The organism is Nocardia yamanashiensis NBRC 100130, from assembly GCF_001613325.1.
Classification (GTDB): domain Bacteria; phylum Actinomycetota; class Actinomycetes; order Mycobacteriales; family Mycobacteriaceae; genus Nocardia; species Nocardia yamanashiensis.
Window position 1 is genome coordinate 57,442 of record NZ_BDCD01000024.1, and the last position, 113,782, is coordinate 171,223.

Sequence of the window (113,782 nt, forward strand, 5' to 3'; positions counted from 1 at the left end):
ATGGACGTGCTGGTTTTGATCGGACGAGTGCTGTTCGTCCTGCTGTTCCTCAGCTCCGGCTTCGGCCATATCGCACAGGCCGACGCGATGGCGCAGTACGCGAAGTTCAAGGGCGTGCCCATGCCCAAGCCGGCGGTGCTGGCCTCGGGGGTGCTGCTGATCGCCGGCGGACTGAGCGTTCTGCTCGGCGTCTGGGCCGACCTCGGCGCGCTGCTGCTGTTCGTCTTCCTGCTCCCGACGGCGTTCCTCATGCACGCCTTCTGGAAGGAAACCGATCCGCAGGCCAAGCAGACCGAAATGATCCAGTTCAACAAGGATCTGGCGCTGGCGGGCGCGGCGCTCATGCTGTTCGCCTTCTTCGCCTACGTCGGCACGGATCTCGGATTGACCATCACCGGACCGCTTTTCAGCCTCTGAACCGGCCCCGGATCGGCCGCATCGATGACGGCGTTAGTATTGCCCGTCATCGATCGGCCGAAGGGATAGGGAACGCATGCAGATCCTCAGCGTGATTCTCGGCTGGTTCTGGGCCGACTATCGCTAACGTGTGACGAACCTCCCAGCGCCGCAATAAGGTTCGCGATTTCTGTGCCTTCTCACAATCGTTCGCCTTTTTGCTGGTAGTCAGGGTTGTTCACGGGCCGCTCCGGGAATGTGTCCCGGAGCGGCCGCGCCACGCAAGTGTGATGTGTTGCGATATCGAAAATTTCCGTCGGTTATGCCGCTATTGTCAGGCGAAGTTGCCGCGGTGGTAACCGCACCACGCGGGGGAAACCGTGGCCCCGACCCTTGTACTTGGAGGAGAGAATGACCGCCTACCGGACGATCGTCGTCGGTACCGATGGCTCGGACTCGTCGTACGTCGCCGTCGAGCGGGCCGCGGCTCTGGCCGGCGACGAGGGTGCGACGCTGTACATCGCTTGCGCGTACTACCCGACCGACGACCGCGATGTGGCCGCCGCCGCCGACGTGCTCAAGGACGAGGCCTACCAGGTGCGCGGTTCCGCGCCCACCAGCGAGATCCTGCGCGTGGCCCGGGACAAGGCGACCGCCGCCGGCGCCACCAATATCGTCGAGAAGGCCGTCGTCGGTGAGCCTGTCGAGTCGCTGCTGGGCCTGCTCAAGGAAGTGGAGGCCGATCTGCTCGTGGTCGGCAACCGCGGCCTCAACACCCTCGCCGGCCGCCTGCTGGGTTCCGTCCCGGCCGATGTGGCCCGCAAGTCCCGCGCGGACGTGCTGATCGTGCACACCGTGCGCTGAGCGGGAGGAATTTCGGGGGCAGGCCCCCGAACCCCCTGAAAGCCGAAGAACGAAGCGGCCGTACCCGGTTGGGTACGGCCGCTTCGTCGTTCGAGTGCCGGTCTTCACCCGGCCCGGGGCTCGGGGGCGCGCCCCGAACCCGCTCACCGCAGCCGGTGCAGGACCTCCGGGAGGTCGGCGGTGTGCACGACGGCCAGCCGCTGGGTGGCGCGGGTGAGGGCGACGTAGAGGTCGTTCATACCGCGCGGGGATTCACCCAGGATGCGGTGGGGTTCGGCGAGGATGACGGCGTCGAACTCCAGGCCCTTCACATCGTGGACGGTGAGCACGCGCACCGAATCCCCGTTCAGGTGGCCCAGTTCCGGCATCAGGTCGTGCGGGACGATGACGGTGGTGGTGCCCGGATGGTCGGCCTCGGCGGCCACCAGCCGCTTGATCTCGGTGGACAGTTCGTCCGCGTTCACCCGGTGCGCGGCGGGCTGGAAGCCCGAATCGCGGATGGAGCGCGGAATCGACACGCCCGGGTCGATCTCGGCCAGCACATCGGCGGCGATCGCCATGATCTCCGACGGCGTGCGGTAGTTGACCGTGAGCTCGGTGAGCTTCCACCGCTTGGCCACATACGGTTCCAGGACCTGCTGCCAGGACGACGCCCCGGCCGGATCGCCGGTCTGCGCCACATCCCCGACCGCGGTGATCCAGCGATTGGGGATGCGCCGCATCACCATTCGCCACGCCATTTCCGAAAGCTCCTGCGCCTCATCGACGATGACGTGCCCGTAGGTCCAGGTGCGGTCCCCGGCGGCGCGCTCGGCGGTGGTCTGGCTGGTGCGCACCTGCTGGCGTTCGGCGAGCTGGGAGGCGTCGATCAGGTCGTAGGCCATCAGCAGTTCGGGGTCGAGTTCGTCCTCGAGATCCTGTGGCGCGGAACCGGTCAGGATGTCGAGGGCGTCCTGCGCCTCGGCCAGCTGGGCGCGCCAGCGGCGGCGGGCGCGTTCGCGTTCCTCGGTGTCGTCCACGCCGAGCAGTTCGGCCAGCTCGTCCAGCAGCGGCGCGTCGGCATCACTGAATTCCCCGTGGTCGGGGCGATATAGCTCCTCCCGATCCGCGGCGCTCAGTTGTCCGGCGGCACTGGCGAGCCGCTTCGGGTCGGCCCACAGCCCGGCCAGCACGTCCTGCGGGCTCAGGATCGGCCACAGTCCGGCGATGGCGCGCTGGATATCGGCGTCGGCCCGCATCTCGTCCCGGATCTCGGTGAGATCGGTCTGGCTCAACAGGTTCCGCCCGCCCAGCGGATTGGCCCCGATGGCCTGCGCCAGCTGATCGGTGAGCGCGTCCACCACGCCCGCCGCGAACACCGGCCGCGCCAGATTGTGCGGCCGCCGCGAGGACCGGGCCCGCCCGCGCGCCTTGGTGACGATCTTGCGGTCCAGGGTGAGGTCGTGTCCGTCGAAGTGCAGCCGGATCGGCTCGGACGGCACCTCCTGCCAGTCCCGCACGCCCTTCTTCAGCACCTCGAGCATGTCCAGGGAACCCTTGAGCTCGCCCGCGCGCAGCGAATCCTCCAGCGTCGCTTGCACTCCCGGATACAGATTGCCGATGGTCGACAACAGCACCCCGGTCTCGCCCAGCGACGGCAGCACCTGCCCGATGTAGTCGAGGAAGGTCGAATTGGGTCCGATGATGAGCACGCCGGCTTTGTCCAGCTGCTGCCGGTAGGTGTACAGCAGGTAGGCCGCGCGATGCAGCGCCACCGCGGTCTTCCCGGTGCCCGGGCCGCCCTGCACCACCAGCACGCTCTTGTGCTCGGAGCGAATGATGGCGTCCTGCTCGGACTGGATGGTCTCGACGATGTCGTTCATATGCCCGGTGCGGGCGGCATTGAGCGCGGACAGCAGCGCGCTCTCGCTGCCGACGCCGCTGTCGTCGTTCACCACGCCGTCGCGGCGGGCGGCATCCAGGTCGAGGTATTCGTCGTTGACCGCGGTCACCTTGCGATTGCGCGAACGAATATGGCGGCGGCGGGTCACCCCGTCCGGCGCGGCGGTGGTGGCGAGATAGAACGGGCGGGCCAGCGGCGCACGCCAATCGAGCAGCAACGTCTCGTAATCGGCGGACTCGTCGAGAATGCCGATACGCCCGATATAGCGGTAATCGCCGCTGCCATTGCTGCCGTTGGCTTCGGCGGGCGACCCGTCGCCGCTGACGCCATCGGCCAGGTCGATGCGCCCGAAGCACAGACCGTGTTCGGCCGCATCGTATTTCGACAGATCCTCCGAGTAGAGCTGCGTGTACGACTCACGCTCACTACGCGCCTGCGGCGTGCCACCCGTCTCCAGCAACACGGTCTTCAACCGCCGCTGCGCGTACGCGCGCATACCGTCCAACTGCTGATAAAGCTTCGTCAGATACTGCTGTTCACGCTCCAGATCCGGGGATTCCGCCGGAGCGGGATCGGACGCGGACACAGGGCGCTCCTCAGTCAGGTCGGGCAAAACGGAACTCCTTGATCACCACGTCTGTCGCGTGCGCACGACTCGCGAACCATCGAAGAACAGAGTTGTCGATTCTAGTTCGCGAATCGCGCCGCTGCCGTATCCGCAGGTAAACGTGATGGTGGCAACTCCACGACCGCCACTCGCATACCCGCTGACCAGCCGTGCAACCGTCCGGTTTCAGGAAGCGTGGGTGCTGTCGGTGCGTCGGATGAGCTTCCCGCTGTCACGGTGATTGGGCGGTTTGGCGCGGTACATGGCGATATCCGCGTCGTGCAGCACCGCCTCCGGCGTGCGCGTCTCACCCGACCCCAGGCGCGTGATGCCGATCGAGGCGTTCACCTGGATCCGATGCCCGCGCGCGATGATCGGCTCGGCCATGGCCTGCTGCAAGCGCCCGGTCAGCAGGGCCAGATCCTCGTCACTGGTCCGCCCCGACAGCAGCACCAGGAATTCGTCGCCGCCGATCCGCCCCACCACATCGTCGGACCGCAGCCCGCGCTGCAACCGCTGCGCCACGATCTGCAACACCGTGTCGCCGATGGCATGCCCGAGCGTGTCGTTGATGGCCTTGAACCCGTCCAGGTCGATGAACATGACCGTCGACACCGGCAATGCCTCGGTGGTGCCCAGCGCGGCGGCCAGCCGTGACAGCACCAGCGACCGATTGGCCAGCCCGGTCAGCGGATCGTGCGTGGCCTGGTACTCCAATTGCCTTCGGCTGGCCCGGAATTCGGTGATGTCGTTGAACGAGGACACGGTGGGGGAGTTGGGGTCGGCCGGATTCAGCACCCGGCAACTGGTGGACAGCCAGCGGCGTTGCCCGTCGGGCCGGTCCACGCCGAAGACGAAGCGGGTCACGGCTTCTCCGGTCGCCATGGTGCGCACGATCGGGTACTGGTCGGCCGGCAGCGGCTGAGCATTGGCATCCAGCAGCGACAGCGGCAGTTCGGTGTACGGCACGCCGATCAGATCGGGCCCGTTCCAGCCGAAGATGCGCAGCGCCGCCGGATTGATGGATTCGATCTTCCCGCTCCGGCTGATCACCACCACGCCCTCCTCCAGCTGCGAGACCACGGTGGTGAAGAACTGCTCGGCGCGCCGCTGGGCCGCCTCGGCCCGGCGCTGCGCGGTCAGATCGTGCAGCACCACCTGATAGGCCAGCCGGTCGTGCCAGGCGGTGAGCACGGAAACGGTCTCCACGTCCACGGTGCCGCCGTCGCAGCGCAACAGCGTCATCTCGGCGGGTTCGGAGGCGGTTCCGGTGATGGTGAGCCGGCGAATGCGATCCAGCATCCCCGGCAGCGAGGCCGGGTCCACGAAAATGGTGACCGGCTGCCCGATGATCTCCTCGGCCGATCCGGCGGCCAGCATCCGCACGGTCGCCGGGTTGGCGTAGACCACTCTGCCGCGCTCGTGGACGACTACGCCATCGGGGCTGTAGTCGACCAGGGACCGGTAACGCTGGGCCAGTTGCTCGGCATCGGTCGGGGCGTTTGCCCGATCGTTACCCACCACCACTTGCACCCCCTGATCGTCATTGCGACATGTCGTTGGAGCACGGCACCAAATTGTTGTCGGAGCGATTGCTGGCACATCGCGCCGAGGGTATTGAATGAATCACAGTTCCGCACAGCATCGGCCCGAGAGTGGTGATCATTACGGGCACCGGATCGAGAAGGAGCGATGCAATGCCTGGCACCATCCCCAACCCGCCCACCGCTGAGCAGCACCAAGATCATATGACCATTGCCGGAATCGGCGCCGTCACCGGGTACGGGTGGGGCCGGGAAACCCTCTGGGAAGGTTTGCTGAGCGGTAAGCCAGCGGCCCGGCTCTATCCAGGGTACGGGCCGGAACGGGATCGGCACGGCTGGGTTGCCCGCGTGCCGGACGGCGGTGATCCGGAACTCGGCCCGAGCCGGTATGTGCGCGCGGTCATGCAGTCGGCCCGCGAGGCCGTCGCCGATGCCCGCGCCCGCGGCTGGCGGCAGGGCCGCACGGTCGGCCTGCTGCACGCCATCGTGCTGGGCAATGTGTACGAATGGCGGGACTTCTACGTGGTGGACGGGGCGCGCCGGCGTTCGCGCGACTATCTGCGGCTGCTGCCCTCCACCCCGGTGTCGATGCTGATGAGCGAGTTCGGTTTCCACGGGCCGTCGATGAATGTCACCGCGGCCTGCTCCTCGGCCAATGTGGCATTGCTCACCGCGCAGCTGTGGCTGGCCCAGGGTTTCGCCGACGATGTGATCGTGGTCGCCACCGATCTGTCCGCCACCCCGGACATGGTGGAGCCCTTCGTCGCGCTCGGCGCGGCCGTCGACGACACCGATCCCCTCGACGCCTGCCGCCCGTTCCAGGAAGGCAGCCGCGGCTTCGGATTCGGCGAGGCGTCCACGGCTTTCGTGGTGACCCGCGAGGCCGACGATCCGTATGTGGCGGTGCTCGGCGGCGGCATGTCCAACGACGGCTACCACGTGATCTCGGTGGAGCCGTCCTACGAGCAGATCTTCGACTGCGTGCGCCGCGCCCTGGCCAATGCCGATGTGCGGCCGGAGGAAGTGGCTTACCTGAACACGCACGGTTCCGGCACCCAGCAGTGCGATGACGCCGAAACCGCTTTGCTGGCAGCGCTGTTCGACAACAACCCGCAGGTGGTCGCCACCAAACCCTTGACCGGGCACTGCCAGGCGGCCGCGGCGGGCGTGGAGGTGGCGGCCATCGCCATGGGTTACGAGCGCGGTCTGGTGGTGTCCTCGCCGATCGTCGCGCCCGCGCACGCCCGGCTGGTCGACGGCGTGGCGCCGCATGCCGGGGGCATCACGGTGAAGACGGCGCTCGGTATGGGCGGCCACAATTCGGCGCTGGTGCTCGGCCCGATCGGTTAGTGCAGCGGCACCGACCAGTGCAGTTTCGTCCCGGTCTCCTCGCCGTCGGCGTCGCGGCGCGGGTACACGGCCAGCCGTCCGCCCGATTCCTCCGCCCGCCGGGCGAGATTGGTCAGCCCGCTGGGCGTGATGTCGTCCGGGATGCCGCAGCCGTCGTCGGCCACCAGAATGGTGAGATCGTCGGCCACCCCGATATCGATGGTGATGGTGCCCGCCCCCGAATGCCGCACGGCATTGCTGACCGCTTCGCGCACAACGGCTTCGGCATGATCGGCGAGGCTGGGTTCCACCACCGACAGCGGCCCGGTGATGTGCATGAGGGCGCGGATCTCGGTATTGGTGGTCTGCTGTTTGACCGCGCGCTCGATGCGCTGGCGTAGTCGCGTGGAATGCCCGTCGCCGCCGTGCAGGTCGAAGATCGAGGTGCGGATCTCCTCCACCACGTCCTGCAGATCGTTGATGGTGTCGGAAAGCCGTTGCCGCACTTCGGGCACCCGGGCGCGTGGGACGGTGCCCTGCAGCGAGAGCCCGATGGCGAACAGCCGCTGGATCACGTGATCGTGCAGGTCGCGGGCGATGCGGTCGCGATCGGTGAGGATGTCGAGCTCGCGCATGCGCCGCTGCGCCACCGCCAATTGCATGGCCAGCGCGGCCTGATCGGTGAACGCGCCGATCAATTCCACCAATTCGTCGGAGTAGGGCATGGATTCGGCGGTGCGCAGCGTGATCAGCACGCCCAGCGTGGAGTCCGGGGTGTGCAGCGGCAGCACCAGCGCGGGACCGAGATCGGGGATGAACCGGCCCAGATCCACCTGTTTGGCATCGTCGAAACGCAAAGGGGTGCGGGTGTTCAGCGCCTGGCCGACCGCGGTGCCGGTGGTACGCACGGTCGGGTTGGCGGGATCCTCGCCCGGCCCGGACCATTGCGCCACCACCAGTTCGGTGACCTCCTCCGGCGGCGCGTCCGGATCGGGCACCACGGCCAGCAGCGCGCGCTGCGAGGCGGTGAGTTCCCGGGCGTGCTCCACCACGTGGGCCAGCACCTGATTGGGTTCGGTGCCGGCCAGGAACTCGGTGGCGATATCGCGGGTCGCCTCGATCCAGGCCTGCCGGGTGCGCGCGGATTCGTAGAGCCGCGCATTGTCCACCGCGATACCGGCCGCGGCGGCCAGCGCCTGCAACAGCACCTCGTCGTCCTCGGTGAACGGATGTCCGCCGGATTTCTCGGTGAGATACAGGTTTCCGAACACCTCGCCGCGAATCCGCACCGGCACGCCCAGGAAACTGCGCATGGGCGGATGATGCCGGGGGAAGCCGACCGAGGCCGGATGCCGGGCGAGATCGTCCAGCCGGATCGGCTCCGGCGTGCTCAGCAGCAGGCCCAGCACCCCGTGGCCCTGCGGCAGATCGCCGATCAGCGTGCGGGTCCGCTCGTCGATGCCGTGATAGATGAACTGGGCCAGTTTGTCGTGCCCGCGCACCCCGAGCGCGCCGTAGCGGGCGTCGACCAGTCCGGTGGCGGCCCGCACGATGGTTTGCAGGGTCTGGTCCAGATCGAGGCCGGAGGTCACCGCCAGCATGGCTTCGACCAGCCCGTCGATACGGTCGCGAGCGTCGATGATCTGCTCTACCCGGTCCTTCACCTCGGTGAGCAATTCGCGTAATCGCAGCTGCGACAGCGTTTCACGCACTGAGTAGGGACCGGTGCGTGGGGTGTCGTGCATGGTTGTCCTGCTGTCCGGCGGAGGCGCACACGGCATCGGGTATTTTACGGCCCACCCGATTGCCGGATGGTTGTTCTGTCGAACGTGACTGTCCCACAGCCGGTTTGCGGCGCGGCAACTATTTGCCAACCTTTTACCGGAATGATTTCCCGGAAAGTGGTCCGGATTGGGACTTTCGGCACTGTCGGCGTGGCACCCCCGCGTGATGGCATGAATGCGGGTTGCCGGGTCGGGAAACGGGAAGTGGGTCGGCTATGGGCGCGTCGGAAGTGTGGTCGAGTGGGATCGATCCGGATTTCGTCGTGACCACACGCGGACCCGTTCCACCCGCCGAGGTGACCCGACTGGTGCGCGGCCTCGGCCGGATCCTGCGCCGGCACGGGCTGGACGGACCCGTCAGGGCCCGCCTCGACTGGCCCGGTACCGAGGGCGAAACCACCTTGGTACAAGCCGGAATCCGGGCGCTGGGGAAGGCGTACCGGGTTCAGGTCGCCGGGCCGGGACGGTTTGCGACCACGTTCGCGTTGGAACGCCTTGACCTGCGACTGGGCTGCCCACCGGACGAAACGTCCCGGCCCTGGCCGGACCCGGCACGACCGGACCTGGGTGTGGTGAGCGCGCCCAGTCCGATTGTGCGCCGCAAGGATTGCCTACTACAGGTGTCCACGCCCACCGCCGCCGCCAAGGTGCTCGATGCCCTGGACTACGACGCGCACCTGTTCACCGACGCCGACTCCGGATTGGACGCGGTGGTGTGCTGGGCCGGCGCCGGGGCGGTGCGCACGCTGCGCCAGCACCGGGATCCGGTGCCGGTGCTGCTCGAGGACGAAGCCGCCGCGGTGCTGTGCGGGGGCGGGCTGCCGTATCTGTTCTTCACCGATCCGGATACCTTGCGCGGGCGGTTGCTCTACCGCCGGTTCGACGGCGACCTGACCCTGGTCACCGCCGCCGACGCGGCGGAGCGCCCGCGCGAACGGGCGCTCGCGCCCCGGGCCATCACCACCGGATGCGTGCGCCGGCCGCTGCCGGAGCTACCCAGCGCGATCGGCGCGACCGAGAACCTGGCCGAGCCCGCGTATCCGAAAGCGGTGTGACGCCCGCCCCAGCGCGGTGCGCGTCTCGGGTGCGATCGAAATAAACACGCTTTGACCAGCGTTGAGGCTGCTTGAACCGAACTTGTCGGTGGGCACGCCTAGCATGGCGTCGGGGGTAGTTCTGGATGCCGAAACGTTGGAAGGACGGCTAGTGGCGGATCGCCTTACGGTGCGCGGAGCACGGGAGCACAACCTCAAAGGGGTCGATCTCGACCTACCCCGTGACAGCCTCATCGTATTCACCGGTTTGTCCGGGTCGGGCAAATCCTCGCTGGCCTTCGACACCATTTTCGCGGAAGGCCAGCGCCGCTACGTCGAATCGCTGTCCGCCTACGCGCGCCAGTTCCTCGGGCAGATGGACAAGCCGGACGTGGACTTCATCGAGGGCCTGTCCCCGGCGGTGTCCATCGACCAGAAGTCGACCAACCGCAATCCGCGCTCCACGGTCGGCACCATCACCGAGGTCTACGACTATCTGCGCCTGCTGTTCGCGCGCGCGGGCATTCCGCACTGCCCGACCTGTGGTCACCTCATCGAGAAGCAGACCCCGCAGCAGATCGTGGACCAGGTGCTCGCCATGGAGGAGGGCATCAAGTTCCAGGTGCTCGCGCCGGTGGTGCGCACCCGCAAGGGCGAATTCGTCGATCTCTTCGACCAGCTGCACTCGCAGGGCTACTCCCGCGTCCGGGTGGACGGCGTGGTGTATCCGCTGACCGACCCGCCCAAGCTGAAGAAGCAGGAGAAGCACGATGTCGAGGTGGTCGTGGACCGCCTCGCCGTGAAGCCCAGTTCCAAACAGCGCCTGACGGATTCGATCGAGACCGCGCTGCGGCTGGCCGACGGCATCGTGGTGCTGGACTTCGTGGATCGCGACGAGCACGCGCACGACCGCGAGCGGCGTTTCTCCGAGCGGCTGGCCTGCCCGAACGGGCACCCCCTCGATATCGAGGATCTGGAACCGCGCTCGTTCTCCTTCAACTCGCCCTACGGCGCCTGCCCGGACTGCACCGGTCTCGGCATTCGCAAGGAAGTCGATCCCGATCTCGTCGTGCCGGACCCGGAGCTGAGCCTGGCCGACGGGGCCATCGCGCCGTGGTCGCGCGGGCAGACCGCCGAGTACTTCACGCGCCTGCTGTCCGGTCTGGCCGAAGCCATCGGTTTCAGCATGGACACCCCCTGGCAGGATCTGCCCGCCAAGGCCCGGAAGGCCGTGCTGGAGGGCAGTTCCGAACAGGTCCACGTTTCCTATACCAACCGGTACGGCCGGAAGCGTTCCTACTACGCCGATTTCGAAGGCGTCATGCCCTTCCTGCAGCGGCGCATGGATGCCACCGAATCCGAGGCCATGAAGGAGCACTACGACGGGTACATGCGGGATATCCCGTGCCCCGTCTGCAATGGTGCGCGCCTGCGCCCGGAGATCCTGGCCGTCACCCTGGCCTCGCGCGGCGGGCACAAGTCCATCGCCGAACTGTCGGACCTGTCCATCGGCGAGGCCGCGGACTTCCTGAACTCGCTGACCCTGGACGAGCGGCAGGCCGCCATCGCCGCCCAGGTGATCAAGGAGATCCAGGCCCGCCTGGGCTTCCTGCTGGACGTCGGCCTGCAATACCTGACCCTGTCGCGCGCGGCCGCCACCCTCTCCGGCGGCGAAGCGCAGCGCATCCGGCTCGCCACCCAGATCGGTTCCGGACTGGTCGGCGTGCTGTACGTATTGGACGAGCCGTCCATCGGCCTGCACCAGCGCGACAACCGGCGGCTCATCGAAACCCTCACGCGGCTCAAGAGTCTCGGCAACACCCTCATCGTGGTCGAACACGACGAGGACACCATTCACGCCTCGGACTGGGTGGTCGACATCGGCCCGCTCGCCGGTGAGCACGGCGGTCAGGTGGTGTACTCCGGACCGTACGAAGGACTGCTGAAGGATCAGCGATCCCTCACCGGCGCATACCTTTCCGGGCGCGAACGCATCGAGGTCCCGATGGTGCGGCGGCCGCTGGACAAGAAGAAGCAGCTCACCGTGGTCGGCGCGGTCGAGCACAATCTGCGCGGCATCGACGTGAGCTTCCCGCTGGGCGTGCTCACCGCGGTCACCGGCGTCTCCGGATCCGGTAAGTCCACGCTGGTCAACGACATTCTCGCGACCGTGCTGGCGAACAAGCTGAACGGCGCGCGCCAGGTCCCCGGCCGGCACACCCGGGTGAACGGGCTCGACCATCTGGACAAACTGGTCCAGGTCGATCAGTCGCCCATCGGCCGCACCCCGCGCTCCAACCCGGCCACCTACACCGGCGTCTTCGACAAGATCCGCACCCTGTTCGCGGCCACCACCGAGGCCAAGGTGCGCGGCTACCAGCCCGGCCGCTTCTCCTTCAATGTGAAGGGCGGCCGCTGCGAAGCCTGCTCCGGCGACGGCACTTTGAAGATCGAGATGAACTTCCTGCCGGACGTCTACGTCCCCTGCGAGGTCTGTCACGGGGCGCGGTACAACCGCGAAACCCTGGAAGTCCACTACAAGGGCAAGACCATCGCCGAAGTCCTGGACATGCCCATCGAGGAGGCGGCCGACTTCTTCGAACCGGTGACCTCCATCCACCGCTACCTCAAGACCCTGGTGGACGTCGGCCTGGGCTACGTGCGCCTGGGCCAGTCCGCGCCGACCCTGTCCGGCGGTGAGGCCCAGCGCGTCAAGCTGGCCGCCGAACTGCAGAAGCGCTCCACCGGCCGCACCGTCTACATCCTCGACGAGCCCACCACCGGCCTGCACTTCGAGGACATCCGCAAGCTGCTGACCGTCATCAACGGCCTGGTGGACAAGGGCAATACGGTCATCGTCATCGAGCACAACCTGGATGTCATCAAGACCTCCGACTGGGTCATCGACATGGGCCCCGAAGGCGGTTCCGGCGGCGGCATGGTCATCGCCCAGGGCACCCCGGAAGACGTTGCCGCCGTGGCGGAAAGCTATACCGGCCAGTTCCTGAAGGAAGTCCTGGACGCCCCGCCGGCGTCCGCGCCCGCCGCGAAGACCCCGGCCAAGAAGGCGGTCGCCAAGAAGACCGCCGCCAAGGCCGCCACCCCGGCGGACGCGTCGGCCAACGGTTCGACCGCCAAGAAGTCGACCGCGAAAAAGACCGCCGCACCGAAGGATCCGGACCAGGCGGCTGCGGCGAAGAAGGCCGCAGCGGCCCGCCGGAAGGCTGCCGCCCTGCGCTGACAACGCCCCTCCGTCATTCCGGCGTGCTTTTGGCCGGAATCCACATGGTTCGCTGGGGTGTGGATCCCGGCTGAACCCATGCCGGGATGACGAAGGGGCCACACGGAGTCACTCCGACCGACAATCCGTGCCAGTCATTGCTTCGGACCCTGCCGGCCCCCGGCGCTGACTAGGCTGGATAGGGTGTCCGAAGATCAAGTCGCGCATGCCGTCGAGCGCTCGCTCCTGCTGAATGTTGCTTTCGCACAGGCGAAACGAGTGTCCCGGGTCGAAGTCCGCCGCATCACCATGCCCGCCGGCACCACCGCGGGACTACACGTGCACAACTGCCCGGTGGTGGGCAGCATCGAAGCGGGTGCGGTGGCCTACCGGATCGAAGGCCAGCCGGAACGGACCTTGCGGCCCGGTGACGTGTTCTTCGAACCCGAGGCCGCCCGCATCACCCGCTTCGACGCCCTCGACGAGGACGTCACCTTCCTGGGCTACTTCCTGCTCGGGCCCGATCAGTCGCCGGGTATCGAATTCCCCGGCGACTGAACCGTTTACAGCATCGGGGCCGGGATGGCGGCGACAAATCCGCCGTCGATGACCAGGTCCTGGCCGTTCACATAGGACGCTTCCGCGGACGCCAGGAAGGCGACCGCGTGCGCGACATCCTCGGCGGTGCCGGTGCGCCCGGCGGCCACGGCCGCGACCACCTCGGCGTGCGCCTCGGGGGAGACATTGTCGTGGAACATGGGCGTCTCGATATAGCCCGGGCTGACCGAGTTGACCCGAATTCGCCTGGGAGCCAGCTCCGCCGCGAGGGTGTGGGCCAGGTTGTGCACCGCCGCTTTGGTAGCCGAGTACAGAGATGCGCCCGGCATACCGCGATGCAGTGTCCAGGACGCGTTGATCACGATCGAGCCGCCGTCGGCGAGCAGCGGCAGGGCCCGCTGAATCGTGAAATACACGCCCTTGAAGTTGATTCCGACCACGCGGTCGAACTCGTCCGGGGTGACCTCGCCGATCGAATCGAAGCCCGCCACACCGGCATTCGCGAAGACCACGTCGAGGCGTCCGAAGCGAGCCCGGACGGTCTCGACCAGCGAGTCCAGCTCACCGAGCTCGGCCACATCCCCGCGCACCGCGAGAATGCGTTCGCTCGCCTCGGCAGCACTGAACGGCCTGCCCAATTCCTCGGCCGCCGTATCCAGCCGCTCCTTGTCGCGGCCGGTGATCACCACTTTCGCGCCCTCCGCCAGCAGCCGGTTCGCGGCGGCCAGTCCCATACCGCTGGTGCCGCCGGTGACGAGGGCGATCTTGCCGTTGAATCGAGAATTGCTGTGCGTCATGACATTCAGCATTCCGAGCCGGGGGAGAGGCGAACAGTGCGCAGTCAACCTGGGTCCGGCAACACCAGGCAGCCGGGATTCACGCGGTGACGAGCCGCCCGGGCAGCAGTTCGGCCAGCCGTTCCTCGGTACCGGTGCCCGGCCGCGGGTTGTACAGCTCCAGATACCACTCCGGATGGTCGATGACGGCGAGGGTGGTCTTGTCGAAGATCAGATCCCCGGCTTCCGGATGCTGCACCGCCTTGCGGGTGCGGGTGGGTGCGGCGACATCGTGCCGCGCCCACAGTTCGGTGAATTCCGCACTCGCCCTGCTCAATTCGCCGATCACCCGCTCGAATCCGGGATCGCCGGGAGCGTAGGCCGCATCGGCGCGATACGCCGCCACCACTTCCGGTGCAACGATCGCCCATTCGGTATGCAGATCGCGGTACTGCGCATTGGTGAAGAAGCTGATGAGGCAGTTGTGATCACCGTCGTCGTAGCCGAACACCGCCCGCGTGCCGTCGTTGATGGCGAGGATGTTCCAATACCGATCCCGCAGGATCGCCGGGCGCGGCGCCCAGGAATCCAGCAGCCGGCGCAGTTCGGGCTCCACCCGCGCCCCCGGAATCTGGTGCGCCCGTGGCGGATTCAGTCCGGTCAGCACGAAAAGATGGGCCCGTTCGGCATCGCTCAGTCGCAGCGCCCGGCTCACCGCCTCGAGCACGTCGGCCGAGACATTGATATCGCGCCCCTGCTCCAGCCAGGTGTACCAGGACACCCCCACCCCGGCGAGCTGCGCGACTTCCTCCCGCCGCAGCCCCGGCGTGCGCCGCGCCCCGGACGACACCAACCCCACCTCGCCGGGCGTCAGTCGCGCGCGGCGGGTGCGCAGGAAATCCCGGAGCTGGGCACGCCGGAGCTGTTTCGAAGCTGCTGGTTCGCTGGCCATGCCGGAATACAACAGTGCCCGGTCCGGACTTAGTCCGGGCCGGGCACCGCCGTCACTACTGAACTGCGCTTACTCCGCCGCGACGGCCGTGGCCTCGCTCTTCTCGGCGAGCTTGCCGAAGTCGAGCTTGACCAGCTGGTCGGCGAGGTGGAAGTAGCGGTCGTCGTGGGTGATCACGATGATCGTCTTCCCGCGCGCCTTGAGATCGGTGAGGATCTCGCGGTAGAACACGTCGCGGAATTTGGGTTCCTGGTCGGCGGCCCATTCGTCGAAGAGCAGGATCGGGCGGTCTTCCAGCAGCGCGGTCAGCAGGGCGAGGCGCTTGCGCTGGCCCTGGGAGAGCGCGATGGTGGACAGCACGCCGTTCTCCACCGTCACCTTGTGGTCGATCTGCAACTCCCGCAGGTACTTTCGCACCTGCTCGTCGATGCCCGGCTCGAAGCCCAGGTAGTCCTCGAAGAGATGGAAGTCGGTGAACACCGCCGAGGTGTGCTGGCGGAACCACTCGATGTTCTGGTGATTGATCTGCTCGCCGTTGAGCGCCAGGAAACCGGTCTGCGGCACGTAGAGCCCGGTCAGCAGCTTGGCCAGGGTGGACTTGCCGCTGCCGTTGCCGCCGACGATGAAGGTGATCTGCCCCGGCTCGAAGGTGAGATCGATGGGGCCGAGCTCGAAACCGTGCTCCCCGTTCGCTTCCGGGGGCCGGCGATCCATCGGCAGCGGACGGCCGTCGTGCCCACCGTGGTTGAAGAACCGATGCCCGTTGACATCCGGACCGGTCGCTCCCGGAGGACCGGCGGGACGCCGCCCCTTCGGATGCGGCGGCGGACCACCGGGACCGCCGTGGCCGGGACCACCCGGACCGGGGTGACCGCCGGGACCGGGATGGCCCGGGCGTCCGTCCGGACCTTCCTGTCCCGCAACGCCTTCCGGCCCGTCACCGGCCGCGAGCTGCGCCCGGGTAGCGGCCGGATGCAGACCCGCCCCACGCGGACCGCCGCCCATTCCGGGCGGACCGTCCGGCGGGCCACCCGGAATGGGCGGCACCGTCGACGGCGGTTCGAAGCGGTAGCTGTAGCCGGCGTTCACCAGCTCCAGCCGCGCCGAATCCACCGGCGGCCGATCGTCGTACGGCAGGTTTTCCTCGTTGTGCATGGATTCCATGTCGAGGTTCATGGTCCGGATCTTGCTCAGCGCCACGTCGCCGCGCAGCAGGTCCGGAATCCGGTGCATGAAGTTCTGCATCGGCATCGACAGGAAGGTGGTGACCAGCACGTAGCCGACCATCACGCTCTGATCCAGCTCGAACCAGCGCGCGATCCCGAACAGGATGAGCGCCATGGTGCCCAGCTGCAGCAGCTGGCCGAAGCCCTGCCCGATCGAGAACTTGGAACCCGCCTCGACATTCTGGTCGCGCAGGCTGCCCGCGGTGCCGAGCAGGTGGCGGTCCATGAAGTCCCGCCGCCGGCCGCGGTGCAGCTTGAGTTCCTTGATGCCGAGCGTCACGGCCTGGTACGACCGCAGCAGCGAGTCCTCGTTCTCCCGCGCTTCCTTGTACAGCGTGCGAACGCGCTTGAGAATCACTTCCACGCAAGCGATTCCGAGCAGGGTGCCCGCGACGGTGACCGCGAAGACGGTCCCGGACACGATCACCAGGTACACGAAGCACCCGACGATGGTGGCCAGGTCGACGCAGATGCTCGGGATGGCGGTCGCGGCCTGCGACAGCGACCGCACATCCTCGGTGAGCGTGGCCATGAGCCGGTGCATGCCCAGCCGTTCCAGCTGCTCGAGCGGCGCCGACACGATGCTCGAGCTCAGATCCGACCGCAGCCGGTAGATCGCGTCCTGGGCCAGACGGATCAGCAACACCTGCGAGACCACGCCACTGACCAGGATGACCAGCGCCGTGACGACGAAGGCTTGGACGGAGACGGGCGGGTGCGGCGGAGGTGACACGACACCGCGGATCAGTGTCACCAGGTAGGTGTTCGCCACGCCGGCAATGAGACCCGCGGCGACGACGGCGACGATCCGCACCCAGGAGATCGAGATGAGGAATCTGATGAGTTGCATGATTGCTGCTCTCTGAAACGGCAGGTGTTCGCCGTTACCGGCGGACGATGTCGAAGATCACGCCTTCGAGAGTCACACCCGGAGCGAAGGAGAAGGCCACGCCGGTCGAGATCGGCTTGTCGGTCTCCGCCTGGGCGATCATCTGCTCCAGCACGAAGATCAGCGAGACGCTGAGCATATTGCCGTGCTTGGCCAGGATATCCCAGCTGGGGGCCGCCACATCGGGCGAAATCCCCAGCGAGGCAATGGACTGCTCGATGATCTTCGGCCCACCCGGGTGGATGGCCCACAGATCGACATCGCGCTTGGTCATGCCGTGCCGCTCCAGCACCTGCGTGACCACCGGGTTCACCCCGCGCAGAATGTACTGCGGCAGGTTCTCCGACAGATCGCAGGTGATGCCGTTGTCGTTGACGCCCAGGACGATTCCGTCCTCGGCGTCGTCGAACAGGTAGCTGAAGCTGTCCCGGATGACGACCTTGCCCGGGGCGAGGGGCTGCTGCACCCCGCCCGCACCGATGACCACCGCGCCGCAACCGTCACCGAAGAGGCTGTGGATGATGACGTCATTGATGTTGTCGTCGAAAACCGCGTTCACCGAGCTCAATTCGAGGCAGATGACCAGCGACTTCTTGTCCGGGTTGGCGCGCACGTAGTCGGTGGCGGTGCGGATCGAGTTCATGGCCGCGGCGCAGCCCATGAAGTTCACGATCACGCGGTTCACCGCCGGCGACAGGCCGAGCTGCTTGACCACGGCCACGTCGACGCCCGGAGCGATGAAACCGGTGCTGGTGGCGAAGACCACCTGGCCGATATCGCTTGCCGGATCGGCGATTCCGGCGATGGCGCGCCGGGCCACGTCGACCGCCAGCGGGGTGGCGAGTTCCTTGAACAGCTGCATCCGCTCCCGGATGGTGCCCCGCTGCTTGGAGTAGGCGAGGAATTCGGGATCGACCGGATTGACCGCCAGGTGCCGGGTGTCAATCTTGGTTTTCTGGTACACCCGCGGAATTCGCGCGCGCTGGGTAGGATCAGAGAACAATTCCGCGACCTGAGCGGCGGCATCGGACTGATCGAAAACCTGTGTCGGCGAACCGGTTGCGACGCTTTCGATCACAGCGATGGTGGTCGGCGGCGCGGGCGGCAGCTGGGCCAGGTCGAAGGTCTCGCTCCCCGTCGTGTAGCGGGTTGCCGCGAAAGGCTGAGCGCCCCCCTCATCAATGGTGATAGACACGAACTTTCTCCCCTCGGATTTCAGTGCAATAGAAATTCGATCTTGGTGCGGTCGGCGCATGTTGACCGCACCCCGATCCTTCGGACCCGGTGTCTAGACCGTTCCGATCCCCGTGAAGCCCTGCACCGTGTAGACGACGCAAGTCTTCAGAGCAAGCGGCGAGAAATGCTCTCGCATGAAGCCCCAGTTCCGTTCCTTCGCATCGTCGGAAGGAGCCAGGAGGTAGACCTTGACCTGCTTGGGCAGCCGGTCGGTGAAGAAACTCTTCGCGGGCAGCCACTCGACACCGAACTTCGCGGCCTCCTCGCGGACCACGTCCTCGCTGGCGATATTGGCGAAACCGCTTCTCTGGTAAGGCAATACGTGATGAGCGCGGTGCGAGCTCAGGCCGGCCGACAGGAAGCAGTCGACGTAGCGGTTGCCGACCACCTTCAGGTCGTACGCCTGCTCCAACTGGTTGATACCCCAGTCCTCGGTATTCGTTTCGATCTCCTCGGTATCCATCTCGAAGTCGTGCGAAGCCACGACCAGGAAGGTGGAGATCCACAGGCTGATCACGAACTGCAGCACCCAGGCCCAGATATCGCCCATCACCAGGAACAGCACGAACTCGCCCACCAGCAGGAAGCGCACGCCGAAGGAACCGATGAAGTGCGGCAGCGCGCCCTTCCAGGTGCCGTACATGTCCTTCACGCCCACCTTGCGGGTGAGCCGGCAGACATCCAGCAGGCGCATGATCATGCCGGTCATGGTGTGACCGAACTTGTGCGCGGTGTGGATCGGGATCCGGAACAACCGGGGGATCCGCACCATCATGGTGAAGACGTTCTTCTTGATGTCGACTTCGCTCTGCGTGTGCGGGTGGTGCAGCAGCGCGTGCCCGTCCGCGGTCACGAAAGACAAAGCGACATAGTTCAAGTCGAACGCGTTGACGCAGATCTTGTTCCAGCCCTTCTGGGCTCGATGGATCGCGTAGTGGCCGAAGCCGGCCAGCGAGGAGCGCAGCAGCACCATCGCGATCACGAAGACCGGCAACGGCATCCAGTCGCGCTCGAACAGCCGCAGGCCCTGCACCGCGAAGTACAGCACCGCCAGGATCGCGACCGTGATGTTGAAGTAGGTGTCCATCCGCTTGATGCGGGCGGCCAGCTCCGGCTCCTTGAGCCGGGCCTTCACCTTGTGCAGCAGGTCTTCCTTGTTGCCGAAGTTGTACTTGGGGGTGTCGCGCCAGGAGTCGAAACCCTCGTTGAAAAGGAAGTCGGGAGCATTGGCCTTGGGATGGATATCTTCGGGCAGCGCATCACGATTCAGCGCGTACCGCTCGATCATCCGGCCGATGGCTTCCGGATTCTTGTGATAAGAACCGATGATCGAAGTGATGTCACGGTTCTTGGTGCGGCCGATGAAGAACTCGCCGCCGGGATGCTTGGAAATCCAGTCGTTGAGGTCGTAGGCTTTGCCGTTGTAGACCCACACGTTGGTGAGCGGCGGCGGGCCGTCGAGAGGCGGGCGCTGGAAATCCCGCTCCTCCACCTCCGGCCGTTCGTCCGTCGTCATGATGTTCCTCCACACGCACTTACACAGTTCGAGCGTTCCGACTGTATAGTCGTTGCCCCACCTTGCATTTCACTGAACAATCTCTTAAACCACCAGCGGCGTCAGTCCGGGCGTCCGTCGTGGTGACGGACCTGCCTGCTCACAGCGCGTCGTACAGGTGATGACGACTTCATCGTGAACCCCCGGGCAAAGTGTTTCGACGGCGGCCGAAACACGCTGGCTTCCAACACATTGGACCCCTAAGCATGCGGGTCCGAGTCACGCTTTGTCCGAAAAACGAAAGCCGATCCGGTCAAGCGGGGGCGACAGTGGCTGCCGCCGCTCCGCTCCGCCCGGATCGGCTCCGCACTATTCGACGAGCTCCGGCCTAGCCTGGCGCGCTGATCAGCTGCCGGGCTTGGTCACGGTGACCGGCTTGCCCCAGTCGGACAGGGTCACGGTGACGGTGCCGTTGTCCTTCTTGATGACGGCCTGCACCAGGTTCGGGCCGGTGCCGGGCGACGCGGCGGTCGACGGCAGGGTGGTCGCGGTGCCCGACGGCGGGGCGACGTCCTTGATCCAGACGGTGATCGGCAGGGTGCCGCCGCCGTCACCGAGCTTCGGCACGACCGGGTCGATGACCGAGGCGTCGATGGTGCCGGAGACCTTCACCGCGTCCACGCCGTTGACCTTCTCACGGGCCTCGGTCTTCGGGTTCTGGATCTTGGCGATCACGTTCGCCAGGCCCTTGTCCTTGTCCAGGATGATGCCCGGATCGTAAACCTGTTCGGCCGGACCGACCTTGGAGTACGCCGAGCCGTCGCCGGCGTACAGGGTCTTGTCCACGACCAGGAACTTGGTGGAGGTGTACTCGGCCTCCGGCTTCAGCTTCACCTCGGCCTCGCCGATCGCCTGCCCGGCGCCCTGCGGCTGGTTGGTGACATCGGCCTTGACGCTCTTCACAGGGAGGGTCGACAGGTCCTTGGCGGTCAGGGCCAGGTGCACCGCCTGCAGGGTCTGCGTGGTGCGAGCCGATTCCTGGACGATCTGCGCGCCCTCGGGCAGCGGCGTATTGGCGGCCACCGAGGAAGAGGTGGAGCCGCCCTTGTCGTCATCGGACGAGCAACCCGCGACGAACCCGACGAGCAGGCCGGCGGCGAGGACGGCGGCGGCACCGCGACGGCGCAGCCGTCGACCGGTCGAAGTGTTTCCTTGGGATATCACGTCATTCATCTACAACCCCCGAAGAGTCAGATCATGTTCGTACGGGCAGCGGCCGCTGCCCGTCGTAGTATGCAGTACTTCGTACGTGCACGCGTAGATCGCCCGATATTCCGGCATCCGCGCAGCACCGTCGTGCAATGCGCCGAAACCCGAACCCGCGGTCTCGCACGGCATTACGTTTCCTGGATCGGGCGCGTCGGGCAACTCATTAACAACATCGGCTGCGCGCCGGGCGTGGATGGGCGTGTTGAAGGTGTTCGGACGCACAGCATCCGGGGAGTGTTCGGATGGCATCCGAATGGCAATCGATCTTAGGCAGATAGATTCCGCCTAGATCAACCTATGTGTGAACTCTCATTACCGTCCCGCAACATTCTCGCTAACAAACCGCTCATTTACCGCGCACCAAACCGGTCTCGAAAGTCCGGAGCTCCTGCGGCGCCAGCAGGCTCCAGGCCTCGCAGCGGAGCTTTCCGGGCCGCTTCACCCCGCTCGCCCGCAGCGCCGTATGCGTGGCGTGCGCGATCCGCGCCCCGGCCGCCGCCGTCGGCTCGTATTCGGTCACCTGCCACTCGCCGTCGGCGTCGAGCACCTCGACGCCGCACCCCGCCGGACCGAACCAGCCCTGCACGATCCGGCTGTCCGGATCCTTCCGCCGGCTGATCATCCAGACCACGGTGTTCGCGAAGGGTTGCAGGACGGGTAGATCCGCGGCCAGGGATTCGAACAGCGGGTACAGGAGGTTGTCCAGCTCGGCCCAGCTATGGGCCTTGGGCGGCGGAAGTATCGCCTCGGCGATCGCGGCGGCCAACCGGTCGTCCAGTTCGTCCGGCGAGATCAGCCAGGATCGGTCGGAGGCCCAGTTGTCGGGCCGTTCGTAATCGGTGTCCGTGTACTCCGGGTAGCGTTCGACGTCCCAATGCCGCTGTACCGCACCGGGTTCTGTCGGTCTGAGTTCGAGCCTCAACCACGAGTAGGTCAGGTCGGACGGGCGGGAAAGCGTTACGGTGACCGTCGGCCGCCGCCAGCTCGCCCAAGCATCGGGGCCGCCGACCAGTGTCGGGACGCCTAACAGGCGAACGCATTCGGTGAGTGCGGCCAGATAGGTCGCGGTGTTCACCCCGGTGACCGGCTGCAGTGTGAGGACCACCCGGTCGAAACCACCGAAGCTGATCCAGTGTCCGGATCGGGCGCCCGGCGTTCGTTCGGCGATCAGGGACAGCTCTGCGGAGGGGCACTCCGCCACGGCGATGCGCACATTGGGTATGCCCCAGCGGAACTTCGGCGTCGCCGCGTCGACCGGCCAGCCGGTCGCACCGACGATGCGGACCGCGTCCTCGCGCAGCCAGTCGCCCGGATCGGCTTCGATCAGCGACGGTATCGCGTCCAGGAACGCTGTCTCGTCGTTGGGCTCGGCGGTCGGTTGCCGGAGGATCGACGATCGCCCAGCAGGCGCGTGCGTGACCGGGGGCTCCAAATGCAGTAACAGCGCTCCGGTCGCGAAACTCAAGCTCACGGTCACCGCGGGGAGAATCCAATACCAATGGATCGCACCGGTCGCCGATCCGGCCGGTGGCCCGAAACTCGTGCGCAGCAGGGCATTCAATTCGTCGAAGGTATCGAGCAATGCGGAGCGGTCGGGGTGCTTGCCGTACTGCGACAAGTCGACGAGGAGCCACTCGAGACGGTCGTTGTCCGGATCGACCAGTGCCGCGGCCGCGTTGGGCCGGTCCGGTCCGGCATCGATCGAGAGGCCGTTGCCGGGGCGAACGGTCACGGGCGCTTCCCAGCCGACCCGTTCGGCGAAACGCGCAGCGTCCGCCGTGTCCCAAGTCCAATCGAAATGCGCTGCGGCGTCTGTGATCGCCATCGCGCCGGGCAGGTCGACCCGCTTTCGCTTCCCCACAGTTCTCCCCTCGGGCTCGGCGGTGACGGTAGTGCCCTGCACCGACATCCGGAATCGGTCGGTGCATAGGTATTGACCGTCGCTGGGGGTGGGATCATTATGAACATACGTTCATGAACATGCGTTCATAATGAAGGGATCGTGATGACCGAGATCGTCAACACCGCGCAGGCCGAGGCGTGGAACGGCTACGAGGGTGAGCACTGGGCCGGGCACGACGACCGCTATGACGCGGTGAACGCCGGATTCAACGAGCCGCTGCTGACCGCCGCGCGGATCGGGGCGGGGGACCGGGTGCTCGATATCGGCTGCGGGAACGGGCAATTGACTCGGCTGGCGGCGCGGCGGGCAGCGGGCGGATCCGCGACGGGTGTGGATCTGTCCGGGCCGATGCTCGCCCGCGCGGGGGAGCGGGCACGCGAGGAAGGCGTCGGCAATGTCCGCTTCGAACAGGGTGACGCGCAGGTCTTTCCGTTCCCCGAGGCCGGATTCGATGCCGCGCTGAGCCGTTTCGGCATCATGTTCTTCGCCGATCCGGTCGCGGCCTTCGCCAATATCGCGCGTGCCCTGCGCCCCGGCGGCCGCCTGGCCTTCGTGACCATGCCGCCGATGGCGGGCTCCGACCTGGGCGGCGTATTCGGTGCGGCCGCACCGTATCTCGGCGGTTTCGACATCGCGCACACGCACGGCCCCCTCGCCGACCCCGGCGCGATTCGCGACCTGCTCACCGCCGCCGGCTACACCGCGATCGACGTCCGCCACCTCGAAGCCGACGGCATCTGGGGTGCGGACATCCCCGACGCCACCGAATTCATCATGGCCTGGGGCCCGCTGCGCTACCACCGCATGCTGTCCGGTTTCACCACCGACAACCAGGTCCGCACCGCCGTCTCGAATGCCCTGCGTCCCTTCGCCACCCCCACCGGCGTCCGCCTGCGCGGCACCGCCTATCTGGTCACGGCCGCCACCCCACTACCGTGATCCGCATGTCCCCGAGAAAGGCAGCGGCGTTGCGCGACAGCCCGGACGAACACGGACTGCGCGCCCATCTCATCACCACCGCGCAACGCCTCATCGCCGAGCAGGGCGCCGCCGGCCTGACCGTCCGCGCCATCGCCCGCGCGGCCGGCGTCGCCGACGGCGTCCTCTACAACCACTTCGCGGACAAGGACGACCTCCTCACCGCCGCCGTCACCGCTCACGTGACCGCCGCCCACGCCGCCCTCGGAGCTCTCCCCACCCCTGGCACCGCCACCGTCGAACAGAACCTCCGCACCTACCTCCGCGCCGGCTTGTCGTTGCATCACGCGGTGCTCCCCGTCTTCGCCGGCCTGCTCGCCAGCCCCGCGGTCCTGTCCCGCTTCGCCGAATCCCAAGCCCGCGACACCGATTGGCGCGCCCACCTGACCCGTTACCTCCACGGCGAACAAGACCTCGGCAGACTCGCCCCCACCGCCGACCCCGACGCGGCCGCCGCCACCCTGGTAGGCATCTGCCACGACCAGGTCCTCACCACCCTCCTCTCCGGCGCCCGCCCCCACCCACCCCGCCAACTGGACATCGACGCGATCATCGCCACCCTGCTCACCGGAATCGCCCCGCGCGACACCTGATTCCGTTTTTCCGGATGGCCGGATGCTGGATGCCGGTTGTCGTGGCTCGGCGGGGTGCGGAAATGCAGGGCGGGTGAACTCACCTGTGGCGCAGGCCGGTTCGGAGGCTCCACAGGTGCTGGGGTTGGCCGGCGGCGAAGGCGTGGCACCACAGTTGATCGGGGGTGGTGATGCCGTGGCCGTGCAGGGTCGCCAGGACCGCCTCGGCGATGCGGTCGCCGGATGCGGCGCCGGGCGGGAAGTCGAGCATGCAGGGCAGGCCCTCGGGTTCCTGGAATTCCAAGCGGCAGTCCGTGTCCCGGAACCAGCCTTGGGCGAGCCAGCCGTCCGCCGCGTGGCCGGTGCCCAGGCTCCAGACCACGCAGCCGGCGTGGGGGTGCAGTTGCGGCATGTCGGCGGCCATCGAGTGGAAGAGGGTCTTCAGGAAGTACTCGAAGTCGGACCAGTCGGTGACCTGACGTTCTGCGCCCGGCCATTCGAAGTCCATGGCAGTGCGCAGCGACTCGTCCTCACGATCCGGGACGACGCTCCAGCAGGCGTCGGGAATCCAGTCCTCGCTCCACTTCTGGTTCAGATACGCCTCTTGCTCGGTGGCCTCGGTCGGCTGCACTTCGAATCGGAGACGAGCCGGTTGTGCGAGTTCGCGCGAGAGCGTGAAGATCGCCTCGGGACCGCGCCACCGGGCGAACGCGTGCGGCCCGCCGACCAGCGGGGGCGCGCCCAGCAGGCGTACGCATTCGGCCAGCGCCGCGCGGTACGCCGCGTCGATCACCGCGGGCGCGAGGGACTGGCTCACCTCGATGCTCATGAACTCACCGAAGCCGGAGCCGGAGCCGGTCAGCGGCCGCTGGGCGCGATCGGCGAGCAGGCGGGCCGATGCGCCCGGCGTCGTCAGGTCAGCTCGAATGTCACCGGCTCGGTTCACCGCCGGTGCACCCCACCCGACCGATTCCGCCAGCTCTGTCATCTCGGCACTCGTCCAGGCGCCGGGAACCGCTTGCACCAGCAGCGATATCGCCTCGACCAGCGGCGACCAGTCGCTCAACCGCGCGTATCCGTCCGCGGCATCGGCCCGCTCCCGCCGGGCCCGGTCGAACCCGGCGCGCGGCCGCACCGTCAGATACACGCCGGAATCATTGTGCTGCAGGGTGATCGCCGCGAACTCGCTCACCCACGACGGCCCGTGCTCACCCTCGGCGGGCTCCTCGGGAGCACCCAGGCGGGCGCTGACGCCGGCGCTCAACTCCGAGGCGATACGCGCCGAAGTCGCAGCGTCGTCGGATCGGAGAATCTCGAGCGTCAGGTCCGACAGCGCGTTCTCGTCGAAGAAGTACGCGTTCCCCTCGATCGGCGGGACGCTCTCCGGCGCCCGGACCTTCAGCATCCGGCCGCCCCATTGCTCCTCGGGCTCCGGCCAGCCCAGCTGCCCCAGGAACTCGCGGAGATCCGCGCGCGTCCACGCCGCCTCGAACCCCGCCGCCGTGCAGGCGAACCGCACCACATCGGCAAGCCCGGCCCCCACTGTCTCGCTCACAGTCGCGACGTTAGCAGCCGGTTCGGACAGGTGAGGGCACGAAAACGGCCCGGCGCGATCGGTATTCGATCGCGCCGGGCCGGAAGTTCGCGGGGCGGCTCAGTACACGGGGCCGGTGTACTTCTCGCCCGGGCCCGAACCCGGCGCGTCGGGGTACTCCGAGGCCTCACGAAAGGCGCGCTGCAGGGACTGCAGGCCATCGCGGATGGGGCCGGCGTGCGGGCCCAGGTATTCGACGGAGGCGGTGACCAGACCGGCCAGCGCGGTGATCACGCGGCGGGCCTCGTCGAGGTCCAGGTGCGGGCTGGCCGACGGGTCGGGTTCGCCGAGGCCGAGCTTCTCGGCGGCGGAGCTCATCAGCATCACGCAGGCGCGGCTGATGACCTCGACGGCGGGGATCTCGGCCAGCTCGCGCACGACCTCGCCCTCGATGAGGTGCTCGGTAGTATTGGCCAGCTCCTCGTTCACTGCTGCCTCACTCATGAGGTAGAGCATGGCACCGACCGGGTAGTCGCTGGTCGCGCGGGTGGGCGATTCGGAGGATCGCGCGGTGGGTGTTAGACTGACCTGCGACGACCGCCCCGGACCGGTTCCTGCGACCTAATCGGGGCATTAAGTGGAGCCCGACTCCCACCGTCAACCGATCGCTTTGCACCGCAACAGCACCAGGTTCGACGGTCCGGTCGCCCATCTTTTACCGGATGGGTTTCTCGTGTGGGTTTTTCCTGCTCGGGACGTGACGCGAGTGGTTTGCGTCCGCGATCGGTCGACTCGGGCCCCGTGTTGGAGAAATACCAACCCGGGGCTTTCGTGTTGAAATTGGGGTTGAGTTATTGCTTGCGGTCGTTGACGAACCGCTTGACCTAGGAGGCCCCATCAGCACTGAGACCCGCATCAACGATCGCATCCGCGTACCCGAGGTCCGCCTCATCGGACCGGGCGGCGAGCAGGTTGGGATCGTGCGTGTTGAAGATGCACTACGCGTCGCCATGGAGGCGGACCTCGACCTCGTCGAGGTCGCACCGGACGCGCGCCCGCCGGTATGCAAGATCATGGATTACGGCAAGTTCAAGTACGAGACCGCGCAGAAGGCGCGTGAGTCCCGGAAGAACCAAGTGCAGACCGTGATCAAGGAGCAGAAGCTCCGGCCGAAGATCGACGACCACGACTACGAGACCAAGAAGCGCAACGTCGTTCGCTTCCTCGAAGCCGGTTCGAAGGTCAAGGTCACCATCATGTTCCGCGGCCGTGAGCAGTCGCGTCCGGAACTGGGTTTCCGCCTCTTGCAGCGGCTGGCCTCCGACGTCGCCGATCTCGGTTTCGTCGAAACTTCGGCCAAGCAGGACGGCCGGAACATGACCATGGTCCTCGCTCCCCACAAGGGCGCGAAGACGCGGGTGAAGGCGCAGAACGACGCCAGCTCGGCCCCGCGCAGCAATGCGCCGGCGGCGGAAGCTCCGGCCGACGCCCCGGCTGCCGAGGTTCCGGCGGCCACCCCGCAGCAGTAATAACGAACAGCACACCGGAGGTCAGGGGGTGACCCCTGCCTCCGGCACGACAGAACTGAGGATTCCATGCCGAAGATGAAGAGCCACAGCGGCGCCTCGAAGCGATTCAAGGTGTCGGGCAGCGGCAAGCTGCTGCGTCAGCAGGCCAACCGTCGCCACCTGCTCGAGCACAAGCCCTCCACCCGGACTCGTCGTCTGGACGGCACGGAGGTCGTCGCGAAGGCCGACGTCGCTCGCGTCAAGAAGCTGCTCGCCAAGTAAATACGGCTGAGCAAGCCGCAAGCGATCCGTCAGCGGAACGCATAAAACGACCAACTCCGGGCGCAACCGCCGCGCCCGCCTATCGATCAAGGACTGAAAAGTGGCACGCGTCAAAAGGGCCGTCAACGCTCAGAAGAAGCGCCGTTCCGTTCTCGAGGCCTCCAAGGGCTACCGCGGTCAGCGGTCGCGCCTGTACCGCAAGGCCAAGGAACAGCAGCTGCACTCGCTCACCTACGCCTACCGCGACCGTCGCGCGCGCAAGGGTGACTTCCGCAAGCTGTGGATCACTCGTATCAACGCCGCCGCGCGTCTGAACGACATGACCTACAACCGCTTCATCCAGGGCCTGCAGGCCGCGGGTGTCGAGGTGGACCGCAAGATCCTCGCCGAGCTCGCCGTGTCCGACGCCGAGGCGTTCGCCGCCCTGGTCGCGGTCGCCAAGGCCGCGCTGCCGGCCGACGTCAACGCCCCGGCCGCCTGATTCGGTCTGCGTGACGACACAACATCATTCGGAACGACCCGTGGAAGCGCTCTCCGAGCGCAATCCGCGGGTCGTTTCCGCTGTCAAACTCCATCGCGGGCCGCAGCGCCGTAAGACCGGGTTCTTCCTGGCAGAGGGCGCGAACTCGGTCGAATCCGCCTTGGAGACGGGCCGTATCGAAGAGCTCTTCTATTCGATGAAGGCCGCCGAACGCGAGCACGAACTGGTCGCCAGTGCCGCCGCCCAAGGGGTGCGCACCACGCTGGTGAGCAATCGCGCCGCGGAAATGCTGGGGGAGACCGTGACCCCGCCCGGCCTGGTCGCCGTCTGCCGCCTGGTGGACGTGCCGCTGACCTCGGTGCTGGAGGCGTCCCCGCGCATGCTCGCCGTGCCCGTCGCGATCGCCGACCCCGGCAATGCCGGCACCCTGATCCGGGTGGCCGACGCCGTCGGCGCGGATGCCGTTGTGCTGGCCGGTGATTCGGTCGACCCGCACAATGGCAAGACCGTACGCGCCTGCGCCGGAAGCCTTTTCCACATTCCGGTGGCCCGGGCCCGCGATATCGACGCCACCCTCGACGCCCTGGAAGCGGCCGGTATCGCCATTCTGGCCACCACCGCCCGCGGCGAGGTGAACCTCGACGAAGCCGACGAGATCCTCGCCGGACCGGTCGCCTGGCTCTTCGGCAACGAGGCGCACGGCCTGGACCGCGCCGTCGCCGCCCGCGCCACCCATCGCATCCGCATCCCCATTCACGGTCGCGCCGAAAGCCTCAATCTGGCCGCCGCCGCCTCCATCTGCCTGTACGCCAGTTCCCGCGTCCAGCACGCGAAGTGAGCGCCGCGCGGCGGAAGGTCGCGGCAGGTACGGCGCGATTTAGTGTGCTGGCAGGTAGCCCGTACTCTTAGCCGGTGACATCGCCCAGCACTCTGCGGTCCGGTGCGCTCTCCCTGGCATCCAGCGTGGTGATCGGGGTGGCATCGGCAGGTCCCGCGTACAGCATTACCGCCACCCTCGGTCTCGTCGTCGCGGCCGTGGGGTTGCAGGCGCCGATCATCGTGGTGCTGGCGTTCGTCCCGATGTTGCTGGTGGCCATCGGATATCGGGATCTCAATGCGGTCGAGCCGGATCCGGGCACCACGTTCGTCTGGGCGACCCGGGCGTTCGGGCCGTTCACCGGATGGATGGCCGGGTGGGCGATCGTCGTCTCCGATCTGCTGGTGATGGCGTCGCTGGCGCAGATCAGCTCGCAGTACACCTTCCATCTGGTCGGGGCCGACGGCATCGGCTCGGATGCCACCAGCATCTGGGTGCTGCTGCTCGGGATCGTCTACCTGGTGGTGATGACCGCGGTGGCGGTGTTCGGCATCGACGTGTCGGCGCGCTTGCAGAGCGTGCTGCTGGCGGTCGAGTTCGGGATGCTGGTGGTGTTCTCGATCGTGGCGCTGGTGCGGGTGGCCATCGGGCATGCCGCGGCCACGGCGTCCGCGTTCAGCTGGGATTGGTTCGATCCCTTTGCCATCGGGTCGTTTTCGAGCTTCGTCAACGCGCTGCTGCTGATGGTGTTCATCTATTGGGGCTGGGATTCGGCGGTCTCGGTGAACCAGGAGACGGTGGATCCGCGGCATACGCCGGGACGGTCGGCGGTGCTGTCGACCATCACGCTGGTGGCGCTGTACCTGGTGGTCACGGTGGCGGCGCAGGCGTTCGCGGGCGCGGGCACCGAGGGGCTGGGGCTGGCCAATCCCGATCATGTGGACGATGTGCTGGGCGCGCTGGGGCAGGCGGTGTTCGGGGACAGCACCATCGGGTCGGTCGCGGTGCATCTGCTGTTCCTGATGGTGCTGACCTCGGCGGCGGCCTCCACCCAGACCACGATCCTGCCGACCGCGCGCACCACCTATTCGATGGCCCTGCATCACGCGCTGCCCAAGCGGTTCGGCGAGATCGATCCGAAGTACCGGACGCCCGCCTTCTCCACCATCGTGTTCGGCGGAGTGTCGATCGTGCTGTACGTCGCGCTCAATTTCGCGTCCGGCGGCCGGTTGATCGCGGAAGCGGTGACGGCGATCGGCATCTCGATCGGCGTGTACTACGGGCTCACCGGCGTCAGCTGCGCCTGGCTGTACCGGGACCGATTCGCCACGGACCGTAGGGCATTGGTGATGAAGGGGATCCTGCCCGCGCTGGGCGGATTCGCGCTGCTGTTCGCGGCGGGCTGGACGGCGGTCACCTCGTGGTTCAGCGCCATTTTCGTGCTGGGCGTGGGGACGCTGCTGCTCGGTGTGCCGCTGTATCTGATCCTGGCGCGCACCATGCCGCCGTTCTTCCGCGGCGAGGTGCTGGCGCGCAAGCTGCCCGCCCCGACCGAGGACATCATCGAGGCGGACGCGCCCGCACAGCGCTGAGCGGGAGCCGAACGGCTCGGGCGCGCAACCGGTTTCAGTCGCCGGCGGCTTCGATATCGGCGAGTATCTCCTGCGCCCAGGGCGCGTCGACGGCCTCGTCGTCGGTGACGCCCATGGCCGCCATATCGGTGAGCAGCATGCCGGTGGCCATGAACTGGCGCACCGCCAGGACCGGGGCGCCGGTCAGTTCCCGGACGGTGGTGTAGATATTGCCGAAGCGGGCGCGAATGGCCCGGCCGATCTCCGGATCGACTCCGGCGGCGGCCAGCCCCTGCAGGAAGACCCGGGGCAGGTCGCGCTCGGCGAGGAAAACCTTGTACTGGCGGCCCATCGCGTGCAGGCGTTCCTGAGGCGGGGTGTCGGCGGGCAACCCCTCGACGGCCGCGCGGAACAACTCGTCGATCCGGTCGCAGACCCGGGCCAGCACGGCCAGGAACAGCTGCTGCTTGGTGCCGAACAACCGGATCACATACGGCTGCGATACCCCGGCCCGGCGTGCGATCTCATCGGTTTTGGTTGCGGCGTAACCAGATTCGGCGAAGGCGGTGATGGCGGCCTGTAGCACTTGCTCACCGCGTTCGGTGGCGGTCATCCGGGTTCTGGTCATGCCCCTCATCCTCCTCGATGTGGTCGCGTATTGACATGTTATCAGTCAATGCATACTCTTCGATCCATAAGTTATCAGTCGATAACAACAAAGGAATCGCCGGTATGACCACCACCCTCACTTCCACGCCCCGTACGGCGGACACTCGACGCCGGCCGCTCGCCGCCGTCCTGGCCGCCGTGGGCATCCCCATGTTCATGGTCACCCTCGACAACCTCGTGGTGACCAACGCGCTGCCGGTCATCAAGACCGAGCTCGGTGCCTCGCTGGCGGACCTGCAATGGTTCGTGAACGCCTACGCGCTGTCCTTCGCCGCGCTCATGCTCACCGCCTCCGCGCTCGGTGACCGGATCGGCCGCAAACGCGTATTCCTCATCGGCATCACGCTTTTCACACTGGCCTCGGCCGCCTGCGCCCTCGCCACCGATCCCGGCATGCTCATCGCGGCCCGGGCGGTGCAGGGCTTCGGCGCGGCGGCGGTCATGCCGCTGTCGCTACCGCTGTTGTCGGCGGCGGTGCCGGAAAAGCTGCGCAGCGCCGCCATCGGCATCTGGGGCGGCATTTCCGGACTGGGCGTGGCGCTCGGCCCGGTGGTCGGCGGCGCGGTCGTCGACGGCCTGAGCTGGCAGTGGATCTTCTGGATCAATGTGCCCATCGGCCTGCTGGCGGTGCCGTTCGCGGCCCGCGTCCTCGGTGAATCCTTCGGCGAGGCGAAGCGTGTGGACCTGCCCGGGCTGGTGCTGTCGGCGGGCGGCGTGCTCGCGGTGGTGTGGGGCGTGATCCACGGCGCCGACGACGGCTGGACCTCGGCGAACGTGCTGGGCGCGCTGCTCGGCGGCGCGGTGCTGCTGATCGCCTTCCTCGGCTGGGAATGGCGTTCCCCCGAACCCATGCTGCCGTTGCGGCTGTTCAAGTCCCGCGGGTTCAGCGTCATCAACGCCATCATGGTGACCTTCTCCATGGGCGCGTTCGGCTCGATCTTCCTGCTGGCGCAGTACTTCCAGGTGGTGCGCGGTTACTCCCCGCTGGAATCCGGCATCCGCACCCTGCCCTGGACCCTCGCCCCCATGTTCGTCGCGCCGCTGGCCGGGCTGATCGTGGACAAGGTGGGCCCGCGCGTCCTGGTCGGGGTCGGTCAGGCGTTCCTGGCCATCGCCCTCGGCTGGATGTCGCTCATCACCAGCGTGGACGTCTCCTACAGCGCCTTCCTGCTCCCGTTCGTCCTCGGCGGCATCGGCATGGGCCTGACCTTCGCCCCGTCCTCCACCGTCGTGATGGCCAGCAGCGCACCCGCCGACCAGGGCATGGCCTCGGGCACCACCAGCACCATCCGCGAAGTCGGCGTCGCCCTCGGCATCGCGGTGCTGGCCTCCGTGTTCTCTTCCTACGGTGCGTATCTCACCCCGCAGAGCTACGTGGACGGCCTGGCCCCCGCCGTCGGAGTCGGCGCGGCCATCGTCGCGGTCGGCGCCGTCATCTCGCTGCTGCTGCCCGGTCGCAAAGCCTGAAATCCCTTCGGTGCCCCTGTCGAAACCGGCAGGGGCACCGGGCTATTCGACGCCCCGCACGATCGGGACCTTGGGGGTGCCGGACAGATCGAAGCTGACCTTGCGTACGGTGAGCGCGTTCGCCGCGCGGACGGTCGCGAGTTCGTCGCGCCCCCGGGGAACGGTCCGGATGATGATCTCGCCGTCCGCGGCCTCGTCCAGTTCGGCGGCGATGCCGCGCAGCAGCCGCTCGTGCACGTCCTCGTCCAATTCGTCGAGGTCGCCGTCGTCGAACATCTTGACCGCCACCCCGCGATTGCGCGCCGCGTCAGCGGCCGGGTTGACCATTTCGTGCACGAGCCCGCTGCCGCGCAGGATGGCCGACAGCTGCGATTCCAAAGCCTCGCACGCCCGGGCGTGATCGGGGCTGAGCTGGCGGCTGCCGTCCCCGATACGCTCGAGCAGCGGCCGGGCGACCTCGGCCAGCTCGTAGAGCCGCTTGTCGAGTTCCCGGCGGGTCCTGGCCGCCTTCTCGATCTGCCGGACCGCGGAGTCCTGCTGCGCCCGGGCGGCGAAGATCTTGGCCGCCGCCGGCCGGATCGTGTACGCGAACATGGTCGACATGGCCAGCGGACCGAGATTGGGCAGCGACAGGAACAGCGCGGCGAGCAGGCCTTGGCCGGTCGCCGTGGTCCAGACGGTCGTGACGAGAACGGTGGCGGCCATGGCGGTCACCGCGAAACCGGTGCGGCCGCGCACACACAGGAACGTCAGCATCAGGGTGTAGACGTTTGCCGGCCAGTTCTGGTGCGCATAGGTGATGGGCGGCGGGGTCAGCAGGACCAGTGCGGACGTGGCGGGGGCCGCGGCCGCGATCGCCAAGGCGGGGCGGGCCGGCAGCGGGTCGCCGCGCACTGCGAGCAATGCGATTCCGGCACACCAGAAGACGAGCACCGTCACGGCGGACTGCCATAGGTGCGTGTGCGTGTGCCCGACGGCGATGATCGCGGGGCCCGCGAGGCCGGCGCAGTAGAAGGCGAGGAGGGCGGCCGCGGCGGGGGTGTTCATCCCGAGCAGCGATCGGACATCCTCGGGTTGCCGTTCGGGCCCGTTCACGGAGCGACCCACAGCATTTCGACGGTGGTGCCGTGGCCCTTGCGGGAGTCGATGCGCAGCGTGCCGCCGATGGCGTCCACCTGGCGGGGGAGTCGTTGCAGACCCCAGCGGCGGCTCATCCGGGTGGTGTCGAATCCCTTGCCGTCGTCATCGACGGTCACGCCCAGCCGGCCCGGCCCGATCCGCAGCGTCACCGCCTGCTTCACCTCGGAACCGTTGTGCCGGAGGCTGTTTCCCACCGCCTCCTTCAGTACCAGGCCGGCGGTGCGGACCACGGCGGCGTCGAAGACGGCGGGCCGGCCGTCGAGAGCTGATTCCAGGATCAGCGGCAGTTCGTCGTCGAGCGTCACCAGCTTCTCCTCGAGGTAGGCGATGGCGGCGGCGCCCGTCATCGGTTCGTCGCCGGTCCGGGTGTGAATCTCGGCGAGCGCGCGCAGCGCTTCGTGCGCGTCGGCGGGGCTGGATCGCATGGCCATTCCGATCCGCAGACAGTGCATGACGTTGTCGTGCACTATGTTCGCGAACTGCTCCCGGTCGTCGTTGTAGGCGAGCACGGATTCGGCGTCGGCGCTCAATCGGATCGCCTCCTCGCGCGCGGCGTCGAGCAGGCGTCCGGTGCGGACGGCCCGCAGCGCGGCCGCGACGAAGGCGAGACAGAAACTGGTCGCGAAAATCCAGCTCATCCAGAAGGGTTCGGCGATCTCGGGGATCCGCTGCAGCCCGAGCAGCTGCACCTCGGTCACGACGACGATGGTGTATCCGATGACCCAGCGCGGTCGCCAGGTCAGCGCGGCCGCCATGGCGGCGAGTCCCGGAATATTGGTCAGGAAGGGCGGATCCGCCAGGAGTTCGCCCCGCCAGGCGACATACCAGGTGGACGCCGCGAGGAAGAAGCCGATGGCAGCCGCGCCCGCGGCCCGCTCCACGGCGCGTAGTTCGGCCAGGAACGCCGTCGCCAGCAGGACGACCGCCGGCCCGTAGACGGCGGTGAGCCCGAGCGGCATCCACCATGCGGCGAGATGCGCGCCTTCGGGCGCCAGCCGGGTGTAGAGCAGACCGAAATAGATCAGGTACCCGGTGGCGATGAAGATCGCGAAAAGGCGCAGCAACCGATCGCGGTCACTCGTTCGCCCCGCTTCCGAGGGGGTCCTGAATTTCATTGTCACCCTTCACCCGTCCCAGTCCTGGAAATAACCGTCGACGCGCGCCCGCGCGGCCAGATCGCCCTTCTTCCGCACTTCGAAACCGGCTTCGGTGTATTTGTCCTTGATTTTCGCGACGTACTTGCGGATGGTGTCGGGCGCCAGGTGCAGTTCGGTCGCGATATCTATCGCGGTGTCGCCGGAGGCGTACATGGCCAGCACTTTGCGTTCGCGTTCGGTGAGCTGCGGGATCAATTCCGCATCGGCGTCGAGGGCGGCGGCCCAATCGACCGAGGGTGCGGCCTGCCCGGTGACGGCGAGGCGCACTGCTTCGACGAGTTTGCCCGCAGGTTCGGTTTTGGTGATGACGCCGAGCACACCGGCTTTGGCGGCTTCCTGGACCAGGTAGCGCCGGTCGCGGGAGGTGTAGACCAGGACGTTGGCGATGCCCGCGTCCTTGAGTGCGCGGATGTTCTTCTTGGGCGTCGATTTGTCGGGTAGCCCTTGGAGATCCAGGATCACCAGGTCCAGTTCGGTTGTGACGGAGAGCAGTTCGGCCACCGTGTGACCGTCGGCGACCAGGCGCAGTTCCGGATATGGCTGGAAGAAGCCGTGCAATGCGGCGCGGGCCATCTCCAGATGATCTTCGACCAATCCGATTCGGTAGGTGGGGAATTCCGGTTCCATCGCGTTCATCGAAACCTTCCGAGCTGATGGAGTCACTCATAAAAGCGACCGGTCGGATAAAAGAGTCTGCGCGGACTGCCTGGATCAACTCTAGAAGGCGGCGGACCCGTGATACACCCCAAAATTTGGTATCTCCGCGGCGATACCGCGCGCACCACTCCCAAGAATTGGGAATGTTGCCGGGAAGGTGCCGATCGTAATCTGATACGCGGGAATTCGAAGACCTCGCGGCCGCTGCTCGCACGGCGCGATGGCTGTTCGGCGAAGGGAAGAACCGTGTCGCACACCACCGATTTCGAACCGGCGGTCCACCCGCGCCCGTCCGGTGCCGCCGCCACCATGCTGCGGTGCGCGGCCCGCGCGGCGCTGACCGCGCCGGCCGGTCCCTCGCCCGCCTACCTGGATGTGCTGTCCGAGGCGCGGCGTGCGGTGGGAGGGCTTGCGGTGCAATTGAATCGCGCGGTACGGGAATTCGCCCCCGCGGAGCGGATCCCGGATGCGGCGCAGTGTTTCGCCGCGGTGATCGACGACGTCCCGGCCGCGCGACTGCTACCGGAGGACGAGGCCGAACTCTACGAGTTCATCGCGCGGTTCATCGACCACGCCACCCGGAGCGTGACCGCCGCGGCGCGGCAGCGAGCGCCCGGCGACACGCTGCCGTGGCGGGCGGCGCCCGTGTCCTCGCTGGAACGCTGGCGGCGCGGCAATCAGCTCTACGCCCTCGCCAATCGGTCTGCGGCACAACATATCCGTATGGCCTCCGGTGCGTTGCTGGCCGGACCAGGTATCGCGGCGGCCGCCCTGACCGGTGCGGCGGCCGACGTGCGCGCGCTGACCGCGGCCATGTCCTACGCCGCGGCGATGCCGGTGCCGCGGTACGCGTCCGTGGTGCGCCCGGGCGCGGCTCGGCCCCGGTTGCGGTTCGAACCGGACGGGTCGATGAACCTCGATCACCGCGAGTATCGGGCCGCGATGGACGAACTGCTGTCCGATCTCGACCTGCGCACGGCCGAACTCCCGGCACCGGTCGCCGCGGCGTTCGGGCTGCTGCTCGATGCCGATCTACAGGATCTGGAACGGCGCATAGGCCTCACCCATCGGCTGGTGGGTTCGGTTGCGGCGCATGATCATCGGCCCGCGGTCCATGCGCTTCGCCTGGCGTACCGCCGGCGCGTGGACGCGTATCTGCCGTTCCTGTGCCCCGCACACGGGTAGCCGCGGGGCGATCGGGTGGTAGCGCCTGCGGTCAGGACGCGGGCGCCGTGCCCAGTTCGGCCGTGATCGCGCCCGCCAGCAGTTCGCGGGCGCGATCGAGGGCGAGGGAACCACTGTGCCAGCGCTCGGAGAGCCCTTCGATCAGTGCGGTGAGGCGTTCCGCCGCAGCGGTGGCATCGACCGTGCCGGTAATGGTTCCGGCGTCCTGGGCCGCGCGGATGAGTTCCGCGATATCGGAGTTCCAGCTGAGCGTGGTGGCGGTCAGCGGGGCCCGCAGGTCGGTGTTGAACACCGCGCTGGCGCGCAATTCGCCCCAGGCGATGGAGGTTTCGCGGACGTCGTCGCGGTCCTGCAATTCCGCCAGCAGCGTGGCCTCGAGCTGGGTGCGCGGGTCGGCGGCATCGATCCAGGCGTCGTCGGTGTAGGACTGGGCGCGGTGGTTGACGTGGGCGAGGGCGGCGTGCAGCACTCCCGAGCGATCTTTGAAGTGGTAGTAGATCAGTGCGGTGGAGACGCCGGCCTCGGTGGCGAGCTTGTCGATGCGCAGGCCGCGGACGCCGTCCTGGGCGATGACGCGGACGGCGGCTTCCAGAATCTGAGTGGCGCGGTCTGACACGGTTGTCACCTTATGGGTTAGTGGGCGGGCTCTTGCTGGGTGGTGCAGTGGATGCCGCCGCCACCGGCCGCGATGGCGTCGATGTTCAGCTGCACGATCTGCCGGTCGGGGAACAGGCGGGCCAGGGTGTCGTGGGCGGCGGCGTCGGCGGCCGCATCGCCGAATTCGGGGGCGATGACCGCGCCGTTGCAGACGTAGAAGTTGATGTAGCCGGCCGCGAAATCGTCGCCCGGGTTCGCGTAGCGCAGGTCGGTGGGCGCTTCCAGGGTTTCCACCTCCAGCGGGCGGCCCTGGGCGTCATTGGCGTTGTGCAGGATCTCGAGGTGGGTGCGGGTGATGTCGTAGTCGTAGGACTCCTCGTTGTTGTCCAGCCCGGCCACCACCACGCCCGGGCGGGCGAAGCGGGCGTAGAAGTCGGTGTGGCCGTCGGTGATGTCCTGACCGGCGATACCGGGCAGCCAGATCACCTTCCGGATGCCCAGCAGCCGGTCCAGTTCGGCTTCGACCTCGGGTTTCTTCCAGCCCGGATTGCGATTGGCGTTCAGCACACAGGATTCGGTGATGATCGCGGTGCCCTGCCCGTCGACCTCGATACCGCCGCCCTCGAGCACCAGATCGGTGTGCACGGTCCGCACGCCCGCCCGATCGTCCACGAACGCGGCGACCTTGGCGTCGCGCTTGTGCTTCTGCTTGCCGCCCCAGCCGTTGAAGTTGAAATCGACACCGCCCCAGCCGTTTTCGCCGCGCACGAACACCGGTCCGGTATCGCGCATCCACAGGTCGTCGATATCGGTGGCGATCAGCTCCACATTCGCGCCGCCGATCAAGCCGCGCGCCAGACCCATCTCGTCGGGCCGCACCAGCATCGACACCGGCTCGAAACGCGCGATGGCGACGGCGATACCGGCCAGATCGCGCCGCACCTGCGGCAGCAGTTCGTCGCCCCAGATCGGTTCGCTCGGGCCGAAAGCCATCCAGGTGCGCTTGTGCGGATCGCCTTCCTCCGGCATCGCCCAGCGGCTGCCGTCGCTTCCGGAACCGCCCGAATCGGACTCCGACAGATCGTCGCAGGCGGCGGCCAGCAGCCCGCCCACGGCTACCAGCAGGCTCGATTGCATGAATCGGCGTCGTTGCATCGCGTATCTCCTCACGTCTGTCAGGCCGCGTGCGGGCATCCCGAACGCTAGTCGCTGACTAACTTTTTGATCAAGAATGGTGAGACGGGTGTCTCGGCGCGCCCGGTCGCGGACGGGTGCTAGCGGGCGGGTTCCTGCTGGGTGGTGCAGTGGATGCCGCCGCCACCGGCCGCGATGGCATCGATGTTCAGCTGCACGACGCGCCGGTCCGGGAACAGTCGCGTCAGGCTCGACAGCGCCGCGTTGTCGGCCTGCGGATCGCCGAATTCCGGGGCGATGACCGCACCGTTGCAGACGTAGAAATTGATGTAACCGGCTGCGAAATCATCGGATTCGAACTGCGGCCGCACTCGCGACGGCCCGGCCAGCACCTCGACCCGCAGCCGCCGGCCCCGGGCGTCGGTGGCCTCGTGCAGGATCTCGAGATGCTGCCGGGTGACGTCGTAATCGAAGGAATCCGGATCGTTGTCGAGCCCCGCGACCACCACTCCCGGCCGCGCGAACCGCGCATAGAAGTCGGTGTGCCCGTCGGTGATGTCGTACCCCGCGATCCCCGGCAGCCAGATCACCTTCGAAATGCCCAGCAGATACGCGAGTTCCTCCTCCACGTCCTGCCGCTTCCATCCGGGATTGCGATTGCGATTCAGCACGCAGGACTCGGTGATGATCGCGGTGCCCTCGCCGTCGACCTCGAGCCCGCCGCCCTCCAGCACCAGATCGGTCTCGAGCGCCTCCACCCCGGCCCGCCCGCTGATCTGCCCCGCCACTTCCGCGTCCCGCCGATGCGACTGCTTGCCGCCCCACCCGTTGAAGTTGAAATCGATCCCGCCCCAACCGGATTCACCCCGCACGAACACCGCCCCGGTATCTCGCGCCCAGATATCGTCCAGCACCGCCTCGACCAGCTCCACCCCCGGCCCGGTCAGCTCCCGCGCGATCGCCATGTCCTCGGCCCGCACCAGCATCGACACCGGCTCGAACCGCGCGATCGCATTGGCGATATTCGCCAGATCCCGCTGCGCCTGCGGCAGCAACTTCCGCCCCCACACCCGCTCGGTAGCCCCGAACGCCATCCACGTCCGCGCATGCGGCTCCCCCTCCTCAGGCATCACCCACCGCCGCTCATCCTCCCCACCCTCACTCCCCAGAATCCCATCGATGATCGCCCAGCCCCGATCCAACAATCCACGTCTGCCCATTTTCCCGATCCTCGCTTCCCATGCTCTCGGCCGAATCTCGAATCGATCACGAACACTGAGGTCAGCGACCGATCGGCAACCCCAAACTACCTCTGACTAAAAATTTGGTCAAACACTGTGTGTGGTGTCACGTGAAAGGCCGACGACGGGTGGTCATTGAGACCCGCATTCTGGAAACTATTATGTACTACGCCTATAAACACTGTTCAAGCACGGTTTTTGAGCCTGTTTGACGGTATCGACAGAGGAGGCTCGTGCTAGACGCCGATACCGCTCCCGTTCGCACCCGCCGCCTGGCGTGGGAACGGGCGACCGCCATCCCGCTCGCGGTGCTGGCGGTCTTGTTCCTCGGTTCCTATGCCTGGCAGGTGCTCGATCACGGCCTGCATCCGGCTCTGGAACGCTGGCTGGGCCGAGCCGATCTGCTCATTTGGGCGTTGTTCGTGGCCGACTATCTGATGCGCCTGTATCTCTCGACCGCGCGCTCGCGATTCGTCCGGCGAAACTGGCTGGATCTGATCATGATCGCTATTCCGCCGCTGCGCCCGCTCCGATTGCTGCGCGCGGCCGTGCTGGTGGTCGATGCCGTCGATCGGCAGACGCGTTTCCGGGCGCGCACACGCATGTCGGTTTTCGTCGGCGTCACCTCGGTGCTGCTCATGGTGCTGTGCAGTCTGGCCATGTACGACGCCGAACGTGGCGCGCCGGGCGGCACCATCCAGAATTTCGGGGACGCGGCCTGGTGGTCCGTCGTCTCGGTGACCACGGTCGGGTACGGCGACTTCTACCCGGTGACGGTCGAGGGCCGCCTCGTCGCGCTGGTCCTGCTCACCTTCGGCATCGCCCTGATCTCCTTCGCCATCGGCACCACCACCAGCTGGGTCGTCGAGAAACTGCGTTCGCTCGACGCGGGCGCGGACCGGACGGATCGCGAACTCGGGGAGCTGCTCGCCGAAATCTGCACGCTGCGAGCCGAAATCGGGGAATTGCGAGAAGAGCGGCGCGGCTAGGCGGCCAGGAGGCGGAGGGCTTCGGCGATCTTGGCTTTTACTTCGGTGTCGGCGGGGGTGGGGGCGGGGCCGAACAGGTGGCCGGCGCTGCCTACCGCGAGGCAGGCGCCTTCGACGACTGTGCCGCCGGCGATGCCGACTATGACGCGGAGTTCTTCGAGGGCGCGGGCGCCGCCGCGCCGGCCGGTGGAGAGGCCGATGATGGCGATTCGCTTGCCTGCCAAGGCGCCTCGGCCGTAGGGGCGGGAGGTCCAGTCGATGGCGTTCTTGAGGACGGCGGGGAGGGAGCCGTTGTATTCGGGGGTGATCATGAGGACGGCATCGGCGGTGGTGACGGCTTCGCGCAGGCGGGTGGCGGTGGGCGGGACCGGCGGGGGCGACTGGCTATGCGAACGGTAGCCGATGGGTCAGAAGACGAAGCCGCGCAGCGCGATGAAGCGCAGGCCGCCGACTGCGGCCATGATGCCGATGACGGCGGTGGACTGGGCCAGTTCGCTCAGGCCGGGGGCCCAGGAGCCCAGGCCGGCCAGGGCGCCGGTGCTGATCAGGAGGCCGATCAGGGCCAGGCCGCCGCCTTCGTATTGGGCCTTGAACCAGCCGACGCGGCCGGCGGCGTTGAAAGTGAGTTTGCGGTGCAGCTCGTTGGCGATGACGGTGCTGACGATGGAGCCGGCGGTGTTGGCGACCAGGGGGCCGATGCCGTTCATGGACATGAACAGCAGGACGTAGGCGACATTGCTGGATCCGCCGACCAGGGCGAAGCGGATCAACTGGGCGAAGACGTGGTCGCCGCGCAGGTAGCGGATTGCCGTGCTGTTCATGAGGACCACTGTCGGCGGGGGCGCTTACAGCGGACTGACATTGTGCTGACATCGGCGCTGACAGCGGGGGATCCGCCGGTCAGGGGGCGTAACGGACCGGCCGGGAGGCCGATGCAGAGGGCATCGAGGGGCGGGCGATCTACGGCGGGTGAGCGGTATGCGTGGGCGATGGCGGCTGGTGCGGCCGATTCTGGGTGCGATGGCGGCCGCGGCGCTGGTCACCGCCGGACTGCTGGCGTTCGATTACAGCGAACCGCAGGAGCCGGCGGGCAATTTCACGGTGCCGCTCGCGCCCTACACCACGGTGACGTCGACGACGCCGCACTGGCTGGACGCCGGGAACTGAACGTCAGGCCGAGGCCGCGGCACGCGCCTGCTCGATCTCGTTGATGTGCTCCTCGGTCCACATGCGCAATGCCGTGATCGGTTCGGCGAGGCTGCGGCCCAGCGCGGTGAGTTCGTATTCGACGCGCGGCGGAATAGTGGGATGCACTGTGCGCGTGAGGAATCCGTCGGCCTCCAGGGTGCGCAGAGTTTGGGTGAGCATCTTCTGCGAGACGCCGCCGATGCGCCGCGACAGATCGGTGTAGCGCATGGTGCCCTGGGCGAGCAGGGCATCGATGACGAGGACGGTCCATTTGCCCGCGATGTGGTCGAGGACCTGACGGGTGGGGCATTTGGGGGAGTAGCAGTCGGCGGGCAGGCCGGAGGATTCGACGACCGTGGTCATACTCGAGAGAGTAGCGCACTAATTAGTGCCTTCTTCCCGAACGAACGTCACTCTCCAATAGTTAGTGGCATGAACACGATGACAGTCGCCGAAGCCATCCGCACCCGCCGGACCGTCCGGCACTACCGCCCCGATCCCGTAGCCGCCGCCGATCTGGAGACCTTGCTCGAACTGGCCATGGAAGCGCCGTCCAGCTGGAACCTGCAGGACCGCTCGATCGTGGTGGTGCGCGATCCGGCCGGTCGAGAAGGGTTGACATGGGCCACCGACGGCCAGCCTCAGCCCCAAGAAGCGCCGGTCATGCTGGTGTTTGTCGCGGAACCCCAAGCGTGGCAAGCGGATCGGAGCGATGTGTTCGAAACCGCACGGAACAATCACGCCTGGAACGAGGAGTTCATCGCCGGCTTCTCGGCCGCCTCCACCGAGTTCCAGCAGCAGCTGGCTGAACGCGGGCTGCTGCGCGAATACGCGGTGAAGGACGCCATGCTCGCCGCCGCCTATGTGATGCTCGCCGCCACCGCACTCGGTCTCGCCACCTCACCCATGAACGGCTGGGACGAAACCCGGGTGAAGAAGGTGATCGGTATAGAAGGACGCGACGACCTGTCCATCGCCCTGCTCATGTCGGTCGGCTACCCCGCCGAAACCCGGATTCACCCCGGTCGCCGCCCGCTCACCCGCACCGTGCACCACGAGCGCTACCGCACCGCCTGACCGCCCGCCGCCGCGCGCACCACGCCGGAAGGTGCGCGCGGCCTGCGGAAATCCAGGTGAAGCGGGCTGATTACAAGGCTTACGATGCGACCAGCAAGAATGGGAGCCAGGCAATCCGCCTGACCCATACCGCCCAGGGGAGAGACGAAGCATCGTGGCCGACGATATCGACCGTGCCGAGCAGACCGCGGCCTTGAGCGAGGAATCGCTCGCCGCTGCCGCGGAAGCCGCCGAGAAGGCGTTTGCCGCCGCCAGCACCCTGGACGAGCTGGCGGCCGCGAAAACCGAGTACATGGGCGGTAAGTCGCCGATCTCCCTGGCGCAGCGCTCGCTCGGCACCCTCCCCAAGGAGGAGAAGGCCGAGGCCGGCAAGCGCGTGAACGTGGCCCGCGGGCGCGTGTCCTCGGCCTACGAGACCCGCCAGGCCGAGCTGCTCACCGAGCGCGACGCGGCGGTGCTGGTCGCGGAGGCCATCGACGTGACGGTGACCGCGCGGCGGGAACCGGTCGGCGCGCGGCATCCCATCGCGGTGCTGTCGGAGCGGGTCGCGGACGTCTTCGTGGCGATGGGCTGGGAGGTCGCCGAAGGTCCCGAGGTCGAGACCGAGCACTTCAATTTCGACGCCCTGAACTTCCTGCCGGATCATCCGGCGCGCACCATGCAGGACACCTTCCACATCGCGCCGGAGGGTTCGCGCCAGGTGCTGCGTACCCACACCTCGCCGGTGCAGGTGCGGTCCATGCTGTCGCGCGAGCTGCCCATCTATGTGGTGTGCCCGGGCCGGACCTTCCGCACCGATGAGCTGGACGCCACCCACACCCCGGTGTTCTCGCAGGTCGAGGGCCTGGCCATCGACAAGGGCCTGACCATGGCCCACCTCAAGGGCACCCTGGACGCGTTCGCGCGCGCCCTGTTCGGCCCGAACACCACCACCCGCATGCGGCCCAGCTTCTTCCCCTTCACCGAACCGTCCGCCGAGGTGGACGTGTGGTTCGAGGACAAGAAGGGCGGCCCGGGCTGGGTCGAGTGGGGCGGCTGCGGCATGGTGAACCCGAAGGTGCTCATCGCCTCGGGCATCGACCCCGAGGTGTACAGCGGTTTCGCGTTCGGCATGGGCCTGGAGCGCACCCTGCAGTTCCGCAACGGCCTGTCCGATATGCGCGACATCGTCGAGGGCGATGTGCGTTTCACCGTGCCGTTCGGCATCCAAGCCTGACCCGACCCTTCGATACGAGGAAGCGAAACGTCAAGTGCGAGTAGCGCAATCCTGGCTGACCGAAATCCTGCAGCGCACCACCCCCGGCTGGTCGGTGACGCCGGAGGAGCTCGACGCCGGTTTCGTCCGGGTCGGGCTGGAAGTCGAAGAGGTCGATCCGGTGACCCCGATCGGCGGCGAGATCGACAAGCCGTTAGTGGTCGGGCGGGTGCTGGAGATCACCGAGCTGACCGAGTTCAAGAAGCCCATCCGCTTCTGCAAGGTCGACGTCGGCAATCCGGAACCGCAGGAGATCGTCTGCGGCGCCCGGAATTTCGCGGTCGGCGACCTGGTCGTCGTGGTGCTGCCGGGCGGTGAGCTGCCCGGCGGTTTCAAGATCTCCTCGCGGAAGACCTACGGGCACACCAGCAATGGCATGATCTGCTCGGTCGCCGAACTCGGCATCGGCAAGGATCACTCCGGCATCCTGGTGCTGGAGCCGGGCACCGCCGAACCGGGCGCGGACGCCAATGTGGTGCTGGGCCTGGACGATACGGTCATCGAACTGGCCATCACCCCCGACCGCGGGTACGCCTTCTCGGCGCGTGGCCTGGCCCGGGAGCTGGCCTGCGGGTTCGACCTGGAGTACAGCGATCCGGCCGTGCGCCTGCTGCCGGACTCGGAGACCGAAGCCTGGCCTGTGAAGATCGAACCGGAGTCGCTGTGCACCCGTTTCGCGGTGCGCCGGGTCACCGGGATCGATCCGAAGGCCGTGTCGCCGTGGTGGTTGCAGCGCCGGCTGCTGCTGTCGGGCGTGCGTCCCATCTCCCCGGCCGTCGACGTCACCAACTACGTGATGCTCGAGCTGGGCCAGCCGCTGCACGCCTTCGACGCCGCCAAGGTGCGCGGCGGGTTCGTGGTGCGGCGCGCCAACAAGGGCGAGACCCTGCGCACCCTCGACGAGGCCGAGCGCACCCTGGACGCCGAGGACGTGGTGATCGCCGACGAGTCCGGCGTCATCTCCCTCGCCGGCATCATGGGCGGCGCCAGCACCGAGGTCGGCGCGGACTCGACCGACATCCTCCTCGAGGCCGCGACCTGGAACCCGGTCGCGGTGGCGCGCACCGCCCGCCGCCACAAGCTCGGCTCGGAGGCCAGCCGCCGCTTCGAACGCGTGGTGGACCCCGAGGTGAACCTGGCCGCACTGGACCGCGCCGCCACCCTGCTGGCCGAAATCGCCGGTGGCACCGTGGAATCCGTGCTCACCGACGTGCGCGTGCCCACCCCGGGCCCGCAGCCGATCAGCATGGACATCGACCTGGCCGACCGCACCGCGGGCGTGCAGTACGAGCGTGGCGCGGCCACTCGCCGCCTGCAGCAGGTCGGCTGCACCATCGAGGTCGGCGTCAGCGAGACCGGGCACGGTCAGCTGGTCGTCACCCCGCCCACCTGGCGGCCCGACCTGACCCAGCCCGCCGATCTGGTGGAGGAGGTGCTGCGCCTGGAAGGTCTGGACAAGATCCCGTCGGTGCTGCCCACCGCCCCGGCCGGACGCGGGCTGACCGCCGAACAGCGCCGCCGCCGGGCCATCAGCAAGGCCGTCGCCTTCGAAGGCTGCGTCGAGGTCCCGGCTCCGGTCTTCATGTCCGGCACCGTGTTCGACACCTGGGGCCTGGACGCCGACGATCCGCGCCGCAACACCATGCGCGTGCTCAACCCCCTCGACGTCGATCGCGCCGAGCTGTCCTCCACGCTGCTGCCGGGCCTGCTGGAGATCGCCGCGCGCAATATCTCGCGCGGTGAACGCGACCTCGCCATCTACGCCATCGGCCAGGTCACCCTGTCCACCGGCAAGACCGGCGCGGTCGCCCCGCTGCCCGTCGACCGCCGTCCCACCGAGGACGAGATCGGCGTGCTGCTGGATTCCCTTCCGCTGCAACCGGTCCGGATCGGCGCGGTGCTCACCGGCAAGCGCGAACCGCGCGGGCCGTGGGGTCCGGGCCGCGCCGTCGAGGCCGCCGACGCGTTCGCGCTGGTGGACGCCATCGGCGATGCCGCGGGCCTGACCATCGAACGGCGCGCGGTGGCGTACCTGCCATGGCATTCGGGCCGCGGCGCGGAGCTGCTGGTGGACGGCGTCGTCGTCGGCCACGCGGGCGAACTGCACCCGGCGGTGCTGGAGCGTTCGGGCCTGCCCCCGCGCACCTGCGCCATCGAACTCGACCTCGATGCCCTCCCGCTGCGCGAAGTCCGTCCGGCCCCGGTCATCTCGGCCTTCCCGGCGGTGCTGCAGGACGTGTCCATCAGCGTCGAGAAGACCGTCCCGGCCGCCGCCGTGGAAGCCGCCCTGCGCACCGGCGCGGGCGAACTCCTCGAGACCATCTCCCTGTTCGACGTCTACGAAGGCGCGCAGGCCGGCGAGGGCCGCAAATCCCTCACCTACGCCCTGCGTTTCCGCGCCACCGACCGGACGCTGACCGAGGACGAGGCCAGCGCGGCGCGGGACGCGGCAGTGGCGCAGGCCGCCGACACGGTCGGCGCGGTGCTGCGCGGCTGACGCCGGAACCGTTCGGGCACACCGGATTCGACACCCCGGTGATCACGGCACGCCACCGTGATCACCGGGTTTTCCGTTTCCGGCAGTCCAATTGGTGGGATGAATATGCCGGAAGGCTGTAAGCGGGCGCATAGCCGGGTGCAGAATACCGGGGTGGAAGCTGATGTGGTGGGGCGCGCGACGCTGCGCAAGGTGACCCTGCGGCTGGTGCCGTTCCTGGGGTTGCTGTATTTCGTGAACTATCTGGACCGGGTGAACATCGGCTTCGCCGGGCCGAACGGCATGAAGACCGATCTCGGTTTGAGCGAGACGGCGTTCGGGTTCGCCTCGGGGATCTTCTTCATCGGATACCTGCTGCTCGAGGTGCCGAGCAATCTGGCGCTGCACCGCTTCGGCGCGCGCCGCTGGATCGCCCGAATCCTGTTGACCTGGGGCATCATCGCCTCGGCCATGGCGTTCGTGCCCAACGGTACGACGCTGGTGGTGCTGCGGTTCCTGCTCGGCGTCGCCGAAGCCGGCTTCTTCCCCGGCATCCTGCTGTACCTGACCTATTGGTTCCCGCAACGGCATCGGGCGCGGATCGTGGCCCTGTTCATGACCGCCGTGCCGATCTCGACGGCGCTGGGCGCGACCCTGTCCAGCCTCATCCTGCAGTACGGCGACGGCGTCTTCGGCCTCACCGGCTGGCGATTCATGTTCCTGGTCGAGGGCCTGCCCTCGCTGGTGCTCGCGGCGGTCACCTGGTGGTATCTCACCGACCGCCCGGATCAGGCGAGCTGGCTCGAACCCGCCGAAAGGCAATGGCTGGCAGCCGAACTCGACGCCGAACAGGCGAAAGCCGAAGCGGCCGAACACTGGACGCTGCGCAAGGCGCTGACCCATCCGCGCATCCTCGGCCTCGCGCTGGTCTACGGCGGCATCGTCTACGGCTTGTACGCGCTCGGTTTCTTCCTGCCCACCATCATCAACGGCTTCCAGGAACAGTTCGGTACGCACTATTCGGTGGTGCAACGAGGCTTGATCAATGCCGTGCCCTACGTGATCGGCGCAGTGGTGATGGTCTGGTGGAGCCGCCACGGCGACCGCACCGGCGAACGCGCCTGGCACGTGGCGCTCCCCGCCTTGGCCGGCGGCCTGGCCATCCCGGTGACCCTCTATCTGGGCAACCCCTTCGCCGCCATGGTCGCCGTAACGGTGTGCGCCGTCGGTGTGCTCGCCGCCCTCCCGACCTTCTGGGCCCTGCCCAGCACTTTCCTGTCCGGAGCCGCGGCCGCGGGCGGCATCGCGCTGATCAACTCCATCGGCAATATCAGCGGTTTCGCCGCCCCGTACATCACCGGCTGGCTCAAGGACTGGACCGGCACCCAGAAGGCCGGGCTGTGGATGGTCGGCTTCGCCATGGTGGGTTCGGCGGTGGGCGTGCTGCTGCTGTGGCGCGGCACGCGGTCGAGCGGGGTCGGTGCGCGGGCCGAGGTGGGGTAGGAAAGGAGCATGCGGCATCCGGCTACTCCGATACTCAATGCGCTGACCTACCTTCCGGATCGGCGGATCGTGGCGACCCCGGAACAGTTCGGGGTGGGGTACGAGGACCTCATGCTGAGTACCGCCGATGGGGAGAGGATCAACGCCTGGTTCGTGCGGGCGGCGGGGAAACCGTTGGGGCACTTGCTGTTCGCGCACGGGAACGCGGGGAATATCGGGGACCGGTCGCCGGTGCTGGCGTTGTTGTCGGCGGTGGGGTTCGATGTGCTGGTCTTCGACTACCGGGGGTTCGGGCGGAGCAGCGGGCGGCCCAGTGAGGCGGGGACGTATCTGGATGCGCGGGCGGCGCGGGAGGCGTTGCTGGCGCGGCCGGGGGTCGACCCGGAACGGGTTGTGTACCTGGGGAAGTCGCTCGGCGGCGGGGTGATGACGGAGCTCGCGACCGTGCACCGGCCCGCCGGGCTGGTGCTCATGTCCACGTTCACCGGGCTGCGGGCGGCGGCGGGTGCGGTGTATCCGATCCTGCCGAAGGCGTTCGTGCCCGATGCCTATCCGTCGCTGAAGCGGATGCGCCAGGTCCGCTGCCCGGTGCTGATCATGCACGGCGAAGCCGATGAGATGCTGCCCGTGGCGATGGGCCGGGCCCTGTTCGCGGCCGCGCCGGAGCCCAAGGAATTGATTGTGTATCCGGGGGCCGGGCACAACGATCTGATCGGGATTCCGGGCTGGGCGGAAACCCTGGCGGCCTGGGTGGCCGGGCTTGCGTAGCCTGGCTGCATGAGCCATGCCGAGGGACTTGCTGCGGAACTGGGGAAGTTGTCGGATGCCGAGCTGGCCGCGGTGGTCGGGGCGGCGACGGATGGGCGGGCCGGGCTGGCGGCCCTGCACGAGGTGGCGCTGTCGGTGGCAGTGACCGTGGGTCATGCGCCGCATATCGATAATGTGATGCCTGCCACGCCCGCGCCCGCCGAGTCGTCACGCGCGCTGCTGACCGATACGTTCCAGCAGGTCGGGACGGGTCCGGTGGTCGATGCCGAGCTGGTACCGCCCGCGGGTATCCCGGTTGGGCCGGGGGCCGCGGGGTATGCGAACAACGGTGTCCCTACTTTCGAGTCAGTTCGCGATAAGGTCGAGCAGCGCTACGGCACCGCGCAGGGGATGAGCGAACTGGATTCGCAGACGCCGGTGGGTCGCAGCGTGGAGGAACAGTGGGACGCGCGGGAGAAAGCCGCGCGGGAGCGCCTGGAACAGATTCGGAAGTCGGTGCATCGCAACGACAAAGGCTGAGATCCGGGGCTCCGTCATATCGGATGGGTGGAAACTGTGACCGAGCCACGGGAAATCGCCGAACGGCTGCTCGACCTGCAGGTCGATTGGATCTTGTCGGAAGTGACCGGTGAGCGCTTCGCCGAGGTGATCGCGCGGGACACCGACGCCGTCATCGGCGTCGCCGACACCATCATCTTCCGCGACGTGGTCGAGATCGACCAGGCCAAGGCCACCGTCGCGACCATCATCGACCTGATCGGCGGCTCGCCGGTGCTGGGCGAGATGGTCGGCGCGCTGGCGCCGGCGCTGTACGACGAGATCGCCTCCAACAAGGACTACACCCTCGGCGACGTGGTCGAGCGCGAGCCGGTCGAACAACTGCTGGAGAAGATCTTCGGCATGCACCAGGCGCAGGAGCGCATTCTCGAGCGCCTCACCGAGAGCCCGCTCATCGCCACCGTGGCCGCCAAGTTCGTGGACAAGCTGGTCGACGATCTGATGGAAGCCAACAAGCAGATGGCCTCCAAGATCCCGGGCGTGGGTTCGCTGGTCTCCATGGGCACCAATGCCGCCAAGTCGGCGCGCAAGGCCGCGGAGAAGGCGGGTGGCACCTTCATCGGCGAAATGGCCGGTAAGGGAGCGCAATTCGCGCTCAAGCGGACCAACAACGCCATCCGCGACATGCTGCAGGACGCGCCCGTGCACGATGCGGCCATGGAGTTCTGGGATCTGCACGCCGGGGAGCCGGTCGCGGGTCTGCGCGAATACCTCTCGCAGCAGGACCTGAAGGATCTGGCGCTGATCATCTACCGGATCGCGCTGACCACGCGCGAGAAGGAGTACTTCGGCGTGCTGGTGGATCAGGGCGTGGAGGTGTTCTTCGAGAAGTACGGCGATCACACCCTCGCGGCCATGCTGCCGGAGCTGGGGCTGTCGGGCGAGGCCATCTCGAACGAGATCCTGCGCTACGGCCCGGCCGTGGTGGAGGCCGCCAAGCGGAACGGCGTGCTGGCCAAGCTGGTCCGGGAGCGGCTGGAGCCGTTCTACCTGTCGGAGCCGGTGCTCGCGGCCATCGCCGGGAAGTAGTTCGATACGACACTGGGCCGCGCTCCTGAAAAGGAGTGCGGCCCAGTTGCTTTCAAGGAATCAGCTCTCGACGATGGCGATGCCGTCGATCTCCACCAGCATCTCCTCGCGCGGCAGCCCGGTGAAAACCGTGGTGCGGCTGGGCAATACGCCGCCCGGCGTGGTGTGCTCGGTCACGAACTTCCCGTACGCCTCGTTCATGATCGGGAAGTCCTCACGCTTGGTGAGATACACCCGCAGCATCACCACGTCGTCGAAGCTCGCCCCGCCCGCCTCGACGATCGCCTTCACGTTTTCGAGGGTCCGGATCGTCTGCGCCGCGACATCGCCCGGGAACAGGTATTCGCTGGTCGCCGGATCCACCGGCCCCTGCCCGGATACCTGCACGAACGGCCCCTTGCGCACGCCTTGGGAGAAGGTGTGGGCGGGCGCGGGTGCGTTCTCGGTGCGGATGGCGATCTTCTCGGTCATGCGTTGCCTTTCTCGGGGCTCGGGCTCCAGCCGAGCTCGGTGGATACGGCCTCGCCCGTCGCCCGCACGCGGGGCAGCAGGCCGAGGACCTGGTCGTGATCGAGCAGCATGTCCGGCACCGACATGGACAGCGCGGCGACGACCGCGCCGGTGCCATTGCGAATCGGGACGGCCACGCAGTTGATGAAGCTCTCGTGCTCCTCGTGGTCCTCGGCGAAGCCTTGGGACGCAACGAGTTCCAGCTCCGCGAGGTACTGCTGGGGATCGCGGATGGTGCGTTCGGTGAATTTGCGATAGTCGAGCCGCTGGGCGATGCCCGCCCACTGCTCGCGGGGTAGCCCGGCCACCAGTATCTTGCCGACGGCCGTGCAGTGCAGGGCGGCGGGGCGGCCGATGCGGGAGTACATGCGCACGCTGTGGGTGGCGTCGAGCTTGTCGATGTACACGGCTTCACCGGATTCGTAGGTGGCCAGGTGCACGGTCTGCCCGGTGTCGTGGTTCAGCGCGGCCAGATGCGGGCGCGCGATGGTGCGCACGTCGCGGCCCTCGAGGGAGTGATTGGCGAGTTCGAAGAGCCGGGTGCCGAGCCGGTAGCGGTGTTCGCTGTCGTGGGTGACGAAGCGTTCGGCCTCCATGGTCTGCAGCAGGCGCAGCACGGTGGATTTGTGCACGCCGAGCGTAACCGCCAGCTGGTCCAGGGATTTCGGCTCCTCGCCGAGCTGCACGAGGAGGGTGAGGGCGCGCTGGAGACTCTGGCTCATGAGGGGACATTCTCGGGTACGGCCGCGAAGGTGCGGTAATGCATGCCCGCCCATTCCGCGGCGGTGACAGCGGCCAGGGATTCCAGCAGGGCCAGGGGCGGCAGTTCGGCGACGTCGCCGGTGCCGGTGAGGGCGGCGGCGGCGCACAGGTGGCCGAAGCGCAGCAGTTGTTCGTGCGGGCGGTTCTGCAATAGGGCAGCCAGGTAGCCGCCCGCGAAAGCGTCTCCCGCGCCGATTCTTTCGGTGACCTCGAGGGTGAGCGCGGGGACCTCCAGGCGTTCGGCGCCGAGGAATCCGGTGACCGAATGCTTGTCGTTCTTGACGATGAGATGCCGGGGTTCGGGGAAGGCCGCGCGCAGCTGGTCGGCGTCCTCCAGGCCGAAGACGGCGAGGGCCTCGTCCGCGCCCAGGAAGACCACGTCGCTGCCGCGGATATGGTCGGCCAGGATCTCGGCGGCCACCGCCGTGCGCCGATCCCACAGTGCCGGACGGTAATTCAGGTCGAAGCTGATCAGCCGCCCGTCGCGCGGATGCGCCAGCAGCGCTTCGGTGAGCGCGGTGGCGCTCGGCGACAACGCGGTGGTGATACCGGTGAAGTGCACCAGCCTCGCCCCGCTGATCAATGCGTGCGCCGCTTCGAGATCGGCGGGGGAGAGGGCGCTGGCGGCGGAACCGGTGCGGTAGTACAGCATTCGGCTCGCGCCGGCGGCCAGATCGTGCGGCCGTCCGGATCCGCTGCCGCGTTCCTTCACGTAGACGGCGGTCGGCCGCGCCGGATCGACGGTCACCGCGGAGGTGTCCACGCCCCGTTCCGCGAGCTGTCGCACCAGGTATCGCCCGAACCCGTCGTCACCCACCCGCGACACCCACGCCGTGGGCACCCCCAATTGGGTCAGCACCCCCGCCACATTCGCCTCGGCTCCCGCCGCCCCGCGCTCGAACACCGGCGAGTCCTCCAGGGGCCCGGGACGCGCGATCAACACCGCGAGCCCCTCGCCCACGGTGACGGCCTGCGCGGTCGGCTGGATCACACCGATCTCCTTCGAATGCTTGCGGGTTTCGGACATTACGTGCAGACTAACCACGAGAAACACGATGTGCAACAAGCGTTGCAAATTATGCAATGCAGGTTTGCTCTGATTGGAAGGAGCGTCGTGGCCGCCGACAATGCCGTCGCCCCCGCCCCCGGTGATCTCTCGGTCTTCGCCGACACCGTGCTCGGCCCGCAGCACAAATCGCTGCCCCCGGCCGCCTGGGGCCTGACCGTGCGCGAATACCTGGCCACCGCACCCCATCTCGACGAACTGCAAACCCCCGTGCTGACCATCGACCGCGCGGCCCTGGACAACAATCGCGCCGTCATGGCGGACTGGGCCGACGCCGCCGGCATGAAGCTGGCCCCCCACGGCAAAACCACCATGTCCCCCCAGCTCTGGCACGAACAGCTGGACGCCGGCTCCTGGGGCATCACCCTCGCCACCGGCTGGCAAGCCCAGGTCGGCCGCTCCTTCGGCCTGAACCGCATCATGCTCGCCAACGCCCTCCTCGACCCCACCGGAATCCGCTGGGCCGCAGCCGAACTCGCCGCCGACCCCACCTTCGAGCTCTACAGCTGGGTGGACAGCGTCGCCTCGGTCCGCGAAATGGAACGCCACCTCGAATCCGCACCGGAGGGTGTCCGCCTGTCCGTACTGGTGGAACTCGGTGGCCCGCACGGCCGTACCGGGGCCCGCGGGCTAGCCGCCGCCCACGAGATCGCCGACGCCGTTCACGAGTCGCCGCGCCTGGTCCTGGCGGGCGTAGGCGGTTACGAGGGCGCACTCGCCCACGACCGCACCCCCGAGGGCCTCGCCGCCGTCCGGCAATACCTGGACGAGCTGGCCATCCTGCACCGCGAGCTCGCTGCGGCGGGACGGTACGGCAACTTCACCGCGATTGTGACGGCGGGCGGTAGCGCGTATCCGGACCTGGTCGTCGAGCAGCTGGGTGTGCTGGCGGATGAGACTGGGGCGGACGGTGTTCCGACCGCGGTCGTGCTGCGGTCCGGGGCCTATCTGGTGCACGATGACGGGTTCTACTCGGGGATTTCGCCGTTGGCGCAGGGGGTGGCGGAACATCCGCTGCGGTCGGCGATGCACGGCTGGGCGCGTTCGGTGTCCCGGCCGGAGACGGAATTGGCGCTTCTCGATGCGGGTAAGCGTGATCTTCCGTTCGATGAGGGGCTGCCGGTCCCGCAGTTGGTTGCGGGACCGGTGGCGAAGGAATTGCCTGCGGGGGCGCATGTTTCGGCGTTGAACGATCAGCATGCTTTTCTGCGGTTGCCCGGGGGTGAGGACGGGGATGTGCCGGTGGGGAGCGTGGTGCGGCTGGGGTTGTCGCATCCGTGTACGGCGTTCGACAAGTGGCGGTTGATACCGGTGATCGACGATGCGGGGGCCGAGCGGCCGCGCGTGGTCGATTTCCTGCACACCTTCTTCTGAGCGGAACATCATGGCCGAGTTACTGATTCGCGATATCGACGTGGTCGACGGTTCGGGCGGGGCGGTGTTCCGGGCGGATGTGGTGGTGGACGGCGGGCGGATCGCCGCGATCGCCGCACCGGGCACCGTCGCCGGGGCCGACCGGGTGCTCGACGAGGGCGAGAACCTGGTGCTGGCACCGGGATTCATCGATATGCACGCGCATTCGGATCTGCATCTGCTGACCGATCCGGGACATTTCCCGAAGCTGAGCCAGGGCATCACCACCGAGGTCATCGGGCAGGACGGGCTGTCCTACGCACCGATCGACGAGCCGACCCTGGATGTGGTGCGCCGCCAGATCGCCGGGTGGAACGGCAATCCCGCCGACCTCGACTTCTCCTGGCGGACCGTCGCGGAATACCTGGACCGCCTGGACGGCGCGGGGATCACGCCGAACGCGGCGTACCTGGTCCCGCAGGGCACGCTCCGGCTCATGGTGGTGGGCAGCGAAAAGCGCGACGCCACACCGGAAGAGATCGCGAGGATGCGCGAGCTGCTGGCCCAGGCGTTGCGTGAAGGCGCGGTCGGCATGTCCAGCGGACTCACCTACACGCCCGGAATGTACGCCGACACTTCGGAACTCGCGGCCCTGTGCGAGGTGGTCGCGGAGTTCGGCGGCTTTTATGCCCCGCACACCCGCTCCTACGGCAAGGGCGCACTGGACGCCTACGCCGAGATGATCGAACTGTCCCGCCGCACCGGCTGCGCCCTGCACCTGACCCACGCCACCATGAACTTCGGCGAGAACCGCGGCCGCGCACCGGAACTGCTCGCCATGATCGATGCGGCCCTGGACGACGGCTGCGATATCAGCCTCGACACCTACCCGTACCTGCCCGGCTCCACCACGCTCTCTGCGCTGCTGCCCAGCTGGGCGATGTCCGGCGGACCGGATGCTGCCCTGGCGCGCATCGCTGATCTAGATACCCGGCTGAAGATCGTCGCCGATGTGAACGTGCACGGCTCCGACGGCTGCCACGGCGTGACGGTGGAATGGGAAACCATCCAGATCAGCGGTGTCGCCAACCCCGAACTGAGCAGCTGTGTCGGCAAGACCGTCGCCGAACTGGCCGCCGAACGCGACCTGCCCCCGGTGGAGATCTTCTTCGACATCCTCACCCGAGACCAGCTGGCCACCACCATCCTCCAGCACGTCGGCCACGAGGAGAACGTGCGCGCCATCATGCGCCACTCCCGCCACATGGGCGGCACCGACGCCCTCCTGGTCGGCGACCGCCCCCACCCCCGGGCCTGGGGCACCATGCCCCGCTACCTCGGCCACTACACCCGCGAACTCGGCATCCTCACCCTCGAGGACTGCGTCCACCACCTCACCGGCCGCCCCGCCGAACGCCTCCGCCTGCGCGACCGCGGCCTGATCCGCACCGGCTACGCCGCCGACCTGGTCCTGTTCGACCCCGCGACCGTCACCGACACCGCCACCTTCGAGAACCCGAAGCAGCAGGCCGACGGCATCCCCTACGTCTTGATCAACGGCGAATTCGCTTTGGACGCAGGCAAACCCACCGGGATCCGGGCCGGCCGCGCGCTGCGCCTGGACGCGGCGAACGGGCATATCAGTTGACCGCCCACCCGCCGGCACCGTCCGCGGTGCGGCGAACCTCGAACGAGACGCGTGGCCGCCACGCGGAAGGAGTTGTCTTGACCACCGCAATGGAGGCCATCCTGGCGGACCGGGCGCTGACCGTTGTTCGCGCGCCGGAGATTCCCGACCCCGTGGCACTGGCCGATGCCCTCGCCGGCGCCGGGATCCGGGCCGTGGAGCTGACTTTCACCACGCCGGGCGTATTGGATTGCCTGCGTAAGGTTTCCGCGGCCGGGCGGGCGGTGATCGGTGCGGGGACCGTGCTGAGCCGTGAGCAGGCCGAGGCCGCCATCGACGCGGGGGCGCGGTTCCTGGTTACCCCTGGCGTCACCGCACCGGTGGCCGCCGTGGCGGCGCAGCACGACATTCCCGTCGTCATGGGCGCTTTCACGCCCACCGAGGTGATGCGCGCCCTGGACCTGGGCGCGGCCGCCGTCAAGATCTTCCCGGCCCGGGCGCTCGGCCCCGGCTATCTGAAGGATTTGCGCGGTCCGTTCCCGGGCGTGCGCTTGATCCCCTCCGGCGGGGTCAATGCCGGTAATGCGGCCGAATTCCTCGCCCACGGCGCGGTCGCGGTCACCGCCGGCACCGATGTCGTCCCGCCCGCCTCCGTCGCGGCGGGCGACTGGCCGGAAATCGCCGCGCGCGCCGCGGCTTTCGTTTCATCGCTGGAAGGTAAACCATGAGCGCCACCGTCGACTGGCTGCGCACCACCACGCCGGGACTGCTGCTGCTCTGCGGTCTCTCGATCGCCGTGCTGTTGATCGCCATCATCCGGTTCAAACTCGAACCGTTCATCGCCCTGCTGCTCACCGGCCTCGGACTCGCCCTCGCGGCGGGCTTGCCGGTCGCCAAGATCGTGGGCACGCCGCTGAAAGCCGGTGAGTCCCTGCTGGAAACGGGCTTCGGCGGCATCCTCGGCCATATCGCCGTCATCATCGGCTTGGGCACCGTGCTCGGCGCGATCCTGGAGCGATCCGGCGGCGCGGACGTACTCACCGAGAAACTGCTGAAGGTGTTCGGCGAGAAGGGCGCTCCGGTCGCCATGGGCCTGCTCGGGCTCATCTTCGGCATCCCGGTGTTCTTCGATATCGGCATCTTCGTGCTCGCGCCGCTGGTGTACGTGGCGGCCAAGCGCGGCGGGCGCTCGCTGGTGCTCTACGCCATGCCCATGCTGGCCGGTCTGTCCATGACGCACGCCTTCCTGCCGCCGCATCCGGGCCCGGTCTCGCTGGGCGGACTGCTCGGGGTGAGCCTGGGCTGGCTCATCGTCATGGGATTCGTCTGCGGCATCCCGGGATTCATCGCGGCCGGCATCGTCTGGGGCGGCTGGATCGGCAAGCGGGTGCACGTGGAGGTGCCCGAGGAATTCCTGGTGCGCAAGGACGACGGCGACGCGCCCGCCGTGACGCCGGGCGCCGACACCGAGCCGGGTGACAACGGCTCCCCGGCGGGCGGCTCCGGCTCGATCGCCACGGCCGTCCCCACCACCACCGTGACCAAGCGCCCGCCCTCGGTCGCCCTGATCGGCGGCATCATCGCCGTCCCGCTCATCCTCATCCTGGGTGCGACCTTCGGCAGCCAGCTGCTGATCGCCAATTCCAAACCCCTGCAGGTGCTGACCTTCCTGGGCACCCCGGCGGTGGCCCTGCTCATCACCGTCCTGATCGCCTTCTACGTGCTCGGCCTGCGCCGCGGCTCCTCGGTCCAGGAACTCAGCGCCATCACCGCCGAATCCCTGCGCCCGGTCGGCATGCTGCTGCTGGTGGTCGGCGCGGGCGCCTTCTTCGGAAAGGTGATCTCCGCCACCGGAATCGGCACCGCCCTGGCCGAAACCATGTCCGCCGCCGGGCTTCCGGTGATCGTGCTGGCCTATCTGATCAGCTGCGGCCTGCGCATCGCCCAGGGTTCGGCCACGGTCGCCATCGTCACCACGGGCGGCATCGTGGCCCCGCTGGTCGCCGGGCACGACTACTCGCAGGTCTCGCTCGCTTTGATCGCCATGGCCATCGCGGCCGGGTCCATCATTCTGAGCCATGTCAACGACGGCGGTTTCTGGATCATCAGCAAGTACTTCAACCTGACGGTGAAGCAGACGCTGCAGACCTGGACGGTGCTCGAAACCGTGCTGTCGGTGGTCAGCTTCGCGGTGGCCGCGCTGCTGTTCGCGGTGCTCAGCTGAGCTGTTCGCCGTGCCGGGCCGGGGGTATTCCGGCAGAGTGGACCTCTCACCCACTCTGATACGGGAGATTGCTCATGGACATACCGATCACCGGTGCAACGCTGACGGTGCGGTCGTCCAGCCCCCTGCTCGTCCTCGAGGCGGGCGCGTACGAGCTACATATCGAAGGCGAACTGGCGGTGCACAATCCGGCCGGTCCGACCATTCACCGCATCCCCGGTGAGCCGCACACCGACGAACTCGTCGCCGCGCTCACCGGGGCCGTGGTGTCCGCGGTGGTGAACGACGACGGGGAATTGCGCATCGACCTGGATTCCGGGCATCGCCTGGTGGTGGAACCGGATCGCTACTTCGAAGCCTGGACCGTCACCGCGCCCGGCCGCTTCCTGGTGGTGTGCATGCCCGGCGGCGAATTGGCGGTCTGGACGCAGGAGTCCTGAGCTTGCGCCGCGGCGGTGGGCTGTCAGGAGCTCACTCGCCACGGCGTCGGCCCGTGTGGGATACCGCTCAGCACGTACGACGGAACCCACCGTCGGCATCGACGAGGCCCGCGTTCATGCCGTCCCCTCGCGGGCATCCGTGGTGATGGCCATGCGATCCGCACGACCGAAACAGAGCATCCCGATCCGGAGGGGTGCACGTCAAGGCGGGAGTGTGTCCCAAATTGTCCCACCTGAGCGGTTCGCGAATGTTCTACATGGTTTGCTATACGTCATGCGCATACCGGATGCGACGGTATGGCGGATCGGTTCGAGGGAGGCAGGAGAACGGTGGCCGATACGCACGCCGGGATCGCGAATTATCTGCGGGAGCGCCGTGAGGTCGCCGGGCTGAGCCGGGCCGAACTGGGCCGCCGGGCCGGGGTGTCCGAGGCGCTGATCCAGAAGATCGAACAGGGCACCCGGACGCCCACCGCCACCGCCCTGGCCGCGCTCTACGAAGCTCTCGACGTGCCGCACCAGTACCGCGAGCACGCCGCCGCCGTACTGCAACCGGGCCTGGCCGGGCTGGCCGACTATCACGAAGCGCCCGAGCCGGCCGAACTCGCCTTCCTGCACGGTCTGCCGAATCCGGCCTGCTACCAGACCATGCCCGCGCTGGACGTGATCGCCGCCAACGAGGCGTACCTGCGCTGGTTCCCGGGCCTGGTGGTGGGCGGCAATGTCATCGAATGGATGCTCTTCGATCCGCGGTCGCGGGAAGCCATCTCCGAATGGGACTACACCGCGCACATCATGGTGCACAGCTTCCGCTACATGTCGGCCGGCAATACCGCTCCCGAGCGCGCCGCCGAGATCGTCGCGGCGTGCGGGCAGTCACCGGACTGGGATCGCTTCTGGCACACCGATATCGCGCCCGCCGATATTCCGCGCAAGCCCACGAGTATGCGCTCGCCGGACACCGGTGACTGGGTGCCGATGTACATCCAGCTGTTCCGCTACGAGATGCCGCGCCGCCCCTGGTGGATGTACTCGGTGGTGCCGATTCCCTGAGCCGCCCGTCAGCTCGCCTTGCGCAGCACCGCGATCGGGAAGCGCCGCTCGCTCAGCGCGCGATAGGTGGCGAACTCCTGATATCCGGCGACGAGCAGCTTCCAGAGCCGCTCGTACTCCGCGTCGTCGTCGACCACGTGCACCTCGACGGCCCAGCGATCCGGTCCCACCTGCACTTCGGGCCGCGGCGTGGTGACCAGGTTCCGCCACCAGTTGGGCAGGTTCGGATGCCCGCCGTTGGACCCGCACACCAGCAGGTCCTCGCCGTCGCGGACCAGCATGAGCATGACCGGGCGCGGTTCACCGGATTTGCGCCCGGTCACGTTCAGCCGGAACACCGGTTTGCCGGAGAGCGTGGTGAATCGGGTGCCGCCGAAGCGGTCGTAGAGGCGGGCGTGCAGGCGCGCGTAGAACCGGGCGGCCGTGCCCAGGTATTTGGTGGAGTAGTGGTTGAACCGCCCCGCCAGCGTGAGCTGTCCGTTTCCGGAAGTATTGTCGGCCACCTGTTTTCCTCACGCCGAGCCGTCGTCTCGGAACTCACCATACACAGCGTCCAGCGAATCGCCGGGCCGTACCGGCGGGGTCAGTTCACGCAGGGAATGCTGCCGCCCAGATCGGTGACGACCGGTTTCCCGGAGTCCGGCACATCCGAGGTCGAGGTGGTGGGCGTCTTGGACACGGTGGTGGTCGGGGTGGCCGCGGTACTGGCCGCCGCGCTCGGATCGAGCGAGTCCGGCAGCTGGAAGTCGGTGCCCAGCACCAGTTTCACCCGTCCGAGCTCCACATTCGGCGACGAGGCGACGGGGACGCCGCCGAGCATGTCCGACAGCTGCTTGGCATCGGTCTCCGCGCCCGTGCCGTAGTAGACGATGGTCGAGGAGCCGTCGGCATAGGTGCCGTTGCTGACCTGCCCGGTGGCGAAACCCTTGGCGCCGAACGACTTCGACACCTGTGCCGCCATGCCCGGGGTGCCGGTGGCATTGACCACGTCCAGGGTGGAGGTCGGCACCGTGGTCGGCGTGGTGGGGGTGGTCGAGGGCGTGATGCCGAAAGCCGCCTGTACTTCCTTCTTGATGGCCTTCGGATCGATGATGTTCACGTCCTGGCCGTTGATGTTGTCGTAGCGCAGCACCGGCAGCGTGCGGAATTCGATGCTGGGGGAGTCGGCGCGGCCCAGCGTGGTGAGGAACTTCAGCAGATCCCAGTCGTCGGACACCACCACGTCGCGGTGCGCGGCCTCCATCAGCTCCTTCATCCGGGTGACGTTGAGGATGGTCCCGGAATCCTTGAGCGACTTGGCGACCGAGGTCAGGAACGCCTGCTGGCGGTGCGTGCGATCGAGGTCGCCGTTGGGCAGGCCGTGGCGCTGGCGCACGAAGGAGAGCGCGTTGGCGGCATCGAGATGCTGGGGTCCGGCGGGGAACACCGCGCCGGAGTAGTAGCTGTCGTCGACCGCGTTCTTGAGGCAGACGTCCACGCCGCCGAGCGCTTTGGCCAGATCGTAGAAGCCGACCAGGGACACCTCGGCGAATTTGTTGATGGGCACCCCGGTGAGCGTCTTGACCGCGGCGCGCACCGAATCGCGACCGGCCTCGCGGCCCTGGCGTTCCAGCTCCACCTTGTCGGTCATGCCCTGCGCCTTGAGCTTCTCCTCGGTGTAGTACTTCTTCAGCCCGTAGGTTTCCTTGATCTTGGCGTGGTCGTAGCCGGGGATGCCGGTCACCGCCACGTAGTCGTCGCGCGGGATGGAGAAGGCCACGATCTTCTTCATGTCCTTCGGAATATGCATGAGGATCAGCGAATTGGCGTTGTAGCCGCCTTCGGAGCCGTCGCCGGCGTGCAGCTGATCGAGAATGTCCTTGGGCAGATCGTTGCCGTTCAGGTCCTTGCGGGTGTCCAGGCCGATGATCAGCAGGTTGATATCGCCGGCGAGGGAGCGGTCTTCCTCCGGGATGATGTTGGTGCGGGTGAAGCCCGATTCCGCGGCGGTCTCGCCCCACCAGGTCACGCCCGTGATTCCGAGCACACCCACCGCGGCGAGCGCCATGACGCCGCGTCCGCTGTTGCGCAGCCAGGCCCGGTCGGGCTTGTCGCCGGTGGGCGCGTCGGCCTTGCGATGGCTGGCGCGCCGGCGTCCGGTTGCCGGACGTTCGCGCGGTGACCGGCCGGATGCGGGCGCTGCCGAACTCCGGCTCGCGTCGCGGGCGTCGCGGATGGCCGGGATCGGTTCGGTGTTGTCTTCGTACATGGCCCTGTCGAGTCTGCCGGAGCGAACGGGGTGCTGTCGGATTCGAACCCACCTGTGAATGAGCTTGCACAGTCGTGCATAATCATCACATGGCGGATACCTCGGTTGGGCCCACATTGCGGGTCGCGGTGGCTGGTGCGAGCGGGTACGCGGGCGGTGAAGTCCTGCGCCTGTTGCTCGGACATCCAGATTACCGAAGCGGGCGTATTCAGATCGGTGCGTTGACCGCGGGATCCAATGCCGGTTCCACCCTGGGGGAATTGCAACCGCATCTGCTGCCGCTGGCCGACCGGGTACTCGAAGCGACCACGCCGGAGATCCTCGCGGGTCACGATGTGGTGTTCCTGGGGCTGCCGCACGGGCAGTCGGGCGCTATTGCCAAGGCGTTGCCGGAAGAGACCATCATCATCGACTGCGGGGCGGATTTCCGGCTCACCGATGCCGCGGCCTGGGAGAAGTACTACAAGTCGGAGCACGCGGGCAGCTGGCCGTACGGATTGCCCGAACTGCCCGGCGGCCGGGACAAACTGCGCGGCGCCACCCGGATCGCGGTCCCCGGCTGCTATCCGACGGTGTCGAGCCTGGCGCTGGCCCCGGCCGTGGCCGCCGGCATCATCGAGCCGAACGTGAACGTGGTGGCCGTCAGCGGCACCTCCGGCGCGGGCCGCAAACTCGATGTGGGCCTGCTCGGTTCGGAGGTGATGGGCTCGCTGCGCGCCTACTCCATCGCGGGCGCGCACCGGCACACCCCGGAGATCGCGCAGAACCTCAAGGCCGCGAGCGGCGATGCCGCCCTGGACGTTTCGGTGTCCTTCACCCCCGTGCTGGCCCCGCTGCCGCGCGGCATCCTGGCCACCTGCACCGCCCCGACCACCGTGGACGCCGCCACCGCGCGCGCCGTCTACGAGAAGGCCTACGCCGACGAGCCTTTCGTGCACCTGCTGCCCGAAGGCGTGCTGCCGCAGACCGGTTCGGTACTCGGCTCCAATGCCGTCACCCTCCAGGTGACCGTGGACGCCGACGCCGGGCTGCTGGTGGTGATCGGCGCGATCGACAACCTGACCAAGGGCACCGCGGGCGCCGCGGTGCAATCCATGAACCTGGCCCTCGGCATCGAGGAGACCGCAGGACTTTCCACCGTAGGAGTGGCACCGTGACGACAGGCAACGCTGGCAAACTGGTCCGGACCCAGGGCGTGACCGCGCCGCTGGGCTTCCGCGCCGCCGGTATCGCGGCGGGCATCAAGGTGAGCGGGAAGCCGGACCTGGCACTGGTTTTCAGCGAGGGGCCGGAGTACGCGGCGGCGGGCGTGTTCACCCGCAACAAGGTCAAGGCCGCGCCGGTGCTGTGGTCGCAGCAGGTGCTGAAGACCGGCCGTTTGCGCGCCGTCATCCTGAATTCCGGTGGGGCCAATGCCTGTACCGGCCCGGGCGGTTTCCAGGACACCCACGCCACCGCCGAGGAACTCGCGAAAGCCTTGAGCAACTGGGGCACCGAGACCGGCGCGGGCGAGATCGCGGTCTGCTCCACGGGTTTGATCGGCGACCGGCTGCCGATGGACAAGCTCATTCCGGCCGTCACCGAGATCGTGCACGAGATGGGCGGCGGCCTGTCCGGCGGCGCGGAGGCGGCGCGGGCCATCATGACCACCGATACGGTGCCGAAAGAGGTCGCGTACCACCACCGGGACAAGTGGAACGTGGGCGGTATGGCCAAGGGCGCGGGCATGCTCGCGCCGTCGCTGGCCACCATGCTCGTGGTGCTGACCACCGACGTGGTCGCCACCCCGGAGCAGCTGGACGCCGCGCTGCGCAACGCGACCCGCTACACCTTCGACCGCCTGGACGTGGACGGCTCCTGCTCCACCAACGACACCGTGCTGCTGCTGGCCAACGGCGCGTCCGGCGTCGCGCCGTCGCAGGACGAGCTGAACGCGGCCGTGCTGGCGGTCTGCGACGATCTGGCCGAGCAGCTCATGGCCGATGCCGAGGGCGTCACCAAGCGGGTGCACATCACCGTGCAGGGTGCGGTCAGCGAGGACGACGCGCTCATCGGCGCGCGGGCGCTGGCGCGCGACAGCCTGGTCAAGACGGCGTTCTTCGGTTCCGATCCGAACTGGGGCCGGGTGCTGGCCGCCATCGGCATCGCGCCCATCGAACTGGATCCGAACCGGATCTCGGTGTCGTTCAACGGTTCTCCGGTGTGCGTCGACGGTGCGGGCGCGCCGGGCGCGCGCGAGGTGGACCTGTCCGGGCCCGATATCGCGGTGCTGGTGGACCTCGGCCTGGGCGACGGCACGGCCACCATCCGCACCACCGACCTCTCGCACGGGTACGTCGAAGAGAATTCGGCGTACAGCTCATGAGCACTGTGCACGAAGAACTCTCGGCCCTGGACAAGGCGCACGTGCTAGCCGGCGCGCTGCCGTGGCTGCAGAAGTTCCGGGACAAGATCGTGGTCGTCAAGTACGGCGGCAATGCCATGGTCGACGAGGAACTCAAGCAGGCGTTCGCCGCCGATATGGCGTTCCTGCGCACCGTCGGCGTGCACCCGGTGGTGGTGCACGGCGGCGGCCCGCAGATCAGCGCCATGCTGAAAAAGCTGGGCCTGCAAGGGGAATTCCGCGGCGGCTTCCGGGTCACCACCCCCGAGGTGATGGATGTCGTGCGCATGGTGCTCTTCGGCCAGGTCGGCCGCGAACTGGTCGGGCTGATCAACGCCCACGGCCCGTACGCGGTCGGCATCTCCGGCGAGGACGCGCACCTGTTCACCGCCACCCGCCGTACCGTGCAGGTGGACGGCGCGGCCACCGATATCGGCCTGGTCGGCGATGTCACCTCGGTGAATCCCGATGCGGTGCACGACCTCATCGCCGCCGGGCGCATCCCGGTCGTGTCCACCATCGCGCCGGACGTGCACGGCGTGGTGCACAACATCAATGCCGATACCGCGGCGGCCGCACTGGCCGAGGCCATCGGGGCGGAGAAGCTCGTCGTCCTCACCGATGTCGAAGGGCTGTACACGAATTGGCCCGATCGGTCGTCGCTGACCTCGCGCATCGACACCGCCGAACTCGCCGACTTGCTGCCCCGCCTGGATGCGGGCATGGTGCCCAAGATGGAAGCCTGCCTGCGCGCCGTGCAGGGCGGCGTCCCGACCGCGCACGTGATCGACGGGCGGGTGCCGCATTCGGTCCTGCTGGAACTGTTCACCGGGGAGGGCATCGGCACGATGGTCACCCCAGCTCAGGAGAAGCCATGACGACAGCCGACATCCAGCAGCGGTGGCAGACCGCGCTGATGAACAACTACGGCACCCCGAAGATCGCGCTGGTGCGCGGGCAGGGCGCGGTGGTCTACGACGCCGACGGCAAGCGCTACCTGGACTTCCTGGGCGGTATCGCGGTCAACAGCCTCGGGCACGCGCATCCGGCGATTCTGGAGGCGGTCACCGGGCAGCTCGGCACGCTCGGGCACGTCTCGAATCTGTATGCCAGCGAACCGGTCATCGAACTGGCCGAGCGGCTGCTCGCGCACTTCGGCGACGGGCACGGCCGGGCGTTCTTCTGCAATTCCGGCACCGAGGCCAACGAGGCCGCGTTCAAGATGGCGCGGCTCACCGGCAAGACCAAGATCGTCGCCTGCGAGGAGGCGTTCCACGGCCGGACCATGGGCGCGCTCGCGCTCACCGGTCAGCCGTCCAAGCGGGAACCGTTCGCGCCCATGCCCGCCGGCGTGGTGCACGTGCCCTACGGTGACGCCGCCGCGCTGGCCGCCGCCGTGGACGACGACACCGCCGCGGTGTTCCTCGAACCCATCATGGGGGAGAGCGGCGTGGTGGTGCCGCCCGCCGATTACCTGGCGCAGGCGCGGGCCATCACGAAAGAGCATGGGGCGCTGCTGATCCTGGACGAGGTGCAGACCGGCATCGGCCGCACCGGGGCGTTCTACGCGCACCAGGCGGTGGGCATCGTGCCCGATGTCATCACCCTGGCCAAGGGGCTGGGCGGCGGGCTGCCGATCGGCGCGGTGCTCGCGCAGGGCGACGCGGCCGAACTGCTGCAGCCGGGCATGCACGGCACCACCTTCGGCGGCAATCCCGTCTGTGCCGCAGCGGCTCTGGCGGTGCTGCGCACCATCGACGAGGAGGGTCTGCTCGCGCACGTCGAGTCCGTGGGCAAGATCCTGGTGGACGGCATCGAAGAGCTACATCACCCGCTCGTCGACCATGTGCGGGGCGCGGGGCTGCTCATCGGCATCCAGCTCACCGAGGACGTCTCGGCGCAGGTGAACGACGCCGCGATCGAGGCCGGATACCTTCTGAATCCCGCCAAGCCCAATGTGATTCGACTGGCTCCGCCGCTCGTGCTCACCGAAACCCAGGCCGGCAACTTCCTGTCCGACCTGCCCGGCATTCTCGACGCGGCGCAAGCCAAGGCGAAGGAGACCAAGTGACCATCCGGCATTTCCTGCGTGACGACGACGTCACCCCGGCCGAGCAGGCGGAAATCCTCGCCATCGCAGCGGAATTGAAGGCCGCGCCGCTCTCGCGCAAGCCCCTGGCGGGTCCGCGCGGCGTCGCGGTCATGTTCGAGAAGAACTCGACCCGCACCCGCTTCTCCTTCGAGATGGGCATCGCGCAGCTGGGCGGGCACGCGGTGGTCGTGGACGGCCGCGACACCCAGCTGGGCCGCGAGGAGACCCTCGCCGACACCGGCCGGGTGCTGTCCCGCTATGTCGAGGCCATCGTGTGGCGCACCTTCGAACAGGTGCGTCTCGACGAGATGGCCGGAGCCGCAACGGTTCCCGTGGTGAACGCGCTCTCCAACGAATTCCACCCCTGCCAGGTCCTCGCCGATCTGCAGACGCTGAAGGAGCGCAAGGGCGACCTCACCGGCCGCAAGCTCGCCTACCTCGGCGACGGCGCGAACAATATGGCGCACTCGCTCATGCTCGGCGGCGTCACCGCGGGGCTGCACGTGACCATCGCCGCGCCCGAGGGTTTCGAGCCGTTCCCGTGGATCGTGGACCTGGCGCAGAAGCGGGCCGCCGAGACCGGGGCGAGCATCACCTTCACCGATGACCCGCAGGCCGCCGCCGACGGCGCGGACGCGCTCGTCACCGACACCTGGATGTCCATGGGCCAGGAGAACGACGGCCGCGATCGCGTCGCCCCGTTCCGGCCCTTCCAGGTGAACGCCGACCTGCTCGCCCGCGCCGCCTCGGATGTGACCGTGCTGCACTGCCTTCCGGCGCATCGCGGCGAGGAGATCACCGACGAGGTCATCGACGGCCCGCACAGCGCGGTCTGGGACGAGGCCGAGAACCGCCTGCACGCGCAGAAGGCGCTATTGGTCTGGCTGCTGGAGAAGTACGACGGCGGACGCGCGTGAGCACCGGCGAACGACGCCCGGCGACCGGCAGATCGGGTGCGGCCATCGCCCGCACCCGCGCCGGTCGCCAGGCCCGCATCGTCGCGATCCTCGCCCAGCACGAGGTGCGCAGCCAGACCGAACTGGCCGCGCTGCTCTCCGGTGAGGGCATCGAGACCACCCAGGCCACGCTGTCCCGCGACCTGGACGAGCTGGGCGCGGTGAAACTGCGCGCCGCGGACGGCGGCGCGGGCGTGTACGTGGTGCCCGAGGACGGCAGCCCGGTGCGCGGGGTCACCGGCGGTACCGAACGGCTCTCCAAACTGCTCGGCGATCTGCTGGTCTCGACCGACGCCAGCGGCAATATCGCCGTGTTGCGCACTCCGCCCGGCGCGGCGCATTTCCTGGCCAGCGCGCTGGACCGGGCGGCGCTGCCGGAGATCGTGGGCACCATCGCCGGCGACGACACCATCGCGGTCATCGCCCGCGAGCCGCTGACCGGGGCGGAACTGGCCGCCAAGATCGAAGGGCTGGCCTAGCTTCCGCCGGTGCGGATGCCCAGGTGCATCTGCACCCGGTCGGCGTTCACGCCCGCCGCGAAGCGGAACAGCTGCAACTGGATGGCGTCCCGCCGTCCCGTCGCGGGGTCGCGCACCACGATCGGGCCGCGATCGCGATGGAAGCGGACCTCACCCGCCGCCCAGTAACGCCGGAAGTCGGGATTGTGCGAGAGCTCGGCGAACAGGTCCCGGCACGACGGCAGATCGGTGTGCTGGGTGAGGCGGCCGCGCAGCAGCGCCACCGACAGCTCCGCCTCGGCCGGCCATTCGACCATGATGGTGCGGGCCTCCGGGCTGCCGAACACCCAGCGCAGGATATTGCCGTCCGCGACGACGCCGGGAAAGGCCGCCGCGTAGGAGTCGTTGCAGGCCAGTACATTCCAGCCGATATCGACGCAGGCGGCCAGGGTGTCGCCGAAATCGGCGAGCATGGGGCCCGCGGACGCCGACACCTCGGCGCGCAATTGCGCCAGCGTCGGCACCGGCCGGAAGTGGCCGCCGGAGAATTCGGTCAGCTGCCGGCGTTCGCCCTCGGTCAGTGGCCGCAGGGTGTCGAGATAGCGTTCCAGCGCGGTCAGCACCGACGTCGTGGGCCGCGAGCGGTTCCCGGCCTCCAGGTGATTGATGTAGCTGGAACTGATGCCGGTGGCGAAGCCCAGCCGTTCGCGCGAGAGCTTCCGGTCCTCCCGGAGTTTGCGCAGCAGCCAGCCCAGATGGGGGAGCGCGGGACTGATGGCTTCGGTCATGATCCGGCCTCCGGCAGGCGGCGGCAGATCAGGAACCAGATCCAGCCCGGATGGGCGGCGGATTCGTGAATGAACGAATTCACTTCGGCGGGAAAAGGTTTCCCGGTGCCGGATTCGCGTAGATACATCGGCCGGGCGGCGCGCTCGAAGACCATTCCGGTATCCCAGTGCGCGCGGAACTCGGGATAGACCGACATTTCCGCCAGGAGTTCCCGGTGAATCTCGGGATTACCGGTGATGGCGATCATGGCCCGGAATCCGGCCACCAGATTGGCCGCCTCGTAATCCCATTCCGGCAGTGCCGTTCTGGCTTCCGGTGCGGCGAAATACCAGTGCAGCACATTCCCGATCTCGCCGATGCCCGGCGTCACCGCGGCATAGGAGTCGTTGTACGCCAGCACGTTATAGCGGCAATCGAAATACATGGCGGGACTGGGTTCGGCCGCCCGCAGCAGGCGCAGCATGTCGCCGGTGATCCCGGCGCGCAGTTCGGCCACCGTAGGCAGGTTCGGCAAGGGCAGTTCGGCCAGCTCGTAGAGGTGGCGGCGGTGCTCGTCGGAGACCGGCTCGATCGCGTGCAACTCCCGGATCAGCACCTGCACGACCTCCGCGGTCGGGCGATTGCGCCCGCCCCGTTCCAGCCGCGTCACATAACTCGCGCTGACCCCCATGGCCATGGCGAGTTTCTCGCGCGAAATGCCGCGAGCATCTCGTAACCGACGTAACAAGTCCCCGAAACTGGGGGCTTGAATACCGCTCATTTTGCCGGTGTTCATAGGCCCTTCAACTAATTTCTTACGCATCATCCGGCAGTTTGCCGGAACTATTGCGAACGACGAAGCTATCACAGGTCGGCGATATTCGACGGCCGTGGCGCGGCTGGATTCAGCCGGGATGAGCGCCGGATTCTCGAATGCACGAATTCGCTTAGTTCGCACCGGGTTCCGCGCCGCCCGGCTGCCGGAAACAGCCGCCGTTCATCCGACCGGCAGGTGCAGCTGGATCCGGACCCGGTCGTGGTGGTCGCCGGCGGCGAGGCGGAACGAGTGCGGCTGCGTCGCGTAGCGGGCGCCGGTCACCGGATGCCGGAGTTGCATCGGGCCGCGATCACGCTGATAGCGCACTTCGCCCTCCTCCCATACCCGCCGGAACTCCCGGAACCGGGACAGCTCGGCCAGAAGGTCGGCGTACCAGGCCGAGTCGGCCTGCCGGGCGATGCGGCCGCGCAGCAGTCGCACCGCCAGCTCCGTCTCCTCGCGCCATTCGACCAGCAGCTGCTTGGATCGGGGGTCGGCGTAGAAGCAGCGCAGCATATTCCCGTCGGCGACCACGCCCGGGAACGCCTCGGCATAGGAGTCGTTGTAGGCCAGCACGTTCCAGCCGGCGTCCAGGCAGCAGGCCGGGACGGCGTCGAAATCGGCGAGCAGGCCGGCGGTCTGCGCGGTGACCTCGGCGCGCAACTCCGGCAGGGCCGGGTCCGCGCGGACGAGTCCGCCGGAGAGATCGTCGAGCTGCCGCCGCTGCGCGTCGCCGAGCGATCCGGCCTGCTCCAGTTCCCGCAGCAGCGCGGTCATCACCGCCGCGGTGGGGCGGCTGCGGTTCCCGGCTTCGAGCTGGGCGATATAGCTGGCGCTCACGCCCGCCGGGAATGCCAGCCGTTCCCGCGAAAGCCCGCGCTCCAGACGGAGTTTCCGCAGCAGCCGGCCGATATGCGGCAGGGCCGGGTGGTACTGCGGCATCAGCACGCCTCCGGGGTCGGCACCCGGCGGCCCAGGTAGAGCCAGATCCAGCCGGGGTGCGCGGCCGACTCGTGCACGAAACCGTGCACCTCGGCGGCGATGCGTGCGCCCGTGTCCGGGGCGCGGTAGAGGATCGGCCGGCGGTACCGGTCGTAAAAGGATTCGTCTTCCCATTTCCCGCGAAATTCCGGAAAATCGTAGAGCTCGGTGAGCAGCTCGGTGAACGATTCGGGAGAATCGCTCCGGCCGATGGTCAGCCGCAGCCCGGCCGCCATCATCGACGCCTCGTAGTCCCATTCCGTCAGCGCCTGTTTCGCGATCGGATCGGCGAAATACCAACGCGCTATATTTCCGTCCCGCGCGAGACCCGGCATTAGCTCGAAGAAGGTTTCGTTCCCGGCCAGCACGTGGTAGCGAATATCGTAATAGCAGGCCGGATTCGGTTCCGCGGCGGCGAGCAGCGCGCGCATGTCCGGGGTGATCTCCGCCCGCAGCTCGGTCACCGCCGGCGGCGCCGTCCCGGACAGCGGCACCCCGGCCAGCTCGTGCAGATGCCGCCGTCGCGCCGCGGAAACCGGCGCGATCCGGTCCAGCCGATCGATCACCACCCGCAGTACATCAGGCCCGGGATTACTACGCACCCCCGATTCCAGCCGTGCCACATAGCTGACGCTCACGCCGATCGACATCGCGAGTTTCTCCCGCGAGACATTCCGTTCATCTCGCAAGCGGCGCAGTGACTCCCCGAAACTGGGCGGCCGTAAGATCCTGCGCCTACCGGGGCCGTACTGCTTATCGATCACTATCTGAAACTATCAGACACGCAAATTTTCTCTCGAATTCGCCCGGCTGGAATTACTGGCCGGAAATGTAAGCGGGCCCACTTTTCAAGTCGCCTCAGCGGTGCCGACGTCGCATCATGCGGCATCGAAGGAAAGTGAACGCGTTTCAAGCGATCTCGAGCGCAGCCGTTTTTCCTTCAACCGTCGATGGCGAGGGCGTACAGCCGGCCGTCGCCGAGGATGTAAAGGCGGTGCGTGGCGGGGTCCACGGTCAACCCCTGACCCGGGTACGCATCGGCCGGCAGTACGGCGGTGCGCGAAGTTCGTTTACCGTCCGGATCGATCGCGGTCATGACGTACTGGTCATTGCGTTTCAGGGTCAGGTACAGGGTGTGGCTGATCGGATCGACGGCGATCCGATTCGATGACGTGGCCTTGAAGCCGGAGCCCAGATTCACGGTGGTGGCCTGACCCGAGGCCGGGTCGGCGGCCGCGATCGTCATATCCGTGGTCAGCACGTACGCGATATGCGTGCGCGGGTCGACGGCCAACGCCATGCCGTTCTGCACCAGAACCCGTTTCGTGACCTGGACCGTTACCGGATCGATCCAGAGCACTTCGGAATTCGACAGCTCCACGATGCTGTGGTCGCCGGTGTCGACGGCGATCGCGAGGATGAAGTTGTTCTGCCGGATCGTCGCCGCCACCGTGCGCTCGGCCAGATCGACGACGATCGCATCGCGGGTGCCAATCGGTACGACCGCGCGCCGGGCGGCGGGATCCCACGCCGGGGGCACGGAGCCGCCTGGGGGCGTGAGGTCGAGGGTGCTCAGTACCGCGCCGGTGGCCGGGGCGGCGAAGGTGACCGCTTGCATGTCGAACAGCGCCAGATAGGTACCCCCGGGATCGGCCGCCACGCCCGTGAGATTGCGCCTGCCGGTCTGCACGATGACCGTGCTCCGGATCGCACGCGTCACCGGATCCACCACGGTCACCGAGCAATCCGGCTCGTAGCCGCCGTCCACGTACCGCTTGCCCGCCACCACCATCGCCTGCGGATCGAAGGCATAGGCCTGTGGATTCGGGCCCACGTCGGACAGCGTCGCCGCCAGATCCCAAGCGGGCAAGCCGGTATCGCGCCGGACCCACCACACCGTCGTCGTGATCGCGAGCAGAGTTACGACGGCGCAGATCGCCACGCGCACGGATTTGCGTTGCGGCACGCCGAACCTGCCGGGTTCGCGGCGGTGCTTGGACTCTCGCGGGGTGTCCGGCGCTGGGGGAGGAGCGCCCAGGCAATAGCCCGGCGGGACGCCGCCGGCCGGGTCGGGCACAGTGACTGCGTGCCGTGCGGCGTCGGTCGACTCGCGTCACGCCTCGGAGACCGTGGGCGCGGTCTCCGGTGCAAGGCCCGACGGATCGACAAGGGATTCGGCCGAGTCGAGTAGTGGTTCGGGCCAGGCGGTGCGCGCGCCCGGAGGCGCGGTGGTGCGCAGCGCTCGCCTGGCGGCGGCGGCCAATTCGCCCGGGGCCGGGTACCGGTCGTCCGGGTGCTTGGCCATCCCGCGTGCCACGACGGCATCGAATTCGGTTGGCACGCCGGGCCTGATCCGGCTCGGCGCCGGGGGAGCGATCGAGAGGTGCCCCGCGATCTGCTGTTCGACCGCTTCGCCGGGGAAAGGCCTTGTTCCGGTGAGACATTCGTGGAGCACGCAGGCCAGAGCGTAGACGTCCCCGCGGGCATCACCGCGGCCGCCGGTCAGTCGTTCCGGGGCCATGTAGGCGAAGGTGCCGATCGCCGCGCCGGTGCGGGTGACGGTGGGATCGCTCCCGCCGCGCGCGATCCCGAAGTCGATGAGGTACACGAAGTCTCGTGCGGCGACCAGGATATTGGAGGGCTTGACGTCGCGGTGGTACAGGCCGTGCCCGTGCGCGTCGTCGAGCGCGTCGGCGACCTGCTCGACAATCGCGACGGCTCGCTCCGGGGTCAGCGCACCGTCGCGCCGCAGTATTTCGCGTAGGTCGCCGCCCCGGATGAGTCGCATATCCAGATAGAGGCGACCGTCGATTTCGCCGAAGGTGTGGATCGGCACGGCATGTGGATCGGTCAGCCGGGACGCGGCGTACGCCTCGCGCCGGAATCGTTCCCGGAACTCGCTGTCCGCGGCCAGATTCCGGGGCAGCACCTTCAAAGCCACCAACCGGTCGGTAGCGGTGTCGTAAGCCTCCCAGGCCTCGCCCATCCCGCCCGCGCCGAGCAATCCGCGTAATCGGTACGGCCCGAACCCCGTGCCCTCCATACCGGATCCTCCAGGCCAGCTCCCGCCACCGAACAGCCCCACCCTAACCGGCCGTGGCCATTCCGACCCGCCGAATTCCGCACTGTCGCTTCAAGATCAGTGGCACACCGGTGCGGAGAATTCGGGCAGATCACCGCGACCGTGTGCCACTCGATCAGTTCGCGACGGTGAGTGCGTGGCCGGGTTCGAGGATCTGGACGGTCGTGTCGGGGGAGAGGTCCGCGGTCGCGTCGCGGTAGAGGTCGGGGCGGTTGCGGACGGATTTCGTCATGATGCGGTCGCCGAGCGGGCCGCTGGTGAAGGCGTAGTGGATGGGGACGGCCAGGCGGGGGCGGAGCAGGCGGGTGAAGTCGGCGGCTTCGGCGGCGTCCATTACTTCCTGGCGATTGGCCAGGGGGCGGATGCGGAGGCCGTTGATGGGGAGCAGGGCCAGGTCGATTTCGGGGAAACGGGAAGGGATTTCGTCCAGGTCGGCGATGCGGCGGGTGTCCGCGCCGAAATAGGCGGTGTGGCCGTCGGCGCGCAGGATGAACGTCACCTCGGGGACGCCGTGGCTGGCGGGGGTGGCGATCACCTCGACGGGGCCGAGATGTGTGCTCTCCCAAGGGTCCAGCTCGACGACGTTCGGGAAGCCGGCGGCGCGGACCCGGCGGGCGATGCCCTTGGCGACCGCGAACGGCACCGACTTGTCGGGGTAGGCGGCCAGCGCGTCCAGGTCACAGTGGTCGTAATGCTCGTGACTGATCACGATGCCCGCGAGTGCGGGCAGGTCGGCGGCGCTCGCGAAACCGCGCGGCTCGCCGGGGTAGTAGAAGCGGCGTTCGGAAAACCATGGGTCGGTGAGGATTCGGGCGCCGCCGAAATCGAGCAGGACGCTGGCGTGGACGACACGGGTGACTGTCAGCATGGGGCACATCCATAAGAAGACGGGTGTCTGGTTATGGATGTAAGTAGACAGCCGTCTTGTTATGCTGTCAAGGTGGCGGAAAAGAATTCCCGGAGCCGGAACCGGCGGGGTGAGGGGGCGCGGCTGCGCGACGAGATCGTCTCGGCGGCAAGCGTTCTGCTCGAAACCCTGGACGGGCAGGAAGCGCTGTCGCTGCGGGCGGTGGCGCGTGCGGTGGGGATCGCGCCGCAGAGCGTGTACCTGCATTTCGCGGATCGGCGCGAGCTGCTGACCGCCGTGTACGCGGTGCGGTTCGCGGAATTGCGTGCGGCGCTGGAGGATTCGCAGCGCGATCCGGAACCCTCGGTGCGGCTGGCTGCGCTCTGCCGGGCTTATCTCGACTACGGGCTCTCGCATCCGGGTCACTATCGGGTGCTGTTCGGGACGGCGGGGACGCCCGGCTGGGAACCCACCGCCGAGCAGCTGCCCGGGCTGCCTACCTTCCAGTTGCTGGTGGACGGGCTGATCGCTTGCGGCAGTGCGGATCCGAAGGTCGACGCGACCTGCCTGTGGGCCGCGCTGCACGGCCTCGTCACCTTGCGGCAGGACCGGCCCAGCTTTCCATGGCCGGAGCCGGCGGTACTGGTGGATGCGCTGGTGCGCGGTTATGTGCGCTGAATGATCCAGACGCGGAGAGGTTGTTTATGACTGACCGGTCATTCATAATAAATCCATGCCGAAGATCGTCGATCGCGCCGCCCGGCAGGGAGAAATCCTGGACGCCGCGGCAAAAGTGTTCGCGCGCAAAGGCTTCACCGCCTCCCGGATAGAAGATGTGGCCGCCGAAGCCGGGATCGCCAAGGGCAGCGTGTATCTCTATTTCCCCAGCAGGGACGCCCTGCTGGCCGGAGTGTTCGAGAGCTATGCCGCCCGCTCCGCCGAAGTCCTCGCCGAACTCGGCGACGGCCCGCCGCTCGACCGGCTGGCCGCACTCGTGCGCGGGGCCATCGACATGCTGGCCGCCCATCCCGACCACGCCCGCGTCCTGCTCGACGTCTGGGCCGCGAATCCGCCCATCGACATGGTCGCGGTGTATCGCGAATATCGCGGCGCCATAGCCGAATTGCTGCGCGAAGCCGGGGCGCGCGGCGAATTGCGCACCGGCATCGGCGAAGAACACGCCACCGTGCTCGTCGGAGCCATCGAGGGCTGCCTGGTGCAAGCCCTGGTGGATCCGGACATCGCCCTGCGCGAACTGGCCGAACCGGTCATCCAGGTCTGCATCGAAGGAATCCGCGCATGAGCACGCTCGCCGAACACATGATCGCGCCCGGCGCCACGCACGGTGAGATGATCGCCGCGCTAGCTGTCGGAATCACCGGGGCGGCAACGGTATCCGCTCTCGCCGTCGACGCCGGGCTGGACTGGTGGCGGATCGCCGTCATCGTCTTCGTCGCCTTCGACATCTTCGGCGGCGTGGTGGTGAACGCGACCGCCTCCGCCAAACGGCGCTATCACGGACCCGGCCGGGACGCCCGGCATCACCTCGGCTTCGTGGCCATCCACCTGCAACCGTTCCTGCTGGCCTGGGCGGTCCCCGGTTTCGGCTGGGCGCCCGCCGCGGCCATCTACCTGCTCGCGCTCCTCGGCGGCGTCATCGTCACCAGCACGCCGCTGTCCCTGCGCCGCCCGGTCGCCTACGGCGTCACCGCGATCGGCGTACTGGCGGCGACCTCCCTGCTCACCGTGCCCCCGCCAGCCGCCTGGTTCGCCCCCGTCCTCCTGATCAAACTGCTGCTCGCCCACCTGCTCCCGGAAGAAGCCGCGCAACCGGGGAACGGCCGCGCCGCGACGACGTGATCCCCGCATCAGGTCCAGGTCGGATGCCGCGCTCATATGTGACGATGGGCCCGTGCCCGACTGGACCTATCACCCCCTGTGCCCGGCCGCGAACGCGCTGCTCGGGGAACGTCGCGCCCAACGCTTCGCCCTGCGTTTCCTGTCCACCCTGATCGCGATCCCTGGCGGCGGCAACGCGATCAAACGGATCTTCGATCATCCCGAGCCGCCGGCGGAATGGCAGGGCAGGCTCGGCGCCGCCGTCCCGGTCTCGGTGGCGCGGGACGCGATTCGCGTCCTGCCGGTGCAGGGCGCACGGGTGATAGAGGTCGGACCGGTCGGTCCCGGCGATGTGCAGGAGGTCCGTGCCGCTGCCTCCGGCAGGCGCTGCCGCGTCATCGCGCGGGCGCTCGATCCGGCAACCGCCGCGGCGCTGGACGGCAGCGTCGATGCCGTGTCGGTCTGCGCGAGCCGCGTCGAGGCGGACAGCGGCAGCTCTGGATCGCAGCCGGGTGACTGCTGCGACCCGGACGGGAGCGGGGCTCCGCTGCCCGCGCGCCGCTACTTGCGCGATCCTGATATCGCGGAAGCGCTTGCGGCGCTGCGGGATTCGGATGCGCTGGTGCTGGCGCGGCCGAGTGTGCTGGTCGAGGCGGGACCGGGGTGGTTTCAGCGGGTGATCGAGGCGGCGCAGCCGACCCAGCCGCCGCCGGAGACGCTGCGGGATGTCCCGGTCGATCCGCGGCGGTGGCCGGGATGGTTCTGGGGGCTGCTGGTCGGGGCCGGGATGATCGTGGCGGGGCTGGGGGCGGCGGCGATCACGCTGGGGCCGGTGCTGCTGTGGTACGACCGGGACTATCTCGGGACGGACGTCGACGGGTTGCACGCGATCAACCACCATCTGGTGCATTTCCTGCAGCACGATCGAATCACCATGGCGGGCAATATGATTGCCATCGGGTGCCTGTATGCCGGGCTGTCCTGGGGCGGGATCCGGATGGGGCGGGTGTGGGCGCGCAACGCGCTGCTGGCGTCCGGGTTGATCGGGTTTCCGACGCTGTTCTATTTCCTGGTGATCGGGTTCGTGGAGCCGCTGCACGTCTTGGCCGCGGTGGTGCTGTTCCCGATGTGGGTGCTGGCCGTCGCGCGCCGGCCGGGACCACCGCGCTGGACCACGCCGCCGCCGTGCCCGGAGCCGACCCGCCGCCGGGCGCTCGTCGGGCAATTGCTGATCGTCGCCATGGGCATCGGCGTCATGATCGGCGGCGTCGTCATCTCGTGCGTGGGGCTCACCTACGTCTTCGTCCCGACCGATCTCGCCTTCCTGCACACCGACGCGGACACCCTGCGCGCGGCCAACGACCACCTGCTCCCGTTCATCGCCCATGATCGCGCGGGCTTCGGCGGTGCGCTCATCTCCACCGGCGCGGCCATCCTGCTGCTCGCGCTCTGGGGCTGGCGGCAGGGCGAGGCGTGGGTGTGGTGGACCCTGCTCGCGGCGGCGATCGCCGGGTCGGCGAGTGCGCTGATCATCCACTTCTTCATTCACTACACGGCCTTCGTACACCTGCTTCCGGTGTATTTCGGCACCGTCGTCATCCTGCTGGGACTGGGGCTGGCCAGGTCATATCTGCTCGAGGGACCCCGGTTATGAATGGGCTTGCATCGTCGTGCATAATCATTTGCAGCACGCCGGGGGGCTGCCGCAGAACCGGACGCAAGAATCGAGGAGCACTGACATGACCAAGCGCGTCGTACTCGCCTACTCGGGCGGGTTGGACACCTCCGTAGCCATCAGCTGGATCGCCAAGGAGACCGGCGCTGAGGTCGTGGCCGTCGCTATCGACCTCGGCCAGGGCGGCGAGGACATGAACGATGTGCGCCAGCGCGCCCTCGACTGCGGCGCCGTCGAGTCCATCGTCGTCGATGCCCGCGACGAGTTCGCCAACGAGTACTGCCTGCCCACCATCCAGGCCAACGCGCTGTACATGGGCCGCTACCCGCTGGTCTCGGCCATCTCCCGGCCGCTGATCGTCAAGCACCTCGTCGAGGCCGCCGAGTACCACGGCGCCGACACCGTCTCGCACGGCTGCACCGGCAAGGGCAACGACCAGGTCCGCTTCGAGGTCGGCATCGGCGCCCTCGCGCCCGACCTGAAGGTCATCGCGCCGGTCCGCGACTACGCCTGGACCCGTGAGAAGGCCATCGAATTCGCGGGCGAGAACAACCTGCCCATCAACGTGTCCAAGAAGTCGCCGTTCTCCATCGACCAGAACCTGTGGGGCCGCGCGGTCGAGACCGGGTTCCTCGAGGACCTGTGGAACGCGCCGACCAAGGACGTCTACGACTACACCGTCGACCCGACCGTCAACTTCGAAGCGCCCGACGAGCTCATCGTCACCTTCGACAAGGGCATCCCGGTCGCCATCGACGGCCGCCCGGTCACCATGCTCGAGGCCATCACCGAGCTGAACAAGCGGGCCGGACGCCAGGGCGTCGGCCGCCTCGACATGGTCGAGGACCGCCTCGTCGGCATCAAGTCGCGGGAGATCTACGAGGCGCCGGGCGCCATCGCGCTGATCACCGCGCACCAGGAGATGGAAGCCGTCACCATCGAGCGCGAACTGGGCCGCTACAAGCGGCAGGTCGAGCAGCGCTGGGGCGAGCTGGTGTACGACGGCCTGTGGTACTCCCCGCTCAAGCGCGCCCTCGACGCGTTCGTGGCCGAGACCCAGCAGCACGTCTCCGGTGACGTCCGCATGGTCCTGCACGGCGGCAGCGTCGTCGTCAACGGCCGGCGCTCGGACGAGTCGCTCTACGACTTCAACCTCGCCACCTACGACGAAGGCGACACCTTCGACCAGTCCCTCGCCAAGGGCTTCGTGCAGATCCACGGTCTGTCCTCGAAGGTCGCGGCGCGGCGGGACCTCGGCAAGAAGTAGTAGCCTGCGACCGGGGGACCGGTCCAAGGAGGCGCGCCCATGCGAACCGATGACGACAGTTGGGACATCACGGAGAGCGTGGGCGTGACCGCCATCGGCGTCGCCGCCATGCGGGCCTACGAAACCCGGCGCGGCGACTCGCTTTTCCACGACCCGTACGCGGCGAAACTGGTCGCCGCGGTCGGATCCGAGCAATGGGATGCGCTGCTCGCGGCGGCGCTCGACGGGCAGCAGCCCGACGGCGGTGACTTCCTCAACGGGGTGATGGGCTACTTCCTCGTCGCCCGCACCCTGTACTTCGACGCCTATTTCGATGCCGCCGTGCGCGCCGGTATCCGGCAGTTCGTGATCCTGGCCTCCGGGCTGGACGCGCGCGCCTATCGGCTCGAATGGCCTTACGAGAGCCGCGTTTTCGAAATCGATCTGCCTAAGGTGCTGGCGTTCAAGGCGCGGGCGCTGGCCGGCGATCAGCCGGGGACCGATCGCCGGGAAGTGCCGGTGGATCTGCGGCAGGACTGGCCGAAAGCCCTGCTGGACAAGGGCTTCGAACCGGAACTGCCGACCGCGTGGCTGGCCGAAGGGCTGCTGCGCTACCTGCCCGGGCAAGCCCAGACCCAACTGCTCGAACACGTGCACGCGCTCAGCGCCCCGCGCAGCCGGATGGCGCTGAACATCGGCACCGGGCGCAGTGCGCTCTCCCGCGAATCCACCGATAAACGCGCGAAAGCGTTGTCCGAGGCCGGGATTCACGCCGACCTGGAACAGCTCTGGTATCCGTGGGAGGGCCGCACCGATCCGCGCGACTGGTTCGGCATGCACGAATGGCTGGTCCTGGACGGTGACCCGGTGGCCCAGCTCGAAGATCGCGGCCGTAGCGTGCCGGAGGCGGCGCGCACCGATATGGCCGGCCACATCCTGATGACCGCAATCCGACCCGGAGGAGACAGCACACGATGACGCAGCAGAGCGGCGGAACCAATGAAGGTGCGCTCTGGGGCGGGCGCTTCGCGTCCGGACCGGCCGCGGCCATGGCGGCGCTGAGCAAGTCCACTCATTTCGACTGGGTGCTCGCGCCGTACGACATCCGCGCCTCCAAAGCCCATGCGCGCGTGCTGCACAAGGCCGGGCTGCTCACCGAGGGTGACCTGGCCGCCATGCTGGCCGGGCTGGATCAGCTGGCCGCCGACGTGGCCTCGGGCGCGTACGGTCCCGCCGAATCCGACGAGGACGTGCACGGCGCGCTGGAACGCGGACTGATCGAGCGGGTCGGCGCCGAACTCGGCGGCCGCCTGCGTGCGGGGCGCTCCCGCAACGACCAGGTCGCCACCCTGTTCCGCATGTGGCTGCGCGATGCCGCGCGGCGGGTGGCCGCCGGTGTGCTCGATGTGGTCGACGCGCTCGTCGAGCAGGCCGCCGCGCATCCGGACGCGGTCATGCCCGGCAAGACGCATCTGCAGGCCGCGCAGCCGGTGCTGCTGGCGCACCACCTGCTGGCGCACGCGCACCCGCTGCTGCGCGATATCGATCGGTTGCGCGATTTCGACAAGCGGGCCGCGGTGTCCCCCTACGGGTCCGGCGCGCTCGCCGGTTCCTCGCTGGGCCTCGATCCGGAAGCCATCGCCGCGGATCTGGAGTTCGACGCCGCTGCCGCCAACTCCATCGATGCCACGTCCTCGCGCGATTTCGCCGCCGAGGCCGCCTTCGTCTTCGCCATGATCGCCGTCGACCTCAGCCGCATGGCCGAAGAGGTGATCATCTGGAGCACACCGGAATTCGGCTACATCACCCTCGCCGACGCCTGGTCCACCGGCTCCTCGATCATGCCGCAGAAGAAGAACCCCGACGTCTCGGAGTTGACCCGGGGCAAGGCGGGTCGCCTGATCGGCAACCTCACCGGTCTGCTCGCGACCTTGAAGGCCCAGCCCCTGGCCTACAACCGCGACCTCCAGGAAGACAAAGAGCCGGTCTTCGACTCGGTGGCCCAGCTCGAACTGCTCCTCCCCGCCATCGCCGGCCTGGTCTCCACCCTCACCTTCCACACCGACCGCATGGCCGAACTCGCCCCCGCCGGCTTCACCCTCGCCACCGACATCGCCGAATGGCTTGTCCGCCAGGGTGTCCCGTTCCGCGTCGCCCACGAAGCCGCCGGCGGTTGCGTCCGCGCCGCCGAGGCCCGCGGCGTCGGCCTGGACGAACTCACCGACGCCGAATTCGCCGCCGTCGACCCGGCCCTCACCCCGGCCGTCCGCGAAGTCCTGACCGTCCAGGGCTCCATCGCCTCCCGTAACTCGCGCGGCGGCACCGCGGGCGTCCAGGTGGCCAAGCAGCTCGAGGAAGTCCGTTCGGCGGCAACCGAACAGCGCGGCTGGGTGAACTGATGTCGCGACCGGGCCGGTGTCATCCGGCCCGGTACAACCGGATTCGCTGTTGGTCCGCCGGTAGTCGCGGGCGGGGCCGGGCGGCTAGTGGCGGCGGGTTCGGGCGGCCTCGATGCGCGCGGCGAGTTCGACCAGGTCGGCGGCGGGGCCTTCCGGGGGTGTGCGCCGGAGCCAGACGGCGCGGAATTTCCTGGTCAGCACGATCGCATCGGTGAGCCGCACCTCGTGCAGGGTGCCCGCGCGGAGTTCGTGCGCCACGATCAGCCTGCTCACCACTGCCGGGGCGAGGCCGTTGCGCGCGGTGGTGAGAATCGCTGCCGCCGAACCTAGTTCGGCGGCGGGCGGTGCGGGGGTCCCGTGCAGCTCCAGCGTTTCCCACACGGTGTCGCGGGTGCCGGAACCGTGCTCGCGCCACAGCAGCGGGGTGGCGGCGAGTTCCCGCCAGCTCAGCGGGCGGCGGCGGGCCGCCCAGGGGTGGCCGGGGGAGACGACCACGACGAGTTCGTCGGTGGCCAGTACCCGGCTGCCCAAACCCGCTGGGGCGTGCGGTCCTTCGACGAATCCGAGATCGGCTTCCCGGTCCCGGATCGCGGCGGTCACCTGTCGCGAGTTCGCCACGTCCAGCACCACCGCCAGCTCCGGGCGCAGTTTGCGCAGGGCGGTCAGCCAGTGCGGAATGCGATGGTCGGCGATGGTCGTGGACGCCACGATCCGCAGGCTCGGGCGGGCGGCGCCGTGCAGCGCGGCGATCCCCTCGTTCACCGCCCGCGCCGCGCCCAGCAGCGGCGCCGCCAGCTCCACCACGGCCTGACCCGCGTCGGTGAGCACCGAACCGGTTCGCCCGCGATCGAGCAGCCGCAGCCGCACCCGCCGCTCCAATGCGCTGATCCGCATGCTCGCGGCGGGCTGACTGATGCCGTGCCGCCGCGCGGCCGCACCGAGACTGCCCAGCTCCGCCACCGACACGAGCAGGTCCAGGACTTCCAGATCGGGTGTTCCCGGCGGCAAAGGCATAAGCACACCTTATGAGGTGATCGACTCCCGCCCGCTACCCGCAGCCCGCGCCGCCCGGCAGGATCATGCCTGTCCGCTTTCGGCGGGCTCGAAAACCGAGGAGTTCCAATGACATTCGTGATCGGCGCCGCCTGCGTAGACGTCCTCGACAAAGCCTGCATCGAGGAATGCCCGATGGACTGCATCTTCACCGGCAACCGCATGGCCTACATCCACCCCGACCTGTGCACCGACTGCGGCGCCTGCGAACCGGCCTGCCCCGTCGAAGCCATCTACTACGAAGACGACATCCCCGCCGACCAACAGCAATTCACAGCCGACAACGCCCGCTTCTTCACCGAAACCCTGCCCGGCCACGATGCCCCGCTCGGAACCCCCGGCAGCGCGACGAGCCTCGGCAACATCACAGCGGACACCGCCTATGTAACCGGCCTGCCCCGGTAATTCGGGGGTCCCGTCGTTTCTGAAATGTCAGCGATTCAAAGTTTCGGGGAGCTAGCCTTCACCGACCCCATCTCCGGGGCTGTGAGCGAAAGGCGAGTGAATGAAATCTGTACGTTGGATCGCAAGGGGTGCAACGGGTTTGGTGGCCGGAGCGGCCATGGTCTCGGTCGTCACCGCGCCGGCCTCGGCAGTCTCCTATCTCGCTGTGAGTCCCGCCAGTGGGCCGTACGTTGTGGGAGAACGCTACTGGCTGGTCGCGTCCGGCGATTTGACCCGTTTCCAACGAGTCACGTTCTTCGACAACGGCAAATGCGTTGGCAACGGTGGAGCTTCGGGGGGCGAGGAGGGCTCCGCCATCGTCGCGTCGGTGCAGTGGATCCCCACCACCCCCGGCACACACGAACTGGTCACCAAACATGCCGGCACCTCGAAGTCGATCACGGTCACCGTCGCCCCGGCCCCCGCCGGCAGCACCCCCGCCACGCCCGTCGACCAGGGCGGCTGCGGCCTCATCGAAACCAGCAGCCTCGGCCCCCACGGGATCCTCCCCGTCCTCACCGGCAGCAGCGACGGTTCCTGACCATCCGCCCGGCTCCGGAATTCGGATGCGCGGGTCGGTTGATCCCGGTAGAAGTCACAGGCGAATCCGGTGTGAAGGAGGGGATCGATGACTGCGGCGAATCTCGGGGACGAGCGGGTGGAAACCACGGTGTTGTGGCGGCCGACCGGGCCCGAGGAATTGGAGTTGGTTCGGGAGGCGGGGTGGCGGGCTTGGCCGCCGCGGTTGCCTGAGCAGCCGATTTTTTATCCGGTGTTGAATGAGGATTATGCGGTTCGGATTGCTCGGGAGTGGAATGTTCCGCACCATGGGGTGGGGTATGTGACTCGGTTTCGGGTGCGGTCGGCGTTTTTGGAGCGGTATCCGGTGCGGCAGGCTGGAGGGCGGACGATTTTGGAATTGTGGGTTCCGGCTGAGGAATTGGGGGAGTTCAATGGGCAGATCGTTGGGTTGATCGAGGTTGTGCATGAGTTTCGGTGAGGGTGGGGGTGGGCAGGCTGCTGACCTGGTGCGACGGGGGATGGTTGCGGGGTTGGGGGCGTTTCGGCGGCGGGGGGTCGCGTTGGAGGGGCGGAAGGCTGCTGCTGTGGTGATCGCTGTTTTCGAGCGGGATGGGGGACAGGGGGTTTGGCTTACCGAGCGGGCGTCGGGGTTGCGGGCGCATGCGGGGCAGTTGGCGCTGCCGGGTGGCAAATTGGATCCGGGGGAGGATGCGGAGGGGGCGGCGCTGCGGGAGTTGCACGAGGAATTGGGGGTCGCGGTGCCGCGGTCGGCGGTGCTCGGGCTGCTGGATGACTATCCGACGCGGTCGGGGTATGTGATCACGCCGGTGGTGGCTTGGATCGGCGAGTCGCGGGTGCCGGTACCTAATCCGGCGGAAGTGGCTGTGCTGCACTGGATTCCGCTCGCTGACCTCGATGTCGAGCCGCGGTTCGTGCCGGTCCCCGGGTCCGATCGGCTTGCCGTCCAACTGCCGCTGCTCGGCGGGTTGCTGCACGCTCCGACCGCCGCGATCCTGCATCAATTCCGGGAAGTGGCTCTGCATCACCGTGACACCCGCGTCGACCAGATGGATCAGCCACGGTTCGCGTGGGAGTGAATACACCGCTGTCGGCCACCTGACGCGGCGACGGGGCAACCCGTGGCGGATCACTGATTCGATACTGCCGCTGGCTATTCGGATGTGCCCGGTGCGGGCTCGCGCGCGCCCAGCAGGAGTTCGGTTTGCAGCGCCAGATACAGCTCGGCGGCCTGGGCCGGGTTGTCGCAGTCCCGGCCGGTGAGGTCTCGGATCTTGTGCAGCCGGTACAGGATCGTATTGCGATGGCAGTGCAGCATGCGGGCAGTCGCGGTGGTGGAACCGTCACACGCGAACCAAGTCTGCAAGGTGGTGAGCAGTTCGGTGCGCGCCGCGTCGGGCAGCGCCAGCAGCGGGCCGAAGATGTCGGCGGCGGCCGTGCGGGCGGCATCGGGGAGATGGATGAGCAGCAGGGGCAGCGGGGCCGAGTCGTAGCGGACCATGGCGGGTTGCCCGGGCGGGCTGCACAGCAGTGCGAGGCGGGCTTCGGTGAGCGCGGCCGGCAGCGCGGTCGGCTCGGTGAAGAGGCGGCTGACGCCGACCCGGGCCGGGAACAGGCTCGCGACCGCGGTCAGGTGGGTGTCCAGGTCGGAGGTCGGCGGCGCGCAGATCAGGCCCAGATGGGTCCCGGTGTGGATGTCCCACACCGAGGGAATGTGGTGGCGGCGGAGCAGCCGGGCGGCCTCGGTCCCGGGGGCCGCGCCCGGGTCACCGGTTTCGGCCGCCAGCACCGCGAACCGCGCCTGCTCCGGAAGCCGCAGGGCCCGCAGGGTTTCCAGGGTCCGGCCGGGACTTTCGGGGCGGGCGTCGAAGAGATCGCGCACCAGGCGGGCGTGAGCTTCGGCGTCGGCGTGCACCAGGCGGTGTTCGGTTTCGCGGTAGGCGGTGGCGATGGCGTCCGACATCCGGTCCACGATCGCCCAGCTCTCCGTCGTGAACTCGACGAAATCCGCACTGGCGGTGCGACTTCCGGCACGGGCGGATTCGAGGCGCAGCGGACGAGATCCGTTGAGGTGCTGCAGGATCGCGGTCAGATTGGCATGGCCGGAGTCGTAGAGCCGACGCCGGTTCTCGGCATTGTCGGCGAGGTAGGGCAGTTCCACGTCCACGATGCGATCGGTGAGGGTCCCGGCGAGCGCATCGACCGACCCGATCAGTTCGCCAATGATTTGCTGAATCGCTGGATCGGCGACCCCCGGTGTGGCGTCCATCACCGGATTACATGCTTTGAACTGCAGTTTTATGCAGCCGCACATGAGTGAGGGCGAGTGAGTGTGGCGGTAGCCCATAGGTCATGCAGCTCGTCCGACAGCAGAATCGAGAGGGTCTTCGGACCCGGTAGACACGCAGTTCCTCCCCATCCACGCCGATACGGAAGGACCGACCGATGTCCAATCTCGAACATCTGACCCCCGAGAACTGTGCCATCCTGCTCATCGATCACAGCGACGGATTCGTCCTCACCATCGGCTCCGGCGACCGCACCGCCGTCACCTACGGCGCGGTCGCGCTGGCGAAAATGGCCAAACTGTTCGATGTTCCGCTGATCGCGACGAACGCCCCGCCGGAAGGCCCCGGCGGCCCCCTGGTCCCGCAGTTGATGGACGCCCTCGGCGACACCGGCGTCATCGTCCGCCCCGAGGGCCCGATGGATTCCATGGACGATCCGGGCGTGAAGGCCGCCGTCGCCGCCACCGGCCGCAAGAAGATCGTGCTCGCGGGCGTGCTCACCGAGGTCTGCGCGACCTTCACCACCATCTCGGCGCTGAGCCAGGGCTACGAGGTGTACCTGGTCACCGACGCCTGCGGCGGCCTCAGCCCGGAATCGCACAAATACGGCATCGAGCGCATGATGCAGGCCGGGGCGATCCCGGTGAGCTGGACCTCGGTGCTGGCCGAACTGCAGCGCAAGTGGGGCGGCGCGAAGGCCGCCACCGCGCCCGGCGTGGTCGACATCATCACCGCGTCCAATAACAACTGGTCGCACCTGAATTCCTTCTACGCCGCCTTCACCCCGGCGCCGGTCGGCTGACGGGAGCGGACGGGTCATGGCGTCCAAGGGCAGTGCGATTGTGGTCGGCGGTTCCATCGGCGGTCTGACGGCCGCGATCGCCTTGGCGCGCACCGGCATTCGAACCACCGTGCTCGAATGCCGGGACTCGTTCGAAGGCCGCGGCGGCATCGGCGTCGATTACCGGATGCTGTGCGAGGCGACGGGGGAGAACCCGGACGAGACGCTCGCGTATATCTACGGGTACCGCCGCTCGACCAGCTTCAATGCGCTCTACGCCTGGCTGGCCGATGTCGGCTCCCGCATCGAGGGACTGGACATGCGGCTCGGCGTCGATGTCGCCAAGGTCTATCAGGATGACGAGAAGGTCTATGCCACCACGGATACCGAGGAATACAGCGCGGATATCCTGATCGGCGCGGACGGTTACCGCAGTATCGTGCGCGCCGAGGTGAACCCCGGCCATCTGCTCACCGATTACGCCGGCTTCATGACCTGGCGCGGCTGGATCGCCGAATCCGATCTGCCGCAGGGCACTCCGCTGCCGAGCGACGACCTGGTCAGCTTCGGTTACGGCCGGCAGATGCTGGTGGCCTTCCCGCTGCCCGGACTGAACAATCGCGATATGGCGAAGGGGTTGCGCACCATCGGTTTCGCCTGGCACGACCCCACCCGGACGAAGCTGCTCGAGGACACCGGGTGCGTGCGGGACGGCAAGATCATGCGCGGTCTGGAAGTGGACATGTTCCCGGCGGGGCTGACCGAGGAAATGATCGCCGCCACCAACCGCATGTGGCCGACGCCGTGGCGCGAAACCATTGTCCAATGCTTCGAGCAGGGCATCGCTTTCGGCACCCCGATCGGCAACTACCTGCCCGAGCGGATGGCCAGCGGCCGGGTGGCGCTGATCGGCGATGCGGCGCACGCGGTGGCCCCGGCCACCGGTCAGGGCTACAACTCCAGCGTCGAGGACGCCATCGCACTGCGCGAATGCACGCGCGACGGCGTCGTCGGCCCGAATGCCCTGACCGCCATGGCGAACTACGACCGCCTGCGCCTGCCCGAAGCCCGCGCCCTGGTCACCTGGAGCCGCCAGTGGAGCCGCACCTACGCGAACGACTCCTACTGACCGGCGGTATCAAGCGATGAACGCGGTGCGATCCGGCTCGCCGCGATAGCGGGCCGGCGGCTGCTCAGGGTGGGTTCAGGGTTCGGTCAGGGTGGATCTGCGCCATTTGCGGTAGGAATGATCATCCGACAGTTCGATTCCGGGCGGCGACCGGGTTTCTAGGCTCGCGGATATGACTGGGTGTGCGGGTGATTCGGGTGGGTCTCGGCGGATGGATCGGCGGCGGTTCCTGATTGGAATCGCCACGGTGCCGTTGCTGGTGTCGATGGCGGCTTGTTCGGCAGGGGATGGGGCGAAACGGGCGGGCGGGCCGGATCTTTCGGGAATGGATGCGGGGGTGCGGCCGCAGGATGACCTCTATCGGCACGTCAACGGGGGGTGGTTGCGGGAGTATCGGTTGCCGGCGGACAAACCTGCTTTCGGGACTTTCGACGAATTGATCGATCGGACCGAGGATCGGTTGCGGGAGATTCTCGAAGGGTTTTCCGGTGGCGCGGTAGGGACCGATGAGCATCGGCTGCACGCTGTCTATGCGGGATGTCTCGATACGGCGGCCCGGGACCGGGCGGGGATCGCGCCATTGTCGGATCTACTCGCCGATATCGAGAAGGCCGGCGGCAAGGGCGATCTCGCCAAGGTGATGGGACGGCTGACCGCGCTGGGGGTGCCGGGACTGATCGGTGTGCGAGTGCAGCCCGATCGTAGGGAGCCGGCGCGGCATCGGGTCTATCTGTCGCAGTCGGGGCTCGGGATGCCGGACGGCGCCTATTACCGGGACGGGCAGTATGTGGATCAGCAGGCCGCGTACCGGGTCTACCTCGAACGTATCGGGCGCGCGGCGAATTTCGCGGAGGCGGGCGCGGTAGCGGCTCGCGTATACGAGGTGGAGAACCGAATCGCCGGTGGGCACGTGGATCTCGCGCAGCTCATCGAATCGCTGTCGACCTACCACGCCTACCGTTGGGCTGAACTTCGGGATCTGGCAACGGGATTCGATTGGGACGAGTGGCTCGCGGGTGTGACGGGGCGGCCTGGGCGATTCGAGACGGTGGTGGTGGATCAGCCCGGATACCTGCCCGTGGTGGGCCGGGTGTGGGCCGAGACCGACATTGCCGTGTGGCGGGACTACCTGCGGATGAAGGTGCTCTCGCGATATGCGCCGGCATTGTCCGCCGCGTTCACCGCAGCTCACTTCGAATGGAACGACCGGACGTTGCAGGGGACCCGGCAGCCGCCGGAGCAGTGGCGCACGGCCGTCCGCACGGTCCGGGAACGGCTCGGGGACGCGCTCGGGCGCGCCTATGCCGAGCGTCATTTCCCGGCCGAGTCGAAGCGGTTGGCCGAAGCGCTGGTGGCGGATCTGCTGCGTGCGTACCGGACCGCGCTGGCGGAGGCCGGGTGGATGTCGCAGGCCACCCGGCAGACCGCTGTCGCCAAGGTGGACAAGGTGGTCGCCATGGTCGGTGCGCCGTCACACGGCCGCGATTACACCGGGCTGGATATCCCGCAGGGCGATTTCGTCACCGCTCTGCGCGCCGCCGATGCGTTCGAATTCAGTTGGCAATTGGGCAAATTGGAGCGGCCCGTGGATCGCGGCGAATGGGATTTCATGACGCCCGCCGACGTGAACGCCAGCTACAGTTGGGAACTCAACCACATCTGCCTGCCCGCCGCCATCCTGCAACCGCCGTTCTTCGATCCGGATGCCGACGCGGTCGTCAACTACGGTGGTATGGGCGCTGTCATCGCGCACGAAATGGGTCACGGGTTCGATACGGGCGGCTCCAAATACGATGCCGACGGCGTCCTGCGGGACTGGTGGACACCCGAGGACAAAGCGGCTTTCGAGGGTAAGGCGAGTCTGGTCGTAGAGCAGTACAACCCCCTCGTACCCGAAGGTCTCCGGCCGGAGCAGCATGTCGACGGCTCGCTGACCGTCACCGAGAACCTGGCCGACCTGCGCGGATTGACGACGGCCCTGGCGGCGTTCCGGCTTGCCGAACAGCGCAGGGGAGTGGCGGATCCGGACTTCCGGCCGCTGTTCCAGGCGTACGCGCGGCTGTGGCGGCAGTGCGCGACCTCGGAATACCTGGCCATGATGGTCGGGCTCGACTCGCACTCGCCCGCCGAATTCCGTGTCAACCAGGTGGTGCGCAATCTGCCGGAGTTCTATACCGCCTACCGCGTTCAACCCTCCGACCGTATGTTTCTGGAAGCCGGGAAACGAGTCGCCATGTAATTCGCGCTCAATCAGCCGCGGTTTCGTGGACGCTGCGCCAGCGCAGGCCATTGCGGGCCGCGGGGTCGGGCAGCAGGACCGCGGTCGTGAGGCGGGACGTCGGGCCGTCGGGGCCGTGGTGGATCTCGCGGAACCGCGTTACCGCGCAGTCGGTGGAGCTGTGCAGGACCGCGATATCGGCGATGTCGATGGTAAGGCCGGGCGCCGCATGGCCGGCCCCTTGCAGACCGGTGAGCAATTGCTCCCGTTCGATGACCGCGCCGTCCAGGGAGACCATGGAGAATTCATGGTGGACTTGCGCTTCGAACCGTTCTCGGGCATCGGTGGCGTCGGCGGTGCCGAGCCAGCGGGCCAGATCATCGTGCAGGGTTCTGATTTCGCCGATGAGGGCTTCGTGATCGATTGTCACAGAAGTCATCCTATGTGTCGGCCGCGCCGGGGTCTTGTACAAAATGGCCCGTGCCGAACCCCGGCGAAGTGGCTGTGGTGCATTGGAGCCACCGGCCGCGGTTGCTCGACCTCGCCTACCCCGAGCGCACCGGCTCGCTGCGGTAGCGCGAGGGCGCGCCGTCGATATTCAGGACCTGCCATAGCCGGCGGGTCACCGGATTCATGAGCCCGAGATCGGTTGCCAGGCGGCGCATATCGCCGAAATACCCGGACAGGATCCGGCGCGAATTGGGCGAGCGCCAGTAGGCGTCGGCGAAAACCTCGTCGGGGATGCCGAATTCGCGGGCGAAGGACTTCGGCGGCACCGTGATCTCCCCGGCCAGCCAGCGCATGGCGATCGGGAAAGCGATGCCGCAGATCTGCCGGAACACCGGATTGGTCTGCGCCAGATGGGATTTCAGGAACTCACCGGCGAAGGAGATGTGCCGCGCCTCCTCGGCGATGTGGATCTGCATGCAGCGCAGCACCGCCGGCGGAATGTTCGCGCCATTGCGGATGATCTCCTTCTGCAGGTGATCGATCGGCTCCTCGCCGCCGAGAATGCCGATGAACAGGATCAGGTGCGCGTACCCGCCCGCCACGCCGATGAGCGGTGACAGCGCCCGGAAATGCCGCCGACCCGCGGGCACATCCTCGCCGATGCGATTCACCAGCTCCTGGAACATCTGGATGTGATTGCATTCCTCCGTCATCTCGTGCATGCAGTACCGGAATTCGGGCGACCCGTTCGGCAGCTTCATGACGTACTGCATCATGCCGCGAATCAGGATGCTCTCGAACATGAGCCCGACCTTGACGGCGTAGGCCATGCGCCAGCGGCCGATGTCGATCTGCCGCTGCAGCGGCAGCTCCTGATACCAGCGGGTGCCGCCGAGCGGGTCGTAGTCCGGCAGCACCCAGCGCGGATCATCGCGCTCGATGGCGAATTCCGGGGAATCCCAATCGATGTCGAGATACGGATCGAAATTGACGTCGACCGAACCCTGGGACAGGGTGGCCAGGATTTCGTCGTAGGAGTTGCCTCGCGGCGCCGCCAACGTCATTGTTGCCTCCTGGGATACTCCGGAAAGCCCGCGCTCAGAGCGAGCGGGCGATGATTTCCTTCATGATTTCGTTGGTGCCCGCGTAGATCTTCTGGACACGGGCGTCGGTCCACATGCGCGAGATCGGGTATTCGGTCATGTACCCGTAGCCGCCGAACAATTGCAGGCATTCGTCGGCCACCGACATGGCGCGGTCGGACACCCACCACTTCGCCATCGCCACGGTCGGAATATCCAACTCGCCCACCAGGTGCCGCGAGACGCAGTCGTCCACGAACACGCGCGCGACCCGGGTCTCGGTGGCGACCTCGGCGAGGGTGAACTTGGTGTTCTGGAACGCGAAGATCGGCTTGCCGAACGCCTGCCGGTCCTTGGTGTACGCGATGGTCTGCGCCAGTGCCGATTCCATGCCCGCGACCCCGCCGACCGCGATGATCAGGCGCTCCTGCGGCAGTTGCTGCATGAGCTGGATGAAGCCCAGCCCCTCCTGCTCGCCGAGCAGATTCGCGACCGGCACCCGGACGTCGTCGAAGAACAGTTCCGAAGTGTCCTGGCCCTTCTGGCCGATCTTGTCCAGCACCCGCCCGCGCCGGAAACCGGGCCGGTCGCCCTCGATGAGGATGAGCGAGATGCCCGCCGCCCGGTCCTCCGGATTCGTCTTGGCCACCACGATGATCAGATCGGCCTGCTGGCCATTGGTGATGAAGGTCTTCGCGCCGTTGACCACGTACTCGTCGCCCTCGCGAATCGCCTTGGTCTTGACGTTCTGCAGATCCGAGCCGGTCCCCGGTTCGGTCATGGCGATGGCGCCGACCACCTCGCCGCTGGCCATCTTCGGCAGCCACTGCCGCTTCTGCTCCTCGGTGCCGTAGGCGAGCAGGTAGTGCGCGACGATGCCGCTGTGCAGGCTGGCGCCCCAGGCGGTATCCCCGCACCGCGCCTGTTCCTCGATGAGCACCGCCTCGTGGGCGAAGGTGCCGCCGCCACCGCCGTAGGTCTCCGGAATCGACATGCACAGCAGGCCGAGTTCGCCCGCCCGGTTCCACAGCTCCCGGTCGACCTGGTGCTGGGCGGCGAAGCGTTCCGCGTTCGGCTGCAGTTCCTTCTCGCAGAAGGTGCGGGCGAGCTCGCGCAGCGCGTCGAGTTCGTCGGTGTGCCAGCTGGAGCGGTGAGCGGACATGGTTCTCCTCGGCGCAGGCTTGGGTACACCATGTACCCGGCGTCTGGGTACATGGTGTACCCGCAAGGCTGTCCGGCGCAAGACCCCGGGACCGATACGCTGGGCCGGTGGTGCACAGTCAGGGCAAGGTGGACAGCTTGCACGCCCGCCGGGCGGCCAGTCGCGGTGATCGGGGCGAGGAACGCCGCCGGGAGATCGTCACCGCGGCGATCGCGGCCATCGAAGAACGCGGCCCGAGCGCCAGCACCGGCGATTTCGCGACCCGCGCCGGCCTGAACCGCGCCCACATCTACCGGCATTTCGCCAGCAAGGAAGAACTCGACCGCGAGATCACCCTGCGGCTGTACCGGGAGCACAAGGAGCGCATCCGCGACGGCATCCGCACCCACGAGACGCCCATGGACGCCATTCGCGGGCCCATCACCCGGCATGTGACCTGGGCGCACGAACACCCGAACCTGTTCCGCTTCCTGGTCAGCCGCCGCTACGCCCGCACCGACGACGAACGCCCGGGTAGCGAGAGCGCCTTCGCCTTCGAAATCGCCTCCGCCGGAAAGCGATACATCCCCGGCTTTACCGAACACCGCGATATGGCCGACGGCTTCATCGTCGCGGTGCACGGCCTGATCGACGCCTCGATCCAGTGGTGGCTCGACCACCCCAAAGAGACGCGCGAGCGTTTGATCGAGCGTCTCGCCACGCAATCGTGGCTACTGCTGCGGCAGCGTCTCGACGAGATCGGCGCCGAGATCGTCGAGAGCTGACCGGCGTTTGCGGCTCAGCCGTTCTGGTACCCGCTGGACCCGAAGCCCTGCATCCAGCCCTTGCCGGAGCCCGAATTGCCCAGCATGGTCCAGAAATTCGACCAGGCGCTGCCCGGGCCGATGAGCGCCTGCGCGGACCCGGTGGTGAGCAGATTGTTGCCGAGCGCGGACCCGGTGGCGCCGAGGTCGGAGGAGCCGCTCGCGGCGATATCGGCGTTCGACGGCGTCCGGCTGGATCCGGCATCGAGCAACGCCCGGGCGAGCTGGCCGGAGCCGGTGCCGAGCAGGACCGCCAGATCGGAATCGAGCAGCGCGGAACCGGAGTTCGCGACCGGTTCCGGTGAAACGGCCGGTGCGGCTTGGGCATTGCCCGCGCCGAGGAGGAGGGGGACGGCGATCGCGGCGCTGAGGAGCGCGATCCGATGATTCATGGCTGGAGCCTTCCTGTGTGGATGCCAACCCTAGGAAGACTCGCCAAATATGAAACGCCCATACTTCTTCTGGCACGGCCGCCGGGGGCCGGTCGTATCCGGCATCTCATTCCGCTTCGAGACCGAGTGGTACGGGTCTAGGCTGGCAAACACTTCGTAACCACAATCCAGCGGACCCGGAGAACGTCATGGGATACCGGCGGGGTTTAGGGGTGATGGTCGCGGCCGTGGGGTTGACGGTCGCGGTGGGGTGCGGGTCGGGTAGCGATTCCACGGGATCGGGCGAGCCCGGATATGCCGCCGCGTTGCGGCCGGTCATCGAGAAACTCATGCGGGACAATGTGATTCCGGGTGCGGTGGTGCGGGTGGAGTCGCCGCGCGACGGGAACTGGACCGCTACCTTCGGGACCGGGAAGATCGGGGCGAATGTGCCGCTCACGGCCGGGGATCATTTCCGGTTCGGCAGCAATACCAAGACCATGACGGTGACGGTGCTTCTGCAACTGGCGCAGGAGGGCAAACTCGCGCTCGAGGATCCGATCGGCAAATACTGGCCGGGTGTGCCCAATGGGGACCGGATCACCCTCGCTCAGCTGGCCGAAATGCGCAGCGGGCTTTTCAGTTACACCTTCGACGAGCAGTTCAACGCCGACCTCGACAATCAGCCGCAGAAGGTGTGGACTCCGGAGCAACTGCTGGCCATCGCCTTCTCGCATCCCGTCCAATTCGAGCCGGGGGCGAAATTCGACTACTGCAATACCAATACGATCCTGCTGGGATTGGTCATCGAGAAGGTGACCGGCAAGCCGGTGGGCGACAGTTTCCGGGAACGCATTTTCGAGCCGCTCGGGCTGCGCCACACTTCGTTCCCGGCGGCCACGGACAATGCGATTCCGGATCCGCACCCGCAGGGATACGCCTTCGGCACCAATGTCTCCACCCTCGAGACCTTCGCTCTGCCGCCGGACCAGCAGGCCGCCGCCGTGGCGGGCACGCTGTTGCCGAGCGACCAAACGCTGTCCAGCCCATCGTGGACCTGGACGGCGGGCGGGATGATTTCGACGGTCGGCGATATGACCACCTATGTGAAGGCTCTCGCCGACGGAACCCTGCTCGACGCGCAGATGCAGCGGCAGCGGATCGACAGCATCGCCCCGATCGATCCGGCGAATCCGCAGATGGCCGGCTACGGCCTGGGCATCGTCAGATTCGGCGCCCATCTGCTCGGGCACGACGGCCAGATGCCGGGCTTCATGACCTTCATCGGGTCCGATCCCGAGTCCGGCCTCACCATCGTGGTCGCCACCAATCTGGCCACCGTCCCCGCCGGTGAAGGCTCGGCGCTGGTCCTGGTCAAGGGCATGCTGCCGACGTTCTACCCCGACAGCCCGAAATAGATCGTGCGCTTCAGCGGGCGGGCTGTGCCGAATTGCTTTCGCACAGAGCGGAATTCAGGGCCGCTCGCATATCGGTGGCGCGGGCGTCGCTGCCGCCGGGATTGAGATTGACCATGATGGTGGCGCTACGGCCGTCCATCATGGCACCGCTGATGGTCGAGAAGCCGAAGATATCGCCGTCATGGCCCCAGTAACTGCCGCTGCAGGGGAGTGGGGAACTGGTCAGGCCGAGGCCGTAGGCATTGCCGCCGGCATCGCCGATCGGGCGGGTCGTCATCATCTCCTGAAGTTCGGCCGGGCGCAGCAGTCGCCCGCCGAGCAGCGCCGTGAGGAAACGCTCCATATCGCTTGTGCTGGAGATCATCTGACCGGAGGCGCCCGCGATGGACGGGTTGAATTCGGTCAGATCGATCAAGCTGTCGGCCGGTTTCGCATAGCCCCGCGGATGAGCGCCGGGAATCGTGGACAGGTCCCCGGGTACGGAGGTGTCGCGCAGTCCGAGCGGTTGCAGGATACGCCGTTCGATCTCCGCGCCGGACGGCTGTCCCGTGACCTTCTCGATGAGCATTCCGGCCAGCAGGTAGTTGGTATTGGAGTAATCCCAGCCGGTTCCGGGCGCGAACACGCGGGGGTGGGCGAGCGCGAGCTGCACCAGTTCACGCGGTTCGTAGTGAGCGGACATGGATTGCAGGACCTGGTTCATATCGAGGTACTGCACGTAATCCGGGACGCCGCTGGTGTGCTGGAGCAACTGCCGCACGGTGATCTCGTTCCCACCCTCGACGACGCCGGGCAGATACCGCTCGATGGCTGCGTCGAGCGCGATGCGGTCCTCACCGACCAGCTGCAGCACCACGGTCGCGACGAACATCTTGGTCATGCTGCCGATCCGGAATCGATTGTCGTCCAGCATTTCCGCGCCGGTCCGGATATCGGCCACGCCGCTCGAGAGCACCGTCCGGCCCCGTGGACCGTTCACCGCCAGCAGCGCACCCGGCGCTCCATCGATGGTGATCAAGCGCTGGAGGATTTCGCGTGCCTCGGTGTACCCGGCCGGTGTATCGGTATCGGCCCGGCCTACCGCCGTACTCGCGCACAGCGTCACCGCCGCAATGCACAGGGTGCCGAAAAAGCGGGTGCGTCCAGGCATTTCGTCCTCCATCGGTGGGGTCGGACCTCATGCTAGGAAGCCACGGTCCATCTCCACCTCACCCGCGAGAGCCATACCTTGCGCCGCACCCGATACCTGAGAGCCAGAACGCAGTGAAAACAATTGCGCCCGTGGCATTCCCGCTCGGGAATGCCACGGGCGATGCGCTCAACCGCGCCGGTAGTTCTGATGTTTGGCCGCCGGTACCGCTATGCGGCCGGCGTCGTGGATCTTTCCGGTGGCAGCCTGCTGCTGCTTACCGGACTTCCCCCGCCGCTCGCGCCGCGACAATCGCGGCTGTTCGGCGGGGGTCTCCACCTTGATTTCGGGGTGCGGAAACTGTTCGGGCACAGGTCCTCCTAGAAAGAATGAGCGACCGATCACCGGATGTGTGGCCGGTCGGGATCGGGAATGCGCCGCGGCGCGAAGGCGGCGGCGAGGCGTGAGCGGAGCTCACGCGAGAAGGCTCAGGAGAACAACTGAATCCACATGGGGGCCACTGTAGCGAGGCGCCCGCACGGCGCGCATCCCATTTATGAGCTGCGAGTTTGCCGTTGACTATGCTGCGGCCATGACCTTGCTGCTACTCGGACTGGCCATCGCGTGCGAGATCACCGCGACCGTATCGCTGAAGGTTTCGGAGGGCTTCAGCAAACTCGTGCCGTCCATCGTCGTGGTGATCGGGTACGGGGCTGCGTTCTTCTTCCTCTCGCAGGCGTTGAAGCGGGGCATGCCGGTCGGGGTGGCGTACGGCATCTGGTCCGCGGTGGGCGTGGTGGCGGTGGCGACCATCGGAGCGCTGTTCCTCGACGAGCACCTGTCCCCGGTGCAGATCGGCGGGATCGTGCTGGTGGTCGCCGGAGTGCTGGCGCTGGAACTCGGTGGGGCGCACTGAGTTCCAGCGCTCAATCCTGGACGCGCACGTCGTATCCGGCGTCGGCCAGGGCGGTCAGGACATCGTCGCGATGGGCCGGGCCGCGGGTTTCCAGGGTGAGCAGCACCTCGACCTCCTCGATGGCGAGCCAGGCCCCGGTCCGCGAATGCGCCACATCGAGCACGCTCGCGCCGGTGCGGCCCAGCTCGGTGAGCAGTCGCGAGAGACTGCCCGGGCGATCGGAAATGGTGATGCGCGCCGACAGATAGCGCCCGGCGGCACTGAGACCGTGCCCGACCACCCGGGTCAGAAACAGCGGGTCGATATTGCCGCCCGACAGCACCGCGCACACCGGCCCGCGCAGGTCGAGCTCCGCCGGGGTGCAGGCCATCAGCGCCGCCACCGCGGCCGCCCCGGCCGGTTCGACAATGAGCTTGGCGCGTTCCATGCACAGCAGCAGCGCCTTGGACAGCGCGTCCTCGTCCACGGTCAGAATGGCCGGCGCGGCCTTCAGAATGTGCTCGAACGGCACCTCGCCCGGCAGTCCGACCGCGATACCGTCCGCCATGGTGGCCATGCTCGCCAGCCGTTGCGGTTTACCGGCCGCGAGCGAGGCGGGCCAGGCGGCGGCCTCGGCGGCCTGTACGCCGATCACCCGCACCTGCGGCGCGAGCGCCTGCAGCGTCGCCGCGATACCGGCCAGCAACCCGCCGCCGCCCGTGGGCACCAGCACCGTGCCGACATCCGGGATCTGCTCCAGGATCTCCAGCGCCACCGTCGCCTGCCCCGACACGATATCCAGGTGATCGAACGGATGCACCAGCGTCGCACCCGTCTGCGCCGCGAATTCGTGTGCGGCGGCCAATGATTCGTCGATGGTCTCGCCGACCTGATGCACCGTGGCCCCATACGCCTTGGTGGCCACCAGCTTCGGCAGCGCCGCCCCCACCGGCATGAACACCGTGGACTCGATGCCCAGCGAGGTCGCCGACCACGCCACCCCCTGCGCGTGATTGCCCGCGCTGGCCGCCACCACCCCGCGCACCCGTTCGGCCTCGGGCAGATTGGCGATCCGGTTGTAGGCCCCGCGCGGTTTGAACGATCCGGTGCGCTGCAGGTTCTCGCATTTCAACCGCACCTCGTGCCCGGTCCGCTCGGACAGCACCCGCGAGGACACCACGGGGGTCCGGCGAATGACCGGTGCCAGCAGGGTCGCCGCCGCTTCGATCCGAGCCAGGAGATCCATGGCCGCCATGGTGCCAGGAGTTAACGGGTCTGTCGCGTAACGGACGGCTTCGCGCGACCCTATTGTGCGGGCGAGTCGATGGCGGGACCGTGGCATATGGCCTCTCCCACCGCCCTGCCCGCGGAGGTCGAAACGGTCCTGGATCGGTTCTTCACCGCGGAGTTGTCCACCCACGCCCGAGACCACACCCCGATCACCACCCCGGTCGCCCCGCTGTGGCTGCCGGAACGCGGCCGCATCCTGGTGACCGCCGGCATCGGCGCGCCGCTGAAGGTCTTCAATGCCCGCCGCGATCCGAAAGTCGCGCTGTTGTACTCGAATCCGGTGGCCAGCGGACTGGATGATCCGCCCGCCGTGCTGGTGCAGGGCGAGGCGGAGGTCGACCCCGGTATCAGCACCTGGGACGACGAACTGGAGCGCCAGTTCACCAAGGTGTGGGCGACGCAGACCAAGGGCGTCATCGGCGCCGACCCCATCACCAAACGCATGTTCTGGTGGTACTACATGCGGCTGAAGATCCACGTCCGGCCGGTGCGGGTGCGCTGGTGGCCGGGCCGGGATATGACGGCCGAACCGCGTGAGGTGACGCTGTCATGAGCCTGGCCGAGCGGATATATCCGGCGCTGCAACGCTTTCCGGACGGCGCGGTGCTCGTCGCCTATGATGCCGACGGCTACCCGGTCAGCCTGCGCTGCCGGCCCCGGCTGGAGGGCGAGACCCTGGTGATCGACCAGCCGAAATGGTTCGACGGGGTGGACGGCCCGGCCGCGCTGCTCGGGCACCGCCATGACGAACAGGGCTGGAATCTGCGGTTCGCGCAGGCCAAGGGCGTGATCGAAACCCAGGACGGCACCGTGGTTTTCCTGCCCATGGGGCTGAACGAGAACACCGGCTCGCCCGGGGCGATGATCCGGTTCGTGCGCGGCGGGCACCGGGCCGCCACCGAGTATCTGCGCCGCCGCGACCTGCCGCGCCCGCCGATTCCGTGGGACACCATCAAAGCCGCCCGCACCGCGGTATCGAAACGGCGCTGACCAGGCACGACACGTAGCGCGCAGCCGCGGTACGCGGGTGTTCCGGACTAGGGTCGGACCGATCGGTCTGATTTATCGCCGCCACCCCTACCGCGGAAGCGAGCAGCATCGTGCCGAAAGCCGGGAAAGTCCTTGCCACGCTGGCGTTCTCCATCGCCGCCGGTGCGGTGCCGCTGCTCGGCGCGCCCGCCGCTCACGCCACCGTCGGCAGCTGCGGCAGCGGCGACTTCCGCTGGACGGCGGTCCGGGGCGGCATCACCATGCAACCGCAGTTCCTCACCTTCACCTCGGTGGGCCGGCTGTGGGATTGCGTGAGCACGACCGGCATCACCGGCGGCACCTTCACCGGCGTGCATACCGCCTGGTCGGACTGCATGCATCCGGCGGACGGGCCGATCACGGTGCACATCCTCTGGTCCAATGGCGAAACCAGTACCCTCGAAGGTCCCTGGCCGGTCGGCATGATGCAGCCCGCGGTCGGTCCGCTGGAGGTGGTCGGTGGTCTCGGGCAGGGCAGCCGCGCGCAGATCAGCGCCACCTACGAGATGGGGACCCCGGACCAGGTGCTGGGTTGCCTGGGCGCCGGAATCCCCACCGGCGTCGGGCGTTTGACCGCCACCATCCTCTGAATCGCTGCCGCGCACGGTCTTCGGCCCGGCCGCATCGATCTTGGGGTGGGAAAGATATATCGATCCCGAAATGGACTGGAAAAAGTCGGGAAATCCAGGGGCAATAGCCGATTCCTATCTTGGTCCGACCATTACCGGATTTCGGATCGGATGCACAATGACCGATATCGCCTCTCCCGCGACGACGGCGGGGTCCCCTGCGCCCCCAGTCTACGACCCGCGCCTCACCAATGACGATCTGGCTCCCTTGCGCGAACAGCGCTGGGGCTCGTACCACATCTTCGCCTTCTGGATGTCGGACGTGCACAGCGTCGGCGGATACGTCACGGCCGGCAGCCTTTTCGCGCTCGGCCTGGCCGGTTGGCAGGTGCTGGTGGCCCTGCTCATCGGGATCACGATCGTATATTTCCTGTGCAACCTGGTGGCCGCGCCCAGCCAGCGCGCCGGCGTGCCCTATCCGGTCATGTGCCGCAGCGCTTTCGGGGTGGTCGGAGCCAATATCCCGGCCATCATCCGCGGGCTGATCGCGGTGGCCTGGTACGGCATTCAGACCTATCTGGCGTCGGCCGCGCTGATCGTGGTGGCGGTCAAGCTGTTCCCGGGCCTGGCGCCCTACGCGGTCACCGACGACTATGGCTTCCTGGGCCTTTCGCTGCTGGGCTGGGGCGCGTACCTGGTGCTGTGGGTGATTCAGGCGGCCGTGTTCTGGCAGGGAATGGAATCGATCCGCAAGTTCATCGACTTCTGCGGTCCCGCGGTCTATGTCGTCATGTTCTTCCTGTGCGGCTATCTCATCTACAAGGCCGGCTGGGGCGCCATCGATCTGCAATTGGGCGCGGTGAAGTACCACGGCTGGGACGCGCTGCCGGTGGTGCTGGGCGCCATCGCGCTGGTGGTGTCCTACTTCTGCGGGCCGATGCTGAACTTCGGCGACTTCTCCCGCTACAGCAAGTCCATGACGGCGGTGCGGCGCGGCAATCTGCTGGGCCTGCCGGTGAACTTCCTGGCCTTCTCGCTGCTGGTGGTGATCACCGCGTCGCTGACCATTCCGGTGTACGGGGAACTCATCACCGATCCGGTGGAGACGGTGGCGCGCATCGACAACACCTTCGCCATCGTGCTCGGGGCGCTGACCTTCACCATCGCGACCATCGGCATCAATATCGTGGCCAACTTCATCTCCCCGGCCTTCGATTTCTCGCACGTCAGCCCGCAGAAGATCAGCTGGCGGATGGGCGGCATGATCGCGGCGGTCGGCTCGGTGCTCATCACGCCGTGGAACCTGTACAACAATCCCGACGTCATCCACTACACCCTCGAGGTGCTGGGCGCGTTCATCGGACCCCTGTTCGGGGTGCTGATCGCCGACTACTACCTGGTGCGCAAGCAGACCATCGTGGTCGACGAGCTGTTCACCATGTCGGAATCCGGAAAGTACTGGTACCGCAAGGGCTTCAACCCGGTGGCGGTGGCGGCCACCGTGGTCGGCGCGCTCGCCGCGGTATTCCCGGTGCTGGCCAAGAACGTGTACGGCATGCACACCGCCGCCCAGTACAGCTGGTTCATCGGCTGCGGTCTGGCATTGATCGTCTATATGGTTCTCTGGCGATTTGCCAGCAATTATGCGCTGGGCGGTAAAACTGTGCCGCAGCAAACATAATCCACGCCGTCAGCCGGGACGCCGAAGAGCGTGTCACCACGAAACTCATTGCCCCGCAGGTGAACGCGTCGGAGAACTACGTGGCCAAAGCGGTCTCGCGGCTCTCCGAACTCGGTTACGTGGCCGCGCAACGCGGCCGGACGGGTGGTCTGTTCCTCACCGAGCAGGGGCGGACCACCACCGTCGGCCGCATTGTGCGCGCACTCGAAGGCGATACCGAGGTCATCGAATGTGCACGAGACCGTCGGCGTGGGGGACCGGCTCCAGATCACGCTGCCCTTCGGTGATCTCACCATCGATACCGCCGCGACCACGCCGCTGGTGCTGATCTCCGCCGGCATCGGCATCACCCCGATGGCGGGCATTCTGGAATATCTGGCGGCGGAGACTCCGCGGCGCCGGACCGTGGTGCTGCACGCCGATCGCTCGCGCGCGGCGCACCCGTTGCGGGACAAGGTTTCCGGGCTGATCGCGGGGCTGGCGAACGCGGATGCTCGCACCTGGTATCAGGCCGACGGCCACGGGTTGATCGATCTGTCGGGGTTCGATCTACCCGCGGACGCGGATTACTACCTGTGTGGCGGGAACGGATTCCTGCAATCGGTGCGAGCGCAGCTCGTGGCCGCCGGAATCCCCGGCAGCCGAGTGCATTTCGAACTCTTCGCGCCGAACGACTGGCTGCTGCCGGTCTGATCGGCGGGCGGAACCACGGGCGCGGTGGTCGTCAGTTCCGGTGTGCCGCGACGGCGGCGAGGACCCCGGCGAGCCATGGCGTGTAGCGGTCCGGGTTCTCGGCCACCTCGGCTGCCAGTCGTTCCGGATCCACCCACTCGATCTCGGCGACCTCGTCCGGGTTCGGTTGCGGTGCAATGCCTTCCGCCGTGCCGATGAGCACGTGGTCGAACTCGTACTCGACCCGTCCGGTGGCGGGATCGGATGCCTGATAGGTGAATCGGCCGACCTCGGTCAGGTCGGCCGACAACCCCAGCTCCTCGCCGAGCCGCACGGCGGCGGCCTCGGCCACGTCCTGCCCGGGCAGCGGATGCCCGCAGCAGGTGTTTGTCCACAACAGCGGGAAACGGGTTTTCACCGCGGCCCGCTGTTGCAGCAGCACCCGGCCGGTGTCGTCGAACAGCAGCACCGAGAAGGCCCGGTGCAGCTGTCCCGGCGCGGTGTGCGCCGCCGCCACCGGCAGCGAGCCGGCCGCATTGCCCTGATCGTCCACGAGCTCGACGAGCAGGGTTTCACGGTCGACCACCGGGGTGGCGTCGGAAGCGTCGAGAGTGCCGGTCACCGGCCTACCTTATCGGCGGCGATCAGCAGGTACTGGAAGCTGCCCTCCTTGTACGAGGTCAGGAAGGGTTTCTCCACACCGGTCGCGAGTTCGGAGTGGGTGCGCATCTCCCAGTACGGGATGGTGGCCGGGGTGAGGTCGGTGACCGCGACCGGGACCAGATTGTTGGCCGCCAAGGCCTTGAAGTACTCGCTGCGCGGATGGATATTGCAGCCGTAGTGCGCGTCGATCCAGCTCACCGACGCCGAGCGCGCGCCGAACACGTCATTGGAGCAGCCGGTGATGCAGACGTAGCGCCCGCCGGGTTCGAGCAGCCGGGAGAACTCGGCGAACAGTTCGTAGAGGTCCACGTACATGGTGGTCTCGTTGGTCCAGATGCCGCGCCGCGAGCCGGTGTCGAACCCGGTCTCCAGCATGTTCTTGAAATGGAACCGGACCTTGTCGTCGACGCCGCGGTCCTTGGCCTGGGCATTGGCGAAACCGGCCTGGTATTCGGAGATGGTGACCCCGTCCACCGCGCAACCGAAGCGCTGATTGGCCATGAAACTGGTGCCGCCGCGCCCGGATCCGCCGTCCATGAGCCGATCGCCCGGCCGGACGTCGCCGAGATGGTCGAGCAGGATATCGGCCTGCGCGGTCTCGAGCCGGTGCAGATCCTTCACGATGCGTTCCTGGCGGCCCTCTTCCGGCCCTTCCAGGATCGACCAGTCCGGATCGCCGAGACCGTAGTGGTGGTGGAAGAGCCCGTCCACCTCACCGAGCACGGTGTTCACCCGGTCGTCATTGGGATTGTTGTTCCAATACGCCGCAACGGATTTCTGATATTCGGTGCGCAGGACACCATCGGCTTCAGGCTGAAGCGCGGTCATGTCGGACATCCTTTCGATCGTTGTAGCGGCGACTGTCGGGCTGCGCGCGCCGTCCGCACCGGGACGCCGCGGTTCCGGCGCGGCCGGTGGGTGTCTGCTCCACACCGTGCGCCGGAACCGGGGGCCGGACCCGTCGCGCTGCGCCGAGGGCGAGCGCGGCACCGTTGGTGCCCGGTGCGGGACGCGGCGGATCGTCCGATCAGTCGGACTGGCGGGCTACCAGCACGTTGTCGAGAATGCCGAGCGCGTCGGGGACCAGCACGGCGGCGGAGTAATAACAGCTGACCAGGTAGGAGATGATCGACTGATCGTCGATGCCCTTGAAGCGGACGTTCAGGCCGGGCTCGTACTCGTCCGGAATGCCGGTCTGGTGCAGGCCGACCACGCCCTGATCCTTCTCGCCGGTGCGCATGGCCAGGATCGAGGTGGTCTGGTTCTCGCTGACGGGGATTTTGCCGCACGGGTAGATCGGCACGCCGCGCCATGCGGGCACCCGATGGCCGTCCACGTCCACCGGATCCGGGTAGATGCCGCGCTTGCTGCATTCGCGCATGAGCGCCGCGATCGCCTTGGGGTGGGCCAGGAACAGTTTGGTGCTGCGCCGCATGGAGAGCAGCTCGTCCATATCGTCCGGGGTCGGCGGGCCGGACTCGGTGTAGATGCGCTGCTTCAGGTCGCAATTGTTGAGCAGGCCGAAGTCGGGATTGTTGACCAGGTCGTATTCGCGCCGCTCGTACATGGCCTCGATGGTCAGCCGCAGCTGCTGTTCGACCTGATCGTGCGGATCGTTGAACAGATCGGCGACGCGGGTGTGCACGCGCAGCACCGACTGGCCGAGGCTGAGTTCGTACTCGCGCGGCGAGGCGTCGTAGTCGACGAAGGTGCCGTCGAGCAGCGGTTCCCCGGAATGGCCGGAGGAGACCACGATTTCGGCTTCGCCGTATTTGTTCTGCGGGGCGGCGGGCGCGTCGGCCACTGCGGCCAGGTGCTGGGCCAGCGCCGGAATGTTCTCCGACAGTTGCGCGAGCGCCTGCCTGGGCAGCACCAGCATGGTGGTCGGGGTGACGGTCTTGACCGTGACCGGCCAGATGGCGTCCTCGTCGACCAGCATCTCGTCACCGAAGAAGTCGCCGCCGCCGAGCATGCCGACCTTGGTGGTCTCGCCGTATTCGCCGGTGCCGATCTTGCTGAGCTTGCCGTGCACGATGAGCAGCACCTGGTCCATCGGGTTGCCGAATTCGGCGACCACCGTGCCCGGCTGCAGATCCCGCTGTTCGAAGCGCTGGGCGACCGCCGTCAGCACCTCCTCGTCGTCGAAACCGCGCAGCTGCGGCAGTTCCTGCAGCTCGAGGGGGATGACCCGCGCGCTCGAGCCGTTGATGACGAACTCCACCTCGCCGTTGCCGACGGTGTGGGTGAGGCGCCGGTTGACCCGGTAGACACCGCCTTTGACCTGAACCCACGGCAGCGACCGGGTCAGCCACCGGGAGCTGATGCCCTGCATCTGGGGTTCGGATTTGGTGGTGTGGGCGAGCCGGCCGGCGGCGGTGGTACTGAGGGTCTTGCGAACGTGGTTGGTTTCGGCCTGGGTGGGCAGTTCGATGGTCATGCTGCGTTCCTCGGATCGAAGGGCCACCGCGGGTTAACTGGCGGTGGAGTCCACGGCGAAGCGGCAGGCCGCGACGGGGCCTGCAAGAACTAGTCAAGTGAGTGAAAAGACATGCGCAACAATGCGTTCCAGCGGTACCGATGGTAAGACTGCGGGCTATTCACGCGCAGGAAAACTCCAGAAACGGGAAATTTGCAGGTTCACATTCAGTGATTCGGAGCCGCGACCGGGTTGGCGTGGCGTGGCCGTGCGAGGCCCGCATGGCGCTGCTCACAAGCCCCGCGCAGTAGGCTGGCTCTATGGCAAGCTCATCTGGACGCGTTGGGGCGGATGACGCTGGTCACAAGCAGAATAGGTCTGGGAGCACAGCCTTGAAATTCAATACGAAGTCCGTTGTGGGGCCGATGCAGCGCCTGGTGGCGACCGCCCAGAACGGACTCGAGGTGATCCGGTTCGGGGGGCTGGTTCACGAGATCGAGTCGTCGCCGTACGAGATCGTCGAGCGCAAGCGGATGTATCGGCTGCGGCACTACTTCCCGGATGCCGTCGGAACCGACCGGCCGGTCGTGGTGCTGGTGCCGCCGATCATGGTGACCGCGGAGATCTGGGACGTGAATGCCGCCGACGGGGCGGTCGGTATTCTCAATGCGGCCGGAATCGATTGCTGGGTGGTCGATTTCGGCTCGCCCGCCACCGAGGAAGGCGGCATGGACCGCGACCTGGCCGACCATGTGCTGGCGGTCAGCTCGGCCATCGACACGGTCAACGAATTGACCGGGCGCGGCGTGCATCTCATGGGTTACTCCCAGGGCGGCATGTTCTCCTACCAGACCGCGGCCTACCGCTACGGCAAGGGCGTGGAATCCATCGTCACCTTCGGCTCGCCGGTGGACGCGGTGGCCGGTATGCCGTTCGGGCTGCCGCACGGCCTGGTGTCCGACGCCGCCGACTTCCTCACCGATCACGTGCTGAACCGGCTGCCCATCACCGAATCCATGGTGCGGCTGGGCTTCCAGGCCCTGGACCCGATGAAGACCGCCAAGGCGCGCCTGGACTTCCTGCGCCAGCTGCACGACCGCGAGGCGCTGCTGCCGCGCGAACGGCAGCGCCGCTTCCTGGAAGCCGAGGGCTGGCTGGGCTATCCGGGGCCCGCGCTCACCGATCTGCTGGAGCAGTTCGTCAAGCACAATCGAATGATGCTGGGCGGGTTCGTGATTCGCGACCAGCTCATCTCGCTGGCGGAACTGAAGTGCCCGATCCTGGCCTTCGTCGGCGAGGTCGACGATATCGGCCAGCCCGCCGCCGTGCGCGGCATCGTGCGCGCCGCGCCCAACGCCGACGTGTACGAGGCCAGCATCGTGGCCGGGCATTTCGGACTGGTCTCCGGCTCCACCGCCACCAAGCACACCTGGCCGCTGGTGCGCGAATGGGTGAACTGGCTGAGCGGGCGCGGCGAACTGCCGCCGGAGATCGAGCGCATGAGCGCCGATGTGGTGCGCAAGGGCCCGACCTCGCCGCTCACCCGCGCCGTGCACGCCGTCGGCAGCCTCGCCGAAGCTGGCACCAGCCTGGGCAAGACCATCGAGGGCGTGGCCGGGCAGACCCTGCGCAGCACCGTCGAACTCACCGGCGAGGCGGCCCGCGCCCTGCCCCGGCTGACCCGCCTCGGCATGATCCAGCCGCACACCCGGATCTCGCTGGGCCGCTTGCTCGCCGAGCAGGCGCGCCGCAATCCGTCCCGGGAATGCTTCCTGTTCGACGATCGCGTGCACACCCAGCAGGCCGTGAACCAGCGCATCGACAATGTGGTGCGCGGGCTCATCTCGGTCGGCGTGCGCCCGGCCACCCGGGTCGGTGTGGTGATGGAGACCCGGCCGTCGGCGCTGGTGACCATCGCGGCGCTCTCGCGCCTCGGCGCGGTCGCGGTGCTGCTCGCGCCGGGCAGCGAACTGTCCGAGGTGGCCGCGCTGACGGGCGCGAAGTTGCTGGTCACCGATCCGGAGAACCTGTACGCCGCGGCGGCCACCGGTCATCGCGTGCTGGTGCTCGGCGGTGGCGGCGAGGCCCGGAACCTGGACGTGCCCAGCGGTTCCGATGTCGTGGACCTGGAGCGCATCGATCCGGATCAGGTCACCCTGCCGGCCTGGTACCGCCCGAATCCGGGGCTGGCGCGCGAGCTGGCGTTCATTCTGGTCACCGGCACCGGGGACAAGTTCGACGTCAAATACGTGACCAACCACCGGTGGGCGCTGTCGGCGTTCGGCACCGCCTCGGCGGCCGATCTGGGCCGCCGCGACACCGTGTACTGCCTTGCGCCACTGCACCATTCGTCCGGTTTACTGGTGAGCTTGGGCGGGGCGGTGGCGGGCGGTTCCCGGATCGCGCTGGCGCGTTCGCTGGATCCGGCGCGGTTCGCCGAGGAGGTGCACCGCTACGGCGTCACCGTGGTCACCTACACCTGGACCATGCTGCGCGACATCCTCGACGCCGACACCTTCCCCAATGGTCACCCGCATCCGATCCGCCTGTTCATCGGCTCCGGCATGCCGGCCGGTTTGTGGCGGCGCACCCAGGAACGCTTCGCGCCCGCCAAGGTGCTCGAGTTCTACGCCTCCATCGAGGGCGATGTGGTGCTCGCCAACGTGGCCGCCGACAAGATCGGTTCCAAGGGGCGGCCGGTGCCCGGCACCGCCAAGGTCGAGCTCATCGGCTACGACCCGGAAACCGACGAGATCCAGGTCGAGGAGTCCGGTTTCGCGCGGCGCTGCGCCGACAACGAGGTGGGGCTGCTGATCGGCAAGGCCTCGGAGATCGTGGACGTCTCGGCCGGCGGGCTGCGCGGGGTCTTCACCTCCGGTGACGCCTGGATGCCGACGGAGAACCTCTTCCGCCGCGACAGCGACGGCGACTACTGGCTGATGGATCGCCGCGACACCGTCATCCACACCCCGCGCGGGCCGGTCTACACCCAGCCCATCGTGGATGTGCTGAACGACATCACCGCGGTGGACCTGGAGGTCGCCTACGGGCTGCCCGCCGGGGACCGCACCCTCGCGGTGGCCGCGCTGAACATTCGCCCGGGCCTGCGCCTGGAACCCAAGGACGTCACCGAGGCGATGCGCGCCCTGGCTCCCGATCAGCGCCCCGATCTGATCTACGTGGTGGACGACATCCCGCGCAGCTCCACCTTCCGCCCGTCCACCCGGGCCGTGCAGGCGGCGGGCCGTCCGCAGCCGGGCGATCGAACCTGGTGGTACAACCGCGAATCCGAGGCGTACGAAATCCTCACCCCGGAGCTCGCGGACCGCCTGTTCGCCTGATCCCGCCGGTAGTATGCGTGTGGTGAATCCCGTCGCCGCACGCGTACTGTCCACGGTCGCCGGACAGCTCGGCAATCCGCACGGCGCCCTCGGCAAGCTCACCGCCCGCATCCTCAATCGCGGCAACCGTTCCCTGATCGAAGCCGCCGTCGACGCCGCCGAACCGGCCCTCGGCGAGTCCGTCGCCGATATCGGTTTCGGTGGGGGAGTGGGCCTTTCGCTGCTGCTCGCTCGCGTCGGCGCGAACGGCACCGTGCACGGCTTCGACATCTCACCCGACATGATCGCCCGCGCCGCCTCCGAGCTGCGCGGCGAGATCGCCACCGGCCGCCTGAAGGTTGCGACCGGCTCGCTCACCGAACTACCCCTCGACGACGCCAGTCTCGACGCCGCCATCACGGTCAACACCGTGTACTTCATCCCCGACCTGGAACCCGCCTGCACCGAGTTCGCCCGGGTGCTGCGCCCCAAGGGCCGCATCGTCATCGGCATCAACGACCCGGACGGCATGGCCAAGGCCCCGTTCACCCGCTACGGCTTCACCCTCCGCCCGGTCGCCGAGATCCGCACCGCCCTGGAGAACGCGGGACTCGAGGTCGAGCACCGCCAGGTCCCCGACCGGCCCTTCACCGGCCACCTGCTCATCGGCCGCCGCGCGGGCTGATCCGAGAGCTCGGTCCGCGTCGCCCGGCGTGCGCCGAGTTCACGCGGCAGGGGGTCGCCCGGCGGGACTCGAGGTCGAGCACAGGCAGATACCGGGAACGGGATCTGCTCCGCGGACTTTCCGGTCCGCGCTGGAAATTCGTGCCGCGGCGCGCGAATCCTTTTCGGTCCGGCCGCCTCTTATGGTGGTGACTGTTCAAACGAGAGCCGAGATCGTCGAGGAGCCGGGCGGGGTGGAGCGTGGGTGGGCCGGTGCGTGGCTGGTCGAAGCCGCGCAGCGTGGGGACCGGGCGGCCATTGCCGCGGTGGTGCACGGGGCGCATCCACATGTGCGGCGGTTCGCGCATCACCTGTGTGCTTCCTCCGATGATGCCGAGGACGCCGCGCAGGAGGCGTTGATCATCCTGTATCGCAAGATCGGAACCTTGCGCGCCACGTCGGCGATCGCGTCGTGGATGTTCCGGATCGTGCGCAACGAATGCCTGCGCCGCGCCAAGGCGGTGTTCCAGGCTCCGCCCCGGTTCGAATTCGATGACGGCGAGGCCGCCGTGTCCGCCGAGGACGAGGTGCTGCGGCGGCTGGACGCGGACCAGCTCGCCGCGGCGATCGCCGGGCTGCCGCCGGTGCAGCGGCGCGTGCTGATCATGCGGGATGTGCTCGGTCATTCCGGCCGTGCGACCGCCGACGCGCTCGGATTGAGCACCGCGGCCATGAAATCGCAGCTGCATCGGGCGCGCATCGCGGTGCGGGACAGTCTCGTCCTCGCGCGCTAGGCCACCACTTCACTCCTCCCGTATCGAAGGGAAGCTTTGTCATGCTCACGTCCGGATCTCCCGCGCCCCGAATGGAATTCGAGGACACCACCGGCCGCCCCTGGCGACTGTCGGATCATTACGGCGAGCACAGTGTGCTGCTGTACTTCATGCGCTCGACGTCCTGCCCCATCTGCAACCGGCACGTGCGTGACCTGGTCGCGCGGCGAAACGAGCTCGAGGGCAACAATGTTCGCGTGTTCATCGCGGTGCCCGAGGATCGCGAGACCGGGGCCGCCTGGAAGATCCGGCACGGCGTCCCGTTCCCGGTGCTGGTCGGCACTTCGGCACGCCCGCACGAGTCGATCGGCTTGACCCGCAAGGTCTTCGGTTCGATGCAGCAGTCCGGGACGCTGCTCGTCGACGCCGACGGCATCGTCCGGCACCTCCAGGGCGCGACCCTGCCGGTCAACGGATACGACCGGAAGGGCATTCTCGCCGCGGTCCGCGGTTAGCCGAAAACGGCCGCCGCACAGTGGGTGCGGCGGCCGTTTTCACGTCGGTCCTCAGACGGTGAACGAGGTGACGCCCTCGATCACCCGATCGAGTTGCTCGCTGGTGAGCCCCGGCCAGAGCGGCAGTCGCACAACGGTTCCCGAGAACTCCGCACTGCGGACACACGGCACCGGGGTGCGGCCCAGCTTGAGGCCCGCCGGGCTGGAATCGAGCGGAATGTAGTGGAACGGCGCGACGATGCCGAGCCCGCGCAGATGCGCGATCAGCTCGTCGCGCCGGCCCTCGCCGGGCACCCGCAGGAAGTACAGGTGCGCGGTGTGCTCGCGGTCCTCGGGCACCGTCATGAGCTGAACATCGTTGCGGGCGGCCCATTCCGGCAGCCCGGCCGCGTAGGCGTCCCACACCCGGTGCCGATTGGCCTGGATGGTGTCGAACTCGGCGAGCTGCGCGTCCAGCACGGCGGCGTTCAATTCACTGGGCAGGTACGAGGATCCGATGTCCTGCCACGAGTACTTGTCCACCGCCCCGCGTAGGAAACGCGCGCGGTCGGTGCCCTTCTCGCGAATGATCTCCGCCCGCGCCATCAGGATCTCGTCGGTGAGCAGCACCGCGCCGCCCTCACCGCAGTGCACGTTCTTGGTGTCGTGGAAGCTCAGCGCGCCGATCGAGCCGATGGTGCCCAGCTGCTGCCCCCGGTAGGACCCACCGAGGCCGTGCGCATTGTCCTCGATGATGGCGAAACCGTGCGCGTGCGCGAGCTGTTGCAGCCCTTCCATATCCGCCGCCACACCGCCGTAGTGGATGACGACCACGGCCTTGGTGCGCGGGGTGATGGCCGCCGCCACCGACTCCGGATCCAGATTGCCGGTCGCCAGGTCGATATCGGCGAACACCACGGTCGCCCCGCGCAGCGCCATCGCCGTCGCGGTGGAGGTGAACGCGAAACTCGGCACGATCACTTCGTCGTCGGGCCCGAGTTCCAGCAGCAGCCCGCCCATTTCGAGCGCGGACGTGCACGAGGTGGTGAGCAGCGCGTGCGGCGCGCCGGTGATGTCCTTCAGCTTCGCGGTCGCGGCCGCGGTGAACGGGCCGTCACCGTGGCTGTGGTCCGACGACAGCACCGCCTCCACATTGGCGAGTTCGCGGCTCGCGCGGTACGGACGGCTGAAGATGATGCGGTCAGTGCTCACCCGGGTCGAGTCCCCTCGCGTTGCTGTGGATTTCACGGTGGCCTGCCCGGCCGCGTTCCTCCGGACGCGGGGTCGGCGAATCCACCGTCAGATACAGGGGTTTGCCCACGAGCACGTGCAGCGCCACCCCCAGGTACTCGGCGATCAGGCCGAGCGAGAACAGGATCGCGCCGGTGCACAGCAGCAGCACGGTCATCAGCGAGGCCCAGCCCTCGGGGTCGGTGCCGCTGTCGGTGAGCGCGTGATAGACCACCCAGCCCGCCATCACGCCACCCGCGAGGGCCAGCGTCACGCCGAGCAGGCTCACCAGGCGCAGGCCGCGAGTTCCGCTGCACAGCACCATCTTCCAGAACAGCGAGAACAGCCGGCGATAGTTGTAGCCGGATTCCTCGCGGCCCTCGGCGCGCAATTGCACCGGCACCTGCGCCACATCGCTGACCACCCAGGTGAGCGCCACGTCCAGGTACACGCCGTTGGACGCCACCTCGGCCAGCTGCCGGGCGATATCGCCGCGGATCAGCCGGTAGCTCTCGAACCGGGTCGAATCGGGGAAGGCGAACACGGTCGCGAGCACGATCTTGGCGCCGCGCGAGGTGATATTGCGCAGGAAGCCGTGCGGGCGGGTGTTGACCGGCTTGGAGTACACCAGGTCGGCGCGCTCGTGCAGCGCCGCGTCCAGGAAGTCGCCGATGAACGCCGGATCGTGCTGCCCGTCCTCGTCCATGGTGACGGTCCAGTCGCCGCGCGCCGCCGCCATACCGGCGATGGTGGCCGCGTCCTGGCCGAAATTGCGGCTCATCCACACCACCCGCACCTGCGGATAGGTCTGTTCGAGCTCCTGCAACACCACATCGGAGCGGTCGGGGCCGTGATCGTGCACGAGGATGATCTCGTCCACGCTGAACACCGCGCCGCCGGGCGAGGCGGTTTCGGAGCCCAGTTTGTCGAGTTCGGCGACGAGCGCCGCAATGGTTTCTTCGCCGCGATACACGGGTACCACCACCGAGACCGCGTGCACTCGGCTGCGCGGCGGGGCGGAGGTGGTCTCGTACGAACGGGACGGAATCGGCATCAGCTGGATCGACTTTCGAAGACGGTGCGTGCCGGAACTCCTCGCCAAATTACAGAGCCCGAGCCGCCGTGAACTCTAACACGGTGCAGGTCGCGGTAATCGGCTCGGAGTTTGCTCACGCCATCATCATTGCGTCATCGGTCGATGCCTTCCACAGCGACGCCCTGTAGGGTCTGGAACTCGTGGTGGAAAGTGCATTTTCGACGGTGGCGCGGGCCGCCGAATCCGAGGCCGAAGCGACCCACGCAACCGCCCGACGTGATGTACGTCGCTGGGCGTTGATCACCGCGGTCGGTGTGACGCTCGGCTATCTCGCGGTCCTGCTGGCCGACGCCCGCCACTTCTACACCGACGACACCGAATCCCAATACACCGGTTTGTGGGTGTTCTTCGGGCGCGCCTTCCGCGACGGCGACTTCCCGCTGCTGGTGCCGCAGCAATGGATGACCGGCAACTACACCAATGAGGAAGCGGGACTGTTCAACCCGCCGCAGCTGCTGATCGATCTGATCGCGCCCTCGGTGCCGAACCTGGCGCTGTAC

The 113,782-nt window shown here is 67.8% G+C and carries 112 protein-coding genes (1 of these 112 cut by a window edge); 64 read left to right on the forward strand and 48 right to left on the reverse strand.

Annotated features, from left to right (window positions below; genetic code table 11):
- A complete protein-coding gene (locus NY1_RS28100; protein WP_067719752.1) occupies window positions 1–417 on the forward strand; it encodes a DoxX family protein in 417 nt (138 codons plus the stop codon).
- 390 nt (window positions 418–807) lie between these two features.
- Window positions 808–1,260, forward strand: a complete 453-nt coding sequence (locus NY1_RS28105) for a universal stress protein (RefSeq protein WP_067719753.1) — start codon at window positions 808–810, stop codon at window positions 1,258–1,260.
- Window positions 1,261–1,403: 143 nt separating this feature from the next.
- Here NY1_RS28105 and NY1_RS28110 read toward each other — a convergent pair whose 3' ends face one another.
- On the reverse strand, window positions 1,404–3,728 hold the full coding sequence (locus NY1_RS28110; protein WP_067719755.1) for a HelD family protein: 2,325 nt from the start codon (window positions 3,726–3,728) through the stop codon (window positions 1,404–1,406).
- A 207-nt stretch (window positions 3,729–3,935) separates the two neighbouring features.
- Window positions 3,936–5,273, reverse strand: coding sequence for a diguanylate cyclase domain-containing protein (locus NY1_RS28115; RefSeq protein WP_369690456.1), 1,338 nt, complete (start codon window positions 5,271–5,273; stop codon window positions 3,936–3,938).
- Between the two features lie 173 nt (window positions 5,274–5,446).
- On the opposite strand from NY1_RS28115, the gene NY1_RS28120 reads away from it, so the two are divergent.
- The gene (locus tag NY1_RS28120; RefSeq protein ID WP_233434520.1) at window positions 5,447–6,643 is read left to right on the forward strand and encodes a beta-ketoacyl synthase N-terminal-like domain-containing protein; all 1,197 of its coding nucleotides are present in this window, start codon (window positions 5,447–5,449) and stop codon (window positions 6,641–6,643) included.
- Here the strand turns inward: NY1_RS28120 and NY1_RS28125 are convergent.
- Window positions 6,640–8,367, reverse strand: a complete 1,728-nt coding sequence (locus tag NY1_RS28125) for a sensor histidine kinase (protein ID WP_169815406.1) — start codon at window positions 8,365–8,367, stop codon at window positions 6,640–6,642. The genes NY1_RS28120 and NY1_RS28125 overlap by 4 nt on opposite strands.
- 302 nt (window positions 8,368–8,669) lie before the next feature.
- Between NY1_RS28125 and NY1_RS28130 the strand changes: the two genes are divergently transcribed.
- From NY1_RS28130 to NY1_RS28140, 3 genes are all read left to right on the forward strand, one after another.
- Window positions 8,670–9,461, forward strand: coding sequence for a hypothetical protein (locus tag NY1_RS28130; RefSeq protein WP_174567228.1), 792 nt, complete (start codon window positions 8,670–8,672; stop codon window positions 9,459–9,461).
- A 151-nt stretch (window positions 9,462–9,612) separates the two neighbouring features.
- The gene (gene uvrA, locus NY1_RS28135) at window positions 9,613–12,681 is read left to right on the forward strand and encodes an excinuclease ABC subunit UvrA (RefSeq protein WP_067719761.1); all 3,069 of its coding nucleotides are present in this window, start codon (window positions 9,613–9,615) and stop codon (window positions 12,679–12,681) included.
- A 183-nt stretch (window positions 12,682–12,864) separates the two neighbouring features.
- Entirely contained in the window at window positions 12,865–13,218 is a 354-nt protein-coding gene (locus NY1_RS28140) for a cupin domain-containing protein (RefSeq protein ID WP_067719763.1), read from the forward strand.
- Window positions 13,219–13,223: 5 nt separating this feature from the next.
- Here NY1_RS28140 and NY1_RS28145 read toward each other — a convergent pair whose 3' ends face one another.
- The 7 genes from NY1_RS28145 to NY1_RS28175 form a co-directional block, all read right to left on the reverse strand.
- A complete protein-coding gene (locus NY1_RS28145; protein ID WP_067720061.1) occupies window positions 13,224–14,015 on the reverse strand; it encodes an SDR family NAD(P)-dependent oxidoreductase in 792 nt (263 codons plus the stop codon).
- A 79-nt stretch (window positions 14,016–14,094) separates the two neighbouring features.
- Window positions 14,095–14,946, reverse strand: coding sequence for a helix-turn-helix transcriptional regulator (locus NY1_RS28150; RefSeq protein ID WP_067719766.1), 852 nt, complete (start codon window positions 14,944–14,946; stop codon window positions 14,095–14,097).
- Window positions 14,947–15,015: 69 nt separating this feature from the next.
- Window positions 15,016–17,022 (reverse strand): ATP-binding cassette domain-containing protein, encoded by a 2,007-nt coding sequence (locus NY1_RS28155; protein ID WP_067719769.1) that lies wholly within the window; start codon window positions 17,020–17,022, stop codon window positions 15,016–15,018.
- A 34-nt stretch (window positions 17,023–17,056) separates the two neighbouring features.
- The gene (locus NY1_RS28160) at window positions 17,057–18,250 is read right to left on the reverse strand and encodes a type III polyketide synthase (RefSeq protein ID WP_439956049.1); all 1,194 of its coding nucleotides are present in this window, start codon (window positions 18,248–18,250) and stop codon (window positions 17,057–17,059) included.
- A 99-nt stretch (window positions 18,251–18,349) separates the two neighbouring features.
- Window positions 18,350–19,813: a fatty acid desaturase gene (locus NY1_RS28165; protein WP_067719774.1), complete on the reverse strand. Its 1,464-nt coding sequence runs from the start codon at window positions 19,811–19,813 to the stop codon at window positions 18,350–18,352.
- A 384-nt stretch (window positions 19,814–20,197) separates the two neighbouring features.
- Entirely contained in the window at window positions 20,198–21,025 is an 828-nt protein-coding gene (locus tag NY1_RS28170) for an LppX_LprAFG lipoprotein (protein ID WP_067719776.1), read from the reverse strand.
- Window positions 21,026–21,407: 382 nt separating this feature from the next.
- Window positions 21,408–22,922, reverse strand: a complete 1,515-nt coding sequence (locus NY1_RS28175; RefSeq protein WP_157762515.1) for a DUF6301 family protein — start codon at window positions 22,920–22,922, stop codon at window positions 21,408–21,410.
- A 144-nt stretch (window positions 22,923–23,066) separates the two neighbouring features.
- Between NY1_RS28175 and NY1_RS28180 the strand changes: the two genes are divergently transcribed.
- Together NY1_RS28180 and NY1_RS28185 are read left to right on the forward strand one after the other, a co-directional pair.
- Window positions 23,067–23,903, forward strand: coding sequence for a class I SAM-dependent methyltransferase (locus NY1_RS28180; RefSeq protein WP_067719783.1), 837 nt, complete (start codon window positions 23,067–23,069; stop codon window positions 23,901–23,903).
- Between the two features lie 5 nt (window positions 23,904–23,908).
- Entirely contained in the window at window positions 23,909–24,535 is a 627-nt protein-coding gene (locus NY1_RS28185; RefSeq protein WP_067720063.1) for a TetR/AcrR family transcriptional regulator, read from the forward strand.
- 79 nt (window positions 24,536–24,614) lie between these two features.
- Here the strand turns inward: NY1_RS28185 and NY1_RS28190 are convergent, their stop codons facing one another.
- Window positions 24,615–26,069, reverse strand: a complete 1,455-nt coding sequence (locus NY1_RS28190) for a DUF6301 family protein (RefSeq protein ID WP_157762516.1) — start codon at window positions 26,067–26,069, stop codon at window positions 24,615–24,617.
- A gap of 99 nt (window positions 26,070–26,168) precedes the next feature.
- Entirely contained in the window at window positions 26,169–26,552 is a 384-nt protein-coding gene (locus NY1_RS28195) for a DUF1844 domain-containing protein (protein ID WP_233035920.1), read from the reverse strand.
- Window positions 26,553–26,902: 350 nt separating this feature from the next.
- Between NY1_RS28195 and infC the strand changes: the two genes are divergently transcribed.
- The 5 genes from infC to NY1_RS28220 all read left to right on the forward strand — a co-directional run bounded on the left by infC (window position 26,903) and on the right by NY1_RS28220 (window position 30,728).
- Entirely contained in the window at window positions 26,903–27,577 is a 675-nt protein-coding gene (gene infC, locus NY1_RS28200; protein WP_084535447.1) for a translation initiation factor IF-3, read from the forward strand.
- Window positions 27,578–27,643: 66 nt separating this feature from the next.
- On the forward strand, window positions 27,644–27,838 hold the full coding sequence (rpmI, locus tag NY1_RS28205) for a 50S ribosomal protein L35 (protein WP_067719787.1): 195 nt from the start codon (window positions 27,644–27,646) through the stop codon (window positions 27,836–27,838).
- A 100-nt stretch (window positions 27,839–27,938) separates the two neighbouring features.
- Window positions 27,939–28,319, forward strand: coding sequence for a 50S ribosomal protein L20 (gene rplT / locus NY1_RS28210; RefSeq protein ID WP_067719790.1), 381 nt, complete (start codon window positions 27,939–27,941; stop codon window positions 28,317–28,319).
- 40 nt (window positions 28,320–28,359) lie between these two features.
- Window positions 28,360–29,157 (forward strand): TrmH family RNA methyltransferase, encoded by a 798-nt coding sequence (locus NY1_RS28215; protein WP_067719793.1) that lies wholly within the window; start codon window positions 28,360–28,362, stop codon window positions 29,155–29,157.
- A 74-nt stretch (window positions 29,158–29,231) separates the two neighbouring features.
- Window positions 29,232–30,728: an APC family permease gene (locus tag NY1_RS28220; protein WP_067719796.1), complete on the forward strand. Its 1,497-nt coding sequence runs from the start codon at window positions 29,232–29,234 to the stop codon at window positions 30,726–30,728.
- 34 nt (window positions 30,729–30,762) lie between these two features.
- Here NY1_RS28220 and NY1_RS28225 read toward each other — a convergent pair whose 3' ends face one another.
- Entirely contained in the window at window positions 30,763–31,335 is a 573-nt protein-coding gene (locus NY1_RS28225; protein ID WP_067719797.1) for a TetR/AcrR family transcriptional regulator, read from the reverse strand.
- A 104-nt stretch (window positions 31,336–31,439) separates the two neighbouring features.
- Here NY1_RS28225 and NY1_RS28230 point away from each other — a divergent pair, with 104 nt between their 5' ends.
- Window positions 31,440–32,843 carry an MFS transporter gene (locus tag NY1_RS28230; protein ID WP_067719798.1) on the forward strand — a complete coding sequence of 468 codons (1,404 nt, stop codon included), beginning with the start codon at window positions 31,440–31,442 and terminating at the stop codon, window positions 32,841–32,843.
- A 42-nt stretch (window positions 32,844–32,885) separates the two neighbouring features.
- Here the strand turns inward: NY1_RS28230 and NY1_RS28235 are convergent, their stop codons facing one another.
- The 3 genes from NY1_RS28235 to NY1_RS28245 are packed head-to-tail and all read right to left on the reverse strand — an operon-like array spanning window position 32,886 to window position 35,776.
- Window positions 32,886–33,938, reverse strand: coding sequence for a DUF8320 family protein (locus NY1_RS28235; RefSeq protein ID WP_157762517.1), 1,053 nt, complete (start codon window positions 33,936–33,938; stop codon window positions 32,886–32,888).
- Window positions 33,935–35,098: a sensor histidine kinase gene (locus tag NY1_RS28240; RefSeq protein WP_157762518.1), complete on the reverse strand. Its 1,164-nt coding sequence runs from the start codon at window positions 35,096–35,098 to the stop codon at window positions 33,935–33,937. The genes NY1_RS28235 and NY1_RS28240 overlap by 4 nt, the downstream gene beginning before the upstream one ends.
- Window positions 35,099–35,107: 9 nt before the next feature.
- The gene (locus tag NY1_RS28245; protein WP_084535453.1) at window positions 35,108–35,776 is read right to left on the reverse strand and encodes a LuxR C-terminal-related transcriptional regulator; all 669 of its coding nucleotides are present in this window, start codon (window positions 35,774–35,776) and stop codon (window positions 35,108–35,110) included.
- A gap of 267 nt (window positions 35,777–36,043) precedes the next feature.
- On the opposite strand from NY1_RS28245, the gene NY1_RS28250 reads away from it, so the two are divergent.
- Entirely contained in the window at window positions 36,044–36,982 is a 939-nt protein-coding gene (locus tag NY1_RS28250) for a 3-methyl-L-tyrosine peroxygenase-related protein (RefSeq protein WP_157762519.1), read from the forward strand.
- 31 nt (window positions 36,983–37,013) lie between these two features.
- On the opposite strand, the gene NY1_RS28255 is transcribed toward NY1_RS28250, so the two are convergent.
- The 3 genes from NY1_RS28255 to NY1_RS28265 all read right to left on the reverse strand — a co-directional run bounded on the left by NY1_RS28255 (window position 37,014) and on the right by NY1_RS28265 (window position 39,933).
- Complete coding sequence (locus tag NY1_RS28255; protein ID WP_067719808.1) at window positions 37,014–37,598, reverse strand: TetR/AcrR family transcriptional regulator; 585 nt, start codon at window positions 37,596–37,598, stop codon at window positions 37,014–37,016.
- Window positions 37,599–37,615: 17 nt separating this feature from the next.
- On the reverse strand, window positions 37,616–38,734 hold the full coding sequence (locus NY1_RS28260; protein WP_067719811.1) for an agmatine deiminase family protein: 1,119 nt from the start codon (window positions 38,732–38,734) through the stop codon (window positions 37,616–37,618).
- Window positions 38,735–38,853: 119 nt separating this feature from the next.
- Entirely contained in the window at window positions 38,854–39,933 is a 1,080-nt protein-coding gene (locus NY1_RS28265) for an agmatine deiminase family protein (protein WP_233434521.1), read from the reverse strand.
- 254 nt (window positions 39,934–40,187) lie between these two features.
- Between NY1_RS28265 and NY1_RS45180 the strand changes: the two genes are divergently transcribed.
- Window positions 40,188–40,943, forward strand: coding sequence for a potassium channel family protein (locus NY1_RS45180; protein ID WP_067719817.1), 756 nt, complete (start codon window positions 40,188–40,190; stop codon window positions 40,941–40,943).
- On the opposite strand, the gene NY1_RS28275 is transcribed toward NY1_RS45180, so the two are convergent.
- Entirely contained in the window at window positions 40,940–41,347 is a 408-nt protein-coding gene (locus NY1_RS28275; RefSeq protein WP_084535454.1) for an NAD(P)H-dependent oxidoreductase, read from the reverse strand. The two genes, NY1_RS45180 and NY1_RS28275, sit on opposite strands and share 4 nt — an antisense overlap.
- A 3-nt stretch (window positions 41,348–41,350) precedes the next feature.
- On the reverse strand, window positions 41,351–41,764 hold the full coding sequence (locus NY1_RS28280) for a GtrA family protein (protein WP_067719819.1): 414 nt from the start codon (window positions 41,762–41,764) through the stop codon (window positions 41,351–41,353).
- A 157-nt stretch (window positions 41,765–41,921) separates the two neighbouring features.
- Between NY1_RS28280 and NY1_RS28285 the strand changes: the two genes are divergently transcribed.
- Window positions 41,922–42,110 carry a hypothetical protein gene (locus tag NY1_RS28285; protein ID WP_067719820.1) on the forward strand — a complete coding sequence of 63 codons (189 nt, stop codon included), beginning with the start codon at window positions 41,922–41,924 and terminating at the stop codon, window positions 42,108–42,110.
- Between the two features lie 3 nt (window positions 42,111–42,113).
- Here NY1_RS28285 and NY1_RS28290 read toward each other — a convergent pair whose 3' ends face one another.
- Window positions 42,114–42,494 (reverse strand): winged helix-turn-helix transcriptional regulator, encoded by a 381-nt coding sequence (locus tag NY1_RS28290; protein WP_067719821.1) that lies wholly within the window; start codon window positions 42,492–42,494, stop codon window positions 42,114–42,116.
- Between the two features lie 69 nt (window positions 42,495–42,563).
- Here NY1_RS28290 and NY1_RS28295 point away from each other — a divergent pair, with 69 nt between their 5' ends.
- From NY1_RS28295 to NY1_RS28325, 7 genes are all read left to right on the forward strand, one after another.
- A complete protein-coding gene (locus NY1_RS28295; RefSeq protein ID WP_233434522.1) occupies window positions 42,564–43,208 on the forward strand; it encodes a nitroreductase family protein in 645 nt (214 codons plus the stop codon).
- 154 nt (window positions 43,209–43,362) lie between these two features.
- Complete coding sequence (gene pheS, locus NY1_RS28300) at window positions 43,363–44,424, forward strand: phenylalanine--tRNA ligase subunit alpha (protein WP_067719822.1); 1,062 nt, start codon at window positions 43,363–43,365, stop codon at window positions 44,422–44,424.
- A 34-nt stretch (window positions 44,425–44,458) separates the two neighbouring features.
- A complete protein-coding gene (gene pheT, locus NY1_RS28305) occupies window positions 44,459–46,960 on the forward strand; it encodes a phenylalanine--tRNA ligase subunit beta (RefSeq protein WP_067719825.1) in 2,502 nt (833 codons plus the stop codon).
- 105 nt (window positions 46,961–47,065) lie between these two features.
- The gene (locus tag NY1_RS28310; RefSeq protein ID WP_084535508.1) at window positions 47,066–48,442 is read left to right on the forward strand and encodes an MFS transporter; all 1,377 of its coding nucleotides are present in this window, start codon (window positions 47,066–47,068) and stop codon (window positions 48,440–48,442) included.
- A gap of 9 nt (window positions 48,443–48,451) precedes the next feature.
- Window positions 48,452–49,210, forward strand: coding sequence for an alpha/beta hydrolase (locus NY1_RS28315; RefSeq protein WP_067719830.1), 759 nt, complete (start codon window positions 48,452–48,454; stop codon window positions 49,208–49,210).
- Between the two features lie 9 nt (window positions 49,211–49,219).
- Window positions 49,220–49,729, forward strand: a complete 510-nt coding sequence (locus NY1_RS42210; RefSeq protein WP_084535456.1) for a PspA/IM30 family protein — start codon at window positions 49,220–49,222, stop codon at window positions 49,727–49,729.
- A 36-nt stretch (window positions 49,730–49,765) separates the two neighbouring features.
- The gene (locus NY1_RS28325) at window positions 49,766–50,797 is read left to right on the forward strand and encodes a hypothetical protein (protein WP_067719831.1); all 1,032 of its coding nucleotides are present in this window, start codon (window positions 49,766–49,768) and stop codon (window positions 50,795–50,797) included.
- Between the two features lie 60 nt (window positions 50,798–50,857).
- On the opposite strand, the gene NY1_RS28330 is transcribed toward NY1_RS28325, so the two are convergent.
- From NY1_RS28330 to NY1_RS28340, 3 genes are read right to left on the reverse strand one after another with little or no spacing between them, the layout of a single operon-like run.
- Window positions 50,858–51,268, reverse strand: a complete 411-nt coding sequence (locus tag NY1_RS28330) for a RidA family protein (protein ID WP_067719832.1) — start codon at window positions 51,266–51,268, stop codon at window positions 50,858–50,860.
- Window positions 51,265–52,029, reverse strand: a complete 765-nt coding sequence (locus NY1_RS28335; protein ID WP_067719833.1) for an IclR family transcriptional regulator — start codon at window positions 52,027–52,029, stop codon at window positions 51,265–51,267. The genes NY1_RS28330 and NY1_RS28335 overlap by 4 nt, the downstream gene beginning before the upstream one ends.
- A complete protein-coding gene (locus tag NY1_RS28340) occupies window positions 52,026–53,096 on the reverse strand; it encodes a sugar kinase (protein ID WP_084535458.1) in 1,071 nt (356 codons plus the stop codon). The genes NY1_RS28335 and NY1_RS28340 overlap by 4 nt, the downstream gene beginning before the upstream one ends.
- An 87-nt stretch (window positions 53,097–53,183) precedes the next feature.
- On the opposite strand from NY1_RS28340, the gene NY1_RS28345 reads away from it, so the two are divergent.
- The 6 genes from NY1_RS28345 to NY1_RS28370 all read left to right on the forward strand — a co-directional run bounded on the left by NY1_RS28345 (window position 53,184) and on the right by NY1_RS28370 (window position 59,832).
- Window positions 53,184–54,509, forward strand: coding sequence for a type III PLP-dependent enzyme domain-containing protein (locus NY1_RS28345; protein ID WP_233434524.1), 1,326 nt, complete (start codon window positions 53,184–53,186; stop codon window positions 54,507–54,509).
- Between the two features lie 10 nt (window positions 54,510–54,519).
- A complete protein-coding gene (locus tag NY1_RS28350; protein WP_067719834.1) occupies window positions 54,520–56,136 on the forward strand; it encodes an N-acyl-D-amino-acid deacylase family protein in 1,617 nt (538 codons plus the stop codon).
- Between the two features lie 89 nt (window positions 56,137–56,225).
- Entirely contained in the window at window positions 56,226–56,843 is a 618-nt protein-coding gene (locus NY1_RS28355) for a bifunctional 4-hydroxy-2-oxoglutarate aldolase/2-dehydro-3-deoxy-phosphogluconate aldolase (RefSeq protein WP_067719835.1), read from the forward strand.
- Entirely contained in the window at window positions 56,840–58,339 is a 1,500-nt protein-coding gene (locus NY1_RS28360) for a GntP family permease (RefSeq protein ID WP_067719837.1), read from the forward strand. Before NY1_RS28355 ends, NY1_RS28360 begins: the two co-directional genes overlap by 4 nt.
- Window positions 58,340–58,413: 74 nt before the next feature.
- Window positions 58,414–58,779 (forward strand): DUF6188 family protein, encoded by a 366-nt coding sequence (locus NY1_RS28365; RefSeq protein WP_067719839.1) that lies wholly within the window; start codon window positions 58,414–58,416, stop codon window positions 58,777–58,779.
- A gap of 330 nt (window positions 58,780–59,109) precedes the next feature.
- On the forward strand, window positions 59,110–59,832 hold the full coding sequence (locus tag NY1_RS28370; RefSeq protein ID WP_067719841.1) for a helix-turn-helix domain-containing protein: 723 nt from the start codon (window positions 59,110–59,112) through the stop codon (window positions 59,830–59,832).
- A gap of 8 nt (window positions 59,833–59,840) precedes the next feature.
- Here NY1_RS28370 and NY1_RS28375 read toward each other — a convergent pair whose 3' ends face one another.
- Both NY1_RS28375 and NY1_RS28380 read right to left on the reverse strand, forming a co-directional pair.
- The gene (locus NY1_RS28375; protein ID WP_067719845.1) at window positions 59,841–60,335 is read right to left on the reverse strand and encodes a nitroreductase/quinone reductase family protein; all 495 of its coding nucleotides are present in this window, start codon (window positions 60,333–60,335) and stop codon (window positions 59,841–59,843) included.
- An 80-nt stretch (window positions 60,336–60,415) separates the two neighbouring features.
- Window positions 60,416–61,879, reverse strand: coding sequence for an LCP family protein (locus tag NY1_RS28380; protein WP_067720079.1), 1,464 nt, complete (start codon window positions 61,877–61,879; stop codon window positions 60,416–60,418).
- A gap of 290 nt (window positions 61,880–62,169) precedes the next feature.
- Between NY1_RS28380 and argC the strand changes: the two genes are divergently transcribed.
- The 6 genes from argC to NY1_RS28410 are packed head-to-tail and all read left to right on the forward strand — an operon-like array spanning window position 62,170 to window position 67,990.
- Window positions 62,170–63,237 (forward strand): N-acetyl-gamma-glutamyl-phosphate reductase, encoded by a 1,068-nt coding sequence (gene argC / locus NY1_RS28385; RefSeq protein ID WP_067719847.1) that lies wholly within the window; start codon window positions 62,170–62,172, stop codon window positions 63,235–63,237.
- The gene (argJ, locus tag NY1_RS28390; RefSeq protein ID WP_067719853.1) at window positions 63,234–64,445 is read left to right on the forward strand and encodes a bifunctional glutamate N-acetyltransferase/amino-acid acetyltransferase ArgJ; all 1,212 of its coding nucleotides are present in this window, start codon (window positions 63,234–63,236) and stop codon (window positions 64,443–64,445) included. Before argC ends, argJ begins: the two co-directional genes overlap by 4 nt.
- Window positions 64,442–65,341, forward strand: a complete 900-nt coding sequence (argB, locus tag NY1_RS28395) for an acetylglutamate kinase (RefSeq protein ID WP_067719856.1) — start codon at window positions 64,442–64,444, stop codon at window positions 65,339–65,341. The genes argJ and argB overlap by 4 nt, the downstream gene beginning before the upstream one ends.
- Window positions 65,338–66,534: an acetylornithine transaminase gene (locus tag NY1_RS28400; RefSeq protein WP_067719859.1), complete on the forward strand. Its 1,197-nt coding sequence runs from the start codon at window positions 65,338–65,340 to the stop codon at window positions 66,532–66,534. The genes argB and NY1_RS28400 overlap by 4 nt, the downstream gene beginning before the upstream one ends.
- Complete coding sequence (gene argF, locus NY1_RS28405; protein WP_067719862.1) at window positions 66,531–67,472, forward strand: ornithine carbamoyltransferase; 942 nt, start codon at window positions 66,531–66,533, stop codon at window positions 67,470–67,472. Before NY1_RS28400 ends, argF begins: the two co-directional genes overlap by 4 nt.
- Window positions 67,469–67,990, forward strand: coding sequence for an arginine repressor (locus NY1_RS28410; RefSeq protein WP_067719865.1), 522 nt, complete (start codon window positions 67,469–67,471; stop codon window positions 67,988–67,990). Before argF ends, NY1_RS28410 begins: the two co-directional genes overlap by 4 nt.
- Here NY1_RS28410 and NY1_RS28415 read toward each other — a convergent pair.
- The 7 genes from NY1_RS28415 to NY1_RS28445 all read right to left on the reverse strand — a co-directional run bounded on the left by NY1_RS28415 (window position 67,987) and on the right by NY1_RS28445 (window position 74,485).
- Entirely contained in the window at window positions 67,987–68,757 is a 771-nt protein-coding gene (locus tag NY1_RS28415; RefSeq protein ID WP_084535466.1) for an MmyB family transcriptional regulator, read from the reverse strand. The two genes, NY1_RS28410 and NY1_RS28415, sit on opposite strands and share 4 nt — an antisense overlap.
- Window positions 68,754–69,563, reverse strand: coding sequence for a helix-turn-helix domain-containing protein (locus NY1_RS28420; RefSeq protein ID WP_084535468.1), 810 nt, complete (start codon window positions 69,561–69,563; stop codon window positions 68,754–68,756). Before NY1_RS28420 ends, NY1_RS28415 begins: the two co-directional genes overlap by 4 nt.
- Before the next feature lie 171 nt (window positions 69,564–69,734).
- On the reverse strand, window positions 69,735–70,496 hold the full coding sequence (locus tag NY1_RS28425) for an MmyB family transcriptional regulator (RefSeq protein WP_169815409.1): 762 nt from the start codon (window positions 70,494–70,496) through the stop codon (window positions 69,735–69,737).
- Window positions 70,496–71,299, reverse strand: coding sequence for a helix-turn-helix domain-containing protein (locus tag NY1_RS28430; protein ID WP_169815410.1), 804 nt, complete (start codon window positions 71,297–71,299; stop codon window positions 70,496–70,498). Before NY1_RS28430 ends, NY1_RS28425 begins: the two co-directional genes overlap by 1 nt.
- 176 nt (window positions 71,300–71,475) lie before the next feature.
- Window positions 71,476–72,612: a YncE family protein gene (locus NY1_RS28435; protein WP_157762520.1), complete on the reverse strand. Its 1,137-nt coding sequence runs from the start codon at window positions 72,610–72,612 to the stop codon at window positions 71,476–71,478.
- Window positions 72,613–72,648: 36 nt separating this feature from the next.
- Window positions 72,649–73,578, reverse strand: coding sequence for a serine/threonine-protein kinase (locus tag NY1_RS28440; protein ID WP_084535475.1), 930 nt, complete (start codon window positions 73,576–73,578; stop codon window positions 72,649–72,651).
- A gap of 154 nt (window positions 73,579–73,732) precedes the next feature.
- Complete coding sequence (locus tag NY1_RS28445) at window positions 73,733–74,485, reverse strand: MBL fold metallo-hydrolase (protein WP_218028444.1); 753 nt, start codon at window positions 74,483–74,485, stop codon at window positions 73,733–73,735.
- A 72-nt stretch (window positions 74,486–74,557) separates the two neighbouring features.
- Here NY1_RS28445 and NY1_RS28450 point away from each other — a divergent pair, with 72 nt between their 5' ends.
- The 7 genes from NY1_RS28450 to argH all read left to right on the forward strand — a co-directional run bounded on the left by NY1_RS28450 (window position 74,558) and on the right by argH (window position 81,623).
- Window positions 74,558–75,142, forward strand: coding sequence for a TetR/AcrR family transcriptional regulator (locus NY1_RS28450; protein ID WP_218028446.1), 585 nt, complete (start codon window positions 74,558–74,560; stop codon window positions 75,140–75,142).
- Between the two features lie 55 nt (window positions 75,143–75,197).
- Window positions 75,198–75,767: a TetR/AcrR family transcriptional regulator gene (locus NY1_RS28455; RefSeq protein ID WP_067719885.1), complete on the forward strand. Its 570-nt coding sequence runs from the start codon at window positions 75,198–75,200 to the stop codon at window positions 75,765–75,767.
- The gene (locus NY1_RS28460; RefSeq protein ID WP_067719888.1) at window positions 75,764–76,324 is read left to right on the forward strand and encodes a hypothetical protein; all 561 of its coding nucleotides are present in this window, start codon (window positions 75,764–75,766) and stop codon (window positions 76,322–76,324) included. Before NY1_RS28455 ends, NY1_RS28460 begins: the two co-directional genes overlap by 4 nt.
- A 52-nt stretch (window positions 76,325–76,376) precedes the next feature.
- Window positions 76,377–77,957, forward strand: coding sequence for a hypothetical protein (locus NY1_RS28465; RefSeq protein WP_067719891.1), 1,581 nt, complete (start codon window positions 76,377–76,379; stop codon window positions 77,955–77,957).
- 85 nt (window positions 77,958–78,042) lie between these two features.
- Window positions 78,043–79,245: an argininosuccinate synthase gene (locus NY1_RS28470; RefSeq protein WP_067719894.1), complete on the forward strand. Its 1,203-nt coding sequence runs from the start codon at window positions 78,043–78,045 to the stop codon at window positions 79,243–79,245.
- 39 nt (window positions 79,246–79,284) lie between these two features.
- Window positions 79,285–80,202, forward strand: a complete 918-nt coding sequence (locus NY1_RS28475) for an SAM-dependent methyltransferase (RefSeq protein WP_067719900.1) — start codon at window positions 79,285–79,287, stop codon at window positions 80,200–80,202.
- Window positions 80,199–81,623 (forward strand): argininosuccinate lyase, encoded by a 1,425-nt coding sequence (gene argH, locus NY1_RS28480; RefSeq protein WP_067719903.1) that lies wholly within the window; start codon window positions 80,199–80,201, stop codon window positions 81,621–81,623. Before NY1_RS28475 ends, argH begins: the two co-directional genes overlap by 4 nt.
- 84 nt (window positions 81,624–81,707) lie before the next feature.
- Here the strand turns inward: argH and NY1_RS28485 are convergent, their stop codons facing one another.
- Entirely contained in the window at window positions 81,708–82,637 is a 930-nt protein-coding gene (locus NY1_RS28485; protein WP_067719904.1) for a LysR family transcriptional regulator, read from the reverse strand.
- 108 nt (window positions 82,638–82,745) lie between these two features.
- On the opposite strand from NY1_RS28485, the gene fdxA reads away from it, so the two are divergent.
- From fdxA to NY1_RS28505, 4 genes are all read left to right on the forward strand, one after another.
- Entirely contained in the window at window positions 82,746–83,081 is a 336-nt protein-coding gene (gene fdxA, locus NY1_RS28490) for a ferredoxin (protein WP_067719907.1), read from the forward strand.
- A 100-nt stretch (window positions 83,082–83,181) separates the two neighbouring features.
- A complete protein-coding gene (locus NY1_RS28495; RefSeq protein WP_157762521.1) occupies window positions 83,182–83,661 on the forward strand; it encodes a hypothetical protein in 480 nt (159 codons plus the stop codon).
- 87 nt (window positions 83,662–83,748) lie between these two features.
- Window positions 83,749–84,120, forward strand: coding sequence for a hypothetical protein (locus NY1_RS28500; protein WP_067719913.1), 372 nt, complete (start codon window positions 83,749–83,751; stop codon window positions 84,118–84,120).
- Between the two features lie 40 nt (window positions 84,121–84,160).
- A complete protein-coding gene (locus NY1_RS28505) occupies window positions 84,161–84,739 on the forward strand; it encodes an NUDIX hydrolase (RefSeq protein WP_067720086.1) in 579 nt (192 codons plus the stop codon).
- Between the two features lie 74 nt (window positions 84,740–84,813).
- On the opposite strand, the gene NY1_RS28510 is transcribed toward NY1_RS28505, so the two are convergent.
- Complete coding sequence (locus NY1_RS28510; protein WP_067719916.1) at window positions 84,814–85,929, reverse strand: PucR family transcriptional regulator; 1,116 nt, start codon at window positions 85,927–85,929, stop codon at window positions 84,814–84,816.
- A 176-nt stretch (window positions 85,930–86,105) separates the two neighbouring features.
- Between NY1_RS28510 and NY1_RS28515 the strand changes: the two genes are divergently transcribed.
- From NY1_RS28515 to NY1_RS28525, 3 genes are all read left to right on the forward strand, one after another.
- A complete protein-coding gene (locus NY1_RS28515) occupies window positions 86,106–86,750 on the forward strand; it encodes an isochorismatase family protein (protein WP_067719919.1) in 645 nt (214 codons plus the stop codon).
- A 16-nt stretch (window positions 86,751–86,766) separates the two neighbouring features.
- The gene (locus tag NY1_RS28520; RefSeq protein WP_067719921.1) at window positions 86,767–87,858 is read left to right on the forward strand and encodes an FAD-dependent monooxygenase; all 1,092 of its coding nucleotides are present in this window, start codon (window positions 86,767–86,769) and stop codon (window positions 87,856–87,858) included.
- A gap of 337 nt (window positions 87,859–88,195) precedes the next feature.
- The gene (locus NY1_RS28525) at window positions 88,196–90,097 is read left to right on the forward strand and encodes a M13 family metallopeptidase (protein WP_169815411.1); all 1,902 of its coding nucleotides are present in this window, start codon (window positions 88,196–88,198) and stop codon (window positions 90,095–90,097) included.
- Between the two features lie 7 nt (window positions 90,098–90,104).
- Here NY1_RS28525 and NY1_RS28530 read toward each other — a convergent pair whose 3' ends face one another.
- The 3 genes from NY1_RS28530 to NY1_RS28540 all read right to left on the reverse strand — a co-directional run bounded on the left by NY1_RS28530 (window position 90,105) and on the right by NY1_RS28540 (window position 92,770).
- Entirely contained in the window at window positions 90,105–90,506 is a 402-nt protein-coding gene (locus NY1_RS28530; protein ID WP_084535480.1) for a DUF4440 domain-containing protein, read from the reverse strand.
- A 115-nt stretch (window positions 90,507–90,621) separates the two neighbouring features.
- On the reverse strand, window positions 90,622–91,590 hold the full coding sequence (locus tag NY1_RS28535; protein WP_067719927.1) for an AurF N-oxygenase family protein: 969 nt from the start codon (window positions 91,588–91,590) through the stop codon (window positions 90,622–90,624).
- Window positions 91,591–91,624: 34 nt separating this feature from the next.
- Entirely contained in the window at window positions 91,625–92,770 is a 1,146-nt protein-coding gene (locus NY1_RS28540; protein ID WP_067719930.1) for an acyl-CoA dehydrogenase family protein, read from the reverse strand.
- 107 nt (window positions 92,771–92,877) lie between these two features.
- Here NY1_RS28540 and NY1_RS28545 point away from each other — a divergent pair, with 107 nt between their 5' ends.
- Window positions 92,878–93,534, forward strand: coding sequence for a TetR/AcrR family transcriptional regulator (locus NY1_RS28545; protein ID WP_233434527.1), 657 nt, complete (start codon window positions 92,878–92,880; stop codon window positions 93,532–93,534).
- Between the two features lie 14 nt (window positions 93,535–93,548).
- Here NY1_RS28545 and NY1_RS28550 read toward each other — a convergent pair whose 3' ends face one another.
- Entirely contained in the window at window positions 93,549–93,965 is a 417-nt protein-coding gene (locus NY1_RS28550; RefSeq protein ID WP_067719933.1) for a hypothetical protein, read from the reverse strand.
- 188 nt (window positions 93,966–94,153) lie between these two features.
- Here NY1_RS28550 and NY1_RS28555 point away from each other — a divergent pair, with 188 nt between their 5' ends.
- On the forward strand, window positions 94,154–95,362 hold the full coding sequence (locus tag NY1_RS28555; protein ID WP_084535482.1) for a serine hydrolase domain-containing protein: 1,209 nt from the start codon (window positions 94,154–94,156) through the stop codon (window positions 95,360–95,362).
- A 10-nt stretch (window positions 95,363–95,372) separates the two neighbouring features.
- Here NY1_RS28555 and NY1_RS28560 read toward each other — a convergent pair whose 3' ends face one another.
- Together NY1_RS28560 and NY1_RS28565 are read right to left on the reverse strand one after the other, a co-directional pair.
- Entirely contained in the window at window positions 95,373–96,512 is a 1,140-nt protein-coding gene (locus NY1_RS28560) for a serine hydrolase domain-containing protein (RefSeq protein ID WP_067720094.1), read from the reverse strand.
- A gap of 168 nt (window positions 96,513–96,680) precedes the next feature.
- Window positions 96,681–96,863 (reverse strand): hypothetical protein, encoded by a 183-nt coding sequence (locus NY1_RS28565; protein WP_067719936.1) that lies wholly within the window; start codon window positions 96,861–96,863, stop codon window positions 96,681–96,683.
- Between the two features lie 220 nt (window positions 96,864–97,083).
- Here NY1_RS28565 and NY1_RS28570 point away from each other — a divergent pair, with 220 nt between their 5' ends.
- Window positions 97,084–97,407, forward strand: a complete 324-nt coding sequence (locus NY1_RS28570; protein WP_067719938.1) for a DMT family transporter — start codon at window positions 97,084–97,086, stop codon at window positions 97,405–97,407.
- 10 nt (window positions 97,408–97,417) lie between these two features.
- Here the strand turns inward: NY1_RS28570 and ilvA are convergent, their stop codons facing one another.
- Window positions 97,418–98,632 carry a threonine ammonia-lyase gene (ilvA, locus tag NY1_RS28575; protein WP_067720097.1) on the reverse strand — a complete coding sequence of 405 codons (1,215 nt, stop codon included), beginning with the start codon at window positions 98,630–98,632 and terminating at the stop codon, window positions 97,418–97,420.
- A gap of 96 nt (window positions 98,633–98,728) precedes the next feature.
- On the opposite strand from ilvA, the gene NY1_RS28580 reads away from it, so the two are divergent.
- The 6 genes from NY1_RS28580 to NY1_RS28600 all read left to right on the forward strand — a co-directional run bounded on the left by NY1_RS28580 (window position 98,729) and on the right by NY1_RS28600 (window position 102,648).
- The gene (locus NY1_RS28580; protein ID WP_067719940.1) at window positions 98,729–99,229 is read left to right on the forward strand and encodes a pyridoxamine 5'-phosphate oxidase family protein; all 501 of its coding nucleotides are present in this window, start codon (window positions 98,729–98,731) and stop codon (window positions 99,227–99,229) included.
- Window positions 99,226–99,666: a hypothetical protein gene (locus NY1_RS28585; RefSeq protein WP_067719956.1), complete on the forward strand. Its 441-nt coding sequence runs from the start codon at window positions 99,226–99,228 to the stop codon at window positions 99,664–99,666. Before NY1_RS28580 ends, NY1_RS28585 begins: the two co-directional genes overlap by 4 nt.
- Window positions 99,667–99,776: 110 nt before the next feature.
- Window positions 99,777–100,295 carry a hypothetical protein gene (locus tag NY1_RS28590; protein WP_067719958.1) on the forward strand — a complete coding sequence of 173 codons (519 nt, stop codon included), beginning with the start codon at window positions 99,777–99,779 and terminating at the stop codon, window positions 100,293–100,295.
- A 157-nt stretch (window positions 100,296–100,452) separates the two neighbouring features.
- Window positions 100,453–101,955, forward strand: coding sequence for an NCS1 family nucleobase:cation symporter-1 (locus NY1_RS28595; protein ID WP_067719960.1), 1,503 nt, complete (start codon window positions 100,453–100,455; stop codon window positions 101,953–101,955).
- A 59-nt stretch (window positions 101,956–102,014) separates the two neighbouring features.
- Window positions 102,015–102,242 carry an Rrf2 family transcriptional regulator gene (locus NY1_RS42215; protein ID WP_439956046.1) on the forward strand — a complete coding sequence of 76 codons (228 nt, stop codon included), beginning with the start codon at window positions 102,015–102,017 and terminating at the stop codon, window positions 102,240–102,242.
- Complete coding sequence (locus NY1_RS28600) at window positions 102,187–102,648, forward strand: ferredoxin reductase domain-containing protein (protein ID WP_067719966.1); 462 nt, start codon at window positions 102,187–102,189, stop codon at window positions 102,646–102,648. Before NY1_RS42215 ends, NY1_RS28600 begins: the two co-directional genes overlap by 56 nt.
- A 31-nt stretch (window positions 102,649–102,679) precedes the next feature.
- On the opposite strand, the gene idi is transcribed toward NY1_RS28600, so the two are convergent.
- From idi to NY1_RS28615, 3 genes are all read right to left on the reverse strand, one after another.
- Complete coding sequence (gene idi / locus NY1_RS28605; RefSeq protein WP_233434528.1) at window positions 102,680–103,249, reverse strand: isopentenyl-diphosphate Delta-isomerase; 570 nt, start codon at window positions 103,247–103,249, stop codon at window positions 102,680–102,682.
- Window positions 103,246–104,118: a geranyl diphosphate 2-C-methyltransferase gene (locus tag NY1_RS28610; RefSeq protein ID WP_067720100.1), complete on the reverse strand. Its 873-nt coding sequence runs from the start codon at window positions 104,116–104,118 to the stop codon at window positions 103,246–103,248. The genes idi and NY1_RS28610 overlap by 4 nt, the downstream gene beginning before the upstream one ends.
- A 199-nt stretch (window positions 104,119–104,317) precedes the next feature.
- Window positions 104,318–105,727 carry a family 2B encapsulin nanocompartment shell protein gene (locus tag NY1_RS28615; protein ID WP_067719969.1) on the reverse strand — a complete coding sequence of 470 codons (1,410 nt, stop codon included), beginning with the start codon at window positions 105,725–105,727 and terminating at the stop codon, window positions 104,318–104,320.
- A 371-nt stretch (window positions 105,728–106,098) separates the two neighbouring features.
- Between NY1_RS28615 and NY1_RS28620 the strand changes: the two genes are divergently transcribed.
- The 4 genes from NY1_RS28620 (at window position 106,099) to NY1_RS28635 (ending at window position 110,977) form a co-directional block, all read left to right on the forward strand.
- Complete coding sequence (locus NY1_RS28620) at window positions 106,099–109,047, forward strand: acyl-CoA synthetase (protein ID WP_267888454.1); 2,949 nt, start codon at window positions 106,099–106,101, stop codon at window positions 109,045–109,047.
- A 22-nt stretch (window positions 109,048–109,069) separates the two neighbouring features.
- Window positions 109,070–109,711: a class I SAM-dependent methyltransferase gene (locus NY1_RS28625; protein WP_233434529.1), complete on the forward strand. Its 642-nt coding sequence runs from the start codon at window positions 109,070–109,072 to the stop codon at window positions 109,709–109,711.
- Between the two features lie 187 nt (window positions 109,712–109,898).
- Entirely contained in the window at window positions 109,899–110,483 is a 585-nt protein-coding gene (locus tag NY1_RS28630; protein ID WP_233434530.1) for an RNA polymerase sigma factor, read from the forward strand.
- 41 nt (window positions 110,484–110,524) lie between these two features.
- Window positions 110,525–110,977, forward strand: a complete 453-nt coding sequence (locus NY1_RS28635) for a peroxiredoxin family protein (RefSeq protein WP_067719977.1) — start codon at window positions 110,525–110,527, stop codon at window positions 110,975–110,977.
- A 51-nt stretch (window positions 110,978–111,028) separates the two neighbouring features.
- Here the strand turns inward: NY1_RS28635 and rffA are convergent, their stop codons facing one another.
- On the reverse strand, window positions 111,029–112,168 hold the full coding sequence (gene rffA, locus NY1_RS28640; protein WP_067719985.1) for a dTDP-4-amino-4,6-dideoxygalactose transaminase: 1,140 nt from the start codon (window positions 112,166–112,168) through the stop codon (window positions 111,029–111,031).
- Window positions 112,158–113,240, reverse strand: coding sequence for a glycosyltransferase (locus tag NY1_RS28645; RefSeq protein WP_067719988.1), 1,083 nt, complete (start codon window positions 113,238–113,240; stop codon window positions 112,158–112,160). Before NY1_RS28645 ends, rffA begins: the two co-directional genes overlap by 11 nt.
- A gap of 296 nt (window positions 113,241–113,536) precedes the next feature.
- On the opposite strand from NY1_RS28645, the gene NY1_RS28650 reads away from it, so the two are divergent.
- A protein-coding gene (locus NY1_RS28650; protein WP_233434537.1) for a hypothetical protein crosses the window boundary here: on the forward strand, window positions 113,537–113,782 show its 5' portion. 1,947 nt of this gene lie beyond the right edge of the window; only the first 246 of its 2,193 coding nucleotides appear in the window; its start codon is at window positions 113,537–113,539; its stop codon lies off the right edge, out of view.

Excerpts from the sequence above, each read along its gene's own strand:
- NY1_RS28355 (WP_067719835.1), top strand. The coding sequence starts at position 56,226 with ATGGAGGCCATCCTGGCGGACCGGGCGCTGACCGTTGTTCGCGCGCCG.
- NY1_RS28400 (WP_067719859.1), top strand. The coding sequence starts at position 65,338 with ATGACGACAGCCGACATCCAGCAGCGGTGGCAGACCGCGCTGATGAAC.
- argC (WP_067719847.1), top strand. The coding sequence starts at position 62,170 with ATGGCGGATACCTCGGTTGGGCCCACATTGCGGGTCGCGGTGGCTGGT.
- NY1_RS28365 (WP_067719839.1), top strand. The coding sequence starts at position 58,414 with ATGGACATACCGATCACCGGTGCAACGCTGACGGTGCGGTCGTCCAGC.
- NY1_RS28315 (WP_067719830.1), top strand. The coding sequence starts at position 48,452 with ATGCGGCATCCGGCTACTCCGATACTCAATGCGCTGACCTACCTTCCG.
- NY1_RS28500 (WP_067719913.1), top strand. The coding sequence starts at position 83,749 with ATGACTGCGGCGAATCTCGGGGACGAGCGGGTGGAAACCACGGTGTTG.
- NY1_RS28310 (WP_084535508.1), top strand. The coding sequence starts at position 47,066 with ATGCCGGAAGGCTGTAAGCGGGCGCATAGCCGGGTGCAGAATACCGGG.
- NY1_RS28290 (WP_067719821.1), bottom strand. The coding sequence starts at position 42,494 with ATGACCACGGTCGTCGAATCCTCCGGCCTGCCCGCCGACTGCTACTCC.
- NY1_RS28195 (WP_233035920.1), bottom strand. The coding sequence starts at position 26,552 with ATGAGTGAGGCAGCAGTGAACGAGGAGCTGGCCAATACTACCGAGCAC.
- NY1_RS28570 (WP_067719938.1), top strand. The coding sequence starts at position 97,084 with ATGACCTTGCTGCTACTCGGACTGGCCATCGCGTGCGAGATCACCGCG.
- NY1_RS28340 (WP_084535458.1), bottom strand. The coding sequence starts at position 53,096 with ATGTCCGAAACCCGCAAGCATTCGAAGGAGATCGGTGTGATCCAGCCG.
- NY1_RS28520 (WP_067719921.1), top strand. The coding sequence starts at position 86,767 with ATGGCGTCCAAGGGCAGTGCGATTGTGGTCGGCGGTTCCATCGGCGGT.
- NY1_RS28535 (WP_067719927.1), bottom strand. The coding sequence starts at position 91,590 with ATGACGTTGGCGGCGCCGCGAGGCAACTCCTACGACGAAATCCTGGCC.
- NY1_RS28560 (WP_067720094.1), bottom strand. The coding sequence starts at position 96,512 with ATGCCTGGACGCACCCGCTTTTTCGGCACCCTGTGCATTGCGGCGGTG.
- NY1_RS28120 (WP_233434520.1), top strand. The coding sequence starts at position 5,447 with ATGCCTGGCACCATCCCCAACCCGCCCACCGCTGAGCAGCACCAAGAT.
- NY1_RS28505 (WP_067720086.1), top strand. The coding sequence starts at position 84,161 with ATGGTTGCGGGGTTGGGGGCGTTTCGGCGGCGGGGGGTCGCGTTGGAG.
- rpmI (WP_067719787.1), top strand. The coding sequence starts at position 27,644 with ATGCCGAAGATGAAGAGCCACAGCGGCGCCTCGAAGCGATTCAAGGTG.
- NY1_RS28635 (WP_067719977.1), top strand. The coding sequence starts at position 110,525 with ATGCTCACGTCCGGATCTCCCGCGCCCCGAATGGAATTCGAGGACACC.
- NY1_RS28260 (WP_067719811.1), bottom strand. The coding sequence starts at position 38,734 with ATGCAACGACGCCGATTCATGCAATCGAGCCTGCTGGTAGCCGTGGGC.
- NY1_RS28610 (WP_067720100.1), bottom strand. The coding sequence starts at position 104,118 with ATGACCGCGCTTCAGCCTGAAGCCGATGGTGTCCTGCGCACCGAATAT.
- NY1_RS28510 (WP_067719916.1), bottom strand. The coding sequence starts at position 85,929 with ATGGACGCCACACCGGGGGTCGCCGATCCAGCGATTCAGCAAATCATT.
- NY1_RS28335 (WP_067719833.1), bottom strand. The coding sequence starts at position 52,029 with ATGAGCCAGAGTCTCCAGCGCGCCCTCACCCTCCTCGTGCAGCTCGGC.
- NY1_RS28180 (WP_067719783.1), top strand. The coding sequence starts at position 23,067 with ATGACCGAGATCGTCAACACCGCGCAGGCCGAGGCGTGGAACGGCTAC.
- argH (WP_067719903.1), top strand. The coding sequence starts at position 80,199 with ATGACGCAGCAGAGCGGCGGAACCAATGAAGGTGCGCTCTGGGGCGGG.
- NY1_RS28245 (WP_084535453.1), bottom strand. The coding sequence starts at position 35,776 with ATGAACGCGATGGAACCGGAATTCCCCACCTACCGAATCGGATTGGTC.
- NY1_RS28170 (WP_067719776.1), bottom strand. The coding sequence starts at position 21,025 with ATGAATGACGTGATATCCCAAGGAAACACTTCGACCGGTCGACGGCTG.
- NY1_RS28145 (WP_067720061.1), bottom strand. The coding sequence starts at position 14,015 with ATGACGCACAGCAATTCTCGATTCAACGGCAAGATCGCCCTCGTCACC.
- NY1_RS28330 (WP_067719832.1), bottom strand. The coding sequence starts at position 51,268 with ATGACCGAGAAGATCGCCATCCGCACCGAGAACGCACCCGCGCCCGCC.
- NY1_RS28380 (WP_067720079.1), bottom strand. The coding sequence starts at position 61,879 with ATGGCGCTCGCCGCGGTGGGTGTGCTCGGAATCACGGGCGTGACCTGG.
- NY1_RS28485 (WP_067719904.1), bottom strand. The coding sequence starts at position 82,637 with ATGCCTTTGCCGCCGGGAACACCCGATCTGGAAGTCCTGGACCTGCTC.
- NY1_RS28585 (WP_067719956.1), top strand. The coding sequence starts at position 99,226 with ATGAGCCTGGCCGAGCGGATATATCCGGCGCTGCAACGCTTTCCGGAC.
- ilvA (WP_067720097.1), bottom strand. The coding sequence starts at position 98,632 with ATGGATCTCCTGGCTCGGATCGAAGCGGCGGCGACCCTGCTGGCACCG.
- NY1_RS28350 (WP_067719834.1), top strand. The coding sequence starts at position 54,520 with ATGGCCGAGTTACTGATTCGCGATATCGACGTGGTCGACGGTTCGGGC.
- NY1_RS28515 (WP_067719919.1), top strand. The coding sequence starts at position 86,106 with ATGTCCAATCTCGAACATCTGACCCCCGAGAACTGTGCCATCCTGCTC.
- NY1_RS28295 (WP_233434522.1), top strand. The coding sequence starts at position 42,564 with ATGAACACGATGACAGTCGCCGAAGCCATCCGCACCCGCCGGACCGTC.
- NY1_RS28285 (WP_067719820.1), top strand. The coding sequence starts at position 41,922 with ATGCGTGGGCGATGGCGGCTGGTGCGGCCGATTCTGGGTGCGATGGCG.
- NY1_RS28265 (WP_233434521.1), bottom strand. The coding sequence starts at position 39,933 with ATGGGCAGACGTGGATTGTTGGATCGGGGCTGGGCGATCATCGATGGG.
- NY1_RS28360 (WP_067719837.1), top strand. The coding sequence starts at position 56,840 with ATGAGCGCCACCGTCGACTGGCTGCGCACCACCACGCCGGGACTGCTG.
- NY1_RS28475 (WP_067719900.1), top strand. The coding sequence starts at position 79,285 with ATGCGAACCGATGACGACAGTTGGGACATCACGGAGAGCGTGGGCGTG.
- NY1_RS28125 (WP_169815406.1), bottom strand. The coding sequence starts at position 8,367 with ATGCACGACACCCCACGCACCGGTCCCTACTCAGTGCGTGAAACGCTG.
- NY1_RS28440 (WP_084535475.1), bottom strand. The coding sequence starts at position 73,578 with ATGGAGGGCACGGGGTTCGGGCCGTACCGATTACGCGGATTGCTCGGC.
- NY1_RS28470 (WP_067719894.1), top strand. The coding sequence starts at position 78,043 with ATGACCAAGCGCGTCGTACTCGCCTACTCGGGCGGGTTGGACACCTCC.
- fdxA (WP_067719907.1), top strand. The coding sequence starts at position 82,746 with ATGACATTCGTGATCGGCGCCGCCTGCGTAGACGTCCTCGACAAAGCC.
- NY1_RS28580 (WP_067719940.1), top strand. The coding sequence starts at position 98,729 with ATGGCCTCTCCCACCGCCCTGCCCGCGGAGGTCGAAACGGTCCTGGAT.
- NY1_RS28420 (WP_084535468.1), bottom strand. The coding sequence starts at position 69,563 with ATGATGCGTAAGAAATTAGTTGAAGGGCCTATGAACACCGGCAAAATG.
- NY1_RS28445 (WP_218028444.1), bottom strand. The coding sequence starts at position 74,485 with ATGCTGACAGTCACCCGTGTCGTCCACGCCAGCGTCCTGCTCGATTTC.
- NY1_RS28150 (WP_067719766.1), bottom strand. The coding sequence starts at position 14,946 with ATGGCCAGCGAACCAGCAGCTTCGAAACAGCTCCGGCGTGCCCAGCTC.
- NY1_RS28415 (WP_084535466.1), bottom strand. The coding sequence starts at position 68,757 with ATGACCGAAGCCATCAGTCCCGCGCTCCCCCATCTGGGCTGGCTGCTG.
- argB (WP_067719856.1), top strand. The coding sequence starts at position 64,442 with ATGAGCACTGTGCACGAAGAACTCTCGGCCCTGGACAAGGCGCACGTG.
- NY1_RS28155 (WP_067719769.1), bottom strand. The coding sequence starts at position 17,022 with ATGCAACTCATCAGATTCCTCATCTCGATCTCCTGGGTGCGGATCGTC.
- NY1_RS28550 (WP_067719933.1), bottom strand. The coding sequence starts at position 93,965 with ATGAATCATCGGATCGCGCTCCTCAGCGCCGCGATCGCCGTCCCCCTC.
- NY1_RS28495 (WP_157762521.1), top strand. The coding sequence starts at position 83,182 with ATGAAATCTGTACGTTGGATCGCAAGGGGTGCAACGGGTTTGGTGGCC.
- NY1_RS42210 (WP_084535456.1), top strand. The coding sequence starts at position 49,220 with ATGAGCCATGCCGAGGGACTTGCTGCGGAACTGGGGAAGTTGTCGGAT.
- NY1_RS28105 (WP_067719753.1), top strand. The coding sequence starts at position 808 with ATGACCGCCTACCGGACGATCGTCGTCGGTACCGATGGCTCGGACTCG.
- NY1_RS28225 (WP_067719797.1), bottom strand. The coding sequence starts at position 31,335 with ATGACCAGAACCCGGATGACCGCCACCGAACGCGGTGAGCAAGTGCTA.
- NY1_RS28185 (WP_067720063.1), top strand. The coding sequence starts at position 23,909 with ATGTCCCCGAGAAAGGCAGCGGCGTTGCGCGACAGCCCGGACGAACAC.
- NY1_RS28645 (WP_067719988.1), bottom strand. The coding sequence starts at position 113,240 with ATGCCGATTCCGTCCCGTTCGTACGAGACCACCTCCGCCCCGCCGCGC.
- NY1_RS28280 (WP_067719819.1), bottom strand. The coding sequence starts at position 41,764 with ATGAACAGCACGGCAATCCGCTACCTGCGCGGCGACCACGTCTTCGCC.
- NY1_RS28540 (WP_067719930.1), bottom strand. The coding sequence starts at position 92,770 with ATGTCCGCTCACCGCTCCAGCTGGCACACCGACGAACTCGACGCGCTG.
- NY1_RS28425 (WP_169815409.1), bottom strand. The coding sequence starts at position 70,496 with ATGCCGCAGTACCACCCGGCCCTGCCGCATATCGGCCGGCTGCTGCGG.
- NY1_RS28460 (WP_067719888.1), top strand. The coding sequence starts at position 75,764 with ATGAGCACGCTCGCCGAACACATGATCGCGCCCGGCGCCACGCACGGT.
- NY1_RS28165 (WP_067719774.1), bottom strand. The coding sequence starts at position 19,813 with ATGACGACGGACGAACGGCCGGAGGTGGAGGAGCGGGATTTCCAGCGC.
- NY1_RS28595 (WP_067719960.1), top strand. The coding sequence starts at position 100,453 with ATGACCGATATCGCCTCTCCCGCGACGACGGCGGGGTCCCCTGCGCCC.
- NY1_RS28455 (WP_067719885.1), top strand. The coding sequence starts at position 75,198 with ATGCCGAAGATCGTCGATCGCGCCGCCCGGCAGGGAGAAATCCTGGAC.
- NY1_RS28615 (WP_067719969.1), bottom strand. The coding sequence starts at position 105,727 with ATGACCATCGAACTGCCCACCCAGGCCGAAACCAACCACGTTCGCAAG.
- NY1_RS28240 (WP_157762518.1), bottom strand. The coding sequence starts at position 35,098 with ATGAAATTCAGGACCCCCTCGGAAGCGGGGCGAACGAGTGACCGCGAT.
- NY1_RS28230 (WP_067719798.1), top strand. The coding sequence starts at position 31,440 with ATGACCACCACCCTCACTTCCACGCCCCGTACGGCGGACACTCGACGC.
- NY1_RS28555 (WP_084535482.1), top strand. The coding sequence starts at position 94,154 with ATGGGATACCGGCGGGGTTTAGGGGTGATGGTCGCGGCCGTGGGGTTG.
- NY1_RS28100 (WP_067719752.1), top strand. The coding sequence starts at position 1 with ATGGACGTGCTGGTTTTGATCGGACGAGTGCTGTTCGTCCTGCTGTTC.